We start from the raw sequence: 91142 nt of genomic DNA, 5'->3' as shown, positions 1-91142 counted from the left end.
GAAACGCCCGGCTTGTCCAGCCGCTTTTCGCCTGAGAAGACGAGACCGGCCATGATCGCGGCCTGCGCCTTGGCCCGGCTTTCGGCCAGGCCGCGCTCCACCAGAATCTGATCCAGGCGCTGCTTCGGGGCTTTCATCGGGCCGGCACTCTGTCTAGCCGCTGCAGCCTATGGGTCATGGCGTGAAAACGCCAGAGCAGCAACGCCGCCACCACCGCCAGCCCGACGACCAGGCCAGCCCAGACGCCGATGCCGCGCAGTGGCGTATAGAAGCCGAACCAGATCGCCACCGGAAACCCGATCAGCCAGTAGCCGACGAGCGTGATGACCATGGGAACAGCCGTATCCTTCAGGCCGCGCAGCGCGCCATTGGCCACACCCTGGGCGCCATCGACCAGCTGGAACAATGCGGCGATGCCGAGATAGGTGACGGCCAGGGTGAACACGGTGGACGCGGCATCGGAGACAAACACCCGCACCAGCAGCCCGCCGGCAAAATGGAAAATCAGCGCCGTGCACAGCATGAAGGACATACCCATGGCGATGGCGATCCAGCCGGCACGCGCCGCGCCGGCATAGTCGCGTGCGCCGGCCGCCAGACCGACGCGCACGGTGGCAGCCTGACTGAGCCCCATTGGCACCATGAAGGCAAGCGCCGCCCATTGCAGCGCCACCTGATGGCCCGCCACCTCGGCCGCGCCGAGCCGCCCCATCAACAGGGCCGCTGCGGAAAAGAGTCCGATTTCAGCCCCCAGTGCCAGCGCGATCGGTGCGCCGACGCGCAGGAAGGCACTCATGCGATCCGGCGTCGTGCACCACCAGCCGCGCGACAGGTGATAACGGGCGAACTGCGGATCGCGTGCGATATACCAGCCGAACACCAGCAGGATCAGCAGATTGACTAGGCTGGAACCGATGCCGGCGCCGACCACGCCGAGCGATGGCACGATCCAGAAGCCGAAGATCAGCACCGTATTCACGGCGGCATTGAGCAGCACCGCCAACAGAGTCAGCACCAGGGCGGCGCGCGGACGCTCCAGGGTGGCGAGAAAGCCGCGCAGCACCATGAACCACAGCGCGGTGATGAACATGCCGCTGACCGCCTGCATGAAAGGCACGGCCAGCGCGATCAATTCCGGCGGCTGGCCGATCAGCACCAGGAAGGGTTCGCTGAAAATGAGCAGCAGCGTGCAGACCAGGCCATAGATGCCGGTGGAGATCAGGCCGTCATGCACGGCCTGGCGCACGCCCTCGATATCGTCGGGATCGCGGCCCCGCGCCTGTGCCGCCAGCGCCGGCGTCGCAGTGGCCAGGCCAAGACCCGCCATCCACAGGAAGCTGAAGATCGCCACGCCAAGCGCCGCCGCACCCAGCGCTTCGGCGCTGTAATGCGACAGGAGCCAGACATCGGTGGTGTGGATCGCCATCTGCGCCAACTGCGTGCCGACAATGGGCAGCGACAGCGTGAGCGTGGCCCGCGCTTCCTGGAGGATCATATTGTGCTGTCCTGCTAGGCGCGCGCGGTGGCGTCGGCGGCGCGACCCAGCGCCAAGAGAGCTGTGGCGACGATCTGCGGTGCATTCAGCCCCGCCTCGTCATACTGCTTCATCGGATTGTCGTGATCGATGAAGCGGTCGGGCAGCACCAGCGGGCGGATCTTCAGGCCCTGATCGAGCAACCCGTCATGGCTGAGGAAATGCAGCACATGGCTGCCGAAACCGCCGACCGAACCCTCTTCCAGGGTGATCAGCACTTCGTGATTGCGCGCCAGCTGCCGCACCAGATCGGTATCCAGCGGCTTGCAGAAACGCGCATCGGCCACGGTGGTCGACAGCCCGCGGGCGGCAAGGTCGTCAGCGGCTTTCAGCGCCTCGGCCAGGCGGGCACCGAAGGAGAGAATGGCAATCTTGCTGCCTTCGCGGATCACACGCCCCTTGCCCAGCGGCAGCACCAGGCCGCGCTCGGGCATGACCAGGCCGGTGCCCTCGCCACGCGGATAGCGGAAAGCCGACGGCCGGTCGTCGATGGCCGCCGAGGTCGCCACCATATGCATCAGCTCGGCTTCATCCGCCGCCGCCATCAGCACCATGTCGGGCAGGCAGCCCAGATAGGCGATGTCGAAACTGCCGGCATGGGTCGCGCCATCGGCGCCGACCAGCCCGGCGCGGTCAATGGCAAAGCGCACCGGCAGCCGCTGGATCGCCACGTCATGCACCACCTGGTCATAGGCGCGCTGCAGGAAGGTGGAATAGATCGCGGCAAACGGCTTGAAGCCTTCGGTGGCGAGGCCGGCAGCAAAGGTCACGGCATGCTGCTCGGCGATGCCGACATCGAAGCAGCGGTCGGGGAAGCGCTTGGCAAACAGGTCGAGGCCGGTGCCTGACGGCATCGCCGCCGTCACCGCCACGATCTTGTCATCGCGTGCGGCTTCGGCGATCAGGCTTTCGGCGAACACCTTGGTATAACTCGGCGGGCCGGCTTTGGGCTTGGCCTGGGTGCCGGTGACGACATCGAATTTCGACACGCCGTGATACTTGTCGTCGGCAGCCTCGGCCGGGCCATAGCCCTTGCCCTTCTGGGTCACGACATGGATCAGCACCGGGCCGGTCTTGTTGGTGTCGCGGATATTCTTCAGCACCGGCACCAGATGGTCGAGATTGTGCCCATCGACCGGGCCGACATAATAGAAGCCCAGCTCCTCGAACATGGTGCCGCCGGCAACCATGCCGCGCGCATATTCCTCGGCCTTCTCGGCCATCGAGGCGAGGCTCTTGGGCAGGATCTTCTCGCCGATCTGCTTGGCCAGCTGGCGCAGGCCGAGATAGGAGCGCGAAGACAGCAGCCGCGACAGATAGGCGCTCATGGCGCCGACCGGCGGCGCGATCGACATGTCGTTATCGTTGAGGATGACGATCAGCCGGGTATCCATCGAGCCGGCGTTGTTCATCGCCTCATAGGCCATGCCGGCCGACATGGCGCCATCACCGATCACGGCGATGACGTTGTTGCTCTCGCCCTTGAAGTCACGCGCCACCGCCATGCCAAGGCCGGCGGAAATCGAGGTGGAGGAATGCGCGGCGCCGAAGGGATCGTATTCGCTCTCGCTGCGGCGGGTGAAACCCGACAGACCGCCGGGCTGGCGCAAGGTGCGGATGCGATCGCGCCGGCCGGTGAGGATCTTGTGCGGATAGGCCTGGTGGCCGACATCCCAGATCAGCTTGTCGACCGGCGTGGCAAACACATGATGCAGCGCCACCGTCAGCTCGACCACGCCGAGGCCGGCGCCGAGATGGCCACCGGTGACCGAGACAGCATCGATCATCTCGCGACGCACTTCGTCGGCGAGTTGCTTGAGCTGGTCCTGGTCGAACTCCCGGATATCGGCCGGGGTCCGCACCATATCCAGCAGGGGCGTGCGATTGCTGATCATTCTGGAGCCAATGGTGTCACGAGCGGCGGGTTATAACAAACTCCGCCAGCTCCTGTAAAACCATGGAACCGGGGCCAAAATGGGTCGAAACCCGACTTTTGGCAGAATTCGTTAACGCCCGTGCCTTGGCCCGGGCCTCATCCAGGCCCAGCAGGCCCACGAAAGTCGCCTTGCCGGCCGCGGCATCCTTGCCCACCGCCTTGCCCACTTCCTCTGCCGAGCCCTCATGATCCAGCAGATCATCGGCGATCTGGAAGGCCAGACCCAGCTCTGCGGCATAGTCACGCAGGACCGCACGATCCTCCGGTTTCGCCTCGCCCAGGATGGCGCCGGCCTCGGCGGAAAAGCCGATCAGGGCGCCGGTCTTCAACGCCTGCAGCCGGGCGATCTCATCGTAGGTCAGCGGCCGACCGGCCGCAGTGCGGATTTCGGCATCCAGGTCGATGGCCTGGCCGCCGACCATGCCGCGCGGCCCTGCCGCCTGGGCCAGCCCGGCCACCAGGGCAGCCTGCACACTGGCTGCGGGATGGGTGGCCGGATCGGCCAGCACCAGGAAAGCCTGGGTTTGCAGTCCATCGCCTGCCAGCACGGCGGTGGCCTCATCGAAGGCCCTGTGCACGGTGGGCTTGCCGCGCCGCAGGTCGTCGTCGTCCATGCAGGGCAGATCATCGTGAATCAGCGAATAGGCATGCAGCATCTCGATGGCCGCCGCCACGCGCAACGCGCGCTCACGCGGCACACCGAACAGATCGCCCGACGCGACCGCCAGCAGAGCACGCATGCGCTTGCCGCCACCCAGGCTGGCATAGCGCATCGCGTCATCAAGCTTGGCTGTGGCACCGGCAGGGACCGGCAGCAGGTGGTCCAGCGCAACCTCCACGGCGGCGGTGACCTCCTGCATGGCCGCCGCAAGTGCGGGCGACGGCAGCATCGTCATCTCAGTCGGCCTTGAAGGGCTGGGTGCTGGCCTGGCCGTCGCCGCCGACCACGATCTTTTCGATCTTTTCTTCGGCGGCCTTCAGCTTGGCCTCGCAATGGCGCTTGAGCAGGGCGCCACGGCCGTAAAGCGCAATCGAATCTTCCAGGTCGACGCGGCCGCTTTCCAGCTTGGCGACGATCTCGTCCAGCGCCTTTAGCGCAGCCTCGAAGCTCATCGCCGCGATATCCGGCGGGATGATCTCCTGATGGGCGTCTTTATCAGCCTTGGACATGCCGCCTCCGTTCCACAAAGCCGCCACAGTTTACGGTCTAGCTGTGGCCTCAACAACCGGCGCCGCCGGCCGATTCGCGGCCGAGCCGACGTGGCCGAAGCAATATAACGCGCTGTATAATTTGCCAACCCGCCAAGGGAGACAATGCCATGCCCAGCCTCACCACAAATCGCCGTACCCTGCTCGCCTCCGCCCTCGCTGGCGCCGGTATCCTGGCCTTGGGCCCGCTACCCGCCCTGGCCGCCTCCGACGACCAGAGCCTGATCGATTCCGCTCGCATCACCGTCGACCATTTCATCAATGACACCCAGATGGGCGACCTGCGCCGCAAGCTGGCCCGCGCCAAGGGTGTCTTCGTGGTGCCGCAGTTGCTGAAGGCCAGCTTCATCATCGGCGGCGAAGGCGGCAGCGGCGTACTGCTGGCCAAGACCGCCAACGGCTGGAGCGAACCGGCGATCTACACCATGGGATCAGGCTCGATCGGCCTGCAGATCGGCGCTGAGGCATCCGAGGTCATACTGGTGCTGATGAACGAGAACGCGGTGAACGCCATCCTGCGCAACGAGTTCAAGCTCGGCGCCGACGCCACCGTGGCGGCCGGTCCTGTCGGCATGGGCGTGGAAGCCGCCACCACCACCAATTTCGGCGCCGATATCTATTCCTTTGCCAAGACCAAGGGTCTGGCCGCCGGCATATCGGTGGAAGGCGCGGTAATCACCGCGCGCCATGGCCGCAACGCCGCCTATTACGGCAAGGAAGCGCATCCGCGAAATATCCTCTACGATAATGTGGTCAGCAATCCCGGCACAGATGCCCTGCGTCAGGCGCTTGCTACAGCGGAGATGCCGTGATCACACCTGCTACCCTGAAGGGTTACCGCGCCACCACCTATGCCGTAACCCTGCCGGACGGCAGATTGATCGGCCTGCGGCTGAATGAACCCAGCCCGCAGGCCGATGCATTCCTGCGCCGATGCAAGGCGCAATCGCTGACCTGCCTGAATGCCTGGAATCCCCGCAGCAAACGCTGGCCGGTCAGCCGCAACATGGCGGCGCATCAGGGCCTGCGGCGCGACCTGAGCGCGCGCGGCTATGTCGCATTGCCGCAGCTTGGCGTGCCCGACCGCCGCAACTGGCGGCCCGAACCCGGTTTCGCCGTGCTGGACCTTGAAACGCAAAAGGCCATGACGCTCGCGGAACGCCATGGCCAATTCGCTATCGTGCATTATCCACGCGGCGGAGTTGCGGAACTGATCCTCACCCGCCTCGCACTGAGATAATCAGGCAACCTCGAACAAGCCGGCGCCACCCTGGCCGCCGCCGATGCACATGGTCACCACCACATACTTGGCGCCGCGCCGCTTGCCCTCGATCAGGGCATGGCCGGTCATGCGCGCGCCCGACATGCCATACGGATGGCCGATGGAAATGGCGCCGCCATTCACATTCAGCAACTCATTCGGGATGCCAAGCTTATCGCGGCAATACAGCACCTGCACGGCAAAGGCCTCGTTCAGTTCCCACAGGCCGATATCATCCATCTTGAGGCCGAAGCGCTGCAGCAGTTTCGGCACGGCATAGACCGGGCCAATGCCCATTTCGTCGGGCTCGCAACCCGCCACCGCCATGCCGCGATAGATGCCGAGCGGCTGCAGCCCCTTCTTCTCGGCCAGCTTGGCATCCATCACCACGCAAGCCGAAGCGCCATCCGACAGCTGGCTGGCATTGCCCGCCGTAATGACCTTGCCCGGACCGCGCACCGGCTGCAGCCCGGCCAGGCCTTCCAGCTTGGTGTCGGCGCGGTTGCCCTCGTCCTTGGTCAGCGTAACATCCTTGTAGGAGACTTCCTTGGTCTCCTTGTCCACCACCGCCATCTTGCTCGGCATGGCAACGATCTCGGCATCGAACTTGCCGGCCGCCTGGCCCGCGGCGGTACGCTTCTGGCTTTCAAGTGCGTATTCATCCTGCGCCTCGCGGCTGATGCCATAGCGCTTGGCCACCGTCTCGGCAGTGTCGATCATCGCCATATAGATGTCGGGCTTGTTCTTCATCAGCCACTCATCGCGGGCGCGGAAGGTGTTCATATGCTCGTTCTGCACTAGCGAAATCGATTCCAGGCCACCGCCGACCGCGACCGGCACATTGTCATGGATCACCTGCTTGGCTGCCGTGGCAATCGCCATCAGGCCCGAACCGCACTGACGGTCGACGCTCATGCCGGCCACCGAAACCGGCAGGCCGGCGGCAATGGCGGCGTGGCGCGCAATATTGCCGCCGGTCGAGCCCTGCTGCAGGGCCGCGCCCATGATCACATCGTCCACCTCGCCCGGCTCGATGCCGGCGCGCTTGACCGCTTCACGGATCGCATGGGCGCCGAGCGTCGCTGCATCGGTGTTGTTGAAGGCGCCGCGATAGGCCTTGCCGATCGGCGTGCGGGCAGTGGAAACGATGACGGCTTCGCGCATTTTATCCTCCCAGGACTTGGTCTGAGCCGAACGCTAGCGCCAATCTTTTCGCGGCGCAAACCTTACGCTACGGCAGCTTTACGTGCGCGTTAGCTGGCTGGCCAGCGTTTGGCGATTTCTTCCAGCATCACCTCGGTGGCGCCGCCACCAATCGGATGGATGCGGGCATCGCGCGCCATGCGCTCGATCTCGGTGTCACGCAGGTAACCGGCGCCGCCATGGAACTGCAGGCAGTCGTAGGTGACCGCATTGACCAGCTCGCCACACAGTGCCTTGACCATCGAGACCTCGCGCACGGCATCGCGACCCTCGCCCACCAACCAGGCAGCGTGATAGACCAGCTGGCGCGCAGCTTCCACCCGTGCTTCCAGCATGGCGAGCCGCTGGCGGATCACCTGCTTGTCGGCCAGCACGCCGCCGAAGGCCTTGCGGGTTGTCACATACTGCCGGGTGATCTCTAGGGCGCGACGGCATTCGCCCACCGCCATGGCGCCCAGCACCAGGCGTTCATTCTGGAAATTCTTCATGATGGCGTAGAAGCCACGGTTTTCCTCGCCGAGCCGGTTTTCCACCGGCACGCGGCAATTGTCGAACACCAGCTCGGCTGTATCGGAACAGAGCCAGCCATGCTTGCGCAAACTGCGCCCGACGCTGAAGCCCGGTGTGCCTTTCTCGACGGCGAAGATCGAGATGGCACGCGAGCCCTTAGCCTCCGGATCGGTCTTGGCGGCAACGAAATACAGATCCGCATGCACGCCATTGGTGATGAACATCTTGGCGCCGTTCAGCACGTAATGATCGCCATCGCGTTTCGCCCGGGTGCGGATCGCCGCCACATCCGAGCCCGCATCGGGCTCGGTGACGGCTACTGCGGTAATCAGCTCGCCGGCAATGACTTTCGCGAACCAGCGATCCAGCTGGGCCTGGTTGCCGGCATGGGCCAGATGCGGCGAGGCCATGTCGGTATGCACCAGCACGGTGGCGGAAAAGCCGCCGAAGCCCGAGAGGCCACATTCCTCGGCCAGGATGGCGGCGGCGACCGGCGCCTGCGCGCTGCCGCCATAAGCTTCGGGGTAACGGATGCCAAAGAAACCGAGCGCGCCCATCCTGCGTAAGGTCTCGCGCGGCACCATGCCCTGCTCTTCCCAGGCAGCGCCATGCGGACGCACCTCGTTGTCGACGAAGCGGGCGATCTGTTCACGCAGGGCTGCGTGTTCGTCGCTTTCGTAGATGCTGCGCAAGGGTTTCCTCCATGGCGTTTTTTATTTTAATTGCGGCACCAGGCGTTCGAGCGCCTGCGACAGCTTGGGCAGTGACGCGGCATAGCAGAGCCGGATGCGGCCCTCGCCAGCGGGGCCAAAGGCGATGCCGGGCGCCAGGCCGACCTGGGCGTTGCGCGCCAGATCGATGCAGGTGTTCAGGCTGTCGGTCATGCCATCCAGCGCGAAGAAGGCATAGAAGGCGCCTTCCGGTTTGGCCAGCCGCACGCGCGGCAATGGCGCCAGCGCCTGATACACCATGTCGGCGGCGCGGCTGTATCGTTCAACAAGGCCCTCTATGTACGTATCGCCCTCGTTCAGCGCCGAAACACCGCCCCACTGCACGAAGGTGGTGGGATGCGAAATATTAAACTCGGTCATCTTTTCAACGGCCGTGCACAGGCGTGGCGGCGCCACGATCCAGCCCAGCCGCCAGCCGGTCATCGACCAGCTCTTGGAAAACGAATTGACGATCACCACCGGATCTTCCGGCTGCGCCAGCGTGTAGTAGCTCGGCGCGTGCTTGGCGCCGCCATAGATGATGCGGCCATAGACCTCGTCCGACAGGATCCAGATGCCGCGCTTGCGGGCAAATTCCAGGATCGCCATCAGTTCGGCTTCGCTGGCCACCCAGCCGGTCGGATTGCCCGGGCTGTTGATCATGATCAGCTTGGTGGTCTCGTCGCAGGCATCGAACAGCTCGTCGAGGTCGAGCTTCCAGCGGCCATCCTCCTGCGCCTTCAGGAAGACATCGCGCGGCTCGCCGCCCATCGCCTTGATCGCCGAACGGCCGTTGGGCCAGATCGGGCCGAGCACCACGGCGCTGTCGCCGGGTTCGATCAGACACTGGATGGTGATCATGATGGCGTTCATGCCAGATGCCGTCACCACCATGCGGTCGGCGCCGATCTCGGCGCCGTAGCCGCGCTTCAGGTAATCGCTGATCGCCTGCAGCAGCGGCGCGATGCCGCGATTGGGCGCATAGAAAGTCTCGCCCTTTTCCAGCGCGGCAGCGGCGCCCTTGCGCACGAATTCCGGCGTCGGCTCGTCGCCTTCGCCGAACCACAGCTTGATGATGTCGGGGATATCGGCCGAGGCGCGGGTGACAACACGAATGCGGGAACCGGGCAGATCGAGAATGGACTGGCAGATACGGGCGTCGAGCATGGTCATAGAAATCGAATCACTTCTCTTTGGGCAGGTTGGAAACCAGCAGGTCGATGATCTGGAAGGAGGCGGCTTCGATATCGAGCCGGCCGGACAGCACGCCGTCGGCCAGCACATCAAGCTGGTCGGAGGGCAGATCGCTCAGGCCCCGGCGCAGGCGGTCGAGCACAAGATTCTGCAGCAGGCGCCGGGTGCGGGCACGCGGATCGGGCCGCTTGCGCCGGCCGATGGCGAGAATGGCATCGGCCAGTTCCGGCACACCCTGTCCGGCCATGGCACTGGTCTGCAGTACCGGTACCGGTCCGCCGCCGCGCTGCGATGACATGGCCGCGAGCTGGCGGGCGGAGCGTTCGGCATAGGGCAGGTCGGATTTGTTCACCACCAGCACATCGGCGATTTCGAGGATGCCGGCCTTGATCGCCTGAATGTCGTCGCCAAGCCCGGGCGCATTCACCACCACGCGCACATCGGCGATCTCGGCGATCTCGACCTCCGACTGGCCGGTGCCGACGGTTTCCACCACCACGACATCGCGGCCCGAGGCATCGAAGACATCGATCACGCGCGCGGTGGTGCGCGACAGGCCGCCGAGATGGCCACGGCTGGCCAGCGAGCGGATGAACACGCCGGCATCGGTGGCATGCTGGCTCATGCGGATGCGGTCGCCGAGGATGGCGCCGCCGGTGAGCGGGCTGGAGGGGTCGACAGCGACGACGCCGACGCTCTGGGCCCGCTTGCGCAGTTCGGCGACATAGGCCGAGACCAGGGTGGACTTGCCCGCGCCCGGCGCGCCGGTGAAGCCGACCACCAGGGCGCGGCCAAGCCGGCCGCGGATCGCCTGCAGCACCAGCCGGGCCTCGTCGGTCTCGTTTTCCACCGCGGTGATGGCACGGGCCAGCGCCGCCCGGTCACCGGCCAGCAGGGCCGGCAGCCAGTCCGGCATGGCCTCTGATATCGCGGATTCGGCATGCTTTTGCATCGCCGCACCATACGCGCTATGAAGGCGCCCGAACAAGCTGCCAGAGGCGCGAACACCCATGCCGGCCCCCATCCTTGCTCCCCGTGAATACGGCCTGGTCAACTGGCTCGGCCTATGGACGCTGTATGTCAAGGAAGTGCAACGCTTCCTCAAGGTGATCACGCAGACGGTGCTGGCTCCGATGGTGACCACCCTGCTGTTCTTCGCCGTTTTCGCGCTGGCGCTGGGCGGCGCCGTGCGCCATATCGCCGGCCTGCCATTTGTTGATTTCCTGGCGCCCGGCCTGATCATGATGGCGACCACGCAGAATGCCTTCGCCAACACCTCCTCCTCGATCATGATTTCGAAGGTGCAGGGCAATATCGTCGACGTGCTGATGCCGCCGATCAGCCCCGGCGAACTGCTGGTCGCCTATGCCCTGGCCGGCGTCACCCGCGGCCTGATGGTGGCGCTGGCGGTGGCACTGGCGATCTGGCCGTTTGCCGCCATCCACCTGTATGACGCGGCGGCGGCGCTGTATTTCGTGCTGGCCGGTTCGCTGATCCTCAGCCTGATCGGCATCATCGCCGGCCTGTGGAGCCAGAAATTCGACCATATGGCAGCGGTGACCAACTTCATCGTCACGCCGCTCGCGTTTCTGTCCGGCACGTTTTATTCGGTACAGGCCTTGCCGCCCTTCTGGTATGCCGCCGCCCATGCCAACCCGTTCTTCTTCATGATCGACGGCTTCCGCTACGGCCTGACCGGCCATACCGATGGCGATGTGGTGCTGGGCGCCAGCGTGCTGGGCCTGGTGGCCGCGGGCCTGTGGGGCCTGTGCTACCTGCTGCTGCGCCGGGGCTACCGCTTACGGCCGTAAGCGCTTCGCCAGCCTTCGCGGCGCTTCCCCAGCGTTCGCAGCGCTTCGCCGGGGTTCGCTAGCCTTCGCCCAGGTTCGCCAGAATTAGCCCGGGTTCGCCAGAATTCGCCAGCGTTCATGGGCAGTCCCGCCTTGGCAGACACATTACCGGCTGCTGCCATTTCATGACAGCTAACATGAACATAAAGAATACATTAAATAGGAATAAATGTCAAACCGGGCCGATGCGGAGCGGCTGCGGCAGGCTGTCTGGCAGCGCGTCGAGCATCCGCGCCACGCATTGCAGGGACACGACATAGCCATAGGCGCCGAGGCCGCAGATCACCGCGCGCACGGCGGACGACATCTTGGAATGCTGGTAGGTGGCTTCGCGCGCATGGATGTTGGAAATATGCAGCTCGATGATCGGACCCTCGAACATCTTCAGCGCATCGAGGATGGCGATGGAATAGAAGCTGAAGCCGGCCGGATTGATGATGATGGCATCGGCCTCCTGGCGGGCGGCATGAATCCAGTCGACCATCTGGCCTTCCCAGTTGGTCTGGTGGAAGGCCAGCGTCGCGCCGATGGAGTCAGTGAATTCGCGGCAGCTTTTCTCAATGGCAGCGAGTGTCACCGAGCCATAGATCTTCGGCTCGCGCACGCCCAGCAGGTTGAGATTGGGGCCGTTCAGGATCATCACGCGCATCGGCATCGCATTCCTCGACTCTTATTTAAGATCAGCCCTTGTAGCCCATCACCCGCGGCAGCCAGAGCACGGTCTCGGGCACATAGGTGATGAACAGCAGCGCCGCGATCATCACCGCGATAAAGGGCGTGATGTCGCGCACCACTGCGCCCAGCTTGGCCTGCGACACCTTGGAGACGATGAACAGCAGGATGCCATAGGGCGGCGTGATCAGGCCGATCATGGTGTTGAACACGACCACGACGCCGAAATGCACCAGGTCGATGCCGAGCGCGACAGCCGTGGGAATGAAGATCGGCACCACCACCAGCAGGATGGTGCTGCCTTCGAGTAGGCAGCCCAGCACCAGCAGCACCACATTCACCGCCAGCAGGAACTGGTTGGCGCTGAGATCGTAGGCGGCCAGCATGGTGCGCACGGTCTGCGGGATATTCTCGATGGTGACGACATAATTGAACACCAGCGCGCCGGCGATCAGCATGCCGATCGAGGCGGTGGAGCGTGCGCTGGACAGCACCGCCACATAGGTCTGCTTCGCCGTCACGCTGCGATACAGGATCAGCGAGATCAGGAAGGCATAGGCGGCGGCCACGGCAGCAGCCTCGGTGGGCGTCATCACGCCGCCGCGGATACCGCCAAGCAGGATCACCGGCATCAGCAGCACCGGCAGGGCACGCAAGGTGATGAGCGGCAGGTCGCGGACCGGCACGGCCGCTTCAACCGGGAAATTGCGGCGATGGGCCACCCAGGTGTTGATCGCCATCTGGCCCAGGCCCATCAGCAGGCCGGGAATGATGCCGCCCCAGAACAGGTAGCCGATCGAGGCATCGGAGACGAGCGCGTAGAGCACCAGCGGAATGGACGGTGGAATGATCGGTGCGATCACCGCCGTGGCCGCGGTGATCGCGGCCGCATAACTGGCGGTATAGCGGTTATCGCGCTTCATCATGTCGATGACGATGCGGCCGGTGCCGGCAACATCGGCGATGGCCGAACCGGAAATGCCGGCAAAGATCACGCTCTGCACAACGTTGACATGGCCGAGGCCACCGCGGAAGCGCCCGACGAAGGCATTGCAGAAATGCAGCAGGCGATCCGACATGCTGCCGACATTCATCAGCTCGGCGGCGAACAGGAACAGCGGCACGGCCAGCAGCACGTAGCTGTTATAGAGGCCGTTGAGCAGCTGTTCGGCGGCAATGCCCATATCCTGCCCGACGATGAGCAGATACAGGATCGAGCCGGCAATCATGGCATGGCCGATCGGCAGGCCGAGGATCGCCAGGATGGTGATGGCCCACAGCGTGAGCGAAAACGGACTGGCGAAGTTCATGAGACGTGACTCTTGTCGGAAAGATCGGCATCCGGGGCATCCGCGCGGATGGCGCGCCAGGTGAGCCAGATATACCGGACCAGCATGGCAACGGCGAAAATCACATAGATCGAATACAGCCAGTCGAAGCGGATCTTGAGATAGGCGGAACGTTCGACCCGCATGAAGGCGACATAGTCGGCGACCGCCGGCAGCGACACGCCATAGAGCGCGATCAGGGCCAGGCCGGTGATCAGGGTGAAAACGCGCCGGGTTTTCGGGCTGACCGCCGAATAGATGATGTCGAAGCGGATTTCTTCTTCTTCACGGATCACGAAGGCCGCACCCCAGAGCACGCCCCAGAGCCAGGCCAGCACGCAGACCTCGGTGGTCCAGCCGACCGGCCAGTTGAAGACATAGCGGGCAATGATCTGGAACATGAAGGCAAGGAACATCGCCGTCAGCAGCGCGGCGGCTACATTCTCGGCCCGCCGGTGCAACCAGCCTGCCGTCTGCGCTGACAACAGCTTCATTCTATCCCCCACTCATGCAGCGGCCGGCTGCTTGCGCAGCCGGCCGATACCATACTGTATCGCGTGCGACTTACTTCACCGCGTTGATGCGCTCGAGCATGCCCTTCGGCCAATCCTTGGCAAAGGCCGATTCCTGATACTTCTTCTGCGCATTGGCGCGGAAGGCGGCAACATCAGGCGCGTAGACCTGCAGGCCCTGCGACTTGAAGTACGCCACCAGTTCCTTTTCCTGGTCGACATGCTTGGCGGTGCTCCAGTCGATCGCCTTGTCGGCGGCGGCCTGGAAGGCGGCCTGCTTGGCGGCCGGCATGGCATCCCAGATCTTGGCCGAGACCGACAGCAGGTCGTAACCGACCAGATGGTCGGTCAGCACGAACTGCGTGGTCACTTCATGGAACTTCATCACGCGGCTGTTGGGCAGCGGATTGTCCTGGCCGTCGATGGCACCGGACTGCAGCGAGGTATAGACCTCGGCGAAGGCCACCGGCGTCGGGTTGGCGCCCATCGCCTCACCCAGCAGCTGCCAGACTTCGCCCGGCGGCATGCGCAGCTTGATACCGGCCATATCGGCTGGCGTGGTGATCTTCTTGTTCGGCTTCAGATTGACCTGACGGGTGCCGAAATAGACCGGCCCGAGGATCTGCACGCCGAGCTGGTCGCGCGCCAGCTTGTTCATCTCCTTGCCGACATCGCCCTTGAAGGTCTTGCGCAGATGATCGGCGTCGCGGAACAGATAGGCCGCAGTCATGATCGACCAGGCGGGGATCTGCTTGGAGATGTCCTGCGGCGGCAGGATCGCCATTTCCAGGTTGTTGCGCTGCATGGCCACCAGCTCGGTGCCCTGCTTGAACAGCGTGCCGTTGAAGAACGGCTCGAAATCGAAGTCGTTCTTGATATCGGCGGCGAACATCTTGATCGCCTCGGCCCGGATATCCTGTTCGGAGATCACGGCGGAGAAACGCAGCTTCGGCTTGCTCTGCGCCATCGCGGCATGGCCGGCGCCAAGCGCCAGGGCCGCGCCGGCAACCACGGCGGTGAGACTACGGATAACGGAAATATGCATGGTGCTGTCCTCCCAGGACGTTTCTGCCCGTGACCTTTATTTGGTCCGGTGTCGCAGACAGTTATCCGTCCCGATCAACCGGAATCAATAGGTAAATTGCTTTTCGTATGATATTTCTATATTTGTATGATAGATGAACAAGTCATTCAAATCCTTGTAAATGAATGGCTTTCCACCGATTGCGTTGAATATTCCCTGGTTTTCCGCCAGCCTAACCCCACGCTTCCGGCTTCCCAGCACGAGTCCAGCCATGCTCCACCAGCCCCTTCTGCCCGAGACCGCGGGCGAAAAAGCCTACCGGCAGATCCGCAGCGACATCCTGTTCGGCCGCCTCGCCCCGGCGCAGAAGCTGAAGCTGGAAAAGCTGAAGGACGACTACGGCGCCAGCGTCAGCACCCTGCGCGAATTGCTGAACCGCCTGTCATCGGAGGGCCTGGTGGTGGCCGAGGGCCAGCGCGGCTTCGAGGTTGCGCCGGTCTCGGCCGCCAACATGCAGGAGGTGGCGGCGCTGCGGCTGCTGCTGGAAGGCCATGCGATGCGGCAGTCCTTTGCCGCCGGCGACATGGAATGGGAAGGCCGCGTGGTCTCGGCCCATCACAAGCTGACCCTGATGGAAAAGCGCATGCTGGCGGGCGACCGCGGCGATCCGGAAACCTGGAAACGCTATGACTGGGAATTCCACCATGCGCTGATCTCGGCCTGCGGCTCGCAGACGCTGCTGGAGACCCATGCCGCGATCTATGACAAATACCTGCGCTACCAGATGATCGCCGTGGTGTTCCGCGGCCAGCTGGCCGCCGACGAGCATGAACGGCTGCTGGACTGCGCACTGAAGCGCGATGCCGAACGCGCCGAACAGATCCTGCGCATCCATATCGACAGCTGCGTGGAGCACACGCTCAAGGGCGGCCTGATCCGCTAGGCGACCAGCAGCTTTTCCAGCGCGGCGCGGATCTTTGCCGGGATCGGTACCGGCTTCTGCACGCCGCGCTCGACAAACACATGCACGAAATGCCCGGTGGCGGCGGGATGTGAATCATTCTGGCGGAACAGCGCGATCTCGTGCCGGGCCGAGGAATTGCCCAGCTTCACCGTACGCAGCCAGCCTTCCACCGTTTCAGGGTAGTTCAGCGACTTGTGGAAACGGCAGCCGCTTTCCACCAGCAGGCCGATGATCTTGTCGTTGACCATGTCGAGCCCGCCGAAGCGGATCATGTAGTCGTTCACCAGCGTGTCGAAATAGGCGTAATACTGCACGTTGTTGACATGCTGGTAGACGTCGATATCCGACAGCCGGGTGGGGATCAGCAGGCTGTGGCGGTAGTTGTCGCGCGTTTCATTGCGCGGGTCTGTCACATCACTCATAGGGCCTGCTCGTAGATTTTCAGGGCGTCGTCATAAGCCACGTCGCGCGGATTGTTGACCAGCAGGCGCTGCTGGTTCATCGCGTCTTTCGCCAGCATCGGCAGATGATTGTGGCTGATGCCGACCTGGCGCAGCTGCTTTTCCAGCTTCACATCGTCGATGATCGCTTCCAGCTCGGCCAGCAATGCGCCGGCGCCTGCAGATGCAGTTGAGAAACTTTTACCAGGAAGAAGGATCGGCGCCAGTTCGGCATACTGGCTGGCGGCGAGCGGCACTTCCAGGTTGAAGCGCAGCACATGCGGCAGCATCAGCGCATTGGAAAGCCCATGTGGCACATGGAAATGCCCGCCCACGGGATAGGCCAGCGCATGCACCGCCGCCACCGGCGCATTGGCAAAGGCCATGCCGGCCAGCATGGCGCCGAGCAGCATCTCGGAGCGCGCGGCGCGATCCTTCATGCCATCGGGCGAACAGACCGTGCGGATGTTTTTCGACAGCAGTCGCAAAGCCTCGCGGCCCAGCGCATCGGACATCGCATTTTTCTTGTGCTTGCTGGTATAGGCCTCGATGGCATGCACCATGGCATCGACACCGGTGGCCGCCGTGACATGGCGCGGCAGCCCGAGCGTGAGGTCGGCATCCAGCAGCGCGATATCAGGCAGCAGCAGCGGCGAGACCACGCCCTTCTTCTCAGATTCGCCCGTGGTGATGATGGCAATGCCGGTGACTTCCGAGCCGGTGCCCGCCGTGGTGGGCACCTGGATCAGTGGCAGGCGTTTGCCCTTCGCATTGCCGACGCCGTAGATCTCGGACAGCGGCTGGGTGGCGACGGGCAGGAAGGCGACCAGCTTGGCGATATCCATCGACGAGCCGCCGCCGAAACCGACGACGCCATCGGCCCGGAAGTCCTTCGCCACCTGCACGGCCTCATGCACCAGCTTTTCCGGCGGGTCCGCCTCGGTGCGGTCGTAGATGGTCACCGCGATGCCGGCGGCCTTCAGGCTGTCCAGCCCGGCCTGCGGCAGGCCCAGTTTCATCACGCCGGGATCGGTGACCAGCACCACCCGGCTGGCGCCCAGGTCGGCCATCAGGGTGCCGAGTTTTGCCGAGGCGCCCGGTTCGCAATAGACCCGCCGCGTGGTCTCGAAACTGAGTGTGGTCATGGCGGGCCCTCCGGTAATAGTTGAGCGTTTTCCTGACACTAGCCCGAGCCCCGGGCCCCGGCCAGCCCCGGGCGCCGCTGTCCCTACGGCAGTCTGGGGCCGGCCGGAATCGCCCGGCCGGCAACCCTCTGGCAACCAATGTCCCCCTACATTCGCTGAATTGACACAAGGCCTTATCGGCCCTTAGAGTCCGGTCTTACCGCCAGCCCGGCCGCGTAAAACCCGGGGCTGGCTTCATTATTTTTTGGCCCTGATCAAAGGAGAGGTGTCGTGAGCGAAGCATTGATGTCGACCTACGCAAGGCAGGACCTTGCGTTCGAGCGGGGCGAGGGTTCCTACCTCTACACCGCTGACGGTCGACGTTATCTGGACTTCGGCTCCGGCATCGCCGTCACCGCGCTGGGTCACAGCCATCCCCATCTGGTGCAGGCGATCCAGGAGCAGGCGGCCAAGCTGTGGCACACCTCCAACCTGTTCCGCATCCCGGAGCAGGAGAAGCTGGCGCAGCGGCTGGTCGACAACTCCTTTGCCGACAAGGCCTTCTTCTGCAACTCGGGCGCCGAGGCGAACGAGGGTGCGGTGAAGGTGGCGCGCAAGTATTTCGCCTCGAAGGGCAAGCCGGAGAAATTCCGCATCATCACGTTTGAGGGCGCCTTCCATGGCCGCACGCTGGCCATGCTGGCGGCGACCAACAACGCCAAGTATCTCGACGGCTTCGGCCCCAAGGTGGAAGGCTTCGACCAGGTCGCCTTCGATCTCAAGGCCGCCAAGGCCGCGATCACGCCGGAAACCGCCGCCTTCATGATCGAGCCGATCCAGGGCGAGAGCGGCATCCGCAGCGTGCCGACGGAGATGCTGCGCGGCCTGCGCCAGCTCTGCGACGAGCATGACATGCTGCTGATCCTCGACGAGGTGCAGACCGGCATGGGCCGCACCGGCAAGCTGTTCGCCTATGAATGGTCGGGCATCACGCCGGATATCATGTCGCTGGCCAAGGGCCTGGGCGGCGGCTTCCCGGTCGGTGCCGTGCTGGCCACCAACGAGGCCTGCTCCGGCATCGTGCCGGGCACCCATGGCACCACCTTTGGCGGCAACATCCTGGCGATGACGGCGGGCAATGCCGTGCTCGACGTGATGCTGGAAGACGGCTTCTTCGACGGTGTGCAGAAGCGCAGCTCGTATTTCAAGCAGCAGCTGGTGATGCTGAAGGACCGCTATCCCGATGTGATCGAGGATGTGCGCGGCCAGGGCTTCCTGCTGGCGGTGAAATCCAAGCCGCTCAACACCGAGCTGCAGGCCGCCATGCGCGACGAGCATATTCTCGGCGTCACCGCCGGCGACAACACCGTGCGCCTGATTCCGCCGCTGACCACGCCGGAAAAGGATCTAGTGGAAGGCATCCGCCGGCTGGAGGCCGCCTGCCAGAAGCTGCAGGACAAGGCGAAAGTCGCTGCATGATGGGCACACCGCATAGCAACGGCGGCATCCGCCATTTCCTCGATCTCGACCAGTTCGCGCCGGATACGCTGCGCGGCATCCTCAGCCATGCCATGCGCATGAAGGCCGGCCGCAAGGGCATGCCCAAGGGCATGGTGGAAAAGGACCGGCCGGGCCGCGACCGTATCCTGGCGATGATCTTCGAGAAGCCCTCGACCCGCACGCGGCTGTCGTTTGACAGCGCCATGCGCCAGCTCGGCGGCGAGACCATCGTGGTGCGCGCCGACGAGCTGCAGATCGGCCGCGGCGAGAGCATCGCCGATACCGCCAAGATCCTGTCGGGCAATGTCGATGCCATCATGATGCGCACCAGCAAGGCGCAGAATCTGCGCGAGCTGGCGGCCAACGCCTCCGTGCCGGTGATCAACGGCCTGACCGACGACAGCCATCCCTGCCAGGTGATGGCCGATGTGATGACATTCGAGGAAAAGCTCGGCCCGATCAAAGGCCAGAAGCTGGCCTGGGTCGGCGACGGCAACAACATGGCCACCTCGCTGATCCATGCCGCCGTGCAGTTCGGCTTCCGCCTCGACCTCGCCTGCCCGCCGGAACTGCAGCCCGATCCCAAGGTGCTGAAATGGGCGGCCGAACGGCAGGGCCAGATCCGCGTCACCGCCGATCCGGTCGAAGCGGTGAAGGATGCCGCCTGCGTCATCACCGACACCTGGGTGTCGATGGGCATGAAGGATGCCGAGCGGCGCCACAAGATCCTGGCGCCGTTCCAGGTCAATGCCGCGCTGATGCGCCAGGCGGCGCCGAATGCCATCTTCATGCACTGCCTGCCCGCCCATCGCGGCGAGGAGGTGACCGCCGAGGTGATCGACGGCCCGCAGTCGGTGGTGTTCGACGAGGCGGAAAACCGCCTGCATGCCCAGAAGGCGATCCTGGCCTGGTGCTTCGGCTCCTGAGCGGCAGTATATTGTTCCCGTGAGTAGCGCCGCCCTTCACGACGACCTGTCGCTGCCATTCCAGATCGAGCAGTGCGATACGCGCGGCCGCCTGGTGCGGCTGGGCCCCGCGCTCGACCGCATGCTGGCGCGCCACGACTATCCCGAGCCGGTGTCGCATCTGCTGGCCGAAGCCACCGCGCTGGTCGCCACCATGGCGGCGGCGCTGAAATTCGACGGCATCTTCTCCATGCAGGCCAAGGGCGACGGCCCGGTCTCGACCCTGGTGGCGGATTACCGCACGCCCGGCCATCTGCGCGCCTATGCCAGCTACAATGCCGAACAGCTGGATGCGCTGGCGCTCGGCCCCGGCGCCACCGCCACGCTGGTGCCGCTGCTGCTCGGCGGCGGCTATCTCGCCTTCACCATCGACCCGCAGGGGCCGGACATGGAGCGTTACCAGGGCATCGTCGACCTGTCGGGTGCCACCCTGGCCGATGCCGCCCATGCCTATTTCGCCCAGTCCGAACAGCTGAATGCCCGCGTCGTGCTGGGCGCCTCGCACCGCAAGGGCGCCGACGGCCGCAAGCACTGGCGCGCCGGCGGCATCCTGCTGCAGCAGCTGCCGCTGCAGCCCGGCGGCCTGTCGAGCGAGGACAGAACCTTCGCCTGGGAAAAAGTGACCGCGCTGCTCGGCACCGCCAAGGCCGACGAACTGACCGATCCGGCACTGGGCCATAACGAGCTGCTGTTCCGCCTGTTCCACGAAGACGGCGTGCGGGTGTACGAGACCAGCCCCCTGGCCGATCACTGCACCTGTTCCAAGGACAAGGTGCGCGGCATCCTCTCGACCTTCAGTCCCGAGGAAATCACCGAGATGACGACCCCGGACGGGCTGATCAGCGTGACCTGCCAGTTCTGCAGCGACACCTACAGTTTCCCCGCCGCCAGCGTGAAGGGCTGACGAAAGCCGAGCTGGAGCGTTTCTCTCCCAGGCCGACCTTCATCCGTGCCCCACCGATTTTGCCATGTCCTGGCCCGATCGGTCCCGCGGATGCCATCGCCGGGCCTTGAATTTGCCCCATTTCGCCGCCTATTAGGGGGCGGAAAACAAGGAGAAACGACCCATGCGCACCCGCCTTGCCTCCCTGCTCGCCGTCCTCGGCCTCTCGCTCGCCGTGGCCGCCTGCTCGACCCCGCTGGAAAAATCGATCCTGCCCGAGATCACCTTCGAGGGGCAGCCGAAGCTGACCTTCGCCGCCAGCTCGGTGGAAACCATCCTGGAATACCAGCCGACCGCGCAGCCGCCGCATATCGAGCTGGCGATCCCGCAGCCGCCGGCCAGTGTGGCCACCCGCTGGACCCGCGACCGCATCGCGCTGGACAACAGCCAGCAGAACCGCGTCACCGTCGTGGTCAAGAAGGCCAGCGTCACCGAGGTTGATCTGAAAAAGACCCCGGGCCTGCGCGGCAGCTTCACCGAGGACCAGGTCGCCCGCTTCGATACCGAGGTGGAAATGGCCGTCGAAGTGCGCGATGCCCGCGGCTTCCGCGTCGGCGAGGCGCAGGCCTCGGCGCGCCGGTCCAACTCGATCAGCGAAAAGGCCACGCTGAACGACCGCGACCGCCTGATCCACGCCCTGGTGCGTGAGACCATGATGGACGTGAACCGCGAGCTGGAGCGCAATATCCGCCAGTATATGCCGCTTTACGTCCGGTAAGCCGCCCGGGCCCTGATGCGGCAGCCGTTCGCATACGAACGGTGCGCCGCCCGGGGCCAGGCCCAGCCTGCCGCTAGGTCATTCTTTAGGCAGTTGTTTTCGACCCGGTCGAGGTTTGTCTCGGCCGGGTCGATCTGCTAGAGAGGGCCGAGAAATCTCCTGCCGGGAAGCGGAAACGTCTGCCATGCCAACGCCGAAAAAGCGCCCTCTGGTGATCGTGACCCGGAAGCTGCCGGATCCGATCGAAACCCGGATGATGGAGCTGTTCGATACCAGGCTGAATATCGCCGACAAGCCGCTGAGCCATGCCGAGCTGATCGACGCGGCGAAGACGGCCGATGTGCTGGTGCCCACCATCACCGACAAGATCGACGGCGCCGTGCTGGCCCATGCCAGCCCGAACTTCCGCCTGATCGCCAATTTCGGCACCGGTGTCGACCATATCGATCTCGCCGCCGCCCGCCAGCGCGGCATCACCGTGACCAACACGCCGGGCGTGCTGACCGAAGACACCGCCGACATGACCATGGCGCTGATCCTGGCCGTGCCGCGCCGCCTGGTGCAGGGCGCGCAGGCGCTGCGCGAGGGCAAGTTCGAGGGCTGGTCGCCGACCTGGATGCTGGGCCAGCGCATCTGGGGCAAGCGGCTGGGCATCATCGGCATGGGCCGCATCGGCCAGGCCGTCGCCCGCCGTGCCAAGGCTTTTGGCCTGTCGATCCACTATCACAACCGCAAGCGGGTGCATGAAAGCATCGAGCAGGAACTGGAGGCGACCTACTGGGAGAGCCTCGACCAGATGCTGGCCCGCATGGACATCATCTCGGTGAACTGCCCGCATACGCCCGCCACTTTCCACCTGCTATCGGCGCGCCGGCTCGACCTGCTGCCGCCGCATGCCTATGTGGTGAATACCGCGCGCGGCGAGATCATCGACGAAAACGCCCTGGTGCGGAAACTGCGCAAGGGCGAGATCGCCGGCGCCGGCCTGGACGTGTTCGAGCATGAACCGGCGGTCAACCCCAAGCTGCTGGAACTCAACAACGTGATCCTGCTGCCGCATATGGGCTCGGCCACCCTGGAAGGCCGCATCGACATGGGCGAGAAGGTTCTGATCAACATCAAGACCTTCGCCGATGGCCATGCCCCGCCGGACCGGGTGATCGCCGGGCTGCTGTAGCCGAATCACGCCGGACGGGTCTTTTTCCGGCCGGTCTGCTCTACCGGAGCGGGCCGGCGAGCGGATATCTGGAAATTTCCATTCCCAGTTGCCGGGCGCCTGCGCCATACTCCGGGCCAACAGACAGCCGCCCCGGATGACCGCCATTAGCCTTTACGCGCCCTGCCCGCCCCGCTTCAGCGAGTTGCTGGAATCGCACAGCCGTTTTGTGTCCTCGCTCGGCAGCCAGGTGCCGATGGGCCGGCGGCTGCAATGCGAGCGCATCGATTTCGGCGCCATCAAGCTGATGAAGCAGAACCTGCATCGCGCCTCGCTGCCGATGTGCAAGCTGAGCTGCGCCGACCTGCGCGAGAGCAACTTCGTCGAGGCCGAGATGATGGCCTGCGACATGAGCGCCGCCGACCTCACCTCGGCGAATTTCGCCAAGGCCGATCTGCGCGGCGCCGACCTGAGCCGCGCGGTGCTCACCAACACCCGGTTCAACGATGCCCAGCTCGGGCCGTATCAGTCATCGCAGGATATCGCCAGCCAGGCGACCCGCCTGCATTCCGCCAAGATCAAGGGCGCCAGCTTCTCGGGCGCCATGCTGAATGAAGCCGCCTTCGACAAGGCCAACCTGCAGGACACCAGTTTCGCCTATGCGCGGCTTGAGAATGTGAGCTTCCGCGGCGCCGACCTGCGCGGTGCCAGTTTCGCCAAGGCCGATCTGGGCCATGGCATGGCCGAGATGATCGAATCCGCCGGCGGCAAGGTGGACCGGCCGATGAGCATCGAGAATCTGGCCGAAGCCATCGCCCAGCATCTGGAATGGATACACAGCGACGGCCGCCGCGGCAGCCGCGCCGTGCTGCGCGGCCTCAACATGGCCGGCGGCCGCTTCATCGGCGCCGACCTGAGCGGCGCGGATCTGAGTGAGACCAACCTGGCTGGCGCGGATCTGAGCGGCGCCAAGCTGATCTGCACCGACCTGCGCGGCGCCAATCTGAGCCGCACCGTGCTGGAGAAAACCGATTTCCGCGGCGCCATGCTGGATGGCGCCTTCGGCTTCATGCCGAGCGGCAGTTTGTAAGCAGGCGAAATTATTACGATCTTTTTGGGTTTAACAGGTCAGGCCCATTCAGATTGATCGTCTGAGGTCAAAAGCGACCGGCTTTCTGCAGCCACTTGCGTATATGAAAACTCCTTGAACGAGATTCGAACCTCGTCTGCTTCGGTCAACATATTGAAGGCAGGCTTGAGGAGAAAGCCATGCGACATCCGCCCTGCTTCCCCCGAGAATTCATCATACAAAATTTCTGCGGGCCGTCTGCTCAGACTGTCGCGTAATAATGTCATGCCACAATCGATTGTCGCGCCGGCATAAACGAGCCGTGTGTGCCAATAGCCAACCTGGAGATCGCCAGTGAGCAGTAAAAGCTGGAGGTTTCCCTTACGGCTATCGAAGATAAGCCGGTCGAGATAGGCGTCGTTCAGGCTGACTGAAGTTGCAAACCGCCAAACTGCCGAGGAGCGATCCAAGGTGCTCAGATAGCGGTTATATCGTGCAACCACCGCCTCTGACTCGGCATCGGTAAGAATTCCCCGAACCCATTCAGATGTGAAGTACTGCACTCACGCCTCACCAAATCCGACAGGCGTGCGGGCTCTGCATAAAGCCCTTAAGCGATCGCCTTCAGCTCGTTGACGCCGCCGAGATCGACGCTGACCAGCGTGGAGACGCCGCGCTCGGCCATGGTGACGCCGAACAGGCGGTCCATGCGCGCCATGGTGATCGGATGGTGAGTCACCACCACGAAGCGCGTGCCCTCGCCAATCGTCGAGGTCTGGCGCGCCATCGCTTCCATCAGATTGCACAGCCGCTCGACATTGGCGTCGTCCAGCGGCGCGTCCACTTCGTCCAGCACGCAGATCGGTGCGGGATTGGTGAGGAACACGGCAAACAGCAGGGAGAGCGCGGTGAGCGCCTGCTCGCCGCCCGAGAGCAGCGACATCACCTGCAGCCGCTTGCCCGGCGGCGAGGCATAGATTTCCAGGCCAGCCTGCAGCGGGTCGTCGCTTTCCACCAGCTGCAGATGCGCCTTGCCGCCGCCGAAGACCTCGACGAACAGCTTCTGGAAATGGCTGTCGACCTTCTGGAAGGCATCGAGCAGGCGCTCGCGCCCTTCCTTGTTCAGGCTGGTGATGCCCTGGCGCAGCTTTTCGATGGCCGAGACCAGGTCGGTCTGTTCGGTGCTGAGCGCCGTGAGCTTTTCTTCCACCTCGTTGGCTTCCAGCTCGGCACGCAGGTTCACCGGGCCCATATTGTCGCGCTCCTTGCGCAGACGCTCGAGCCGGTTTTCCACCACATGGAGTTCGGGGAATTCCTCGCCGTCTTCCACTTCGCCGGCCTTGAGCACGGCATCCAGCGTGCAGTCGAGCACCTCGCGCACGCGGATCGCCAGTTCATCCAGGCTGACGCGCTGATGCTCCAGGTCGCTCTCCGCCTTGACGCGGGCCTCGCGGCCATGGCCGAGCAGCTGTTCGATCTCGCGCGCGGTCTTGGCCGCCAGCTGCTGGGCCGCCTCGGCATTGGCGAGATGGTCGGCGGCTTCCTGGCGTGCGGTCTCGGCAACGGAAATCTGTTCCAGCAGGCCGCTGCGGCGGCTTTCGATCTCGAGTGGAATCTGTTCCAGCTTCTGCAGTTCGGCCGCGGCCTCGGCCTGGCGGGCGCCGAGCTGGGCCAGCTGCTGGCTGGCGCTTTCGTTGCGCGCATTGGCGGCGCGGCGCTCGATGACGATGGCTTCCAGCCGGCGGGCACGAGCCTGTGCATCCAGGCGCAGCTGTTCCAGCGCGGCGCGGCGTTCGACGAGCGCCTGGCGCAGGCCATTCAGCTCGTCGCGCAGCATGGCAATCAGCTGGCGCACCTCATCTTCCGCCGGCATGGCGGCCAGGGCGGCTTCTTCGGCGGCGCGGACCTGTTCGGTCTCGGCGATCTCGGCGGCAGTCTGCTGCTTCTGCTCGGCCAATGCCGCAAGGCGTGACTGGCGCTCGGCCTCCTTGCGCACCATCTCGGCCTGGCGGTCGCGCGCCTGGCCCAGTTCGCGGTCGGCGCGGGCGATATCCTGGTTGGCGCGTTCACGCGCGGCATTGCGCTCGCGCTCGGCGGCGGCAATCGCGCCGGTGGCATGTTCGCGCGCGGTGTTGCGGTCGCGCTCGGCACTGGCCACGCCATGATTGGCGCGGTCGCGCGCACTCTGGCGCTCGCGTTCGGCCACGGCCACGGCCTGCGCAGCTTGGTCGCGGGCTTCGGCAGCGGCGCGTTCGGCCGCCTGAACAATGGCGCTGGCGGTGGTGCGTGCCTCGTTGCGATTCTGCTCGGCGGTCTGCACCACGCCTGCGGCCTGCTGGCGCGCGCTGTTGCGTTCGGCTTCGGCGGCGCCGACGGCCTGGCGCGCGGCGCGTTCAGCAGCCGCAGCCTCTTCGGTCGCCATGCGGGCGGCTTCATAGGCCTGTTGCGCATCGCGCAGGCGGCCTTCCAGCTCGCGCAGTTCCTCGCGCAGGTCGGCCAGGCGGTTGCGCTGTTCCAGCTTGATCGAGGCCGAGGTGGGCGCGCCGGCCTTGACGGTGAAACCATCCCAGCGCCACAGCGCGCCGGATTTGGTGACCAGCCGCTGGCCGAGTTTCAGATCGGCGCGCAGGCGGGCGCCATCGGCATCATCCGACACCAGGCCGATCTGGCTGAGGCGGCGCTGCAGGGCTGCCGCACCGGTGACGAATTTCGACAGCGGCTCGGCGCCGAAGGGCAGTGCCGGCGCATCGGTCAGCGGCGGCAGCGCATCCCAGTGCATCGGCGCATTCGGATCGGTGGCGGCATTCAGCTCGTCCGCCAGCGCCGCACCCAGCGCCTTTTCAAAGCCCGGCTCCACCGTGACCTGGTCGATCAGCGGCGGGAACAGGTTGCTTTCATCCAGCTTGAGCAGCTTGGTGAGGCCGGCCTCTTCCGCCTTCAGGCGGGTGAGTTCGCCCTGCGCGGCCTGCCAGGCATCGCGGCTGGCCTGTTCGGCCTGCTGCTTGGCGGCGCGGGCGGCCTCGGCCGCCTCCACGCCACCGCGCACGGCGGCAATCTTCTCGGCATGCTCGGCTTCGACGGCGTTCAGCCCGGCGCGGGCGGCCTCGATCTTCTGGGCGTGTTCGGCTTCGACGGCATTGAGGCCGAGGCGGGCGGCCTCGATCTTCTGCTCATGCTCGCTGCCGGCCTGCGCCAGCGTGGCGCGGGCGGCGTCGATCTTCTGCGCATGCTCGGCCTCGACGGCCTCCAGCGCCGCACGCGCCGCCTCGATCAGGCGGGCCTGTTCGGCCTCGACGGCCTCATAGGCCTGGCGCGCGGCGTCGATCTTCTGGGCATGCTCGGCCTCGATGCCATCCAGCGCATTGCGCGCGGTTTCGACCGCCAGCTGCTTGGCCTCGACCTCGGCATTGGCAGTCTCGGCTTCGGCCAGCGCCTCGGTCTGCTCCTGCAGGCGCAGCTCTTCGGCGCTCAGTTCGGCGATACGCGCGCTCAGGCGCTCGAGCCGGCGGCCGGCATCTTCGATGGCCTGGCGCAGGCGGGCACGCTGGGCCTGTTCCTCGGCCGCGCGGTTGGTCAGCGTATCGAGTTCGGCCTGGCTGGCATCGACCTTGCCCTGCGCTTCGGCAACGCCGCTTTCGGCCGCAGTCTGCGCCTCGGCCTCGCCGGCGCGCTGGACTTCCAGCTCTTCGGTTTCGGTGGCGAGGCGGGCCACGGTCTCCTCGGCATCCTGCGACAGCGCGCTTTCGCGCTCGGCGTCGGAGGCGATCTGGGCGAGACGGGCGCGCACCTGTTCGGCGGCTTCCTGGGCGCGGGCGGATTCCGCATCCAGGCCTTCGCGGGCGACTGTCAGGCGATGCAGGCGGGCGCCGGCCTCGGCCTCATGCTGGCGCAGCGGCGGCAGCGCCTCGGCGGCGATGCGCTCGGCCTCATGGGCTTCCGACACCTGCAGGGTGCGGTCGGCCACTTCGCGCTCGGCGGCCTGCAGCGCCTGCTCGGCCTCGGCCAGCGCGTGTTTCAGCGCATCATGCTTGAGGTGGAACAGGATCGCTTCGGTCTTGCGGATCTGGCCGGCGATGTTGCGGTAGCGGCTGGCCTGGCGGGCTTGTCTTTTCAAAGACTGCAGCTGGTTGTCGAGCTGGCCGATCACATCGACCACGCGCTCCAGATTCTGCTCGGCCGCCTTCAGCCGCAACTCGGCCTCATGGCGGCGCGAATGCAGGCCGGAAATGCCGGCGGCCTCTTCCAGCAGCATGCGGCGATCGGTCGGCTTGGCATTGATGATGGCGCCGACACGGCCCTGGCTGACCATGGCCGGCGAATTGGCGCCCGAGGCCAGGTCGGCAAACAGCAGCTGCACGTCGCGCATGCGCACGTCGTTGCCGTTGATCGAATAGTCGGAGCCCTTCTCGCGCTCGATCTTGCGCGTGATCTCGACCATTTCCTGCTCGTTGAAGGCCGCCGGCGCGGTGCGCGTGCTGTTGTCCAGCGTCAGCGTGACTTCAGCGATGTTGCGGGCCGGCCGCGTGGCCGTGCCCGCAAAGATCATGTCGTCCATACCCGTGCCGCGCATGCGCTTGGCCGAGTTTTCGCCCATCACCCAGCGCAGGGCTTCCACCAGGTTGGACTTGCCGCAGCCATTCGGGCCGACAATCCCGGTCAGGCCGGGATGGATCACGAAATCCGTCGGCTCGACGAAGGACTTGAAACCGGACAAGCGCAACTTGGTAAACTGCACGGGAACTCCCTTTCAATAACGCAGACGCCGGCCGTCTTACGACTTGGCCAGCGCGTCGAGTTTCTTGCGCAACTCGTCCAGCGACGGCACACCGGTCTCGGTCTTGCCGTTGATGATCAGAGTGGGCGTCGAACTCACATTGTGTTTCTGGGTGCCTTCGAGGCGCGAATTCAGGATGTAATCGCCAAGCGGCTTGTCAGCCAGGCACTTGTCGAACTGCTCGGCCGAGACACCGCCCAGCCGGCCGATCTGTACCAGCGCCGCCTTCGGGTCGGCCGCAGTCGACCACTGGCGCTGCTGCGCGAACAGTACGTTGAGATAGGTGAAATACTTGTCCGGCCCGCCGCAGCGCGCCAGCACGGCGCCGGCGAAGGCGAGCTGGTCGAGCGGGAAGTCGCGGTAGATCAGCTTGACCTTGCCGGTGTCGATATACTCGGTCTTGATCGCCGGCAGCACATTGGCATGCAGCGACGCGCAATGCGGGCAGGTCAGCGAGGCATATTCGATGATGGTGATCGGCGCATCGGCCTTGCCGAGCACCATGTCCTGCAGGCGCGGATCGGCACCGGCGGATCCAGACTGCGCCTGGGCACCGACCGCGAGGAAACCACCGAAGACCAAAACCAGGGTCAGGACGAAACGCTGTATATATTTCATAGAGATGCTCCGACCCCCTACATCTTGGGGGCATTGTATGGTTGCACGTCCGGCTGGCAACCGGACTCTGCCGTTATCCACAAGAATCTGGCGCACTCAAGGCGCGTCAGCGACTCGCACTGAAAAGTGATTGCCCAAGGTTCTCAAGGGCTTGTCGCAGCTCGCGGTCATCGACTCCGGCGAGCAAATCTTCCAGTTTGGCGCGCTCCTCCGCGCTGAGCGGCCGGCGGCTGCGCTCCGCTGGCTTCGCCGACTCGGGACGGCGGATCGGAGTCTGTTTCAGGCGCAGCTTCTCGACCGCGCGGAATCCGAAATAGCCGTTGATCTTGTCGATGATCAACGGCGAGAGATGCTGCAGCTCGAGCGCAAAGGCCGGGCTGACGCCGATCTCCAGCGTGGCGGCATGGCCCGCACCCGAGGCATAGACCATTTTCTCCGGCTGGGTTTCCTGCGTCAGCAATGGCCCGGCGATCTCGGCCCAGTGGTTGATGATCTCGGCCAGTGCCACGCCGCGCTGTTTCATGATCGGGCGCGTCAGCCGCCCGAGTGCGAGGCCGAGAGCCTTTGGCGCATTCGTCCGCTGCGCCGGGTCGCGCGGCGGTTTTTTCTCGCTCACGGCGCCACGACCGCGCGGATCACCGCCAGGCCGGCAAACAGCCCGGCCACCGCCAGCACGGCAGACCCCAGCATGTAGAGCCCGGCGGCGAGAAACTCGCCGCGTTCATAGAGCAGCGCGGTTTCCAGCGAAAAGGCGGAAAAGGTGGTGAAGCCGCCAAGCACGCCGGTGGTGAGGAACAGCCGCCAGTGCTGCGGCAGGCCGCTTTTCAGGGCGAAATATTCGGCCACCAGCCCCATGGCGAAGGAGCCGACAATATTGATCGCCAGCGTGCCCCAGGGAAACCCGGCGCCGACCAGGCGCAGGGCTGCGACATTGACGCCATAGCGCAACGCCCCGCCGATGCCGGCGCCGATGAAAACGATCAGGATGTTCATGCCGCCAGTCTAGCGCAGGCGCGGCTCATAGCCCACCGCCTCGCTCAGGCGCTCATAGCCCGGTCCGCGCAGCTGGTAGACATAGGCCTGGTAGGTGCCCTGGCGATGGCCGCCGGCAAAGGTCTGCAGGGTGCCGCCGAACAGGTCGCGCCAGCCGCGGATGCTGGCCACCGCCTGGGTCAGCCGGGGCAGCGCGGTGTCGCCCTCGGCACGGTCGAGCGCCAGCACGGCCAGGTCGGCGATGGTGGCGCCATAGATCGCGCCGGCATTGGGCTCGGCACCGAAGCGGGTCTTGTAGGCCTCCATCCAGGCCACCACCGCGGGCGGCGCGGTGTCGCGATCGGGCAGCGCGATCGACGATACGCTGTACAGGCCCTGGGTGGCGCCACCCGGCGCCTGCGCCAGCAGATAGTCATGGGTGGTCGACGGCCCGAGGAAATCAACATCGGTCCAGCCCGCCGTGCGCGCCGCCGCCATCGGCAGGATGGTGTCGCGCAGCAGCGTGGCCAGCACGATCAGGTCGCAGCCGGCACCGCGCAGGCGTGCGATCGGCGCGCTGAAATCGGTATCGATCGGACGATGGGTGGCCACCGCCTTCACCGTCTGGCCGTGTTGCGCCAGCTGGTCGCGGATCGCCTGCTGCACCTCCTCGCCATACTCGGTGCTCTGCGCCAGGGCGCAGACCGCCTGCTTGCCCTTTGTCTCGACCATCCATTTCACGCCGGCGCGGATCTGGTCGTAATACAGCGAGCCGGAGATCCAGCTGACGGAATCGGCGGCCTGCACCAGTTCGCGGTTGGCCGCCATCGGAAACAGGTTGGCGCGGCCGGCGGCGCGCAGCTGCGGCAGCACCGCCTGCACCTGCGCGGTACCGAGCGAGCCGACGAAGACCTGCACGCGGTCATACTTGATCAGCTTGGCCGCCGCCTGCACGGCGCGTGGCACCTGGAACTGGTGATCCTCGACCACCATCCGCAGCTTGCGGCCGCGGATGCCGCCGGCGGCATTCACCGCGTCAAAGCGCAGCCGCATGGCGTTGACCACGGCATTGCCATAGACCGCGGCCGGACCCGACAGGTCGGTGAGGGTGCCGATAATAATCTCTGTCCGAGTTGGTTCAGTTGCCTGAGCAGACGGCGCCATCGCCGTTCTGGCGAGGGCAGCGAAAACCGCCGCATAAAAATATTGCCGCATGAGATTCTCCCAAAAATGGCGGCTCTAAATGGCGCAGAGACGGGGTCGGATGCAAGCCCGGATATGCGCTGCGCGGTGACAGTTGGCGAATCCCGATGTTAAGATATCGCACATGCCCAAACCCCGCACCAAGACACCGGATATCGCCTCATTGGTGCTGGATTGGTATGACCGGCACTATCGTAAATTGCCCTGGCGCAGCCCACCCGGTACTCCGCCCCCGGAGCCTTATGGCGTCTGGCTCAGCGAGATCATGCTGCAACAGACCACGGTGCCCGCCGTGATGCCGTACTTCGCCAAATTCCTGACGCTGTGGCCCAGCGTGCATGACCTTGCCGCTGCGCCGGTGGAAGATGTGATGGAAGCCTGGGCGGGGCTGGGCTATTACGCCCGCGCGCGCAACCTGCACAAATGCGCGCAGGTGGTGAGCCGCACGCTGGACGGCCGTTTTCCCGACAGCGAAGAGGGCCTGCTGAAACTGCCCGGCATCGGCGCCTATACCGCCGCCGCCGTTGCGGCGATTGCCTTCGATCGCCCGGCCGCCGTGCTGGATGGCAATATCGAACGCGTGCTGTCGCGCGTCTTTGCCGTCGAAACGCCACTGCCGCAATCAAAGCCGGCGTTGCGCGGGCTGGCCGCAACGGTGACGCCACAGCAGCGCCCCGGCGATTTTGCGCAGGCCATGATGGATCTCGGCGCCACGGTGTGTACGCCGAAATCGCCTGACTGCCTGCTCTGCCCGCTGCAGGCGCAATGTGCCGCCTTCAGTCGCGGCATCGCCGCCGAATTACCGCGCAAGGCGGCGAAGACGGCCCGGCCGGTGCGCCATGCCATCGCCTTCCTCCTGCAGCGCGCGGAGGATGGCGCCGTGCTGCTGCGCCGACGCCCGCCCAAGGGGCTGCTGGGCGGCATGCTGGAAGTGCCGAGCACGCCGTGGCGCGACACGCCATGGCTGCCGGGCGAAGCCCTGCCGCATGCGCCACTCGCGCTGGACTGGCTGCCGCTGAACGGCGATGCCGCCCATGTCTTCACGCATTTTGAGCTGAAGATCGCCGCCCTGCTAGGCCGTGTCGATGCCCGCATGGCCGCCGGACTTGATGGCCTGTGGCAGCAACCCCAGGCGGCGGCGCTGCCCACGGTGATGAAAAAGATGCTGGGCCTGCTGCCGGCGGCCGAGGCCGACGAGATCAGATCGACGAAAAGTCGCCGTGCCGGCCGAGCCCGCTCTTGAAGCGGGCGGCACCGGCAATGGCTTCCTGCTCGATGATCGGCAGGCCGCTTTCCGCCTCGTTATGCAGGGCGGCATCGAGCGACATTTCCCACTGGCGGTAGCTGGAGCTGCGATCTGCCAGCATGCAGGCCTGCGGGAAGCGGCTGATTTCCTCGGCCAGCGCCTCCGCAGCACTGCGCGACTCGCCCCTGGGCACCACGCGATTGGCGAGACCGATCTGCAGGGCTTCCTGGGCATCGACGGCCCGACCGGTGAGGATCATGTCGAGCGCGCGGCTATGGCCGATCAGGCGCGGCAGACGCACCGTGCCGCCATCAATCAGCGGCACGCCCCAGCGCCGGCAGAACACGCCGAAGGTGGCATCGGCCTCGGCCACGCGCAGGTCGCACCACAGCGCGAGTTCCAGACCACCGGCGACGGCATAACCCGACACAGCGGCAATCACCGGCTTGGACATCATCAGGCGCGTCGGCCCCATCGGGCCTTCGCTTTCGGGAGAGACATCGTTGCGCTGGTCGCCGCCGGCCACCGCCTTGAGATCGGCACCGGCACAGAAATGCCCGCCGGCGCCCCACAGCACGGCAACACGCGCGCTGTCATCAGCATCGAAATCCTTGAAGGCCTGGCGCAGGGCATCGGCGGTGGGACGATCGACCGCATTGCGTGCCGCGGGCCGATCCAGAATCACGGTGGTGACCGCGCCACGCTTTTCCACATGCACCGCCATGGCGCTACCCTCCCGGTTGGCTGTTCTATCTGTATCGATACAGGCTGACAGCGGCGGCGGCGCGCTGCAAGTGCTTGCGCGACTCTTCCCCTGGGGTTCCCGTTACGGCAATCTGCGGCGGCAATGAACAGGCAGACAGAGTCCACGCCTTTCGACGGGCGACGCTTGATCTGGCGCGGCATCGGGCATCTGCTCGGCCCGCTGGTACGGCTGTGGCTGCGCCGTCGCACCGCCCGGGGCAAGGAAAACGCCGCGCGCCTGGGCGAACGCTTTGGCCATGCCACGCGACCGCGACCGCGCGGCCGGCTGATCTGGAGTCATGGCGCCAGCGTCGGCGAGGCGCAGGCCCTGCTGCCGCTGCTGCAGCATCTGCGCCAGGTGCGGCCCGATGCCACCGTGCTGCTGACCACCGGCACTGTCACCTCGGCGGCGCTGGTGGAGCAGCGCATCGGGGACGACAGCGGCATCATCCACCAGTTCGTACCGGTCGACCTGCCCGGTGCGGTGGATCGCTTTCTCGATCACTGGCAGCCCGATCTGGTGCTGTGGAGCGAGTCGGATTTCTGGCCGGGTCTGCTGAGTGCGTTGCGGGCAAGAGGCGTTCCCGCTCTGCTGATCAATGCCCGGCTGTCTGAACGTTCGTGCACCCGTTGGCTGCAGGCGCCGGGCACGGCGCGCTGGCTGATCGACTGCTTCGCCGCGATCTATGCCCAGACCGCCGGCGATGCCGAGCGCCTGCGCCGCATTGGCGCGCAGACCGTGATCGAGGCCGGCAATCTGAAACAGGCGGCACCGCCGCTGCCGGTCAATGCCGTGCTGCTCGAAACCTGGCGCCAGCGCCTGGGCCACCGGCCGCTGTGGCTCGCCGCCAGCACCCATGACGGCGAGGAAACGCAGATCGCCGCTGTGCACCGGGCGCTGAAAGCCCGCTTCCCCGGCCTGCTCACCCTGATCGCCCCACGCCATCCTGAGCGCGGCGCCGGCCTGAGCCAGTCGCTGGCAGCACCCGATCTGCGCGTGGCATTGCGCTCCACCGGTGCAGAGCCGGCCGGCGACACCGATATCTATATCGTCGATACGCTGGGCGAACTCGGCCTATGGTATCGCCTCAGTCCGATTGTGCTGATGGGCGGCTCGCTGATTGCCCATGGCGGCCATAACCCGCTGGAGCCGGCGCGGCTGGGCTGCGCCGTGCTGTTCGGCCCGCATATGTTCAATTTCAGCGAAGCCGCCGCCGGCCTGCTGCTGCAGGGCGGCGCGCTGCAGGTGGCCAATGACGGCGAACTGATTGCCGCGCTGGGCCTGCTGCTCGCCGAGCCGGCGCGCAGCGCAGCCCTGAGCCATGCGGCGCAAAGCTATGCCGGCCAGCAGAGCCGCATCATCGAAACCCTGACCGAAGCCGCCCTCGCCCGCCTGCCGGCCTAGAGCAGACCCTAGCCCACGAAAGGCTTGGCGATATGCATGACCTCTTCCATTGAGGAGCCGAAACCACGCGGCTTTGCCATATCGGTGATCTTGGCATAGTTAGCGGCGATGTCGTCGATACTGACCTTGGCATCGATCCCGAAGAACAGGCCTTCGGATTCCATGATCTGGATTTTTGCATAAAAGCCTGCGCCAGCCGAAATGATGTCACCGGTGGCAGAACAAGCTTCCGAGCAGAGATAGGCCACGGCCTGGGAAACGTATTCCGGCTTGAGATGCGGCAACAGCTTGGGTGGCAGCAATGCTTCGGTCATGCGCGTAGCGGCTACCGGCGCAATCGTATTGACGAGGATGCCATATTTACCGCCTTCCTGCTTCAGCGCATTCATCAGGCCAACCACCGCCGTCTTGGCGCCGGCATAATTCGACTGGCCGAAATTGCCATACAGGCCGGAATTCGACGAAGTCATGACGATGCGGCCATATTGCTGCTGCTGCATGACCGGCCAGGCCGCTTTGGTGACATAGGCGGAGCCGAGGAAATGCACATCGACCACCGTGTCGAAATCGGCGATCTCCATCTTGGCAAAGCTCTTGTCGCGCAGGATCCCCGCATTGTTGATCAGGATGTCGACGCGGCCGAAAGCCTCCATCGCGGTCCTGACGATATTGGCGGCCGAGGCCGGATCGGAGACGCTGTCGTAATTGGCAACGGCTGTCCCACCCTTTGCCTTGATCTCGGCAACCACCGTATCGGCCGCCTTGGCCGAGCCACCGGTGCCATCCACCGCGCCGCCCAGATCGTTGACCACCACTTTCGCGCCGCGCTCGGCCAGCAGCAGCGCATGGCTGCGGCCAAGACCCGCACCGGCCCCGGTGACAATGGCGACACGGCCCTGGAAATCGATGGCCATCTGGAATTCTCCCTGTTTGTGCGGTCAGATTTTATGTTCGAGCAGAAGGTCGCAGACCTCACGCACGGCGCCCGCGCCGCCGGCGGCCTCGGTGATATAGGCGGCAGCATTTTTCACACTGGGCCGCGCATTCGACACGGCAACCGGCAGGCCGACGGCCCCCATCACATCGAGATCGTTGACGTCGTCGGCGACATGGCAGACTTCATGCAACCCAATGCCGAGTTCGGCACAGATGGCCTTCAGGCGCGGCAGCTTTTCCATCACGCCCATCAGGCCGAAGCGGATTTTCAGGCGGTCGATGCGCTTCTGGATCGCCGGGGTGTCGCTGCGGGTGATCAGCGCCACTTCAATGCCGGCATCCTTAACAAGCAGAATCCCGAAACCATCCTGCACATGGTATTTGCGCAGTTCGCTGCCGTCCTCGGCATAATACAGACCGCCATCGGTGAGCGTGCCGTCGAGATCAAGTGACAACAGCTTCACGGCCCGGAAACGGGCCGCGAGATCGGCATCGATGGCCGGCAAACCGAACATTGGAAAAATCCCCCGCCCCGTCGGGCAACCTGTCACGCTGCACACAGATTAGCGGGGAAGCCGGGGCGAGCACCAGCATCGGCACCGCGTCTGCCGCTACGGCATGGCCCGCCTCTGCGGCCAGTCTGTTGGGCGGCCGGCCTACTGGGGCTTGCGCTGCTGGATCAACGGGGTGGGCGGGGCGGAGGATGGCGTGCGCTCCAGCCGGGTGCGCTCCTGCTGGCGCAGTTCCTGCTGCCGGCGCTGGTCCTGCCGCTCGGCTTCCTGGGTGCGGTCGCGCAGTTGCTCCTGCGCGCGCTGCTCGCGCTCCTGCTCGATGCGGCGCACTTCAGCCTGAATCCGCTCGGCGTCGGTCTGGGGCAGGATCTGCGCCGAAACCGCGGCCGGCAGGAGCAGCAGCGCAAAAAGAAAAGGCAGGCGGAGAGACATGGGGAAACCCTGACAGACGGACTGCCGAAGAAACTACTGTCGAAGAAACGCTGCACCGGCGCCGGCGTTCCGACCGGCCCGCGCTTTTCGCGGCTATCACTTTTTGGCCCTATCGCTTTTTGGGCCCTATCGCTTTTTGGGTTTGGGCGGGCCCTTGTCGTCGAGCCAGTAGACCACATGGTCTTCCAGCTCGCCGGCCTCCTTTTCGGAGATGCAGCGGCCCGCCACCGAGATGCCGGCCTGGTGCACGGTCTCGCGGTTGCCACTTTTCAGCGGATGCCACCAGTAGAGATCCTTGCCCTGCGCCACCAGGCGATAGCCGCAGGTGGCCGGCAGCCAGTTCATCTTCGCCACCTTGCCCGGTGTCAGCTGGATGCAGTCGGGCACCAGCTTCTTGCGCTTGGGGTAGTTGCTGCACTGGCCGGTGGCACAGTTCAGCAGCTTGCAGGCCACATTGGTCTGTTCCAGCGCGCCGGTATCCTGGTCTTCCAGCCGGTAGAGGCAGCATTTGCCGCAGCCGTCGCAGAGCGACTCCCATTCGGACGGCGTCATCTGGTCAAGGCGCTTGCGGCGCCAGAAGGGCAGGCTGCGGGGCATGGCAGCAGATTACGCCGGATGGGCGTTCGTATAAAGAGACGGCCGGCGCGACTTAGCGGCGTTTCAGCGGATTGCCGTCATGCTGGCGGATAAAGGCGGTCACCTTCGGTGCGATCTCCTCGCGCCAGCGGCGACCATTGAACACGCCGTAATGGCCGACGCCGGCCTGCAGGTGGTGGCCGCGCTTCGCCGCCGGGATATTGGGGCACAGATCATGCGCCGCCATGGTCTGGCCGACGCCGGAGATATCGTCCTTCTCGCCTTCCACGGTGAGCAGCGCGGTTTTGCGGATGGCGGTGCAATCCACCGTCTCGCCGCGCACCGTCATGATGCCGCGCGGCAATGCGTGATCCTGGAACACGGTTTTCACGGTCTGCAGATAATACTCGGCCGGCAGGTCCATCACGGCGAGGTATTCGTCATAGAAATCGGTATGCGCCTTGGCACTGTCGCCATCGCCCTTGATCAGGTGATGGAACAGGCGGACATGGGCGCCGACATGGCGATCCAGATTCATGGTCATGAAGCCGGTGAGCTGGATGAAGCCGGGGTAGACCTGGCGCATGAAACCGGCATGCGGCAGCGGCACGTGGTTGATCACGCTGTGCTCGAACCATTCGATGGAATGTTCCTGCGCCAGGTTGTTGGGCACGGTGGGGCTGATACGGGTATCGATCGGGCCGCCCATCAGGGTCATCGAGCGCGGCACATGCGCGTCATTGTCGGCCGACATCAGCGCCACGGCAGCCAGCACCGGCACCGAGGGCTGGCACACGCCGATGACATGGGCGCCGGGGCCAAGGGTGACAAAGAATTCGCGGATGTAGTCGACGTAATCGTCGAGGCTGAACGCGCCTTCGCGCAGCGGCACGTCGCGGGCATCGATCCAGTCGGTGATATAGACCTCGTGATGCGGCAGCATCGCTTCCACGGTGCCGCGCAGCAGCGTGGCATAGTGACCAGACAGCGGCGCCACGATCAGCAGTTTGGGGTCGTTGCGGCCTTCGCAGCCCTCGCGCTCGAAATGCTTGAGATGACAGAAGGGCAGGCTCAGCACATTGCGCTCGGTCACCTGGCGCGGCGTGCCGTCGACCATGGTGGTGGCGAGGCCGAAGGCGGGCTTCGGGTAACGGCGCGTGATGTTGCTGAACACTTCCAGGCCGGCGGCGAGCGTGCGGGCGGCAGCCGTATAGTTCATCGGCAGGTAGGGCAGCTTCAGCGCCTGGGTCTGTGCCTCAACCATGGCACGCACCGGCCGCAGCGCGGCGTGGTGAAGTTCATAAAGCGAATAGAGCATCCGGTCCCACCCTTCTGCTGGACAGCGGCACGCCGGGAAACCAGCCCGGGCGGCACCGCCTGACAAGCCTTGGACAACGCCATGGGGAATCGTGGCCGGTCCTGGCAGCGAGGCGCTAGTCTACGCCTCTTCCTCAGTAGCCGCACGATTTATTTTGCACTGCAACATAAACGTGCAATGCCGGAAATAGTTCAATATTTCAGAAATTTAAAGCCTGGCGCGAATGCGCTGCGCCATCTGATCCGGCGTCGCATCATGGCGGAAATGGCTGAGATACTGGCCTTTGCCGTCCATCAGATAGATGAAGCCGGAATGGTCGACCGAATAGCCGAGGCTGGAATCCTTCAGCACCACCTTCTGGTAATAGACCCGGTAGGCCTTGGCCACCGCGGCGATCTGCTCCGGCGTGCCGGTCAGGCCGACCAGCCGCTCATGGAAGGCCTGCACATATTCCTTCATCACCGGCGGGGTGTCGCGCTCGGGGTCCACCGTGATCAGGATCGGCTGCACTTTTGCGGCTTCAGCGCCCAGTTCGTCCATCGCCAGCGCAATGGTCTGCAGGCCGGTCGGACAGATATCGGGGCAGTTGGTGAAGCCGAAATAGACCAGCATCAGCTTGCCGGCGAAATCCTTGTCGCTGACGGTGCGGCCATTCTGGTCGGTCAGACTGAACGGGCCGCCTATGGAGACCACGCCACTGCCGGCGGTCTCGCCGTCGCCGCGCTGCGGCAGCAGCTGCGGCACCGCGAGATAGCCGATCACGCCGAACAGCGCGATGATGGCAGCGAGGATCAGGCCGCGTTTGAGACCGCGTGTGGCTGCACTCATTTTACTTACCCTTCCCGCCCATCGCGGCGGCGGCGGCTTCGATAAACGTCGCCAACTTCACATCGCGGTCGCTCAGGCCATTCACATCATGGGTGGCCAGCGTGATCTCGACGCGGTTGTAGACATTGAACCATTCGGGGTGATGGTCGGCCTTCTCGGCCTCCAGCGCCACGCGGGTCATGAAACCGAAAGCGGTGTTGAAATCGGCGAAGAGAAAGGTCTTCACGATGGCATCGCGGCCGGCCACATCCTGCCAGCCCGGCAGGGCCTGCAGCGCGGCAGCGCGGGCAGCACCTTCCAGTTTCGCGATGGCCATGGCATCCTCCTCGCGGTGCCATGATCGGCACCTTGATGCCGCGCAAGCTAGCGCGCAGGCCTGCCCGCTTCAACCAGTCGACCCCGCTTTGAGACGATACGCCGCATGACCGATCCCGCCACGCGCACCGCCCCCAGCCTGGACGACCTCGCCGCCATCGGCGAAGCCGAGCTGCAACGCCTGCGCCCGGCGCTGGGCCCCTATATCGACGGCGTGCCGATCCAGGTGGCCGACTTCGCCGATGACGAGATCCTGCAGGAGATGGGCTGCGAGACGCCGTTCGACCTGCTCGGCCTGTATCAGGGCGGCAGCTTCCTGGCCGAGCAGCGCGGCGAGACCGGCACGCTGCCGGCGATGGTGTTTCTATACCGCCGGCCGCTGCTGGATTACTGGTGCGAGAGCGGCGAATCCTTACGCCACGTGGTGCGGCATGTACTGATCCATGAGATCGGCCATCATATCGGCCTGTCGGATGACGACATGGAGCGCATCGAGGCCAGCGTACCGGATTAGCCGCCCGCCAACACCCGCGTAACGAAGGCCGGCACCACTTCCGTGGCCGGGCCGTAGATTTTTTCGGCAAACAGCGAAAAGCCGTCAGACGGATCGAGATTGAGTTCGACCGTATGCGCCAGGCCGCCGCGACGCACCTCGGCGACGAAGCCGGCGGCGGGATAGACCTGGCCCGAGGTGCCGATCGACACGAACAGATCGCAGGTGTCCAGCGCGGCGGCGATGTCGTCCATATACAGCGGCATCTCGCCGAACCACACCACATGCGGCCGCAGGCCGCCAGACGTGCCGCAATCCGGACAGGCGGTGGCGAGATCGAGATCGCCGCGCCAGACACGCACGCTATCGCAGCTTTCACAGCGGATCTTCAGCAGCTCGCCATGCATGTGCAGCAGTCGGGTCGAGCCGGCGCGTTCATGCAGGTCATCGACATTCTGCGTCACCAGCAGGAACTGGCCGTCGAAGCGGCGTTCCAGCTCCGCCAGCGCGTAATGCGCCGCATTGGGCGTGGCCTCGACCAGGTTCTTGCGCCGTGCATTGTAGAAGTCGTGCACCAGCACCGGATTGCGGGCGAAGCCTTCCGGCGTCGCCACCTCCTGCAGATCGTATTTGGTCCACAGGCCATCCTTGTCGCGGAAGGTGCCCAGCCCGGACTCGGCCGAGATGCCGGCGCCGGTGAGCACGACGATGGAGCGAAACCGTTTCTGCACGTCAGCCGTCAGCCGTCAGCCGTGGCCGTAGGCCGCCGCTTCCGCCTTGTCCCAGTCGCCGTGATCCTCGGCCCAGGCATCGGCCTCGTCCGCCATCCAGTCATGCTCGACATCCTCAGCCATGCCGCCGTCCAGGCGATAGACCTGTTCGGGCGTATAGATGGCGCCCGACGATGACAGGAAGCTGGAATACAGCACGAAGCGGTCGCAGCGATAGGCCGGTCCGGCATAGAGCGCGTGATGACTGAGGAAGGCGCCGATGCGATCGAATGGCGCATAGTTCAGCCGTGCCAGGGTCACATGGGGGCTGAATTTGCGCCGGTCGGGCGGCAGGCCGACGCGCAGCATGGCGTTGTCGACCTTTTCCTGCAGGCGGTTGAGCGCCGGGTTGGGCCGCACCCCGGCCCAGAGCGCATTGGCCTTGCGCTTGTCGCCAAAGGTTCCGACGCCGAACAGTTCGACATCGAAGGACGGCATGATGACGCTGGAGAGTTCTTCGGAGATGGCGCGGGCCGTGCGGCCATTCACCTCGCCGATGAAACGCAGCGTGAGATGGAACTGGTCAGGGTTGACCCAGCGCGCACCAGGCACACCGGCACAGAGGGCAGCAAGCGACCGACGAATCTCGTCGGGGAATCTCAGGGCAACGAACAAGCGGATCATGGCATGGCCCTCCGCTGGAAAGGACCTTACGGTCCGGAACGAACGCTAATCAGGCGCTCGGGTTCGGATGCTCGCGATGGATGGCTTCAATGCCGTCAATGACCTCCTGAGACAGTTTCACGCTGATGCTGTCGATATCGGCCTTGAGTTGCGCCAGGCTGGTGGCGCCGATGATATTGGATGTGACGAACGGCCGGCTGTTCACATAGGCCAGCGCCATCTGCGACGGATCGAGGCCGTGCTGCTGGGCCAGCGCCACATAACGCTCGGTGGCGCGCTCGGCCTGCGGATTGCTGTAGCGGGTGAAGCGGGTGAACAGCGTCATGCGCGCGCCGGCCGGCTTGGCGCCGCCGAGATACTTGCCGCTGAGCACGCCCATGGCGAGCGGCGAATAGGCGAGCAGGCCGACGGCTTCCTGCTTGGTCACTTCCGACAGCGAGGCTTCGTACCAGCGATTGAGCAGGCTGTAGGGATTCTGGATCGAGACGATGCGCGGCAGGGCGGCATTGGTTTCTGCCGCGGTGATGTGCCGCGTCGCGCCCCAGGCGGTTTCGTTGGAGACGCCGACGGTGCGGATCTTGCCGGCCTTGACCAGTTCGGCCATGGCTTCCAGCGTTTCCGCAATCGGAATCGCGACCTCGTCATTCCAGGGATATTCGGCACGGCCGAAATTCACCGTCAGGCGGTCCGGCCAATGGGTCTGGTAGAGATCGATATAATCGGTCTGCAGGCGCTTCAGGCTTTTGTCGACCGCCTCGAAGATCTGCTTGCGGCTCAGATTCGGCGGCTGGCCGTCATTGCGCAACCAGGCAAAATCGCCGCGCGGCCCGCCGCCACGGCCGGCCACCTTGGTGGCCAGGATGATCTTGTCGCGATCCTTGCGGTTTTTCAGCCAGGTGCCGATGTAGGTTTCGGTGCGGCCCTGGGTCTCGGCCCGCGGCGGCACCGGATACATTTCGGCGGCATCGATGAAGTTGATGCCATGATCCAGTGCGTAATCGAGCTGGGCATGGGCTTCGGCTTCGGTGTTCTGTTCGCCCCAGGTCATGGTTCCGAGGCAGATAAGGCTGACCTTGATATCGGTGCGGCCTAAATGACGGAACTCCATGACAAAACTCCCAACGCAGGCCAGGCGAAAACAGCCCCCGACTGTTTCGGCGGCATGCTTATATTGTCGGCACGACTCGGCTTTTACAACAACGAATTGAGGTCTATTGCCCCAGGAACCGCAAAATCTGGGGTAGCGTGCGCTCCACCATCACGGTGACGCCTTCGCGGCTCGGATGCATGCCGTCGCTCAGATTGAGTTTCGCCTCGCCGGCCACGCCGTCGAGGAAAAACGGGTAGAGCGGGATGCCGTATTTGGCGGCCAGATCGGGATAGATCGCGTTGAACCGCCGGCCGTAATCGGCCCCCAGATTGGGTGCCGCCAACATGCCGACCAGCATGGTGGGCAATCCCGCCTGCTTCAGCTTGGCCAGGATGGCATCCAGGTTGGTCCTGGCCTGCTCCGGCGCCAGACCGCGCAGCATGTCGTTGGCGCCCAGTTCGACCAGCACATGGGTCGGCCGGTCAGCCAGCGACCAGTCGAGCCGGGCGAGCGCGGCGGCCGTGGTATCGCCGGAAACGCCGGCATTGAGCACGGCAACATCAAGGCCTTTCGCCTTCAGCGCCTTTTCCAGCTGCGCCGGATAGGAAGCATCAGGCGGCAGGCTGTAGCCGGCCACCAGGCTGTCGCCAAACACCAGCAGGCGGGCCTTGGCGCCAGATTGGGCATTGGCCGCACCGCACATCAGCGTGACCAGGATCACGGCCAGCAGCCCTGCGACATTGCAGCATTGCCGGAAAACCCCATATCTTCCGTATAACTTCACGAGCTGCCTTCCTGACAAGGACTGAACCATTGATAGCGTCATCTAGCGCAAATCCGTCTGCTGTCGAGCAGAGCCCCATCGTTCAGTCGACCCCGATCGTTCAACTGACCGATGTGCATCTCACTCTCGCCAGCACGGCCGGCCCGGTCAACATCCTGCGCGGCATCGATCTCAGCGTACAGCCCGGTGAACGCATCGGCATCGTCGGGCCGTCCGGTTCGGGCAAATCCACCCTGCTGGCGGTGCTGGCCGGGCTGGAACGCGTCAGCAAGGGACAGGTGGTTGTCGCCGGCGGCGATCTCAATGCCCTGAACGAGGATCGCCTGGCGCTGTGGCGCCGCAGCCGGGTGGGCATCGTGTTCCAGAGTTTCCATCTGATCCCGACCATGACCGCGCTGGAGAATGTCGCCGTGCCGCTGGAACTGGCAGGCGCGAGTGATGCCATCGTGCGGGCACGTGCGGCGCTGGCGCAGGTGGGCCTGGCCAAGCGCGAGACGCATTATCCGGCACAGCTGTCAGGCGGCGAGCAGCAGCGCGTGGCGCTGGCGCGCGCCGTGGCGCCCCGCCCCGCCCTGCTGCTGGCCGACGAGCCGACCGGCAATCTGGATGGCAGCACCGGCCATGCCATCATCGACCTGATGTTTGGCGAGGCGGCGAAGCTGAACTCCACGCTGATCCTGATCACCCATGACGAAAACCTGGCGGCCCTGTGCGACCGCGTGGTGCGCATCGAAGACGGCAAGATCAAATCCATCGAACAGCGGCCGGCGCGCCCGCAGGCGGCAGACTGATGCTGTCGCTGCGGTTTTCACTGCGTGAATTGCGCGGCGGCCTGCGCGGCTTCCGCCTGTTTGTCGCCTGCCTGGGTCTGGGTGTTGCCGTTATCGCCGGCATCGGCACGCTCTCTGCCGCGATCATCACCGGCATGGAGCGTGATGGCCGCAGCCTGCTGGGCGGCGACCTGGAATTCCGCCTCACCCATCGCGGCACCACGCCGGAAGAACAGAGCTTCCTCGCCCGCCAGGGCAGCGTTTCCTACAGCGTGCAGATGCGCGCCATGGCCCATGCCCTGCGCAGCGACGAACGCACGCTGGTGGAACTGAAGGCGGTCGATGGCGGCTATCCGCTGTATGGCGCCGTCGAGCTGGAACAGCCCGGCACGCTGGCTGCGCTGCTGGAAACCCGCAACGGCCTGCCGGGTGCCGCCGTCGATCCGCAGAGCCTGATCCGCCTCGATGCCGCCGTGGGCGACCGCATCGGCATCGGCGAGGCGCAGTTCGAGATCCGCGGCGTGATCGCGCGCGAACCCGACCGCGCCACCGAAGGCCTGACGCTGGGTCCCCGCGTGATGATCGCCGCCGAAGCGCTGGAGGCCACCAAACTGGTGCAGCCCGGCACGCTGGCCTACTGGCATTACCGGGTGAAGCTGCGTCCGGAGCTGACCGCGGCCCAGGTGCAGGATACCGCGCAGAAGGAACTCCCCACCGCCGGCTGGCGCATCCGCGACTGGAAGGAAGGCAGCCCCGGCGTGCGGCGCTTCCTCGATCGCGCCGCGCTGTTCCTGGTGCTGGTCGGCCTTACCGCGCTGCTGATCGGCGGCGTGGGCGTGGCCAATGCCGTGCATGCGCATCTGGATGGCAAGACGCCGACGATTGCGACCCTGAAATCGCTCGGCGCCACCACCGGGCTGATCTTTCGCGTCTATCTGTGGCAGACCCTGCTGCTGGCCGCCTTCGGCATCCTGATCGGCCTGGTGGTCGGCACTGCGATTCCCAATCTCGCCGCCGGCGCACTGGCCGATATCCTGCCGCTGCCGCTGGTCGCCGGCATCTACTGGCAGCCGCTGGCACTCGCCGCCGCCTATGGCCTGCTGGTGGCGCTGGCCTTCACCATCTGGCCGCTGGCGCGCGCCGCCGATATCCGCCCGGCCGCACTGTTCCGTGACCTGGTGGCCCCGGGCCGCAGCCTGCCGCGACCGGTATATGTGATCGCCACGCTGCTGCTGTTTGCCGCGCTGGCCGCGCTGGCCATCTTCGGCGCCGATGAGCGCCGCTTTGCCACCGCCTTTGTTGGTTCGGCTATCATCGCCTTCGTGCTGTTCCGCCTGATCGCCGGCGTGGTGGCGCGCGTGGCGCGTCATATCCGGCCACGCAATGTCCGCCTGAAGCTGGCCTTTGCCAGCCTGCACCGACCGGGGGCTGCCACCGCAGCGCTGCTGTTGTCGCTCGGCGTGTCGCTGACGCTGCTGGTCGCCATCGCGCTGGTCGAAAGCAACCTGCATGCCCAGGTCGAGGACCGCCTGCCTGATGAGGCGCCGGCCTTCTTCTTCGTCGACATCCAGCCCGCGCAGATGGAGGATTTCCGCGCCACCGTGCTGGCTTCGCCCGGCGCGCGCGATCTTGAGACCGTGCCCAACATGCGCGGCCGCATCGCCAAGGTGAAAGGCGTGCCATCGGAACAGGTGGAAGTGACACCGGAGCAGCGCTGGGTACTGCAGGGCGACCGCGGCCTGACCTACGCCCGCGACCTGCCGGCGGGCTCGAGCCTGCTGGCCGGCAGCTGGTGGCCGCGCGACTACAACGGTCCGCCGCTGGTCTCGATCGAGGAAAAGGCAGCCCAGGGCCTTGGCGTCGGCATCGGCGACAGGCTGACCGTGAATGTGCTGGGCCGCGATATCGACGCCGAGATCGCCAGCATCCGCCGCCTCGACTGGAGTTCGTTCGGCATCAATTTCGTGCTGGTCTTCTCGCCCGGCCTGCTGGAACGCGCGCCACATACCTTCCTCGCGACCGTCAAAGCCGGGCCGGCGGCCGAACTAGCGCTGTTCCGCAGCGTGACGCAGCGCTTCCCCGGCATCTCGGTGGTGCGCATGAAGGATGTGCTGAGCGAGCTGAACGCCATCGTGCTGAAGCTGGGGGCCGCCGTGCGCGGCGCCGCCGGCATCACGCTGATTGCCGGCCTGATCGTGCTGGCCGGCGCACTGGCGGCGGAACATCGCCGCCGCCTCAAGGAAGGCGCGATCCTGAAGGCGCTGGGCGCCACACGGCGCGACATCATCGCCGCCCATGTGATCGAATACGGCACCGTCGGCCTGGTGGGGGCAACGCTGGCTTTCGGGCTCGGCTGGCTCGCCGCATGGGCGATGGTGACGCTGATGATGGGCGCGACCTTCTATTTCGCCCCCGGCATCGCCGCCGCCACCGCGTTGGGCGGCGTGGCCGCCACGCTGCTGCTGGGGCTTGCCGGTGCCTGGCAGGCGCTGGCCGCCAAGCCGGCACCGCTGCTGCGCGCGCAGTAATCTGATCCAGTGATGAATGGGCGGCCAGAACAAATTATAGGCATCTACGAGCGCAAGGCGCGTGAGTTCGATGCGGTGCGCAGCCGCAGTCTGTTCGAGCAAGCATGGCTGGAGCGCTTTGCCGCACTCCTGCCCAAGGGCGCATCCGTACTGGACCTCGGCTGCGGTCATGCCGAACCGATCGCGGCGTGGCTGATCGCGCGCGGCTGTCGCCTCACCGGCATCGACACCGCCCCCAGCCTGCTGGCGCTCTGCCGCCAGCGGTTTCCGGCGCATGACTGGATCGAGGCCGACATGCGCAGCCTCGCACTCGGTCGTCAGTTCCACGGAGTGGTTGCCTGGGACAGCTTCTTCCATCTGCCGCATGACGACCAGCGCGCAATGTTCGCCAGCTTCAGAGCGCATGCGGCGCCCGGCGCAGCGCTGATGTTCACCAGTGGGCCTGCCCATGGCGAAGCCACCGGCAGTCATGCGGGCGAAGCCCTGTATCACGCCAGCCTGGCGCCGGAGGAATACCGCACATTGCTGGCGAAGGCCGGCTTCGCGGTGATGGCCCACAAGGCAGAAGATCCGGATTGCGCCGGCCATACCGTGTGGCTGGCGCAGCGGCAGCCCTGAGGCCGGTTCACCGCACCAGCACCAACCGCGCCGAGAGACCGCCGAGGCCGCAGAGGGCAACGATCACCGCCATGGCGAGCGCCGGGTCGCCGGACAGCAGGCTGACGATGCCGCTGGTCATCGCGCCCAGCGTGAACTGCAGCGTGCCCATCAGCGCCGCTGCCGAGCCGGCGCGTTCGGCTTCGGCCGCCATCGCGCTGGCAGCCGCATTGGGCAGGACGCCACCGAGGCTGGCGATATAGAAGAACAGCGGCACCCACAGGCCGATCATCCCGCCAATCGAAAACAGCGCGGCAATCAGCAGCGCAATGCCAGCCGCCGCCATGGTGGAGATCGAAACGATCAGCACCTCATCCAGCGTGAAGTGGCGCAGCAGGGCGCGGTTGACCTGCGAAAAGCCGATGATACCGACCGCGTTGATCCCAAAGACCCAGCCATAGGCCTGCGGCGACAGGCCATAGAGATCGATGAAGACAAAGGGCGAGGCGGCGATGTAGCAGAACAGCCCGCCCATGCCGAGACTGGAGGCCAGCGTATAGCCCATGTAGCGCCGGGTGCCGAGCAGCCGGCCATAAACCTGCAGCACGGAACCGAGCGTCAGCCGCATATCGGGCCGCGCGCCGCGCGTCTCGGGCAGCCACCGCCAGGCGGCCAGCATCGCCAGCAGGGCGAAGCTGGCGAGGAACCAGAAGATCGCATGCCAGTCGAACCAGGCCACCACATAGCCGCCCAGCAGCGGCGCCAGGATCGGCGCCACGCCCATCACCAGCATCAGCAGCGACATGACGCGGGCACCTTCGCGCGGCTCGAACAGGTCGCGCACCATGGCGCGCGAGATCACCAGACCAGCGCAGGAGCCGAAGGCCTGCACAAAGCGCGCGCCGATCAGCGTGTCGATGCCCGGCGCCAGCGCGCAGGCGATCGAGGCGCCGATGAACAGCAGGTTGCCGACCAGCAGTGGGCTGCGGCGGCCGAAGCGGTCGCTGATCGGGCCGTAGAACAGCTGGCCGATAGCCAGGCCGAGGAAAAAGACCGACAGCGTCTGCTGCACCTTGCCCGAATCGGTGGCCAGCGTGCGCTCCAGCGCCGGCAGGGCGGGCAGATACATGTCCACCGCCAGCGGCGTGAAGGCGCTGAGCGCGCCCAGCACCAGGGTCAGGCGCCAGAGGCCCCCGGAGGGCGGCGGGGATGCGCGCAGGGAATCGGTCATCGGGGTCTCGATTAAATCGGCGGTTTTCCGCCTTTGCGGGAGGGACTTATGCTTACGGCATCCATCGTGTACTGACGAGTACCGGGGTCACAAAACCGGCGTTTAGGGCCAAACCGCCCGCCACCGGGCATTGTATGAAGAAACTGCGTCAGCAGAATGACTTATACAGAAAGTTTATGTCGGGTTTATTCTTGAAATTCACCCCGACACTGACAATATGCTCACCACAACCATTGTCTGAGGAGGCAATACCATGTCGACCCCGTTTAACCAGCCGCGCTATGGCTACGGCACCACCACGATTGACCGTGCGGTGGTGGATGAGGCCCTGCGCAGCTACATGCTGCGGGTCTACAACTATATGGGCTCGGGCCTGGCGCTCAGCGCCATCGTCGCGCTGCTGGTGTCGCAGTCCCCCGCCCTGATGAGCACGCTGTTCACCGGCGGCCTGTCCTTTGTGGTGATGCTGGCTCCGATCGGCCTGCTGCTGGTCATGAGCTTCGGCGCCAACAAGATGTCGGCTGGCGCCGTGCAGGCGCTGTACTGGGCCTTCACCGCCACGATGGGCCTGTCGCTGTCGACCATCTTCATGGTCTACACCGGCACCTCGATCCTGCGCATCTTCTTCATCACCGCCGCGATGTTCGGCGCGATGAGCCTGTGGGGTTACACGACCAAGCGCGACCTGACCGGCATGGGCAGCTTCCTGTTCATGGGCGTGATCGGTCTGTTCATCGCCAGCATTGTGAACATCTTCCTGGGCTCCAGCGTGCTGCAGTTCGCCATCTCGGCGATCACGGTTCTGGTCTTCACCGGCCTGACCGCATTTGATACGCAGCGCATCAAGTCGGAGTTCTACGAGGGCGATGCGTCTGACATTCAGACCAAGCAGGCGATCTTCGGTGCCACCTCGCTGTATGTGAACTTCCTCAACATCTTCATGGCCCTGCTGCAGCTGTTCGGCCAGAAGAACGAGTAATTCCGGCTTAACCACCGAAACGACCCAGGCCCCGGCAGGCAACTGCCGGGGCCTTTTTCTTTGGCTTGCCCCTGCATGACCCGTGACAAAGCCGGTGGCGCGGTTTTAAGCTTTCATTCGTCTGCCTACGAATTACTCAGCCAGCAAGGAAGTCCCGCCCCATGAAGCTTGTCCTCGCGATGGTGAAGCACGAGACCAACACCTTCTCGCCGATTGTCACCGACTTCGCCCGCTTCGAATCCTGGGGCCTCTATACCGGCCAGGCGGCCATCGACGCCTATGCCAAGACCAACATGCCGCTCGGCGTCTATCTGACACTCGCTAAGGAATACGGCGCCGAGGTGGTGCTGCCGATGGCTGCCGAGGCCATGCCGGGCGGGCTGGTGACGAAAGACGCCTGGAAGCGCCTGACCGATCCGATCCTGGAGGCGGTGAAAGCCGGCTGCGACGGCTGCCTGCTCGATCTGCATGGCGCCATGGTGGTGGAAGGCCTGGAGGACGGCGAAGGCACCCTGCTGGAGCAGATCCGCCAGATCGCGCCGGACCTGCCGATCGCCGTGACGCTGGACCTGCATTGCAACCTGACGCCCAAGATGGTGGCCAACTGCACGGCGCTGATCGGCTACAAGACCTATCCGCATGTCGACATGGACGTGGTGGCGGGCCAGGTCGGCCGCGTGGTGATGCCCTTCATTGCCGGCAAGGCACCGAAGCCGGCGATGGCGCTGCGCCAACTGCCGCTGCTGTCGCAGACGCTGTGCCAGGGCACCGATGACGAGCCGATGAAATCGGCGATCCAGGCCTGCAAGGATGAGGAAGCAAAGGGCCTGCCCTGCGCCAGCGTGTTTGGCGGCTTTGCCATGGCCGATATCCGGGATGCCGGCACCACCGTCATCACCGTGGGCCTCGACCAGGCGCAGGCCGATGCGGCGGCCGACCGCATCGCAGCCCAGGTCTGGGACAAGCGCGATATCCATATCTACCAGCATCGCGATCTGGCCGAGACGGTGGCCAAGGCCAAGAAGCTGAAGGATGGCCCGGTGATCCTGCTGGACCATGCCGACAATTGCGGCTCGGGCGGTACCCAGGATGTGATGATGGTGATCGCCGAAGTGTTGCGCCAGGGCCTGGAAGACGTGGCCGTGGGCGCGGTGTGGGATCCGGAGGCCGTGCAGATCATGCAAAAGGCCGGCGTCGGCGCCACGGTGACGCTGGCCCTGGGCGGCAAGAGCGACATGCCGTCGCTGAAGCTGAAGGGCAAGCCACTGACGCTGACCGGCAAGGTGCGCACCATCACCGACGGCGAATGGATCGTGCGCGGCCCGATGTATCATGGCTACAAGGTGATGATGGGGCCGACTGCGGTGCTGGAGGTCGAGGGGCGGATGCAGATTGTTGTCGTCTCGCGGCACCACGAACCCTGGGATACCGGCGTGTTCCGTTCGGTGGGCATCGAGCCCGAGCACAAGCGCTACCTGCTGCTGAAGTCGCGCATCCATTACCGCGCCGGCTTCGCCCCGCTGGCCAAGGCGACGTTCACGCTGGATGGCGAGGGCGTCACCACATCGGACAACAGCATCATCGACTACAAGAATGTCCGCCGGCCGATCTATCCGCTCGACAAGATCAACGACTGGCAGGACGCCGCCAAATAAGCGAAGGCAAAGCATGCTGCAGGACCGCTGGGGCCTCGACGTCGCCACCGACCATCCAGCCGTCATCGAGGGCCTGAATACCTTCGATACCAGCTTCATCACCTATGGCACCACGGCGGCGGCAATCTGGGAGGCGGCCAAGACCGACCCGGCCTGCGTGATCGCCCAGGCCAAGGCTGCGGCGCTGGAGCTGTTTCTGCAGACCGGACAATCGGTGGCCAAGGCACGGCCCTGGCTGGCCACCGCCGAACCGCATCTGGCCAAGGCGACCGAGCGCGAACGCCTGTGGCATGCGCAGGTCAGCGCCTGGGCTGCTGGCGATGCGGAAACCGCAATTGCGCTGACCTGCGACCTCGCCGCGCGCTGGCCACAGGATCTGGCGGCGGTGAAGATGGCGCAGTTTCACCTGTTCCATGTCGGCGACCTGGCCGGAATGCTGCGCGTGGCCGAAGCCGCCCTGCCCCAACACCGCGCTATGGCCGAGATGCATGGCATGCTGGCCTTCGGCCTTGAGGAGATGAACCGGCTGGACGAGGCCGAGGCGGCGGCGCGGCAGGCGATTGCGCTCAAGCGCGCCGAACCCTGGGCGCATCATGCGCTGGCCCATGTGCTGGAAACGCAAGGGCGCTGCGCCGAAGGCCTCGAGACCATGCTGGGCTTCTCCGATACCTGGAGCGACCGGAATTCCTTCATGCGCAGCCACAACTGGTGGCATGCCGCGCTGTTTGCCATCGACAGCGACCAGCCCGATGCCGCGCTCCGCCTCTATGACGAACAGGTCTGGGGCGTGTGGAAAGAGTACAGCCAGGATCAGGTCAACGCCGTCGCCCTGCTGGCGCGACTGGAATTCGCCGGACTGGATGTTGGCGAGCGCTGGCAGGATGTTGCCGACTATATCGAACGGCGTGGGCCCGAGCATGTCGAGCCGTTCCTGGATGCGCATTACCTGCTGGGCCTGAGCCGCGCCGGCCGGGATGCAGCGGTGCAGACTCTGCTGACCAGTCTGCGCGATCACGTCGCCAGCCAGGCTGAGCAGCAGCTGATGGGGCGTATCTGGCGTCAGGTCGGAGTCGATCTGGCAGAAGGCGTTGCCGCCTATGGGCGCGGCGAGTGGCGGCAGGTGTTCGAAAAATTACCCCCAGCATTGCAAGGCCTGCAGCAGATCGGCGGCAGTCATGCACAGCGCGATCTGTTCTGGCAACTGTGGCTGCAGGCGGGGGCCAGAGCAGGCGCGCGGGATGCCATAAAGCCGCATCTGGAGCGGAGAATCCGTGATCGGCCCAGTGTGGAAAAGCATCGCCGCGAATTCGCTGCACTCCTGAAAATATAAATTTCCCGTAAACCGACAGAGTGTCGCAGTGAAAATATCTGCCATTGCCGATTGCGTGCGACGCGCGCAAGACTGATGGTGATGCAGCCACCGATTCGATGGGGGGTTTGCAGCACTGTACAAGGGATGGATTCCAATGATGACCCGCTTCAAGACGATTGCCGCTGCTTTCGTGATGGCCGGCTTCCTGGCCGGCGCCGTGGCGCCTGCCTTTGCCCCGGCCGCCGAGGCTCAGACCACGCAGCCTGCCAAGAAGAAGACTGAGAAGAAGGCCGAGAAAAAGAAGACTGGCGAGAAGAAGGCAGCCAAGCCGGCTGCGAAGAAAGCCAAGAAGGCCTGAGCGTCACACGCCACAGAATCCTGGAACGGGCTCCCATCGGCTGATGGGGGCCCTTTTCTTTTCCAGACTATTGTTGTCGCGCTAGAGCGTTGCTTCCCGCTTGGGTTCAAAAAAACGCAGCATCACGGCCAGATCCTTGCCGCGGCGCACGATGCGGCCACCCTGGGCGATGATGGCGAAGGCGCCCTGCTTGCGCGCCAGTTTCGGCGTTTTGACAATGCGATACAGCGCGCCATCGGCGCTGCGGCGGAAAACAGCAAAGCTGCAACTCTCGCGGTCATGGCCGATGGCATAGTCGCGCCATTCGCCCATCCCGACCATGCGGGCATAAAGATTGAGAATCAGGTTGAATTCGCGCCGGTCGAAAAAAACGGCGGTTTCGACCGCCGGACGAGGATCTGTGCTCCTGGCAACGATCAGCTTTACATCCGGACCTGAAGTCACACCCGCAGTCACACCGTCCAGGACGGTTTCCTCGGACGAACGGCGGAACTGGTGCAAAGCAACAACTTCGCTCATGCCGGAACGGCTGACCTCCCAACTGCTTCAGTTGCTTGAATCTTGGTCCCGCGCCGGCAGAACGTCAACCGGAATGTAATGATCAGAGCTCGTTGAGCAGGTTCGCGACGGCGGATTCATCCATCTGCTGGTCGCCCTTTTCCAGCATATCCTTGCGCCGCTCTTCGCCGGTGTAGTTCGACACCTTGTGGCGGCGGCGGTCGGGGCCAAAGAATTCGTCGGTGCGCACGAACTGGCGCGGATATTCGACCACCATGCTGATGCGGCGCGCCATGGTCTTGGCCGAAAATGGCTTGACCAGGAATTCAGTGACGCCAGCATCGCGCGCCTTATGCACTTTCCATTCTTCAGACTGCGCCGTCACCATCACAATCGGCACGAACACATTCTTCGATGCCGGGTTCTTGCGGATCCATTCGACCAGGCCAAGGCCATCCACATCACCGTCCATGTGCCACTCGGTGAAGATGATGTCGACGACATTGTTTTCGAGATAGGTGAGCGCGTCTTTGGCATTCAGGCACTCGGCGATGCGATTGACACCAAGCGGTCGCAAAACCTCTTTAATAAGCTGCATGTGGTTGTGATTGCTGTCGACCACAAGCACTGCGACGTTGTTGAGTTTGTATGCCATGGCGACGAAAGCTCTGCGCGGATCTCAGTCGAACAGCTCGATGCTGCCGGCCGTGGTTTGCACAGCTGTGATCTTCTTCGTGCTCTCGCGCTGGAACACGGCCTTCGCACTGGCATCTTCAATCTGCTTCATGCGCACTACCCCGGTGGTCGGGAAATACTGCACCTTGCGTGGCAACGTGCCGCGCAGATCGGCGCCCATGATCTTGAAGCCTTCGGCTTTGAGATAGCGTTCGACGAATTCAGCATTCTGGTGGCCAATGCCGCGCAGGCCAGCCAGCACGTTGGCGCCGCCGAAGATTTTCACCTCCAGCCGCTCGCGACGCCCACCAGCCCCCAGGATTCCGTTGATCAACTGCTCCATCGAATAACTACCGTAGCGCAGCGATGCGGAAAACGGCAAATCCGGATTGTTGTCGCCGCCTTTATCGGGCAGCAGGAAGTGATTCATTCCGCCGACCGCCGCGACCGGGTCGCGGATGCAGGCGGCCACGCAGGAGCCCAGGACGGTGGCCAGCATCTCGCCCTCGCGGGTCGAAACATAGAAGTCGCCCTGAAAGACCTGGACCACGTTAACTTTTAGAATCGGGTCGTAATACCGGCGGCGCTCCGCATTGGGACCTGCAGCGCTGCCCTCGGTGGCGGCTGGACGCCGCAGGATACTGCCCGGTGTGGTATTCATTTTGCCATCATGACTTTCGGCCGGTCACGGTTCAAGGCCGCTGACGTCGTGGAGGATCGCATCCCCCCAGTCGACGCCATCGCAGACCGCCCCGGCAAGGCGGGCATTGGACAGATCCGTGTAGATCCGGCGGCCGGTGCGCTCGCCACTCGAGCTGAGAATCTCGGCGCTGGCAAAGCGGCTGCCACTAAGGCGGCCATTGCGCAGATCGGCTCCCGTCAGGTTGCACCCGGCGAAGGTTGCATCCAGGGCGTGGCAGCCGCGCATGTCAACGCCGGACAGATCGGCGAATTTAAAGGTTGTCTTGTCCACCTTGGCATCGCGCAGGGCAGCACCGCGCAGCTTGATGCCGGACAGGTCGAGGTTGCTGAGATCGAAGCCGCTGAGGTCCTGGCCGCGCAGATTGGCCGGCTTGCCGTCGCCGCCGCTGACCCAGCTCTTATGCTCGGCCAAGGCAGCCTGAATCTCCGCTTCGCTCATCGGGGTGGGCGCTGCCGAACTGGGTTCGGCTGCCATATTGGCCATCACCACATTGGCGCCGAAGGTATCGACCGTGCTGAGATCCACGCCATGCAGATGCGCATCGGTCAGGTTGGCGCCCTGCAGTGTGGCCCCCGCCAGGTTGGCGCCGCTGAGTTCGGCCCCCACCAGATTGGCGCCCGCCAGCGTGGCGCCGCCAAGATCAGCACCCGACAGATCGACACTGACCAACTGGCAGTCGGTGAGCGCGGCATCCTGCAGGTTGGCGCCAGCCAGGTTGCTGCCGCTGAAATCGGCGCCCAGCGCATCGACCCCGATCAGCGTCGCACCGGCAAAATTGCTGCCGGTGACGTTCTGGCGCAGCAGTTCAACGGCCTCGGCAGGATTCTGTCCCAGTTCGAGACCACGGCGGAAATTCGCGCCGGTCAGATTGGCGCCGGCCATGTTGACATTTTCCAAGGTCGCGCCGCGCAGATCGGCGCGGCTGAGATCGGCCTCCGACAGATCGGCGCCACTCAAATCCGCCTTGAAGAGATCGCATTGCACCAACTGAGACTTGGCCAGCCTGGCATCGCGCATCGTCGCCATACGAAAGGACGCACGGCGCAAATCTGCGCCGCTCAGGTCTGCGCCGGTGAGGTCGCGGCCGGAAAAATCCGCCGGACGACCACTCGGCATCCCCTTGAGCCAGAGATGATGGTGATGCAGCATCTCCTTGATATCGATCGGATCCATACCCGCCCGGTGCCCCCTTAATTAATCCGGTAGTTACCATGTTTCGGAGCAGCGGCATACGCATGCTGTGCAGTGTTACCGCCTTTTAATTTCCACCCCTTAGCGAATTTGTCCACAGTGCCAGACAATCATTGGGCGTGCGACCGCAATGACAACCAGCGGTCGTAATCCGGAAGGGTGCCGAAGCATAAAAGATACCAGAAGCGCTTGCCGGGCGACGGGTGCAAACCGCCGGGAAGTATGGAAGAGTTAACCCATGGGGAAGGCTGGGGCATTGCCTAACAACACTCGGAGTACGCCATCGGGCAGCGCGGAAATCGGCATCGGGCCGGCCGCGTCGCGCGAACTGCTGGATTTCATCGCGCTTGTCCTGCTCGCCCTCAAGGAAGAGGTCGAGGACCTGCAGAAAGTCCAGAACAGCAACGGCCAGGCCTTTGCGGCCAAGCTGGTGGAACTGGGCAAGCAGCTGCCGGACTCCCCCTTGATGGGTGAAGCCATCAGCCTGATGCAGGGGGATGACCTGCGCAGCCAGCGCCAGCAGCATGTGATCAATGCGCTGCGCTATGTCGAAGACATTATCCGCGATCAATCAGGACGCGACTGGGCGCCGCGCCTGACCGAACGCGCCGCTGGCTGGGGCGAAGGCCTGATTGCCAGCCAGACCCTAGAACAGGTGCGCGCACATTTTCAGCATTATCTGCTGGGATCGCCATCTGAAGATGCAGAGCGTGGCCAATCTGCAATCGCCGAAAAAAGCGATGTGGAACTGTTCTAGTCTTTATGCAGATCAGCTCTATTCGGTTGCGGTGATGAAACAGGACGTTTACTTTGCCCGTGTTATTGCAGTGGCTGATACGTCACCGCACCAGGAGCGTCATGAGCATGGCTGACAACGATCGCGCCAAGACGGACGGCGCCTCCAAACCCTCGAAGGGCGCGGAGTTCGTTACGCCACCCAATTATCTGAAGATGAAGGTTGGTGCCGGCGGTATCGACAAGGAAGCGATCAAGGAAGCCGAGATCGCGATCCAAGTGCTGGGCCATAAAATGTATTCGAAATGGGCCGATGACGATCTCGGTCGCATGCGCGCCTCGTTCGAAGAACTCAAGCAGACCAGTCTGGACGATGCCGACAGCGTTAAAAAGATGCTGCGCATCTGCTGGGACATGAAGGGCCTCGGCGGTACTTTCGGTTACCCGCTGGTCACCACGATTACCCATTATCTCAGCAATTACCTTGAATATTGCCTCAGCACCGAGGCTGCACATGTCAGCGCCGCGGTTGTATCGCCGCATATCGACGCCCTGTATGTGGTGCTGAGCCAGAAGATCAGCGGCGATGGTGGTGCCATCGGCCGCGAGCTGGTCTCCGGTCTGGAAAAAGTCGTGCTCAAGACCGGCGCGCGCATTGGCGGATAACCGCCACCATTCTGCCGAGAACCCAATAGCTAGTAGCTTTACGATCGGCCGACCCGCGATCTAGCGGTTCGACCTTGACCCCCCGAATCGGCGCAGGTAAGGTCAAACCGAATCGGACAGACGTCCCGATTCGAGACTTCTGTATCTGCTTTTTCAGGGATTGGAACACCCGTGGATCTCGATCAAGGGTTGTTCGCTGAGCGCGATTCGGATTCTTCGGGCCACGATGACGCCCCGTTCAGCCATGACCCGTTCAGCCAGAGTTCTTTCAGCCACGGGCTGGCCGACGATCCCATCATCGATGTGGAAGCAGAAGACATCGAGCCAGAGGATGCCGGGCCGCGCGCGCAGCCGCTGAGCCGCCTGCCCCGCATCGGCGACCGCTTCAACACCGAAACCCGCTTCCACGGCCAGTCGCTTTCACAACTTGCAGTTCATTCCCTGTGGATCGCGGATTATCTGCGCCAGCTCGGCGAGACCGAAATGGCCGATGGCGACCTGGACAGCATCGGCCGCTGCGCCGATGATCTGGAAAGCGCCATCATGCTGATGTTCCAGCTGGCCGGCGGCACCCGCCAGGAGCTGCGGCAGCGCTATCACGAAATCAAGCGCGCCATGCGGGCGCAAAGCCACGCCACCATCGATCTGGGCCGCGCCCAATAAGAACCGGCGCACCCAAGGGTTCGCCGAAGTCTCGGATGAAATGTGGTTTTTTGATAACCCCCCGACTCATCCCCCTTCCGTCCCGGCAGGCCGTCGGCTAGGCTTGTCCTCATAAGGGTGTGCGGTCGTTCCGGCGGCCGCGGCCGGTGCCCGCTCTGCGGGTACTCAGGGGGCGAGTGGATGGAACCGTTCACGATCACGAAGGCTGACGACGCGACCCAGCTCGGCTTGGTAGCCAGCATGGATTTGCGGGCTGCCGAACCGCTGTTGCACAGTTTCCACGAGATTATGAGCCAGGGTGGCAAGGTGGTAATCGACGCCGCCGCGGTCGAACGCCTGTCCACCCCCTGTGTCCAGATTCTGCTGTCTGCCGCCCAGCATATGGAGCAGAACGGCATCGCCTTTGTCGTGAAATCGCCCAGTGATGCCTTCGTCAGCGCCTTTGACGACCTGGGCCTGTTTTCGTTTCTCATGAAATGGCCGGTACAGACATGACCAAGCGGGTTCTCACTGTCGACGATTCGAAGACGATGCTGCAGATGCTGCAGTTCGCGCTCAAGCAGGGCGGCTTCGAGGTCATCCAGGGCGAGAATGGCCAGGAAGGCCTCGACCTTCTGGACGCCAATACTGTTGATGTCATCATCACCGACATCAACATGCCGGTGATGGATGGCATCACCTTCATCAAGGAACTGCGCAAGAAGCCGAAGAACAAGGCGACGCCGGTTCTGATTCTCACCACCGAAAGCAGTCAGTCCAAGAAGGAGGAGGGCCGCAGTGCCGGCGCCACCGGATGGATCGTCAAGCCGTTCGATCCCGGCAAGCTGCTTGAGGTAATCCGTAAGGTCAGCCCGTAACGGGCGATGGCGGAACGGCGACGCGGAGCAGAAGCGGGACGCGGCCTATGGATGACTTAGCCCAATTCAAACAAACCTTCTTCGCGGAATGCGAGGAGCTGCTGGGCGACCTTGAAGGTCACCTGATGGCGCTGCAGTCCGGCGAAGGCGACAACAACACGCTGAATGCCGTGTTCCGCGCCATCCATTCGATCAAGGGCGGCGCCGGTGCATTCGGCTTCGACCGCCTGGTCGCTTTTGCGCATATTTTCGAGACTGTGCTCGACCTCATGCGCGACGGACGGCTGGAGCCGACGCCGGATTCCGTGCTGCTGGTGCTGCATTGCGCCGATATCCTGTCTGATCTGGTGAAGGCCGCGCAGAACGGTACCGAGCTGCCCGCCGATCACGAAAATGAAGGCCGCAAGTCGCTGATCGACCTGGCGGCCACCATCGGCGTCGACGCCGACCCGAATGCGGCCGATGCGGCCCTGGCCGCGCTGGATGCCCAGCTGGCAGGTGGCGGCGGCCTGGATGCAGAACCCGAGCCCGCCCCGGCCGCCGCGCCTGAGCCGGAGCCCGAACCGGAAGCGCCTGCCGCCGCGCCAGCAGCGCCGGCCAAGGCGCCCCTGCTGAAATACCTGGTGAAATTCACCCCGCGCGATGCGCTATACCAGCGCGCCAACGAGCCGCTGATCCTGATCCGCGAATTGCGCGAACTGGGCGGCTTCCTGGCCAAGGCCGATGCCGAAGCCGTGCCGGCCCTGGATCAGATCCAGCCCGAAGGCGCCTATATCAAGTGGGAATTCGAGGTCGAGACCGATCGCGGTGAACAGGCGATCAAGGATGTGTTCGAATTCGTGCTCGATGACTGCGAGCTTTCGATCACCTGCCTGAACCCGCCGGCCGCAGCAGCAAAACCTGCAGCAGAAGCCAAGCCCGCCCCCGAGGCGGCCCCCAAGGCCGAAGCCCCGGCCGCAGCGGCCCCCGTTGCCCAGCCCAAGCCCGAAGCGCCGAAACCGGCCGCTGCCGCCGCGCCCAAGCCTGAGGCTGGTGCTGGCGGCCCCGGTGCTGGTGCTGCTGGCGGTGGTGGCGCACCCGGCGGCGAGACCAAGGCCGCCCGCTCGATCCGCGTCGATCTCGACCGCGTCGACAAGCTGGTCAACATGGTTGGCGAGCTGGTGATTACGCATGCCATGATCGCGCAGCAGACCGAGCATCTGCATGCCGACCAGCATCCTGAACTCGCCAACGGCCTGGCCGAACTCTCGCATCACATCCGCGATCTGCAGGAAAGCGTGATGGCGATGCGCGCCCAGCCGGTGAAGAGCGTGTTTGCCCGCCTGCCGCGCCTGGTGCGCGAACTGGCGATGATGACCAACAAGAAAATCCGTCTCGACATGAGCGGCGAGAACACCGAAATCGACAAGACGGTGATCGAGCAGCTGGGTGATCCGCTGACCCACATGATCCGCAATTCCTGCGATCATGGCATCGAAAGCCCGGAAGACCGCGCCGCCGCCGGCAAGCCTGCGGAAGGCGTGATCCATGTCTCCGCCGACCAGCGCGGTGGCCGCATCGTGATCGAAATCACCGACGACGGCCGCGGCATCAACCGCGAAAAGGTGATGAAAAAGGCGATCGAGAAAAAACTGGTCGCCCCCGATGCCGTGCTGAGCAATGAAGAAATCGACAACCTGATCTTCCTGCCCGGCTTCTCCACTGCCGACACGGTGTCCAATATTTCCGGCCGCGGCGTCGGCATGGACGTGGTGCGCCAGAATATCCAGTCACTCGGCGGTCGCGTGCATATCCAGTCACGTCCGGGCCAGGGCTCGAGCTTCATCCTGACCCTGCCGCTGACGCTGGCGGTGCTGGATGGCATGGTGCTCAAGGTCGGCGTGCAGTCCTACATCCTGCCGCTCGCCAATATCGTGGAAAGCCTGCGGCCCGAGCCGGACCAGATCAACATCGTCGCCAACCAGAGCCAGCTGCTGCGCATCCGCGGTGAGTATGTACCGCTGGTCTACCTGCATCGCATCTTCAAGGTGCCGAATGGCATCGATGACACGACCAAGGCGCTCATCATCATTGTCGAACTGGAAGACGGCTCGAAGATGGGCCTGGTGGTGGACGAGATCATCGGCCAGCAGCAGGTGGTTATCAAAAGCCTGGAAGAGAATTTCGATCCGATCCGCGGCGTCGGCGCCGCCACCATCCTGGGCAATGGCCGCGTGTCGCTGATTCTGGACGTCGCCGGCATCAAGCATATTGCCGAGCATGAGGGCCAACAGCGCGGCTCGGTTCCGCGTCTGGCCGCGCCGGCCGCGTAAATCAGGAGAGTTCAGTCATGGCATCCGCAGAACAGACCGCCCGCTCCAGCCGCACCGTCCAACTGGTTTCGTTCACGGTTGGCAACGAGGAATACGGCGTCGACATCATGGCGGTGCGCGAAATCCGCGCCTGGTCGGAAACCACACCGCTGCCGAACACGCCGGAAGTGGTGCGCGGTGTCATCAACATGCGCGGCGCCATCGTGCCGATCTTCGACCTGCGCGCCCGCTTTGGCATGCCGCGCACCGAGCCGACCAAATACAACGTCGTGATCATCGTTTCGGTGTCGTCACGTATCGTTGGCATCCTGGTCGACGCGGTGTCAGACATCATCACCATCAACGAAGATGAAATCCGCCCGATGCCCGATATGGAGCAGGTCAGCGGCCTGGGCTTCATGGAGGGCCTGATCACCGTTGGCGAGCGCATGGTCGGCCTGATCGGCCTGGAGCGCATGTTCGCCGGCCGCATGCTCGAAGCAGCAGACAATACCGGCAAGCCGATGCTGGCCGGTCCCGCCGAATCCGCGGCCTGATAGCGCAATCACATGTCCGCCGACAGCAGAACAGCAGAGACCCCCGGCACCGAAGATCGCGAATTCGCCTTCTCCACGGGCGATTACGATTACCTGCGTTCCATGCTGAAGGAGAAAACCGGCATCGAGCTGGGGCCGACCAAGCACAATATGGTCTATGCCCGCCTGGCCAAGCGGCTGCGCAAGCTCGGCATGAGCGGCTTCCGCCAGTATATTGAATTCATCGGCTCGCCCGCCGGCGTCGATGAACTGGGCACCACGCTGAATGCGCTGACCACCAACCTGACCAAATTCTTCCGCGAGAACCATCATTTCGAGCATCTCGCCACCAACGCCCTGCAGGAAATCCGCGCCCGCGCGGTGAGCCAGGGCCGGCGCCTGCGCATCTGGTCGGCCGGCTGTTCGTCTGGTGAAGAGCCCTACTCGACGGCCATTACCCTGTTGCGCGCGATGCCGGACATCAAGCAATGGGATGCCAAAATCCTGGCCACCGATATCGATACCGAGATGGTGCGCCGCGGCACGGAAGGCATCTATCCCGCCGCGTCGCTGGAAGGCATGCCGGCCGATATCGCCAAGAAATATTTCGAACCCTATGGCGACGACAAGGTGCGCGTCGTCGCCGAAGCCCGAGCCCTGATCAGCTTCAAGCACCTCAATCTGGTCAGCCACTGGCCGATGAAGGGCCCGTTCGACGTTATCTTCTGCCGCAATGTCGTGATCTACTTCGACAAGGACACCCAGCGCGTGCTGTTCGACCGCTACGCCAATCTGCTGGCGCCTGGCGGCTTCCTCTATATCGGCCATTCAGAGAACCTGTTTGGCATCACCGAGCGGTTCAAACTCTTGGGCCGCAATATCCATCGCAAGATTGCATAATCATTCTGGGACGTGCGGAGCAGCGCAGTGGCCGGCAAACGTATCAAGGTTCTCATTGTTGATGACAGCGCGCTGATCCGTCAGCTGCTGACGGCCGCCCTGTCGAGCGACCCGGAGCTGGATGTGGTGGGCGCGGCCCCCGATCCGCTGGTGGCCCGCACCATGATCAAGGAACTCAACCCCGATGTCCTGACCCTGGATATCGAGATGCCGAACATGGACGGCATCTCCTTCCTGGAAAAGATCATGCGGCTGCGGCCAATGCCGGTGGTGATGGTGTCCACCCTGACGCAGAAGGGCGCCAATATCACGATGCAGGCGCTGGAAATGGGCGCCGTCGACTTCGTGCCCAAGCCGACGCTGGACATCAAGCATGCCCTGGAAGAGATCAAGCTGGATCTGATCGCCAAGGTTAAGACCGCCGCTACCGCCCGGGTGGTGGCGCGCAACCGGCCGGTCGAGGGCCAGTCGCCCAAGCGCCTGACGCCGGGCCCGGGGTTCAACTCGACCGACATTATCGTGGCGATCGGATCCTCAACCGGCGGTGTCGAGGCGCTGAAGGAAGTGATCACCATCCTGCCGCCGGACAGTCCGCCGGTACTGATCACCCAGCATATGCCGCCCCGCTTCACCGGCAGCTTTGCCGCCCGGCTCGATTCGCTGTCCGCCGTCACGGTGACCGAGGCGAAAGACAATGTCCGGGTCTTCCCCGGCCACGTCTATATCGCCCCGGGCGACTTTCACCTGACCCTGCACCGCTCAGGCGGCCACTACTATACCAAGCTGAACCACGACGCCCCGGTGTCCGGGCACCGGCCCTCGGTCGATGTGCTGTTCAACTCGGTGGCCGAACATGCCGGGCACAATGCCATCGGCGTGATCCTGACCGGCATGGGCAAGGATGGCGCCACCGGACTTAAGAAAATGCTGGAAGCGGGTGCCCAGACGATCGGCCAGGACGAGTCGACCAGCCTGGTTTACGGCATGCCCAAGGCCGCGAAACTCATGGGTGCAGTGCAAGCGGAAATCGGTATCAGCCAGATCGCCTCCGAGATTTTGAACCGTTGCAAACAGCGTTGAGAAACCTTGTTTTTTGGGATAAAAACCATGATGTTAGGCATTGATTTGGACACCACCGGCCAGAAGGGCCGGCGTTGGTTGAGTTGAGGGAAGAGCGAGCGATATGCCTTCGGCCAGCACTCTGCGAGTTTTGATTGTCGATGACCAGATGAGCATGCGCGGCATTGCGCGTTATTGCTTGCAGGAAATCGGCATCAAGAATGTTGTCGAGGCGAAGAGCGGGGCTGAGGCCCTGGTCGCCATCGGCTCCAACAAATTCGACCTGATCATCTCCGACTGGAACATGGACGGGATGGATGGCCTGACTCTGCTCAAGACCATCCGCAGCAATCCGCTGACCAAGCGCATGCCATTCATCATGGCAACGGGCCAGCGTGACACCGAAATGGTGAAGACTGCAATCCAGGCCGGCGTGAACAACTATATGGTGAAGCCGTTCAACGCGGCGACCATGCGACAGAAGATCGAGGCAGTGCTGGGCAAGCTCGGCTCCTGACGCCGCAGCTCCCCAGCGCAGCATCATGGCCGCGCCACAGTCGACAGCCCCACAGTCCACAGCGTCGCAGCCTGCCCCATCACAGCCCGATCCCGTGTTGCCGCCGCCAGCGCCGCTGAAGCTGGATCTGTATCTGCCCTACCTGATCAATCGCGCCGGCGTTTCCCTCGCCGCACGTTTTGGCCCTGCGCTACGCCAGGCCGGCGTCACGCTGCAGGACTGGCGCGTGCTGGCGGCACTGCGCGAACATGACAGTCAGCGCCTGACCGAACTGGCCGTGCGCACCAGCATCGAGGTCTCGACGCTGTCGCGCCTGGTCAGCGGGCTGGAAACCAATGGCCTGGTCAGCCGCAGCCGCGACAGTGACGATGCCCGCGCAATTGCCATCCGGCTGACTGCTGTCGGCGCCGCCGCCACCGCCACCCTGATCCCGGCGGCGCAGATCCTGGAGCGCGAGGCGCTGGCGGGCCTGAACGAAGCGGAAATCGCGACGCTGAAGACTCTGTTGAACCGGATTTACGACAATCTGGTCACGCAACCGCCGACGGGCGGCGACACGCCCGCGCGCTAGGCGCAACGAACCCGGCTACAGGCAGCGCCGGAAGAAGGCGATGATATCCGCCGTTACGGCGTCGCGGTTGGTTTCATTCAGCAGTTCGTGGCGCGCTGCGTCGTAGAAACGACTTTCCACCCGCGTCAGGCCGGCCGCGGCATAGGCATCCAGCAGCTGTTGCAAGCCGCGGCCGCCGCCGGAAACCGGATCATGCCGGCCGGCTATGACAAAGACCGGCAGGGTCTTGGGGATGCGGGCCTGGTGCTCGGGCCGCGCGATGGCGGCCAGCCCATCCAGAAAATCGACCCAGGACTGCACCGTGATCGGAAAGCCGCAGAAGGGATCGGCAATGTATTTGTCCACCTCGGCCGGGTCGCGCGACAGCCAGTCGAAATCGGTGCGCTGCGGCTGGAACCGTTTGTTGAAGGCATCGAAGGACAGGGCCTGCACCAGCGGGCTGATGCCACGCCGGCCGCGCCGCAGGCGCTCCAGCCGGGTCACCAGCCGGCCAAGCCCTGCGATCGCCGGCGGCTTGCCGTTCGAGCCGCAGAGCACGCAGCCGGCCAGCAGATCGCCATGCTCGTAGAGCAGCTGCTGGGCCATGAACGACCCCATCGAATGGGCAAACAGCAGCACAGGCTTGCCGGGATGGCGCTGCTGCGCCAGCCGGCAAGCGGCCGCCAGATCGCCGACCGCGCGATTCCAGGTATCGGTATCGCCCATATGACCGAGCAGTTCCGGGCCGGGCACGGAATGGCCATGGCCGCGATGATCGAAGCCATAGGCGGCAAAGCCGGCGCCGTTCAGGGCAGCGGCGAAGCGGGCATAGCGCCCGGCATGTTCGGCCATGCCATGGGCGATCACCACCACCGCCTGAATCGAGTCTGCCGGCGGCAGCCAGGCATAGCCCGACAGCGTGAGGCCATCGGCCGGTGAAACCAGCGTGATGTTCGGGGCGATACCAGGGGAAGACATGGCCCCAGTGTAACCAGCGATTTGCGTCATCGGTAGAGTCGAAGTTTTGACAGATCGCCGATTTCGCCGTCTACTGAGTACCTCTCCCGGACCCCACAGACAGGTTGATCCAATGCCGACTCCCCAGTTGCCCAACTCGATGGCCGCCCGCGACATCGCCCATGTGCTGCATCCCTATACCAATCTGGTGAAGCACGAGACCGTCGGACCGCTGGTGATCGAACGCGGCAAGGGCATTTATGTCTATGACGACCAGGACAAGGAATATATCGAGGGCATGGCCGGCCTGTGGTGCGCCGGCCTGGGCTTCAGCGAAGCATCGCTGGTCGATGCCGCCATCGAGCAGATGCGCAAGCTGCCCTACTATCACGGTTTCGGCCACAAGACGACCGGACCCGTGGTGGAACTGGCAGAGAAGCTGAAGGAACTGAGCCCGATCAAGCTGGCGAAGGTGTTCTTCGCCGAGGGTGGCTCGGGTGCCAATGACACGCTGATCAAGCTGATCTGGTATTACAACAACGCGCGCGGCAAACCCGAGAAGAAAACCATCCTGTCGCGCATCAAGGGCTATCACGGCGTCACCGTCGCCAGCGCCAGCCTGACCGGTCTGCCGGCGAATCATAAGGATTTCGACCTGCCGATCGCACGCATCAAGCATGTCGATTGCCCGCATTATTACCGCTTTGCACAGGACGGCGAGAGCGAGGCCGAGTTCGTCACCCGCCTGGCCAAGAATCTGGAGGACTTCATTCTCCAGGAGGGGCCCGACAATGTCGCGGCCTTCTTCGCCGAGCCGATCATGGGCGCCGGCGGCGTGATCCTGCCGCCCAAGGGCTATTTCCCCGCCATGCAGGCCGTGCTGAAGAAATACGACATCCTCAGCGTCTCAGACGAAGTGATCTGCGGTTTCGGCCGCACCGGCAACTGGTGGGGCGCGCAGACGTTTGACTACAAACCCGACTTCATCTCCTGCGCCAAGCAGCTCTCCAGCGCCTATCTGCCGATCTCGGCCGTGCTGGTGCCCGAGCATGTCTATGAGGTGATCCGCGACAATTCGGGCAAGATCGGCACCTTCGGCCATGGCTTCACCTATGGCGGCCATCCGGTAGCAGCCGCCGTGGCGCTGCGCACGCTGCAGATCTACGAAGAACGCAACATCGTCGGCCATGTGAATGCCGTGGCACCGCGCTTCCAGGCCCGCCTGAAAAAGCTGGCCGACCATCCGCTGGTTGGCGAAGCGCGCGGCACCGGCCTGATCGGCGCCACCGAACTGGTCGCCAACAAGAAGACACGCGCCAACTTCGCCCCCACCGCCGGCGTCGGCGCCGCCTGCATGGGCTTTGCCCAGGAGGAAGGCCTGATCATCCGCGCGATGGCCGGCGACGTGATCGGCTTCTGCCCGCCGATGATCATCACCGAAAGCGAAATCGACGAGCTGTTCGACCGGTTCGAGCGCGCCTTGGCCAAGACGCTTGCCTGGGTGTCTCAGCAGGGCCTGACCGCAGCGGCCTGATGCGCGGCATGCGCCGGCCGGTCATGGCAACCGCTAACCGGCCGGCGCACCGCATTGCATCCTATCCTTTTGAGGGGGTAACCGGCTGGTTCCTCTGCAACTGGAATGTGTTAAGGTTAATGTAACATACACCAGCCAGTATCCCGCGGATGATCGCCGATAACCAAGCGCATAGCCAGGAAGCCAACGAACTGGTTTCGCGTATCGAACAGCGCGCCATGTACATCTTCAAATTCACTGAAGATGTGAACGAGAAGCGCAACACCGTCACTGGCTTCCGCAAATTCTCCACCCTGGTCGACGACTTCCACCAGGCCGCCGAGATCGCCGAAGGGCGGCTCTCGGTGCTGAAGACCGGCCGCCGCGATGAACTGCGCCGCTTCGTGTCGCAGTTGCGCGCGAAAATCCTCAAAGTCGAGATCGACGTCAAACAGAGCTATCTCGAGAACCTGATCGAGGCACGCTCGGCCCTGCCCTATGGCGCGCGTGAATTCTTTGCCTCGCGGCTGAAGCGGCTGGAAGAACTGAGCAGCCTGCTGGTCGACGGCCCCGAAGCCGGCGGCACCGCCGACCAGCTGCTGATCCATATGCGCCAGATGCTCAGCCATCTGATGGAGCAGGCGCCCCAGCTCGAGGTCTTCGAACGCGACCCGGACTGGCGACCGACCCAGCGCAGCGTGCCCACCGGCCGGCCGGCCGCGGCGCCGGCGCCGCGCGCCGCCAAGACTGCCACGCTGGAGATCAAGCCGATCCGGCTGACCGGCCGCGACGAATGGGGCCGCGTCTTTCTCGACAAGGGTTCGTTTGACCAGATCACCGTGGCCTGTCGGGCGCGCGGAATTAACCTGGACCAGGTTGCCTCGAAATTGGGCATTACCCGGGTGGCCCTCACCCTGATTCTCAACGGCCAGGACCCGATTGCCCGCAACCAGCTGGATGTGCTGCACCGGATCATTAACAATTATAACACCAATACCGGCGAAATGGGCTGAACCGGGGGGATATCCCTTGCCGGCGGACGGTCCTAAACCCCTAAAATTTATGAAATTTTTCGTGCCCTGACCGGGGCATGTCGATTATAAATGGCCCCGGTCGCCGGCCGGGGCTTTATCGAGCGATCCGCATAGAATAAATACGCCCCGCAACAGGGAACGCCGGTTCCGGATCCGCCTGCAGGCAAGATCCGGCGCCACATCAACCATTCGGGTCACGACGGCCATTCATCATCGGCCTGCTGTGAAGGGGGATTTATTGCATGCGTCTGCTCTTGGCTTTCAGTTCAGCCGTTGACCGTTTCAACGACTGGGTCGGCCGCATGGTCTATTGGGCCATCCTCGTCGCCGTGGTGATCAGCGCCGGCAATGCCTCGGTGCGCTACATCTTCCACAACAGCTCGAATGCCTGGCTGGAAGTGCAGTGGTATCTGTTCTCTGCCGTCTTCCTGCTCTGCGCCGGCTATACGCTGCTGCGCAACGAGCATATCCGCATCGACGTGATCGTCAGCCGCTTTTCCGAGCGCACGCTCACCTGGATCGACATCATCGGCACCGTGCTGTTCCTGCTGCCGATGGCCATCGGCATCATGTATCTGTCCCTGCCCGCGGTGGTCGACTCTTTCGTACGCAACGAAATGTCGAGCGATGCGGGCGGCCTGATCCGCTGGCCGGTGAAGGTGCTGATCCCGATCGGCTTCCTGTTCCTGATCCTTCAGGGCCTGTCGGAGCTGATCAAGCGCATCGCGTTCCTGCAGGGCCTGATCCCGAACCCGGCACCGAAAAAACAGGATGCCCATAGCCCCGTCGAAGGCGCCGCGGAGTAAGAAAAATGACACAGTTCCTGATCGACAACATGGCGCCACTGATGTTTGTGGCGCTGGTCTTCTTCCTGCTGTTCGGTTATCCGGTCGCCTTCGCGCTGGCCGCCAACGGCCTGATCTTCGCCTTCATCGGCATCGAGCTGGGCCTGCTGACGCCGGCCCTGCTGCAGGCGCTGCCCGAACGCGTGTTCGGCATCATGCGCAACGACACGCTGCTGGCGATTCCCTTCTTCACCTTCATGGGCCTGATCCTCGAACGATCCGGCATGGCGGAAGACCTGCTCGACACCATCGGCCAGCTGTTCGGCCCGCTGCGTGGCGGCCTCGCCTATGCGGTGATCTTCGTCGGCGCATTGCTGGCGGCAACCACCGGCGTGGTGGCGGCCTCGGTGATTTCGATGGGCCTGATCTCGCTGCCGATCATGCTGCGCTATGGCTACGACCGTAAGCTGGCCAGCGGTGTCATTGCCGCCTCGGGCACGCTGGCCCAGATCATCCCGCCCAGCCTGGTGCTGATCGTGATGGCCGACCAGCTCGGCCGTTCGGTCGGCGACATGTATGCCGGCGCGCTGATCCCGGGCCTGATCCTGTCGGCACTCTATGCCGGCTATGTCTTCATGGTCACCATCATCTTCCCCAAGGCGGCGCCGGCGCTGCCGATGGAAGCCCGCTCGCTGCGCGGCATGCAACTGCTCATCCGCGTGCTGGTGTCGCTGGTGCCGCCGCTGGTGCTGATCTTCCTGGTGCTCGGCACCATCTTCATCGGCGTTGCCACGCCGACCGAAGGCGGCGCCATGGGCGCGGCCGGCGCCATGATCCTGGCGCTGATGAAGCGCAAGCTGGACTGGTCGCTGATGCGTCAGGCGATGGACTCAACCGCCAAGCTGTCGGCCTTCGTGATCTTCATCCTGATCGGTTCGACCGTGTTCGGCCTGACCTTCCGCGCGGTGAACGGCGACCTCTGGGTCGAGCATCTGCTGACCAGCCTGCCTGGCGGCCAGCTCGGCTTCCTGATCGTCGTCAACATCATGGTCTTCCTGCTGGCCTTCTTCCTCGATTTCTTCGAGCTGGCCTTCATCGTCGTGCCGCTGCTGGGGCCGGCGGCCGAAAAGCTGGGCATCGACCTGATCTGGTTCGGCGTACTGCTGGGTGTGAACATGCAGACCTCGTTCATGCACCCGCCGTTCGGCTTCGCGCTGTTCTACCTGCGCAGCGTGGCGCCAGTGGCCGATTATATCGACAAGATCACCGGCAAGCTGACGCCCCGGGTGACCACCGGCCAGATCTACTGGGGCGCGGTGCCCTTCGTCTGCATCCAGATCATCATGGTCGGCCTGGTGATCGCCTTCCCGGAAATGGTGACCGGCATGCTGGATCGCGGCACCGGTGTCGATCCCAACACGATCCAGATCGAACTGCAAAGCGATCCGACGATCGAGGAAAAAGCCGACGACGCCGAGGACACCCCGCCATCCTTTGGCGAGCCCGATGCCGATCCGGATACCGAAGAGGAAGAAGAAACCAAGGCCGACTGATGCGGCCCTGACGAAAAGCCCGGCATCGCCAAGATGCCGGGCTTTTTGTTGCCTAAGGGGCGGGTTCCAGCCGCAGGATGCGACCGCGCGGACTGTCGGTGGCGAGATAGAGGAAACCATCGGGCCCGTCGCGCACGTCGCGGATATTGTCGCCGATCTCCTTCAGCATCTGCTCCTGCCGCACCACGCGCGTGCCATCCAGCACCACGCGATGCAGGGTGCCGAATTTCAGCGAACCGACAAACAGGTTGCCGGTCCAGCCCGGCATCTTGCTGCCGCTATAGAAGGCCATGCCCGAGGGCGCGATTGACGGCGTCCAGTGCAGCAGCGGCTGCTCCATGCCCGGTGCCGCCGTACCGACGCCGATCTTCGCACCTGAATAATCGATGCCGTGGGTGATCACTGGCCAGCCATAGTTCTTCGCCCGCTCGGGGATGTTGATTTCGTCACCACCCTGGGCGCCATGTTCGTGCAGCCAGACGATGCCGGTCTGCGGGTGCCGCGCCATGCCCTGGATATTGCGATGCCCGTAAGACCAGATTTCCGGGCGCGCATCGCTGCGACCGACAAAAGGATTGTCCGCCGGCACGCTGCCATCCTTGTTCAGCCGCAGCAGCTTGCCCAGATGCACGTTCAGATTCTGCGCTTCATCGCGCCGGTAGCGCTCACCGACACCAAGCCACAGCTTGCCATCACTGCCCACCACGACACGGCTGCCGAAATGCAGACCGCCGGAGACCTTCGGCTGCTGGCGGAACAGCACCTTCACATCGGTCAGAGTGGTCTCGTTGAAGACGGCGGTGGCCAGCGCCGTACCGGCGCCGCCGTCGCCGGGTTCGGCGTAGGTGAAATACAGCAGGCGGCTGCGCGCGAAATCCGGATCGAGCGTGACATCCAGCAGGCCGCCCTGACCGCTGTCATACACCTTCGGCACATTGCCCAACGGTGGCGACAGCGCACCATCCTTGGCTACCACCCGCATGCGCCCCGGCCGCTCGGTCACCAGGATGCGGCCATCGGGCAGGAAGGCCATGCCCCAGGGATTTTCCAGGCCGCTGGCCACCGTCACCACCCGCAGGCTGGCAGCCTCGGTGCGGATGACCGGAACCGGCTGGGCCACGGCCACGGGCGCCGCCAGCATGGCCAGCAGCAGGGGAGCAGTCAGGAATCGGCGCATGCATCTCTCCACGGTCTTTACATGCTCTGACATAGGAGCAGGCGTTAGCAAACCCAGCTTGACCGATATTGTCTTATATAATAGACGATTGTCTTATGAATGAGACACCCGCCGCTTCAGACGATATCGAGGCCCGCATCGCCGGCCGGCTGAAAAGCCGCCGCGAGGAACTGGGCCTGTCGCTGGCCGATCTGGCCACCCGCAGCGGGGTCAGCAAGCCGATGATCTCCCGGATCGAGCGCCGTGAAGCCAGCCCGACCGCCGCCCTGCTGGGCCGGCTCTGTGCCGGCCTCGACATCACCCTGTCCGGTCTGATGGCAGCGGTGGAGGATAAAAGCCTGGTGCTGCTGACCGCCGCCGCCCAGCCGGTCTGGCGCGACCCGGAAACCGGCTTTGAGCGCCGCGCCGTGACACCGGCCGGCACCGGCTCGTCGGTGGAAATCGTGCAGGCCACCCTGCCGCCGGGCGCACGCATCGCCTATCCCGCGCTGCCGCTCGGCGCCTATGACCAGCACATCCTCGGCATCAGTGGCCAGCTGCGTTTTGAAAGCGGCGCCGAGCATTTCCTGATCGGCCCCGGCGATTGCCTGCATTGCGCGCTGGACCAGCCGCATGCCTTCGCCAACGAAACCGGCGAGCCCTGCCGCTACCTTGTGACGATTGCCAGACGGAAGACACGATGATCGAGATTCGGGACGCCACACTTGAGGATTCAGAAGCGATCCGCGCCATCTACAACGATGCCGTGCTGAATACCACGGCCGTGTTTGACTATGTCGCGCGCGAGCCGCAGGCCCAGCGCGACTGGATGACGATGAAAGCCGACCAGAAGCTGCCGGTGCTGGTTGCCACCGATGGCGCGGCTGTCGTGGGCTACAGCAGCTTCGGCCAGTTCCGCCCGTGGCCGGCCTTCCTCTATTGCGTGGAGAATGCGATCTACATCGCACCCGACCGGCGCGGCCAGGGCATCGGACAAAAGCTGCTCGCAGCCCTGGTCACCGTGGCGACCCAGCGCGGCCTGCGCAGCATGGTGGCGGCGATTACGGCGGAAAATGCCGCCAGCCTGCGCCTGCATGAAAAGCTGGGTTTCACGCGCACCGGGCTGATCCGCGATTCAGGCTGGAAATTCGACCGCTGGCTCGACCTGGTTTTCCTGCAGCGGATGTTGCAGTCATGACCATCGCCATCCTGGATGCCGCCGGCGCCGAAGCCGCACTGGATGATCTTGCCACGGTGCTGCACGACAGCGTGCTGCATGGCGCCAGCGTCAATTTCGTGCAGCCGTTTCCGTTGGCCGATGCGCGCGCCTACTGGCAGCGCCAGCTGCCGGACTTGCGCACCGGCAAGGCGGTCCTGCTTGTGGCCAGACAGGACGGCGATATCGCCGGCACCGTCATGCTGGGCCTCGATACGCCGCCCAACCAGCCGCATCGCGCCGATGTGAAGAAACTGCTGGTGCACAGCCGGGCACGGCGGCGGGGTCTGGCGCGCGCGCTGATGCAGGCCATCGAGTCCGAAGCACGCCGCCATGGTCGCAGCCTACTGACACTGGATACCGAGCATGGCAGTGCTGCCGAGCCGCTTTATCACAGCCTCGGCTATATCCTGCTCGGCATCATGCCAGGCTATGCTCTGTCGGCGGATGGAACGGCCGCACAGCCCTGCGCGTTTTTCTACAAGACACTGACCTAACACCGGCCTCGCGATGCCACGCGGCCTGCGCTAGACTCAGGCTCAGCATCATGCCGAACCCGTTCAACCTTTCGATCTTCGCCCTGCCGGCGCAACAACTACTCAGCGGCGCCACGGCTGCTGCGGGTGTCGCCATCGTCGCGCTGGCGACCGGCCTATGGCTCGGCTCTGCCGCCGCGGCCGTGGTGGCAGTGGGCGCAACCTGCGCCAGCATTGTCGACACCCCGGCGCCGCCCGGTCATAAACGCATCGCCTTCCTGATCGTCATCCTGTTCGACAGCCTGGTGACGCTTGGCATCGGCCTGAGCGAGCAGAACCTTGTCGCCCAGGCCGGCATTGTCGCCATCACCAGCTTTGTCGCCGCCATGCTGACGATCTATGGCAAGACCATGCTGGCGCTGTGCATGTCGATGATCCTCTCCATGGTCTTTGCCTTCGGCGTCGAGATCGGTGGCGGCGCAGCCGCCGTGCATCATGCCCTGCTGTTCTTTGCCGGGGCCGTCGCCTATGCCGCCTTCGGCATGGGGATGAGCCATGCCCTGGAGGCCCGCCACAAGCAGATCGCCCTGACCGGCACACTGGATGCCTTTGCCGCCTATGTGCGGGCCAAGGCGGCGCTGTATGATTCCCGCATCAGCGTGGAGGCGAGCCATGCCACCCTGATCGAGCGCCAAGTGACGCTGATGGAGCAGGTGGAAGCGGCACGCAACCTGCTGTTCCGCCACATGCAGGCGCCGCGCGAACGACAGATGGCCGCCGCACTGATCGCCACGCTCGATACCTTTGAGATCATCCTCTCCAGCCAGACCGATTACTGGCTGCTGCGCCGCCAGTTCGCCGGCCAGCGTGACAGCGGTGCGCTGCTGGAGCGCATCCGCATCGGCGTGCAGCATACCGCCCTGCTGATCGAGGATATCGCTAATGAAATTCGCGATGGCAGGCCGAGCCCATCATTGCATACGCTGCGCAACGAATTCGCCGCCATCGCTGAAAAGCTGCAGCAGGTGGCGCCCCTGGAGAGCAGTGATGGTGATACCGAGCATGGGGCCGCCCTGCTGGAACTGCGCGCCACGCTGGAGCGGATCGGCCATGCCATCGAAGCGGTGGAGCGCCTGCAGCAGGTGATCCGCCAGTCCGACACCGCAGAGATGGTGCTGGCCACCATCAGGATCGAGGAATTCCTGCCCCCGCGCCCCTACCGGTTGCAGCTGTTGCGCCGCCATCTGCGCCTGACCTCGCCGATTTTTCGCTATGCCCTGCGCCTGACGGCGGCAATGCTCTGCGCCTTTGTCATCGCAGCAGCGCTGACGCATTACTTCAGCCACGGCAGCTGGATCCTGCTCACCGTGGCCGTCATCATGCGCGCCAGCTACAGCGCCACCCGACAACGCCAGAAGGATCGCCTGGTCGGCAACCTGATCGGCTGCGTGCTGGCCGCCGTGGCCCTGCATCTGCTGTCCGATCCGGTGCTGCTGGGGCTGTATTTCGCCAGCATTGCGCTGGCCCATGCCTATGCCCCCGTGCGCTACCTGATCACTTCGACCGCCGCCTGCGTGATGGCACTGCTGATGATGCATTTCCTCAGCCCGGCCAGCGGCTCCCTGCTGGCCGAGCGTCTGCTGGATACCGCCATCGGCGCCGGCATTGCAGCATTGTTCAGTTTCGTGCTGCCTTACTGGGAACGACAGAGCCTGCCACAACTGACGGCCGCATTGCTGCGCGCCAACCGCAAATACGCCCGCCAGGCGCTGAAGCGCAATCCGCCCGAACAGAGCTACCGTTTGGCCCGCAAGGATCTGTTCGATGCTGGCGCCGATTTCGCCGGCGCGCTGCGCCGCCTGGCCGCAGAACCCGGTGCCGGCACGGCCGACATGACACGGCTGCAGGCTTTCCTCTCGGCCAATTACCGCATGATGGCACAGCTGGCGGCGCTGCATGTGCTGCTGCGGATGCGCGGACGCGATCTCGACCCGGCGGTGGCCGAGGCTGTTCTGACGCGGCATCGCCCGACCCTGCTGAGGCTGCTGGGTGCCGAGACGGATACCGAATTGTCAGTTGATGACGCGGACGACCGCCCAGCTGCCGCCGATCAATGGCAGATGGCGGCAGCTTTGATGCAGCGGCTGCAACAGGCCGAATCGGTAGCGCGGCAGATCAGCGACCTGGCCGCCGGCCTGCAGATCGCGCCACTCAGGCGCGGAACATGAAATACCAGGCCAATGCAAAGGCGATGATCACGCCGGCAAGGCCGAAGCCCAGCACATAGCGCATGCGATGCAGTTCGATGCCACCCCGTGCATTCTGTGTTGATATGACGCGCCCGCCGGTTTCAGTGTCGACTTTCTCCCTGGGCCCGTATCGCGTTTCTATAGCCATGAGATGCCTCCGGTGTTTGATCCCGTAGACATAAGCCCTGCCGGCTGACATAGGTTCCCGCCAGCCAGGCTTAGCCGCCGCACAAACAGTTCGGGCGCCTGGATCACTCCAGACGCCCGGCGTCGCGCCTCCCGGTTTTTTTATGCTGCGACGGTTCGTTCGCTCAGCCGCGATTCATGCGGTTATTGACCAGATCATCCACCACACTGGGATCGGCCAGCGTGCTGGTATCGCCCAGTGCCGAATGTTCGTTCTCGGCGATCTTGCGCAGGATGCGGCGCATGATCTTGCCAGAGCGCGTCTTTGGCAGGCCTGGCGCCCACTGGATCAGATCGGGCGATGCGATCGGCCCGATCAGCGTGCGCACATGCTGCACCAGTTCCTTGCGCAGCTCTTCGGTCGCCTGGATGCCGGTCTTCAGGGTGACATAGGCATAGATGCCCTGGCCCTTGATGTTATGCGGATAACCCACCACGGCGGCCTCGGCCACCTTGGGATGGGCGACCAGCGCGCTTTCCACTTCGGCCGTGCCCATGCGATGGCCCGACACGTTGATCACGTCGTCGACGCGGCCGGTGATCCAGTAGTAACCATCGGCATCGCGGCGGCAGCCGTCGCCGGTGAAATACTTGCCGGGGAAGGTGCTGAAATAGGTGTCGATGAAACGCTGGTGATCGCCATAGACCGTGCGCATCTGGCCCGGCCAGCTGTCGCTGATGCACAGGTTGCCCTCGGTGGCGCCCTCCAGCACCTTGCCTTCGCCATCCACCAGCTCCGGCTTGACGCCGAAGAACGGCAGTGTCGCCGAACCCGGCTTCTGGCCGATGGCGCCCGGCAGCGGCGTGATGAGGATGCCGCCAGTCTCGGTTTGCCACCAGGTATCGACGATCGGGCAGCGGCCGTCGCCGACCACGCGGTGATACCACAGCCAGGCTTCCGGGTTGATCGGTTCGCCCACCGAGCCGAGCAGGCGCAGGCTGGCACGGCTGGTCTTCTTCACCGGTGCCTCGCCTTCGCGCATCAGGGCGCGGATCGCGGTGGGCGCGGTGTAGAAGATGTTGACCTTGTGCTTGTCGATCACCTGCCAGAAGCGCGAGGCATCGGGATAATTCGGCACGCCCTCGAACATCAGCGAGGTGGCGCCATTGGCCAGCGGCCCGTAGAGGATATAGCTGTGACCGGTGACCCAGCCCACATCGGCGGTGCACCAGTAGATGTCGCCATCGTGATAGTCGAAGACATACTGATGTGTCATCGAGGCAAATACGAGATAGCCGCCCGAAGTGTGCAGCACGCCCTTCGGCTTGCCGGTCGAGCCCGAGGTGTAGAGGATGAACAGCGGATCTTCCGCGCCCATCGGCTCCGGCGCGCAGGTTGCCGGCACCTTGGCGGCTTCGTCATGCAGCCAGACATCGCGGCCGGCCTGCATATCGATCTTGCCGCCGGTATGTTTCACCACCAGCACCGTCTTCACATTCGGGCAGGTTTTGAGCGCCGCATCGGCATTGGCCTTCAGCGGCACGCCGCGGCCGCCGCGCAGGCCCTCGTCGGCAGTGATCAGGAACTGGCTGTCGCAATCCTGGATGCGGTTGGCCAGACTGTCAGGCGAGAAGCCGCCGAACACTACCGAATGCACCGCGCCGATGCGCGCGCAAGCCAGCATCGCATAAGCGGCCGCCGGGATCATCGGCAGGTAGATGGTGACACGATCGCCCTTCTTGACGCCCTTGGCCTTCATGATGTTGGCCATGCGGCAGACTTCATCGTGAAGCTGCTGGTAGGTGATATTTTCGGATTTGTTCGGGTCGTCGCCTTCCCAGATGATCGCGGTCTGGCTGGCGCGTTTGGCCAGATGGCGGTCGATGCAGTTGGCCGAGACGTTCAGCACGCCATCGCCGAACCAGCGGATATGCAAATCCTTCTTGTCGAAGGAGACATCCTTCACCTGGCTGAAGGGCTTGATCCAGTCGACGCGCTTGCCTTGCTCGCCCCAGAAGCCTACCGGGTCTTTCACCGACTGCTCGTACATGGCCTTGTATTTGCCGGCATCGGCCCAGGCGCGCTTGGCCCAGTCGGCGGCCACGGGGAACAGTTCGTTATCGGCCATGGTGCGGCTCCCTTCATGCTCTTCCGGCCGGTCGAGGTGTTTCAACCTGCTGGCCGGCGGCGTTTCCTCAGTCGGGCCGGATGATGCCCGCTGCGGCGCAACCGGACAAGGCGGGCTGCCCCGGCTTTCGACCAAAGCATAGCCCGATCAAGGCCTAAGTCTAAGGATCAGAGGTCGTTGGCGACGCTGCTGCCGGCCGCTGCAGGCAAACCTGCAATGGTGGCTTCCAGACCCTGCATCAGGCCCCGGAACTGCGGGCCCAATGCGGCCTGCGCTTCATCCTGCGCGGCACGCCACAGCGCCACGCCGGCGCGATAGGCGGCCCGGCCCTCGCGGGTGGCCCGCACCAGCTTGGCCCGGCCCTCGCCGGCCGGCGCCACCTCGACCAGGCCGGCGGCGATCATCGGCCTCAGGTTGCGGCTCAGGGTGCTGCGATCCAGATCCAGCGCTGCGGCCAGTTCAGTGATGCTGGGCGGGCGGCCATTCTGCTTCTCACAGGCCGCCGCCATGCCAACCAGGCTGTATTGCGGCAGGCCCAGACCGATCGGGGCCAGGCGGCTGGTATAGAGCGCACTGGCCCGGCGGGCGGCGGCGCGCAGCTGGAAGCACAGGCACAGATCGCGGCCGTCGGGCATCGGCGGCGGCAGGGTGAAGACCTCCCCGGCTGCTGCCGGGGCAGACAACGGGCCGGAAGACGGGGCTTGCGGTGGGCGGTTCATAACGTGTATATACACGATGCACGGCAGCCCGACAAGCCATCCTCCCGGTTTCACCGGACCACCGGCGCTGCCGCGAACTTCCGGCCTCCCCATTTTTGCCCGCCGGACCAGAAACGACCCGAGACAGGACCCCGCCATGTCTGCCGCCCCGCTTCCGCCCGCCCGCTCCGCCGATCTGCACCCGCCCAAGGGCGGGCGCTATGCGCCGATCCCGCTGGAGACGTTGCGCGAGATGGCGGGCATCGAGCTGTTTCGCAAGCTCATGAGCGGTGAGCTGCCTGGCGCGCCGATCGCCGAACTGATGAATATGTGGATTCATGAAGCCGAACCTGGCCGCATCGTGTTTGCCGGACGGCCGGATCTGCAGCACTACAATCCGATCGGCAGCGTGCATGGCGGCTATGCCGGCACCATGCTGGACAGCTGCATGTCCTGCGCCGTGCAGTCGATGCTGCCCAAGGGCATGGGCTACACCACGCTGGAATACAAGGTCAGCCTGGTGCGCGCGATCTCGCACAAGACCGGCACGGTCTATGCCGAAGGCACCGTCATCCAGGTGGGCAGCCGCGTCGGCACGGCAGAGGGCCGCATCGTCGATGCCACCGGCAAGGTTCTGGCCACCGGCACCACCACCTGCCTGATCTTTCCGATCTGATTCACACTCAGCGCGACCAGCCCGGTTTGCGCAGCTCGGCCCAGACATCGGCCTGCGTCAGGCCGAGATCCTTCAGCGCCGCATCACTCAGCTCGGCCAGCTGCTCACGCTCACGCATCCGTCGCTGCGCGGCAACAACCTGAAGCAAGATGGTCGTCAGCAGACCTTGCGGCTTTTGCCGCTGGTCTGCCGACAGGTCGTGGTCGCGCGCTATGACGATCATGGTCTGGGGCATGGCGAGGCTCCTTTTTTATGATTCGGTTCCGCAGTCCTATCCGACGGCGATGACGCTGTGGTGACGATAGACCGGCGCACTGACACCTGCTGTCACCAGCATGCGCGGCCAGGCTTCGCACCGCCACCTGCAACGCTACGGCCGCGGCCGAACTGTTGCAGATGGACGACAGCAGATGGCCGGCCTAGAGTCGCACCATGAGCAGCAACGACCCCCATGTGGCCAAGATAGCCGCCCTGATCGGCGATCCGGCACGTGCCAATATCCTGAAGGCGCTGATGGATGGCCGCGCCCGCACTGCCAAGGAACTGGCGCAGATCGCCGGCGTGTCGCCACAGACCACCAGCGGCCACCTGGCCAAGCTGTCCGATGGCGGCCTGCTTGGCCTGGCCAAGCAGGGGCGGCATCGCTACTACCACCTGGCCAATGCGCAGGTGGCCACGGCAATCGAAAGCCTGATGGCCCTGGCCGGAGAGCGGCCGCTGCCAAAGCACCACCACCACACCCGCGTGGCCGGGGCACTGCGCGCCGCACGCACCTGCTACGACCATATTGCCGGCAAGCTCGGCGTCTGCCTCTTTGACCAGCTCATCGCGCGCGGCTGCCTGCTCCCCAGCGGTGAGGATGAGTTTGTTGTGACGGCGGCGGGTAAACAGCTGTTCGCAGGCCTGCAGATCGATGTGGACTCGATTGCACAGGGAAAACGCCGTTTCGCCCGTGCCTGCCTGGATTGGAGCGAGCGCAGCCCGCATCTGGCCGGCAGCCTGGGGGCGGCGCTGGCCGACCGCTGCTTCAAACTGGGCTGGCTGGAGCGGCGCCGGGACAGCCGGGCGGTGACCCTGACCCGTGCCGGCGCGGCCGGTCTGGGCAAGCTGTTCGACCTCACCCCGGACCAGATCGCCGCCACCATGGCAGATACACATTGAGCGCCGCGCCACCCAAGCTTGGGATAACGTTTCACTCAGGCCGAAGCGGACAAGACGGCATCCCGCTGCGCAACACCAGCGCGCCAGGTTGACTGATAGTCCGCAAGTCCATTCAGTGCCCAGGGAGACACGACTTGCAAGGCAGGGAGAGTCGCGTGCAGCGACGGCTGCCCCAGCAACCAGGCGCCTAGCGTTGTACCCTGGATATCATCCGAGATAAAAACCCTCCGCGGCGCCAGCAAGGCCGCGAGAATGCCTGTATAGGCGGCGTTGGCGGCGAAAGGTCCATCGATATAAACATCCCCGTGAGTCTCGAATCGCCGGACCACATCCTCGGTCAATAATGCCAAATATAGGCATGCGAGCGGCACGGCTGCAGCATCGCCTTGGATGGAACCAGTGTGCTGGCGGTACGGCCCGCCCTGTGGTGCAAAAGACGGCCAGCACCACGCCTTGCTGTCTATGATACTTTGAATCTCCGCAAAACCCGCCTGCCGCGAGACCGACGAGGAACCGGCGATCGCCTCATACTCGCGCCCCCCCATGAAGCGGGCGCAGGGAACCGGTTTGCCGAAACTGTCGATATTCGCCAGCATGTCTCTGGCCGGATCAAGGCGGCGCGGATCTGCCCCACCGGCGAACACCACCACCCATGTGCCGGTGGAGATCGCCGTGGCGTTGGCAGCCGCACCGGCCGCCAGATACCGCAGATACGTCGCGTTACTGTCATGAATGCCGTTGACCACCATGCACTCCGGCGGCAAGCCCGTGCGCGCCGCCACCGCCGGCAGAATCGGTCCGAGCCTGTCCCAGGCGGGCCGCAGAGCAGGAAACAGCCGGGCGATATCCAGCCGTTCCAGCCAACTGGACATGCGGTTCTCCGCGATGTTCCACAGATCGGTATGACAACCCAGCGAGGTGATCTCGCTGGCCATGACACCGGATAACCGCCATGCCCAGTATTGGGGATACAACAGGATGGCCGTGACATTCCGGAAATCCCGCGCCTGCCGCAACCAGTATAGTTGCCGCCCCAGATTCAGGCCGGCCGGCAATGCTGGAGATCCAGTCAATGAATAATCCCGTGCGAGCGCCTCATAGTCGCTGTCGGCAGACTCTGGCAGGATCCACTCATAGTCCATGACCGGGAAGGCTAGTCGATCACCGGCCAACACCGCTGCCGTGGCACCATGCGTAACTGGAATGATGCAGCGGATATCCGCTTCAAGCCTGGCGAAATCAGTCAATACATTCAACAGCCACTGCCATACGTCATCGACGCGGAGATGCGGATAGGGGGGCAGGTCCGCCATCATGCTGTCGGTCTGCTGCTGAGCGAGAATGCGCCCCTGCGCGTCGATTAACGACGCCTTGAGTCGCGTCTTGCCGCAGTCGAAGACAATTGAACAGGCAGGCATCCTCAAACCCCTTAATCCAGCCGGAAGACCTCTCGCAGGGGTATCGCGACCGGCGATCCATCCGGGTTCGTCTCCATGATATCCTTCATGTAATCCCACCAGCGTCGCATGATCGGATGATCCGGCAGGGCATCCACCGTGTTGCTCTCGGCAACCTCCAGGACAGCAAACAGCTTCCCGCTGTCCGCTTCCAGGAAGATCGAATAGTTCGATATTCCCGATTGGCGCAAAAGCCCAGTCAACTCAGGCCATATTTCATCATGCCGCCGACGATACTCATGCTCGTTCCCAGGGTTCAACCGCATCACGAAAGCCCGCCGCATTCCACGCTCCCAAGGTTCATTCTCCGCTGGCCGGCCTCGAAGACAGGGCCGTCAGCAGTGCACAAAGCAGATCATTTTTGATATACACGATCAAACACGTTGTTAATAATCACGGACCCTCATGTTCATAGAATATATTGTCTTCACCGGCATGCTGCTTGTGTATGCAGGTACTGGCTATATGCTGGGGGCGCGATCTCTACTCACGGCCATTCTGCTAGGATTGGGCAGCGCCGGCATCGCCGCCAATATCCTGGCAGTTTCCGGGCCCGCGCTGATCAAGCCGGCACTGTTCGGGCTTGCCGCTCTGGGCGGCCTGGGTCTTTACCTGACTCGACATATCAACATCCTGTCTGTCGATAAAAGCCGGCTTCTAAAAACTGGCATCCTGACCGACGCTCTACTGCTGTTACTCGTCGCCTGGATATTCCGCTTCCTCGAAGCGCACCTTTATATTTTCGAACCGCATGATGTCCTGTATTTCAGCCCCGCCCTGGAGATGCTGAAGGCCGACTATTTCGATTCCCTGCGGCTCTTCACCTATTATCCGGAGAAGATGGCGAGCTTCCATCATTTCTCCAGTGGCATCCTGGCCGCATTGCTGGCACCCGTGAAGACCCCCACCATGATCGACGCCGTTAATGCACGATACGTCATCATCGTCGTCTGCATGTTTCTATTCCTGCGTCCGCTGCTGCGGCGCCACGCTATTCTGAGCCTGCTGATCTTCTTAGCCCTTCTGACCATCTACGGCGAGGAAATCAACTACAGCCTGACAATATCCTCCTACTTCTACGTGCTGCTGCTGTTCGGCATCAGCGCGATTCTAATCCGAAGGAAGGAACCGCCGCAGGTTTTCGTGCTCCTGTTGTTTGTGCTGACTTGCGCCAAGGGACCAATCTTCTATTCCGCCTTCCTCGCCGCGCTGTTTGCCGGCGCCGTATTCTGGCGCCAGATCAACAAGCCGATCTTCGGACTGTACCTGATCCTCGTGCTGACAGCTGTGGCGTGCTGGATCGTCCCGCCGCCGCCATATGACGGACAGGAACTCGGCCTGACGATCTATCGTGGCATACCCGCTGCCGCCGCGCAGGAAGCCATGAGCGCTGTAACAGGCTGGACCCTGCGTGACCCGGTGGTGCGCCAGATCACGGCATGGTTCGGAGCAGACTCGCTTTTAACTGCTTTGTCGCTGCTACTCATCAACACGGTCAAATACTACCTTGCCGGCTTCATGGCCGTTTATGCACTGGGGCGGAGATTTTCCGGGCCCCACGATGCCAGGCCGGTACTTGATCAACACAAGATGGGGATGGTACTCGCGGCCTATATCGTGCTGTCGCTCGCCGGATTTCTGTGGATCCGCAACGGACTGACCGCCGCGCATCAGGCACACGGCCCGTTGCTGGCTGCCGCGCTGTCAGCGGCGGTACTATCTGTCTGGGCCTCGGAACGCCAATCTATCGTCCGACCGTTGTTGATATGCGCTGGACTTCTGGTTTTGTATGCGCCCCACCCCAATGAATTCTCGCTGCCGAATTATCATGTTCGACAGGGCCGCCTTACAGAATCCGATACCGGGAAATCCACTTGGAAATTTGGAGAACCGTTGCCCGCGCCTTCTAAGGATGGCTGGTACAAAGCGGCGCAGGGAGAGACCATGATCATGAGTGAAATACTGGCGGGCCTGACTGGCCAACGCCTCAGAATTACCGACGCACCTTCCGCTCCGGAAGGGGTTATTCGATATTGGCGGACTGGGAAATAGCATCATGAACAGCAATCATACTCTGACCGGCATTCGCGATCTTTTCAGCGGCAAGGCGCCAGCATCGGCCACGATGCGCGTCAGCGTCGATACGGATGGCAAGGTCTTTCTCTGTCGTATTCCGGAGCTGTCCCTATCGGCGCACGGCAAGACGGCGGAGGAAGCGCATGCACAGCTCGCGAAGCAGATCGCCGAGATCGACAGCATGCTTGGAGAAGGCGACAGCCCGATTGCAAAGGTTGCCCGCATACAACGAGTCGAGGGACTGAACCGGCGCCTGCGGAAGACCTCGTTCGTTCTGTTGGGACTGTCGCTTCTGTTCTTCGCCGTCACTATCACCGTAGTTCCATTGCTTGACGTCAAATCCGCACTGTTCTCAACCGCATCCAACACACTGCACAACGGCATAGGCAAGCTGGCTGATGTCCTCACGCGCATGGACCCTGAGCGGAAGAAAAAACTGGCCGAAGATATCGGCACAATCCGCCAGTTCATCGATGAGATGCTGGCTGACCGGAAGCCCCAGTAACGGCGGAACCGGCTAGGCCCACAGGCCGGGCATTTTCGTGCAGACCGCATCTGGCACGACGCCGGATGCCTTGAGCATCGCGCGCATGGCGGGAATTTCCACCAGCCCGTCCCGACCATGCAGTTCGGGCGAGACGATGCATGTCTTGATCCGGGCCGCGCGGAACTTCGCCGCGGCAACTGCATCCAGCGGCAGATGAGTGAAACAATCTACCCAGACCCAGTCTATTTTGCCCGCCAGGCTCATGGCAGTTTCAATCGATTCGAATTCGGAATAGCGGATCGCCACGCGACTTTCGCCAGAACGCACCGTGCGGATCAGAAAGGGAAAAGATTGATCGAGAAAAAAGAAATCCTCGATACCGCAGCGCTTCATGCAATCCAGCAGTGCCTGCTCCAGCCCCTCTTCCTTGACATTCAGGATGACAAAGCGATGGCGATAATGTTCAAGCCAGTCATTGAACCGCAGTCCCGGGGTAAAGGGGTCGTGATGGATGATCAGGTCGGCGCCATGGCTACGAATATCAACCTCGACTCCGAATTCGATTGGCGTCTCGCGCAGTTGATCGATGGTATTGCGGCGGTGCGAAATCACAAGCATGACCTTACCTTTCGCTTCTGAACAGGCGCCAGCTGTATGCCACAATCCGGCGCGTAAGACGCATCTTCGAGCGCCAATCGACATTCCAACTCGACATACCGGCCAACCGCTGGCGGAAATCGACAGGAATCCGGATCACCGACAGATGATCGCGCCGGGCGGCGTAATAGGCAAATAGGTCGAACGAGAAATCGAACGGCGGCGTGCCCCAACTTTCCATGAACCGGCGCGGCATCAAGGTTGGCTGTGCATTGATATCCCACAGCGGCACCCGCAGCAGACAGGTCTCGAAAACCGCCATACCCCAAGTAAAGATACTGTCACCCAGCGCGCGATGCCGGCGGGTACCCTTGACAAAGACAGTCGCCGGTCTGTCAGTATTGCCAAATAGCGCCAATGCAGTGACCGCATCCATCGGATCGGTCTGCATGTCGGCATGGGTCCAGCCGACAATCTCACCATCCGCCGCCTGAAGTCCGCTCCATATACCGAAGCCATATCCCAGGTTGCGCTCGACCGTCACCATCTTCAGCCCGGGCTGCTGCTGTACAAGTGCTGGCAGGATCGTCGCCGTATTATCGCCCGAGCCATTATCAACCAGCAGAATTTCCATCACAGACGGTCCGCCCGCAGCGGCGATCGCCTGCTGGCAGCGCGCAACCAGTGCCGGCAGGTTGCCGGCCTCATTGAAACAGGGAATGACCAGAGAGAGTTTCATGACCGCATGATCGATCGGTCGGATGCCGCCAGAGCCCAGTAGCGCAAGCCGATGAAATTCAGCGCCGCCGATACGCCAGTCGCCATCACAAAGGCAGCCACGATGGCAATCGGATCACGGCCGATCAGCAGCAGAACTCCGTAATTGATGACCGAGTTCACACAAAGCGTGACCGTGAAAACCGCGTAGGATTTCAATAACTGGTGCCGGCCATGGCTGACACGGAAGGTGAACCATCGGTTGGCGCTATAGCTGAACAGACCGCCGAGTAGGAAGCTGGCTATCTTAGCCGGCACCACCGGGACCGAAGCAGCCATCAACAGAAGATAACAGGCGAAGTCCAGCCCGACGGTCAACAGGCCGACAATAATGAAACGCCCAACCTCTCCATACAGCTTCGCCAAGCGTTAGCCTCTGCCCTGTCCGCCAAGCGCACCCGCGATGACCGCGTCGCGCTGTCCGGCGGGTATCATGGGGTCACGCATCATATCATAAGGATGCCCAGACCAGCGATGGAACCCGGCCTGCCAGTACAGGAAGGTGTCGAGATCTTCCGGCGTTCCCCAGTTCAGAAATGCGTCCACTTCAATGATACGCGCCTTCAGCCCCATCTCGATGGCCGCATTGACGCAGGCATCAACATAGAATTCACCGCCGACACGCCGTTCCTGGCTGAAAATCCGTTCCGCCGAAGCCACAAAATCAGCAGCGCGCTTAAAGGTGAACCCGCCAAGCACCACCGGATCGTGGAACGGATCGTTCAAGGGATGCTTAACCGACACGCTCCGGCAGACATCACCTTCGGCCTCCACCCAGCTATAGGCGCCGGGCGTGAGGTCGACGCAGGGCAGGCCGCGCGCCGTCCATACCACAAGATCGACATCCGCATCTGCCATAAGGGCATGAAACCGCGCGGCGGAGTAGGTCACGGCGGAATCGCAGGCCATGATGGTCAACGGCGCGTTGCCGTCTACATCCGCCAGGGCATGCACGCAGGTGCGCGCCTGACCATCCGTCGGGGCGGCAAGCAGATGGAACTCAGCCTGCGGGAAAGCTTCGCGCAGGCTTGCCTGCAGGGTTCCCAGCCCAGCCGTATCGGCGCGCAGGACGAAAATCGTCCGCTCGGCCCGCGGCATCGCCAGGGCGGCCTGCACCGCCATCGGACGACCGGATACAGGGATCAGCGGTTTGATCGTGGTGATGCCGCGCTGGGCAAACCGCTGCCCCAGACCGGCCATCGGCATCAGCAGCGTGCCTGCCTGCGCGGCGGCGGGCCGCGGCGCGACAATGCTGGCAAAGGCCCGATGCCAGGAGCGATAGTCCGACACATCCTCTGGCGTTCCCCAGTTCAGGAAATGGGGAATCTCGAAGATGCGGATATCACGCCCCTGTTCCAGCAGCGGCTTGTAGGCCAAGCTGATGAAATACTCGCCAACCGCAGAGATGTTTTGGTCGACCACCGCCTGACAGGCGCGCTTGAGCAGCGCGCCGGAGGCAAAGTAATAAATGCCGCTGGACGCGTATTCGTTGATCGGATCCACAGTGAAGGGCTGCTTTTCCTGAATATCGATGACGTGCCCGGCGGATTCACGGATATAGGCGTGAAACATTGAGCGGCGAAGATGTGGATGGAAACCACGATAGGCCGGAATGACGCCGTCGTAATCACCTTGTGCAATAAAGTCGACTAGTTGCGCCCAATCGAAAACCGAAACGCAATCGCAATAGGTGACCACAACCGGTCGATCATCGTCGATCCGGTCGGCAGCCGCCAGGGTGGAATGTACCGGCCCCAGTTTGTGAGACGGAATGCCGACGATCCTAGCCTGTGGTGAAACCTGCGCCAATTGAGCCGCCATGGCATAAGCCGGATCGGCAAGATGCTCGGCATTGCAGATGAGCAGCGGGTCGGCGATGCTGCCAAACTGACCGAGGATATGGGCAATCATCGGCTGCCCATCGATATCGATCAGTGGCTTGGGCGTTTTGTAGCCGGCCTGGCGAAACCGCTCTCCGAACCCGGCCATCGGCACAACAAGCTGCATCTGGCTCATCACCGTCACCCCGTCCCCTAGCTGATCGAATGCGGATAACCGCAGTCAATCCTGCTGCACGCCTTAAGCACCAATCAGACCGGACAGGTACTCCTGTTGGGGTTTGGAGCGAAACAGGTTGAAACCATTCCGGGCAACGGTTTTCAGCTTGTCCAGATTATCCAGGTAATGCTCACAAGTCTCGACCACAGACTCATACGGCGCGAATACGATGCCTTCTCGATAGGGATCTTCCAACTGATGGTCAGCGCCCGGCTCAGAAATAACAAATTTCTCATTTGAGAGCAGGTAGGACACCCGCACGATCTCGAAAATGCGTGCTGCATAATAATGAATATTCAGCACGATCTTGGAACGCGCGATATAACCATCCCGATCGGCACCGTATACGCCGTTTAGGAAAACCACCTTACGCCCGACGCCTTCGAGTGCATCCATGATGGCGACGCGGCGCTCGCTGCGCAGGCCATACATCAGAACGTCTATATCCTGCTCTTGCTTGGGGATACGGCTCAATTGCGGCACATAGCCGATCCCGCAAAACCGCACGTTTTGCACGCCCATCCGATGCAGGCGTTCAATATTCAGCCGGCTGTAATCCCAGACTTCGTGATTGCGCAGCTGCTGCAGGTACAACTCCGTCAGCCAGGGGCTTTCGTCATAAATCTGTTCAAAATTGAATAAGATCGCATCGGCAGGGATCTGCGATGAGGACTGCTCGTTCAGCAGATTACATCCCAGGACGATCGGCCGGCCGACAACATCGTTGCGGCGGCGCACGATCGGCAGGGTATGTCCGAGCGCCTGGAAGCCGTAAGAAAGCGATTCGGCAACCTCATCAAGGCCATGTGCGCGAGAATCTCCGTCCGGCGTAACGATCCAAATTGAATGAGTGGACATAATATATTCTAAGCCGTCGCTTTCTCGTCTTCATGCCGACTTACCGGGGCTAACCCAGCCATCAAGACATGCTTCAACCTGCCCGCCTCGAGGCGGCGCTAATGTAGAGCGTGTAACATCACGCCCCCCCCTGTACAAGATGGCAAAAAGCAAATCTAATGCCGGATTATTGACTAATTATGCAGAGTTATCCGTCCTATGGATCATCTTGCCCGTCTCGAAGCGCAGGTCGCTGACCATAATCGGACCTTGTTGCCAGATTTACAGTCGGCCTATCAGGCGCTGGGCGCCAATCTGGCCCGTGCCGACATCGACATCGATCGAATAACCCTTCTGGTTCAATCCTTTAAAATGGCCATCCCATCATGGGGCGTGGGCGTGGGCGGTACCCGCTTTGCCCGCTTCCCGATTGCCGGCGAACCCCGTAACGTGGATGAGAAACTACAGGATTGCGCCGTTATTCAGCGGCTCGTCCGTTGCACACCCTTGGTTTCTCTTCATTTCCCCTGGGACAAGGCCGCCGATTTCCGCACGCTCAAGCAGTTGGGCGATTCTCTCGGCTTGGGCTTCGATGCTGTCAATTCTAACACCTTCCAGGACCCTCCCGGCCAGACTCTGTCGTACAAGTTCGGCAGCCTGAGCCACAGCGATGCTGCGGTTCGCGATCTGGCGATCGCACATAACATTGAATGCATTCACCATGGCGAGCAATTGGGCTCTAAGGCCCTGACGGTCTGGATTGCCGATGGCGCGAACTTCCCAGGCCAGCAGCATATGCGAAAGGCACTTGACCGCTATCTCGACAGTATGGCGAAAATCTACGCAGCCCTGCCGGCCGACTGGACGCTGCTGCTGGAGCACAAGCTATACGAGCCCGCCTTCTACGCTACCGTGATTGCCGACTGGGGCACCAGCTTTGCCTGCGCCCAAATGCTGGGGGAAAAGGCCCGCTGCTTGGTGGATCTCGGCCATCACGCGCCGACCACCAACATCGAAATGATCGTCGCACGCCTGATCCAGTTCTCGAAGCTGGGGGGCTTCCATTTCAATGATAGCAAGTATGGCGACGATGATCTCGACAGCGGCTCGATCGATCCTTTCCGGCTGTTCCTGGTCTTCAATGAACTGGTTGATGCGGACAGCGCCGGGATATTGGCACCGCCAGCCTACATGATGGACCAGTCGCACAACATCACCGATCCAATCGAAAGCCTGATGATGAGCAGCCGCGAAATCTTGCGCGCCTATGCGCAGGCGCTGCTGGTCGATCGCCCCGCATTGCATGCCCATCAGGACAGCAATGATGTGGTCATGGCGGTTGAAACCCTGCGCAAGGGCTTCCAGACGGATGTCGGGCCTATCCTTGCTATGGCACGCTATCGGTTGGGCGGTGCCATCGATCCCGTTGGCGCATACCGGCACAGCGGCTATCGCGCGAAAATGACTGAGCTGCGCCCCAAGGCAATGATAGCCGGCGCTGGCATCGTCTAGCCGGTAGCGTGCAGCTCCTAGGCGATCATAAGGACCGGTTGCATGGTCGAAACCTGTTGGTTATGGTTCTGACAAGGTTACCCACACACGGGCGGGTGTAGCTCAATGGTAGAGCAGAAGCTTCCCAAGCTTACGACGGGGGTTCGATTCCCCTCACCCGCTCCAGAACTTAGCGATTGATAAGCCCGTAGAGCTTACGACGCCGCGTTCCTATCCCTTAAAATCAAACGCTAAACAAGCCAAGCCCAGCCGTTTGGGACAATTTGGGACACTGTAAGCAAAAAGCCGCAGTTGAAATCTTCTGTACCAATCATCGAAAAACGTAGAAATGGCGAGTACCGCGCCAAGGTGCGACGGAACGGCGTCAGTCAGAGCAAAAACCCTCGAAACGCGCCGCAGCGCTGAGGATTGGGCCACACAAGTTGAAGACTGGATTTAAACGGGCAGGCACCGCCGTACAGGCCCACCATGATCACGCTGGAAGTCGCGATCGAGTGGTTTCTGGATCGCGGCGCATCTCGGCACGCTAGCAATCACTTGTCCATGGCAACTGCTGGCTTGGTATGATCTTCACCGACTGGCCATTGCAGGCGATCTCAAAGGCTGACCTGGAAGGATGCCGACGGGCCACACTGCCGAAAGCAGCCGCAAGCCGGTAGGCCACCTGCAGACCTCGCGGAGCTGACCGGCTGGCGGTAAGGGATATGCCGGCTTCGCACTAGCCGTGGACGAAGATCGGACTGACAAGATATGCTCCACCAAGCATGGCACAGGAACTCGCTGATATCGAACTGGCCCAGCTCCGGCTGTTCGCCGAGGTGGCCGATCTTGGCAGCCTCACCAAAGCGGCGGTTATGCTGGATACGGCACAGCCTGCCA

General features: G+C 63.7%; 95 protein-coding genes, 1 tRNA gene and 1 pseudogene. 46 read left to right on the top strand and 51 right to left on the bottom strand.

Annotation, left to right across the window (positions count from 1 at the left end; translation table 11 throughout):
• From AAG821_RS12975 to AAG821_RS12955, 5 genes are all read right to left on the bottom strand, one after another.
• A partial coding sequence (locus AAG821_RS12975) for a S4 domain-containing protein (RefSeq protein WP_341916300.1) occupies nucleotides 1-137 on the bottom strand: 137 nt, incomplete at its 3' end.
• The gene (locus AAG821_RS12970; RefSeq protein WP_341911892.1) at nucleotides 134-1495 is read right to left on the bottom strand and encodes an MATE family efflux transporter; all 1362 of its coding nucleotides are present in this window, start codon (nucleotides 1493-1495) and stop codon (nucleotides 134-136) included. The genes AAG821_RS12970 and AAG821_RS12975, both read right to left, overlap by 4 nt.
• Nucleotides 1496-1509: 14 nt before the next feature.
• Entirely contained in the window at nucleotides 1510-3429 is a 1920-nt protein-coding gene (gene dxs, locus AAG821_RS12965) for a 1-deoxy-D-xylulose-5-phosphate synthase (RefSeq protein ID WP_341911894.1), read from the bottom strand.
• A gap of 16 nt (nucleotides 3430-3445) precedes the next feature.
• A complete protein-coding gene (locus AAG821_RS12960; protein ID WP_341911896.1) occupies nucleotides 3446-4366 on the bottom strand; it encodes a polyprenyl synthetase family protein in 921 nt (306 codons plus the stop codon).
• A gap of 1 nt (nucleotide 4367) precedes the next feature.
• Nucleotides 4368-4640, bottom strand: coding sequence for an exodeoxyribonuclease VII small subunit (locus AAG821_RS12955; RefSeq protein ID WP_341911898.1), 273 nt, complete (start codon nucleotides 4638-4640; stop codon nucleotides 4368-4370).
• Between the two features lie 149 nt (nucleotides 4641-4789).
• On the opposite strand from AAG821_RS12955, the gene AAG821_RS12950 reads away from it, so the two are divergent.
• Both AAG821_RS12950 and AAG821_RS12945 read left to right on the top strand, forming a co-directional pair.
• Nucleotides 4790-5491 carry a lipid-binding SYLF domain-containing protein gene (locus tag AAG821_RS12950; protein WP_341911900.1) on the top strand — a complete coding sequence of 234 codons (702 nt, stop codon included), beginning with the start codon at nucleotides 4790-4792 and terminating at the stop codon, nucleotides 5489-5491.
• Nucleotides 5488-5919, top strand: coding sequence for a DUF3293 domain-containing protein (locus tag AAG821_RS12945; RefSeq protein WP_341911902.1), 432 nt, complete (start codon nucleotides 5488-5490; stop codon nucleotides 5917-5919). Before AAG821_RS12950 ends, AAG821_RS12945 begins: the two co-directional genes overlap by 4 nt.
• On the opposite strand, the gene AAG821_RS12940 is transcribed toward AAG821_RS12945, so the two are convergent.
• From AAG821_RS12940 to meaB, 4 genes are all read right to left on the bottom strand, one after another.
• Nucleotides 5920-7104 carry an acetyl-CoA C-acyltransferase gene (locus AAG821_RS12940; RefSeq protein ID WP_341911904.1) on the bottom strand — a complete coding sequence of 395 codons (1185 nt, stop codon included), beginning with the start codon at nucleotides 7102-7104 and terminating at the stop codon, nucleotides 5920-5922.
• 89 nt (nucleotides 7105-7193) lie between these two features.
• The gene (locus AAG821_RS12935) at nucleotides 7194-8345 is read right to left on the bottom strand and encodes an acyl-CoA dehydrogenase family protein (RefSeq protein WP_341911906.1); all 1152 of its coding nucleotides are present in this window, start codon (nucleotides 8343-8345) and stop codon (nucleotides 7194-7196) included.
• A gap of 21 nt (nucleotides 8346-8366) precedes the next feature.
• Nucleotides 8367-9536, bottom strand: coding sequence for a pyridoxal phosphate-dependent aminotransferase (locus tag AAG821_RS12930; protein WP_341911908.1), 1170 nt, complete (start codon nucleotides 9534-9536; stop codon nucleotides 8367-8369).
• Between the two features lie 10 nt (nucleotides 9537-9546).
• Nucleotides 9547-10509, bottom strand: coding sequence for a methylmalonyl Co-A mutase-associated GTPase MeaB (gene meaB / locus AAG821_RS12925; protein WP_341911910.1), 963 nt, complete (start codon nucleotides 10507-10509; stop codon nucleotides 9547-9549).
• A 58-nt stretch (nucleotides 10510-10567) separates the two neighbouring features.
• Here meaB and AAG821_RS12920 point away from each other — a divergent pair, with 58 nt between their 5' ends.
• Nucleotides 10568-11368 carry an ABC transporter permease gene (locus AAG821_RS12920; protein WP_341911912.1) on the top strand — a complete coding sequence of 267 codons (801 nt, stop codon included), beginning with the start codon at nucleotides 10568-10570 and terminating at the stop codon, nucleotides 11366-11368.
• A gap of 211 nt (nucleotides 11369-11579) precedes the next feature.
• On the opposite strand, the gene AAG821_RS12915 is transcribed toward AAG821_RS12920, so the two are convergent.
• The 4 genes from AAG821_RS12915 to dctP all read right to left on the bottom strand — a co-directional run bounded on the left by AAG821_RS12915 (nucleotide 11580) and on the right by dctP (nucleotide 14964).
• Entirely contained in the window at nucleotides 11580-12062 is a 483-nt protein-coding gene (locus AAG821_RS12915; protein WP_341911915.1) for a type II 3-dehydroquinate dehydratase, read from the bottom strand.
• 25 nt (nucleotides 12063-12087) lie between these two features.
• A complete protein-coding gene (locus tag AAG821_RS12910; protein WP_341911917.1) occupies nucleotides 12088-13389 on the bottom strand; it encodes a TRAP transporter large permease in 1302 nt (433 codons plus the stop codon).
• Nucleotides 13386-13901, bottom strand: coding sequence for a TRAP transporter small permease subunit (locus AAG821_RS12905; protein WP_341911919.1), 516 nt, complete (start codon nucleotides 13899-13901; stop codon nucleotides 13386-13388). Before AAG821_RS12905 ends, AAG821_RS12910 begins: the two co-directional genes overlap by 4 nt.
• A 70-nt stretch (nucleotides 13902-13971) precedes the next feature.
• The gene (gene dctP, locus AAG821_RS12900; RefSeq protein WP_341911921.1) at nucleotides 13972-14964 is read right to left on the bottom strand and encodes a TRAP transporter substrate-binding protein DctP; all 993 of its coding nucleotides are present in this window, start codon (nucleotides 14962-14964) and stop codon (nucleotides 13972-13974) included.
• Between the two features lie 250 nt (nucleotides 14965-15214).
• Here dctP and AAG821_RS12895 point away from each other — a divergent pair, with 250 nt between their 5' ends.
• On the top strand, nucleotides 15215-15886 hold the full coding sequence (locus AAG821_RS12895) for a GntR family transcriptional regulator (protein ID WP_341911923.1): 672 nt from the start codon (nucleotides 15215-15217) through the stop codon (nucleotides 15884-15886).
• Here the strand turns inward: AAG821_RS12895 and AAG821_RS12890 are convergent.
• Entirely contained in the window at nucleotides 15883-16329 is a 447-nt protein-coding gene (locus AAG821_RS12890) for a thioesterase family protein (RefSeq protein WP_341911925.1), read from the bottom strand. The genes AAG821_RS12895 and AAG821_RS12890 overlap by 4 nt on opposite strands.
• A complete protein-coding gene (locus AAG821_RS12885) occupies nucleotides 16326-17492 on the bottom strand; it encodes an iron-containing alcohol dehydrogenase (RefSeq protein WP_341911927.1) in 1167 nt (388 codons plus the stop codon). The genes AAG821_RS12890 and AAG821_RS12885 overlap by 4 nt, the downstream gene beginning before the upstream one ends.
• 270 nt (nucleotides 17493-17762) lie before the next feature.
• Here AAG821_RS12885 and AAG821_RS12880 point away from each other — a divergent pair, with 270 nt between their 5' ends.
• From AAG821_RS12880 to AAG821_RS12855, 6 genes are all read left to right on the top strand, one after another.
• Nucleotides 17763-18950: an aspartate aminotransferase family protein gene (locus tag AAG821_RS12880; protein WP_341911929.1), complete on the top strand. Its 1188-nt coding sequence runs from the start codon at nucleotides 17763-17765 to the stop codon at nucleotides 18948-18950.
• On the top strand, nucleotides 18950-19897 hold the full coding sequence (gene argF, locus AAG821_RS12875) for an ornithine carbamoyltransferase (RefSeq protein WP_341912136.1): 948 nt from the start codon (nucleotides 18950-18952) through the stop codon (nucleotides 19895-19897). Before AAG821_RS12880 ends, argF begins: the two co-directional genes overlap by 1 nt.
• 19 nt (nucleotides 19898-19916) lie before the next feature.
• On the top strand, nucleotides 19917-20840 hold the full coding sequence (locus tag AAG821_RS12870) for an Hsp33 family molecular chaperone (protein ID WP_341911932.1): 924 nt from the start codon (nucleotides 19917-19919) through the stop codon (nucleotides 20838-20840).
• Nucleotides 20841-21003: 163 nt separating this feature from the next.
• Nucleotides 21004-21597, top strand: a complete 594-nt coding sequence (locus AAG821_RS12865) for a hypothetical protein (RefSeq protein WP_341911933.1) — start codon at nucleotides 21004-21006, stop codon at nucleotides 21595-21597.
• Between the two features lie 184 nt (nucleotides 21598-21781).
• Nucleotides 21782-22774 carry a D-glycerate dehydrogenase gene (locus tag AAG821_RS12860; protein ID WP_341895584.1) on the top strand — a complete coding sequence of 331 codons (993 nt, stop codon included), beginning with the start codon at nucleotides 21782-21784 and terminating at the stop codon, nucleotides 22772-22774.
• Between the two features lie 136 nt (nucleotides 22775-22910).
• Entirely contained in the window at nucleotides 22911-23843 is a 933-nt protein-coding gene (locus tag AAG821_RS12855) for a pentapeptide repeat-containing protein (protein ID WP_341911935.1), read from the top strand.
• Between the two features lie 38 nt (nucleotides 23844-23881).
• Here the strand turns inward: AAG821_RS12855 and AAG821_RS12850 are convergent, their stop codons facing one another.
• The 6 genes from AAG821_RS12850 to AAG821_RS12825 form a co-directional block, all read right to left on the bottom strand.
• Nucleotides 23882-24385: a hypothetical protein gene (locus AAG821_RS12850; RefSeq protein ID WP_341911937.1), complete on the bottom strand. Its 504-nt coding sequence runs from the start codon at nucleotides 24383-24385 to the stop codon at nucleotides 23882-23884.
• A 47-nt stretch (nucleotides 24386-24432) separates the two neighbouring features.
• A complete protein-coding gene (locus AAG821_RS12845) occupies nucleotides 24433-28557 on the bottom strand; it encodes an AAA family ATPase (protein ID WP_341911939.1) in 4125 nt (1374 codons plus the stop codon).
• A gap of 36 nt (nucleotides 28558-28593) precedes the next feature.
• Nucleotides 28594-29214 (bottom strand): DsbA family protein, encoded by a 621-nt coding sequence (locus AAG821_RS12840; RefSeq protein ID WP_341911941.1) that lies wholly within the window; start codon nucleotides 29212-29214, stop codon nucleotides 28594-28596.
• Nucleotides 29215-29320: 106 nt separating this feature from the next.
• Nucleotides 29321-29830, bottom strand: a complete 510-nt coding sequence (locus AAG821_RS12835; RefSeq protein WP_341911943.1) for a DciA family protein — start codon at nucleotides 29828-29830, stop codon at nucleotides 29321-29323.
• Complete coding sequence (gene crcB / locus AAG821_RS12830; RefSeq protein ID WP_341911945.1) at nucleotides 29827-30207, bottom strand: fluoride efflux transporter CrcB; 381 nt, start codon at nucleotides 30205-30207, stop codon at nucleotides 29827-29829. Before crcB ends, AAG821_RS12835 begins: the two co-directional genes overlap by 4 nt.
• A gap of 9 nt (nucleotides 30208-30216) precedes the next feature.
• Nucleotides 30217-31401, bottom strand: a complete 1185-nt coding sequence (locus AAG821_RS12825) for an ABC transporter substrate-binding protein (protein WP_341911946.1) — start codon at nucleotides 31399-31401, stop codon at nucleotides 30217-30219.
• Between the two features lie 112 nt (nucleotides 31402-31513).
• Between AAG821_RS12825 and mutY the strand changes: the two genes are divergently transcribed.
• Nucleotides 31514-32632, top strand: a complete 1119-nt coding sequence (gene mutY / locus AAG821_RS12820) for an A/G-specific adenine glycosylase (protein ID WP_341911948.1) — start codon at nucleotides 31514-31516, stop codon at nucleotides 32630-32632.
• On the opposite strand, the gene AAG821_RS12815 is transcribed toward mutY, so the two are convergent.
• A complete protein-coding gene (locus AAG821_RS12815) occupies nucleotides 32589-33359 on the bottom strand; it encodes a crotonase/enoyl-CoA hydratase family protein (RefSeq protein WP_341911950.1) in 771 nt (256 codons plus the stop codon). The two genes, mutY and AAG821_RS12815, sit on opposite strands and share 44 nt — an antisense overlap.
• Nucleotides 33360-33482: 123 nt before the next feature.
• Between AAG821_RS12815 and AAG821_RS12810 the strand changes: the two genes are divergently transcribed.
• Complete coding sequence (locus AAG821_RS12810; RefSeq protein WP_341911952.1) at nucleotides 33483-34784, top strand: 3-deoxy-D-manno-octulosonic acid transferase; 1302 nt, start codon at nucleotides 33483-33485, stop codon at nucleotides 34782-34784.
• An 8-nt stretch (nucleotides 34785-34792) separates the two neighbouring features.
• On the opposite strand, the gene AAG821_RS12805 is transcribed toward AAG821_RS12810, so the two are convergent.
• From AAG821_RS12805 to AAG821_RS12775, 7 genes and pseudogenes are all read right to left on the bottom strand, one after another.
• On the bottom strand, nucleotides 34793-35698 hold the full coding sequence (locus AAG821_RS12805; RefSeq protein ID WP_341911954.1) for an SDR family NAD(P)-dependent oxidoreductase: 906 nt from the start codon (nucleotides 35696-35698) through the stop codon (nucleotides 34793-34795).
• Between the two features lie 24 nt (nucleotides 35699-35722).
• Nucleotides 35723-36235 carry an HAD hydrolase family protein gene (locus tag AAG821_RS12800; RefSeq protein WP_341911956.1) on the bottom strand — a complete coding sequence of 171 codons (513 nt, stop codon included), beginning with the start codon at nucleotides 36233-36235 and terminating at the stop codon, nucleotides 35723-35725.
• Nucleotides 36236-36376: 141 nt separating this feature from the next.
• Complete coding sequence (locus tag AAG821_RS12795) at nucleotides 36377-36664, bottom strand: hypothetical protein (protein WP_341911957.1); 288 nt, start codon at nucleotides 36662-36664, stop codon at nucleotides 36377-36379.
• A gap of 126 nt (nucleotides 36665-36790) precedes the next feature.
• Nucleotides 36791-37261 (bottom strand): YcgN family cysteine cluster protein, encoded by a 471-nt coding sequence (locus AAG821_RS12790; RefSeq protein WP_341911958.1) that lies wholly within the window; start codon nucleotides 37259-37261, stop codon nucleotides 36791-36793.
• Between the two features lie 52 nt (nucleotides 37262-37313).
• Nucleotides 37314-38558, bottom strand: coding sequence for a polyhydroxyalkanoate depolymerase (gene phaZ, locus AAG821_RS12785; protein WP_341911959.1), 1245 nt, complete (start codon nucleotides 38556-38558; stop codon nucleotides 37314-37316).
• A 207-nt stretch (nucleotides 38559-38765) separates the two neighbouring features.
• The gene (locus tag AAG821_RS12780) at nucleotides 38766-39386 is read right to left on the bottom strand and encodes an SCO family protein (RefSeq protein WP_341911961.1); all 621 of its coding nucleotides are present in this window, start codon (nucleotides 39384-39386) and stop codon (nucleotides 38766-38768) included.
• Between the two features lies 1 nt (nucleotide 39387).
• Nucleotides 39388-39705 (bottom strand): annotated as a pseudogene (locus tag AAG821_RS12775) (4a-hydroxytetrahydrobiopterin dehydratase); the annotation flags it as partial.
• 102 nt (nucleotides 39706-39807) lie between these two features.
• On the opposite strand from AAG821_RS12775, the gene AAG821_RS12770 reads away from it, so the two are divergent.
• Complete coding sequence (locus AAG821_RS12770; protein ID WP_341911963.1) at nucleotides 39808-40215, top strand: metallopeptidase family protein; 408 nt, start codon at nucleotides 39808-39810, stop codon at nucleotides 40213-40215.
• Here the strand turns inward: AAG821_RS12770 and cobB are convergent.
• From cobB to AAG821_RS12750, 4 genes are all read right to left on the bottom strand, one after another.
• Nucleotides 40212-40925 (bottom strand): Sir2 family NAD+-dependent deacetylase, encoded by a 714-nt coding sequence (gene cobB, locus AAG821_RS12765; protein WP_341911965.1) that lies wholly within the window; start codon nucleotides 40923-40925, stop codon nucleotides 40212-40214. The two genes, AAG821_RS12770 and cobB, sit on opposite strands and share 4 nt — an antisense overlap.
• Before the next feature lie 15 nt (nucleotides 40926-40940).
• Nucleotides 40941-41588, bottom strand: a complete 648-nt coding sequence (thpR, locus tag AAG821_RS12760; RefSeq protein WP_341911967.1) for an RNA 2',3'-cyclic phosphodiesterase — start codon at nucleotides 41586-41588, stop codon at nucleotides 40941-40943.
• Between the two features lie 49 nt (nucleotides 41589-41637).
• Complete coding sequence (locus AAG821_RS12755; protein WP_341911970.1) at nucleotides 41638-42696, bottom strand: NADP(H)-dependent aldo-keto reductase; 1059 nt, start codon at nucleotides 42694-42696, stop codon at nucleotides 41638-41640.
• 103 nt (nucleotides 42697-42799) lie between these two features.
• Nucleotides 42800-43399 (bottom strand): arylesterase, encoded by a 600-nt coding sequence (locus tag AAG821_RS12750; RefSeq protein WP_341911972.1) that lies wholly within the window; start codon nucleotides 43397-43399, stop codon nucleotides 42800-42802.
• Between the two features lie 95 nt (nucleotides 43400-43494).
• Here AAG821_RS12750 and AAG821_RS12745 point away from each other — a divergent pair, with 95 nt between their 5' ends.
• Genes AAG821_RS12745 through AAG821_RS12735 form a run of 3 tightly spaced genes read left to right on the top strand, consistent with a single transcriptional unit; the run spans nucleotide 43495 to nucleotide 47378 of the window.
• Nucleotides 43495-44253, top strand: a complete 759-nt coding sequence (locus AAG821_RS12745; RefSeq protein WP_341912137.1) for an ABC transporter ATP-binding protein — start codon at nucleotides 43495-43497, stop codon at nucleotides 44251-44253.
• On the top strand, nucleotides 44253-46760 hold the full coding sequence (locus AAG821_RS12740) for an FtsX-like permease family protein (protein WP_341911974.1): 2508 nt from the start codon (nucleotides 44253-44255) through the stop codon (nucleotides 46758-46760). The genes AAG821_RS12745 and AAG821_RS12740 overlap by 1 nt, the downstream gene beginning before the upstream one ends.
• A 12-nt stretch (nucleotides 46761-46772) precedes the next feature.
• Nucleotides 46773-47378 (top strand): class I SAM-dependent methyltransferase, encoded by a 606-nt coding sequence (locus AAG821_RS12735; RefSeq protein WP_341911976.1) that lies wholly within the window; start codon nucleotides 46773-46775, stop codon nucleotides 47376-47378.
• Between the two features lie 7 nt (nucleotides 47379-47385).
• On the opposite strand, the gene AAG821_RS12730 is transcribed toward AAG821_RS12735, so the two are convergent.
• The gene (locus AAG821_RS12730; protein WP_341911977.1) at nucleotides 47386-48588 is read right to left on the bottom strand and encodes a Bcr/CflA family multidrug efflux MFS transporter; all 1203 of its coding nucleotides are present in this window, start codon (nucleotides 48586-48588) and stop codon (nucleotides 47386-47388) included.
• A gap of 253 nt (nucleotides 48589-48841) precedes the next feature.
• On the opposite strand from AAG821_RS12730, the gene AAG821_RS12725 reads away from it, so the two are divergent.
• The 4 genes from AAG821_RS12725 (at nucleotide 48842) to AAG821_RS12710 (ending at nucleotide 52892) form a co-directional block, all read left to right on the top strand.
• The gene (locus tag AAG821_RS12725; RefSeq protein ID WP_341911980.1) at nucleotides 48842-49567 is read left to right on the top strand and encodes a Bax inhibitor-1/YccA family protein; all 726 of its coding nucleotides are present in this window, start codon (nucleotides 48842-48844) and stop codon (nucleotides 49565-49567) included.
• A 161-nt stretch (nucleotides 49568-49728) separates the two neighbouring features.
• Nucleotides 49729-51222: a M81 family metallopeptidase gene (locus AAG821_RS12720; RefSeq protein WP_341911982.1), complete on the top strand. Its 1494-nt coding sequence runs from the start codon at nucleotides 49729-49731 to the stop codon at nucleotides 51220-51222.
• 13 nt (nucleotides 51223-51235) lie between these two features.
• Nucleotides 51236-52552, top strand: coding sequence for a tetratricopeptide repeat protein (locus tag AAG821_RS12715; RefSeq protein WP_341911984.1), 1317 nt, complete (start codon nucleotides 51236-51238; stop codon nucleotides 52550-52552).
• A gap of 136 nt (nucleotides 52553-52688) precedes the next feature.
• A complete protein-coding gene (locus tag AAG821_RS12710; RefSeq protein WP_341911986.1) occupies nucleotides 52689-52892 on the top strand; it encodes a hypothetical protein in 204 nt (67 codons plus the stop codon).
• An 81-nt stretch (nucleotides 52893-52973) separates the two neighbouring features.
• On the opposite strand, the gene AAG821_RS12705 is transcribed toward AAG821_RS12710, so the two are convergent.
• The 4 genes from AAG821_RS12705 to AAG821_RS12690 all read right to left on the bottom strand — a co-directional run bounded on the left by AAG821_RS12705 (nucleotide 52974) and on the right by AAG821_RS12690 (nucleotide 55941).
• Nucleotides 52974-53411, bottom strand: a complete 438-nt coding sequence (locus AAG821_RS12705; RefSeq protein WP_341911988.1) for a DUF2794 domain-containing protein — start codon at nucleotides 53409-53411, stop codon at nucleotides 52974-52976.
• 82 nt (nucleotides 53412-53493) lie between these two features.
• Nucleotides 53494-54045 carry a response regulator gene (locus AAG821_RS12700; RefSeq protein WP_341911990.1) on the bottom strand — a complete coding sequence of 184 codons (552 nt, stop codon included), beginning with the start codon at nucleotides 54043-54045 and terminating at the stop codon, nucleotides 53494-53496.
• A 24-nt stretch (nucleotides 54046-54069) separates the two neighbouring features.
• Complete coding sequence (locus AAG821_RS12695) at nucleotides 54070-54726, bottom strand: chemoreceptor glutamine deamidase CheD (RefSeq protein ID WP_341911992.1); 657 nt, start codon at nucleotides 54724-54726, stop codon at nucleotides 54070-54072.
• 24 nt (nucleotides 54727-54750) lie between these two features.
• Nucleotides 54751-55941, bottom strand: coding sequence for a pentapeptide repeat-containing protein (locus AAG821_RS12690; RefSeq protein WP_341911994.1), 1191 nt, complete (start codon nucleotides 55939-55941; stop codon nucleotides 54751-54753).
• A 256-nt stretch (nucleotides 55942-56197) separates the two neighbouring features.
• Here AAG821_RS12690 and AAG821_RS12685 point away from each other — a divergent pair, with 256 nt between their 5' ends.
• The 11 genes from AAG821_RS12685 to AAG821_RS12635 all read left to right on the top strand — a co-directional run bounded on the left by AAG821_RS12685 (nucleotide 56198) and on the right by AAG821_RS12635 (nucleotide 64754).
• A complete protein-coding gene (locus tag AAG821_RS12685) occupies nucleotides 56198-56716 on the top strand; it encodes a hypothetical protein (RefSeq protein WP_341911997.1) in 519 nt (172 codons plus the stop codon).
• 107 nt (nucleotides 56717-56823) lie between these two features.
• Complete coding sequence (locus tag AAG821_RS12680) at nucleotides 56824-57360, top strand: hypothetical protein (RefSeq protein ID WP_341911999.1); 537 nt, start codon at nucleotides 56824-56826, stop codon at nucleotides 57358-57360.
• 171 nt (nucleotides 57361-57531) lie between these two features.
• Nucleotides 57532-58023: a hypothetical protein gene (locus AAG821_RS12675; protein WP_341912001.1), complete on the top strand. Its 492-nt coding sequence runs from the start codon at nucleotides 57532-57534 to the stop codon at nucleotides 58021-58023.
• Nucleotides 58024-58203: 180 nt separating this feature from the next.
• Nucleotides 58204-58518, top strand: a complete 315-nt coding sequence (locus AAG821_RS12670) for an STAS domain-containing protein (RefSeq protein WP_341912002.1) — start codon at nucleotides 58204-58206, stop codon at nucleotides 58516-58518.
• Nucleotides 58515-58880, top strand: coding sequence for a response regulator (locus tag AAG821_RS12665; protein WP_341894951.1), 366 nt, complete (start codon nucleotides 58515-58517; stop codon nucleotides 58878-58880). The genes AAG821_RS12670 and AAG821_RS12665 overlap by 4 nt, the downstream gene beginning before the upstream one ends.
• A 47-nt stretch (nucleotides 58881-58927) precedes the next feature.
• A complete protein-coding gene (locus tag AAG821_RS12660) occupies nucleotides 58928-61192 on the top strand; it encodes a chemotaxis protein CheA (RefSeq protein WP_341912004.1) in 2265 nt (754 codons plus the stop codon).
• A gap of 17 nt (nucleotides 61193-61209) precedes the next feature.
• Nucleotides 61210-61728 (top strand): chemotaxis protein CheW, encoded by a 519-nt coding sequence (locus tag AAG821_RS12655; RefSeq protein ID WP_341912005.1) that lies wholly within the window; start codon nucleotides 61210-61212, stop codon nucleotides 61726-61728.
• Between the two features lie 12 nt (nucleotides 61729-61740).
• Nucleotides 61741-62607 (top strand): protein-glutamate O-methyltransferase, encoded by an 867-nt coding sequence (locus AAG821_RS12650; RefSeq protein WP_341912007.1) that lies wholly within the window; start codon nucleotides 61741-61743, stop codon nucleotides 62605-62607.
• A gap of 27 nt (nucleotides 62608-62634) precedes the next feature.
• A complete protein-coding gene (locus AAG821_RS12645) occupies nucleotides 62635-63687 on the top strand; it encodes a chemotaxis response regulator protein-glutamate methylesterase (protein ID WP_341912009.1) in 1053 nt (350 codons plus the stop codon).
• Nucleotides 63688-63790: 103 nt separating this feature from the next.
• Nucleotides 63791-64183 carry a response regulator gene (locus tag AAG821_RS12640; RefSeq protein WP_341912011.1) on the top strand — a complete coding sequence of 131 codons (393 nt, stop codon included), beginning with the start codon at nucleotides 63791-63793 and terminating at the stop codon, nucleotides 64181-64183.
• Nucleotides 64184-64277: 94 nt separating this feature from the next.
• Nucleotides 64278-64754, top strand: coding sequence for a MarR family winged helix-turn-helix transcriptional regulator (locus AAG821_RS12635; protein WP_341912013.1), 477 nt, complete (start codon nucleotides 64278-64280; stop codon nucleotides 64752-64754).
• Between the two features lie 15 nt (nucleotides 64755-64769).
• On the opposite strand, the gene AAG821_RS12630 is transcribed toward AAG821_RS12635, so the two are convergent.
• A complete protein-coding gene (locus tag AAG821_RS12630; RefSeq protein ID WP_341912014.1) occupies nucleotides 64770-65711 on the bottom strand; it encodes a lysophospholipase in 942 nt (313 codons plus the stop codon).
• Between the two features lie 112 nt (nucleotides 65712-65823).
• Between AAG821_RS12630 and AAG821_RS12625 the strand changes: the two genes are divergently transcribed.
• From AAG821_RS12625 to AAG821_RS12610, 4 genes are all read left to right on the top strand, one after another.
• Nucleotides 65824-67224: an aspartate aminotransferase family protein gene (locus AAG821_RS12625; protein ID WP_341912016.1), complete on the top strand. Its 1401-nt coding sequence runs from the start codon at nucleotides 65824-65826 to the stop codon at nucleotides 67222-67224.
• Between the two features lie 149 nt (nucleotides 67225-67373).
• Entirely contained in the window at nucleotides 67374-68216 is an 843-nt protein-coding gene (locus tag AAG821_RS12620; RefSeq protein ID WP_341912018.1) for a hypothetical protein, read from the top strand.
• Between the two features lie 263 nt (nucleotides 68217-68479).
• Complete coding sequence (locus tag AAG821_RS12615; protein WP_341912021.1) at nucleotides 68480-69043, top strand: TRAP transporter small permease subunit; 564 nt, start codon at nucleotides 68480-68482, stop codon at nucleotides 69041-69043.
• A 5-nt stretch (nucleotides 69044-69048) separates the two neighbouring features.
• Nucleotides 69049-70575: a TRAP transporter large permease subunit gene (locus AAG821_RS12610; RefSeq protein ID WP_341912023.1), complete on the top strand. Its 1527-nt coding sequence runs from the start codon at nucleotides 69049-69051 to the stop codon at nucleotides 70573-70575.
• Nucleotides 70576-70627: 52 nt separating this feature from the next.
• Here AAG821_RS12610 and AAG821_RS12605 read toward each other — a convergent pair whose 3' ends face one another.
• Nucleotides 70628-71752: a PQQ-dependent sugar dehydrogenase gene (locus AAG821_RS12605; RefSeq protein ID WP_341912025.1), complete on the bottom strand. Its 1125-nt coding sequence runs from the start codon at nucleotides 71750-71752 to the stop codon at nucleotides 70628-70630.
• 95 nt (nucleotides 71753-71847) lie between these two features.
• Here AAG821_RS12605 and AAG821_RS12600 point away from each other — a divergent pair, with 95 nt between their 5' ends.
• The 4 genes from AAG821_RS12600 to AAG821_RS12585 are packed head-to-tail and all read left to right on the top strand — an operon-like array spanning nucleotide 71848 to nucleotide 75651.
• Nucleotides 71848-72435, top strand: coding sequence for an XRE family transcriptional regulator (locus AAG821_RS12600; RefSeq protein WP_341912027.1), 588 nt, complete (start codon nucleotides 71848-71850; stop codon nucleotides 72433-72435).
• The gene (locus AAG821_RS12595; protein ID WP_341912029.1) at nucleotides 72432-72929 is read left to right on the top strand and encodes an N-acetyltransferase family protein; all 498 of its coding nucleotides are present in this window, start codon (nucleotides 72432-72434) and stop codon (nucleotides 72927-72929) included. Before AAG821_RS12600 ends, AAG821_RS12595 begins: the two co-directional genes overlap by 4 nt.
• Nucleotides 72926-73444 (top strand): GNAT family N-acetyltransferase, encoded by a 519-nt coding sequence (locus AAG821_RS12590; protein ID WP_341912031.1) that lies wholly within the window; start codon nucleotides 72926-72928, stop codon nucleotides 73442-73444. The genes AAG821_RS12595 and AAG821_RS12590 overlap by 4 nt, the downstream gene beginning before the upstream one ends.
• Before the next feature lie 50 nt (nucleotides 73445-73494).
• Complete coding sequence (locus AAG821_RS12585; protein ID WP_341912033.1) at nucleotides 73495-75651, top strand: FUSC family membrane protein; 2157 nt, start codon at nucleotides 73495-73497, stop codon at nucleotides 75649-75651.
• Here AAG821_RS12585 and AAG821_RS12580 read toward each other — a convergent pair.
• From AAG821_RS12580 to AAG821_RS12570, 3 genes are all read right to left on the bottom strand, one after another.
• Nucleotides 75635-75820: a hypothetical protein gene (locus AAG821_RS12580; RefSeq protein WP_341912037.1), complete on the bottom strand. Its 186-nt coding sequence runs from the start codon at nucleotides 75818-75820 to the stop codon at nucleotides 75635-75637. The two genes, AAG821_RS12585 and AAG821_RS12580, sit on opposite strands and share 17 nt — an antisense overlap.
• Before the next feature lie 163 nt (nucleotides 75821-75983).
• Complete coding sequence (acs, locus tag AAG821_RS12575) at nucleotides 75984-77927, bottom strand: acetate--CoA ligase (protein ID WP_341912039.1); 1944 nt, start codon at nucleotides 77925-77927, stop codon at nucleotides 75984-75986.
• 167 nt (nucleotides 77928-78094) lie between these two features.
• Nucleotides 78095-78562 carry a MarR family winged helix-turn-helix transcriptional regulator gene (locus AAG821_RS12570; RefSeq protein WP_341912041.1) on the bottom strand — a complete coding sequence of 156 codons (468 nt, stop codon included), beginning with the start codon at nucleotides 78560-78562 and terminating at the stop codon, nucleotides 78095-78097.
• A gap of 220 nt (nucleotides 78563-78782) precedes the next feature.
• On the opposite strand from AAG821_RS12570, the gene AAG821_RS12565 reads away from it, so the two are divergent.
• Nucleotides 78783-79301 (top strand): PaaI family thioesterase, encoded by a 519-nt coding sequence (locus tag AAG821_RS12565; RefSeq protein WP_341912043.1) that lies wholly within the window; start codon nucleotides 78783-78785, stop codon nucleotides 79299-79301.
• 7 nt (nucleotides 79302-79308) lie between these two features.
• On the opposite strand, the gene AAG821_RS12560 is transcribed toward AAG821_RS12565, so the two are convergent.
• Entirely contained in the window at nucleotides 79309-79536 is a 228-nt protein-coding gene (locus tag AAG821_RS12560) for a DUF1127 domain-containing protein (protein ID WP_341912045.1), read from the bottom strand.
• Between the two features lie 197 nt (nucleotides 79537-79733).
• Between AAG821_RS12560 and AAG821_RS12555 the strand changes: the two genes are divergently transcribed.
• Nucleotides 79734-80462 carry a helix-turn-helix transcriptional regulator gene (locus AAG821_RS12555; RefSeq protein WP_341912047.1) on the top strand — a complete coding sequence of 243 codons (729 nt, stop codon included), beginning with the start codon at nucleotides 79734-79736 and terminating at the stop codon, nucleotides 80460-80462.
• Nucleotides 80463-80497: 35 nt separating this feature from the next.
• Here AAG821_RS12555 and AAG821_RS12550 read toward each other — a convergent pair whose 3' ends face one another.
• Nucleotides 80498-81880: an FGGY family carbohydrate kinase gene (locus AAG821_RS12550; RefSeq protein ID WP_341912049.1), complete on the bottom strand. Its 1383-nt coding sequence runs from the start codon at nucleotides 81878-81880 to the stop codon at nucleotides 80498-80500.
• An 11-nt stretch (nucleotides 81881-81891) separates the two neighbouring features.
• Nucleotides 81892-82203, bottom strand: coding sequence for an L-rhamnose mutarotase (gene rhaM / locus AAG821_RS12545; RefSeq protein WP_341912051.1), 312 nt, complete (start codon nucleotides 82201-82203; stop codon nucleotides 81892-81894).
• Nucleotides 82204-82324: 121 nt separating this feature from the next.
• On the opposite strand from rhaM, the gene AAG821_RS12540 reads away from it, so the two are divergent.
• Both AAG821_RS12540 and AAG821_RS12535 read left to right on the top strand, forming a co-directional pair.
• The gene (locus tag AAG821_RS12540) at nucleotides 82325-83971 is read left to right on the top strand and encodes a hypothetical protein (protein ID WP_341912053.1); all 1647 of its coding nucleotides are present in this window, start codon (nucleotides 82325-82327) and stop codon (nucleotides 83969-83971) included.
• A 4-nt stretch (nucleotides 83972-83975) separates the two neighbouring features.
• Complete coding sequence (locus AAG821_RS12535) at nucleotides 83976-84500, top strand: hypothetical protein (protein ID WP_341912055.1); 525 nt, start codon at nucleotides 83976-83978, stop codon at nucleotides 84498-84500.
• A gap of 12 nt (nucleotides 84501-84512) precedes the next feature.
• Here AAG821_RS12535 and AAG821_RS12530 read toward each other — a convergent pair whose 3' ends face one another.
• The 5 genes from AAG821_RS12530 to AAG821_RS12510 all read right to left on the bottom strand — a co-directional run bounded on the left by AAG821_RS12530 (nucleotide 84513) and on the right by AAG821_RS12510 (nucleotide 88772).
• Complete coding sequence (locus AAG821_RS12530; RefSeq protein WP_341912057.1) at nucleotides 84513-85100, bottom strand: hypothetical protein; 588 nt, start codon at nucleotides 85098-85100, stop codon at nucleotides 84513-84515.
• Nucleotides 85101-85104: 4 nt separating this feature from the next.
• On the bottom strand, nucleotides 85105-85818 hold the full coding sequence (locus AAG821_RS12525; protein WP_341912060.1) for a glycosyltransferase family 2 protein: 714 nt from the start codon (nucleotides 85816-85818) through the stop codon (nucleotides 85105-85107).
• Nucleotides 85815-86222, bottom strand: coding sequence for a GtrA family protein (locus tag AAG821_RS12520; RefSeq protein WP_341912061.1), 408 nt, complete (start codon nucleotides 86220-86222; stop codon nucleotides 85815-85817). Before AAG821_RS12520 ends, AAG821_RS12525 begins: the two co-directional genes overlap by 4 nt.
• 3 nt (nucleotides 86223-86225) lie before the next feature.
• The gene (locus tag AAG821_RS12515; RefSeq protein ID WP_341912063.1) at nucleotides 86226-87872 is read right to left on the bottom strand and encodes an NTP transferase domain-containing protein; all 1647 of its coding nucleotides are present in this window, start codon (nucleotides 87870-87872) and stop codon (nucleotides 86226-86228) included.
• A 63-nt stretch (nucleotides 87873-87935) separates the two neighbouring features.
• Nucleotides 87936-88772: a hypothetical protein gene (locus tag AAG821_RS12510; RefSeq protein WP_341912065.1), complete on the bottom strand. Its 837-nt coding sequence runs from the start codon at nucleotides 88770-88772 to the stop codon at nucleotides 87936-87938.
• Between the two features lie 198 nt (nucleotides 88773-88970).
• Between AAG821_RS12510 and rhaI the strand changes: the two genes are divergently transcribed.
• The 3 genes from rhaI to AAG821_RS12495 all read left to right on the top strand — a co-directional run.
• Entirely contained in the window at nucleotides 88971-90263 is a 1293-nt protein-coding gene (rhaI, locus tag AAG821_RS12505; RefSeq protein ID WP_341912067.1) for an L-rhamnose catabolism isomerase, read from the top strand.
• A 91-nt stretch (nucleotides 90264-90354) separates the two neighbouring features.
• Nucleotides 90355-90428: transfer RNA gene (locus AAG821_RS12500), tRNA-Gly, on the top strand.
• Nucleotides 90429-91027: 599 nt separating this feature from the next.
• A partial coding sequence (locus tag AAG821_RS12495) for a LysR family transcriptional regulator (RefSeq protein ID WP_341916298.1) occupies nucleotides 91028-91142 on the top strand: 115 nt, incomplete at its 3' end.

This window comes from Ferrovibrio terrae (assembly GCF_943372915.1).
Classification (GTDB): Bacteria; Pseudomonadota; Alphaproteobacteria; order Ferrovibrionales; family Ferrovibrionaceae; genus Ferrovibrio; species Ferrovibrio terrae_A.
This window is presented reverse-complemented; position numbering and strand designations above follow the sequence as displayed.

Coding starts and splice junctions, on each gene's coding strand:
- AAG821_RS12970 (WP_341911892.1), bottom strand. CDS start 1,495: ATGATCCTCCAGGAAGCGCGGGCCACGCTCACGCTGTCGCTGCCCATT.
- dxs (WP_341911894.1), bottom strand. CDS start 3,429: ATGATCAGCAATCGCACGCCCCTGCTGGATATGGTGCGGACCCCGGCC.
- AAG821_RS12960 (WP_341911896.1), bottom strand. CDS start 4,366: ATGACGATGCTGCCGTCGCCCGCACTTGCGGCGGCCATGCAGGAGGTC.
- AAG821_RS12955 (WP_341911898.1), bottom strand. CDS start 4,640: ATGTCCAAGGCTGATAAAGACGCCCATCAGGAGATCATCCCGCCGGAT.
- AAG821_RS12950 (WP_341911900.1), top strand. CDS start 4,790: ATGCCCAGCCTCACCACAAATCGCCGTACCCTGCTCGCCTCCGCCCTC.
- AAG821_RS12940 (WP_341911904.1), bottom strand. CDS start 7,104: ATGCGCGAAGCCGTCATCGTTTCCACTGCCCGCACGCCGATCGGCAAG.
- AAG821_RS12930 (WP_341911908.1), bottom strand. CDS start 9,536: ATGACCATGCTCGACGCCCGTATCTGCCAGTCCATTCTCGATCTGCCC.
- meaB (WP_341911910.1), bottom strand. CDS start 10,509: ATGCAAAAGCATGCCGAATCCGCGATATCAGAGGCCATGCCGGACTGG.
- AAG821_RS12920 (WP_341911912.1), top strand. CDS start 10,568: ATGCCGGCCCCCATCCTTGCTCCCCGTGAATACGGCCTGGTCAACTGG.
- AAG821_RS12915 (WP_341911915.1), bottom strand. CDS start 12,062: ATGCCGATGCGCGTGATGATCCTGAACGGCCCCAATCTCAACCTGCTG.
- AAG821_RS12910 (WP_341911917.1), bottom strand. CDS start 13,389: ATGAACTTCGCCAGTCCGTTTTCGCTCACGCTGTGGGCCATCACCATC.
- AAG821_RS12905 (WP_341911919.1), bottom strand. CDS start 13,901: ATGAAGCTGTTGTCAGCGCAGACGGCAGGCTGGTTGCACCGGCGGGCC.
- dctP (WP_341911921.1), bottom strand. CDS start 14,964: ATGCATATTTCCGTTATCCGTAGTCTCACCGCCGTGGTTGCCGGCGCG.
- AAG821_RS12895 (WP_341911923.1), top strand. CDS start 15,215: ATGCTCCACCAGCCCCTTCTGCCCGAGACCGCGGGCGAAAAAGCCTAC.
- AAG821_RS12890 (WP_341911925.1), bottom strand. CDS start 16,329: ATGAGTGATGTGACAGACCCGCGCAATGAAACGCGCGACAACTACCGC.
- AAG821_RS12885 (WP_341911927.1), bottom strand. CDS start 17,492: ATGACCACACTCAGTTTCGAGACCACGCGGCGGGTCTATTGCGAACCG.
- argF (WP_341912136.1), top strand. CDS start 18,950: ATGGGCACACCGCATAGCAACGGCGGCATCCGCCATTTCCTCGATCTC.
- AAG821_RS12865 (WP_341911933.1), top strand. CDS start 21,004: ATGCGCACCCGCCTTGCCTCCCTGCTCGCCGTCCTCGGCCTCTCGCTC.
- AAG821_RS12860 (WP_341895584.1), top strand. CDS start 21,782: ATGCCAACGCCGAAAAAGCGCCCTCTGGTGATCGTGACCCGGAAGCTG.
- AAG821_RS12855 (WP_341911935.1), top strand. CDS start 22,911: ATGACCGCCATTAGCCTTTACGCGCCCTGCCCGCCCCGCTTCAGCGAG.
- AAG821_RS12840 (WP_341911941.1), bottom strand. CDS start 29,214: ATGAAATATATACAGCGTTTCGTCCTGACCCTGGTTTTGGTCTTCGGT.
- crcB (WP_341911945.1), bottom strand. CDS start 30,207: ATGAACATCCTGATCGTTTTCATCGGCGCCGGCATCGGCGGGGCGTTG.
- AAG821_RS12825 (WP_341911946.1), bottom strand. CDS start 31,401: ATGCGGCAATATTTTTATGCGGCGGTTTTCGCTGCCCTCGCCAGAACG.
- mutY (WP_341911948.1), top strand. CDS start 31,514: ATGCCCAAACCCCGCACCAAGACACCGGATATCGCCTCATTGGTGCTG.
- AAG821_RS12815 (WP_341911950.1), bottom strand. CDS start 33,359: ATGGCGGTGCATGTGGAAAAGCGTGGCGCGGTCACCACCGTGATTCTG.
- AAG821_RS12810 (WP_341911952.1), top strand. CDS start 33,483: ATGAACAGGCAGACAGAGTCCACGCCTTTCGACGGGCGACGCTTGATC.
- AAG821_RS12805 (WP_341911954.1), bottom strand. CDS start 35,698: ATGGCCATCGATTTCCAGGGCCGTGTCGCCATTGTCACCGGGGCCGGT.
- AAG821_RS12800 (WP_341911956.1), bottom strand. CDS start 36,235: ATGTTCGGTTTGCCGGCCATCGATGCCGATCTCGCGGCCCGTTTCCGG.
- AAG821_RS12795 (WP_341911957.1), bottom strand. CDS start 36,664: ATGTCTCTCCGCCTGCCTTTTCTTTTTGCGCTGCTGCTCCTGCCGGCC.
- AAG821_RS12790 (WP_341911958.1), bottom strand. CDS start 37,261: ATGCCCCGCAGCCTGCCCTTCTGGCGCCGCAAGCGCCTTGACCAGATG.
- phaZ (WP_341911959.1), bottom strand. CDS start 38,558: ATGCTCTATTCGCTTTATGAACTTCACCACGCCGCGCTGCGGCCGGTG.
- AAG821_RS12780 (WP_341911961.1), bottom strand. CDS start 39,386: ATGAGTGCAGCCACACGCGGTCTCAAACGCGGCCTGATCCTCGCTGCC.
- AAG821_RS12770 (WP_341911963.1), top strand. CDS start 39,808: ATGACCGATCCCGCCACGCGCACCGCCCCCAGCCTGGACGACCTCGCC.
- thpR (WP_341911967.1), bottom strand. CDS start 41,588: ATGATCCGCTTGTTCGTTGCCCTGAGATTCCCCGACGAGATTCGTCGG.
- AAG821_RS12755 (WP_341911970.1), bottom strand. CDS start 42,696: ATGGAGTTCCGTCATTTAGGCCGCACCGATATCAAGGTCAGCCTTATC.
- AAG821_RS12740 (WP_341911974.1), top strand. CDS start 44,253: ATGCTGTCGCTGCGGTTTTCACTGCGTGAATTGCGCGGCGGCCTGCGC.
- AAG821_RS12735 (WP_341911976.1), top strand. CDS start 46,773: ATGAATGGGCGGCCAGAACAAATTATAGGCATCTACGAGCGCAAGGCG.
- AAG821_RS12730 (WP_341911977.1), bottom strand. CDS start 48,588: ATGACCGATTCCCTGCGCGCATCCCCGCCGCCCTCCGGGGGCCTCTGG.
- AAG821_RS12725 (WP_341911980.1), top strand. CDS start 48,842: ATGTCGACCCCGTTTAACCAGCCGCGCTATGGCTACGGCACCACCACG.
- AAG821_RS12720 (WP_341911982.1), top strand. CDS start 49,729: ATGAAGCTTGTCCTCGCGATGGTGAAGCACGAGACCAACACCTTCTCG.
- AAG821_RS12715 (WP_341911984.1), top strand. CDS start 51,236: ATGCTGCAGGACCGCTGGGGCCTCGACGTCGCCACCGACCATCCAGCC.
- AAG821_RS12710 (WP_341911986.1), top strand. CDS start 52,689: ATGATGACCCGCTTCAAGACGATTGCCGCTGCTTTCGTGATGGCCGGC.
- AAG821_RS12705 (WP_341911988.1), bottom strand. CDS start 53,411: ATGAGCGAAGTTGTTGCTTTGCACCAGTTCCGCCGTTCGTCCGAGGAA.
- AAG821_RS12700 (WP_341911990.1), bottom strand. CDS start 54,045: ATGGCATACAAACTCAACAACGTCGCAGTGCTTGTGGTCGACAGCAAT.
- AAG821_RS12695 (WP_341911992.1), bottom strand. CDS start 54,726: ATGAATACCACACCGGGCAGTATCCTGCGGCGTCCAGCCGCCACCGAG.
- AAG821_RS12690 (WP_341911994.1), bottom strand. CDS start 55,941: ATGGATCCGATCGATATCAAGGAGATGCTGCATCACCATCATCTCTGG.
- AAG821_RS12685 (WP_341911997.1), top strand. CDS start 56,198: ATGGGGAAGGCTGGGGCATTGCCTAACAACACTCGGAGTACGCCATCG.
- AAG821_RS12680 (WP_341911999.1), top strand. CDS start 56,824: ATGGCTGACAACGATCGCGCCAAGACGGACGGCGCCTCCAAACCCTCG.
- AAG821_RS12670 (WP_341912002.1), top strand. CDS start 58,204: ATGGAACCGTTCACGATCACGAAGGCTGACGACGCGACCCAGCTCGGC.
- AAG821_RS12665 (WP_341894951.1), top strand. CDS start 58,515: ATGACCAAGCGGGTTCTCACTGTCGACGATTCGAAGACGATGCTGCAG.
- AAG821_RS12660 (WP_341912004.1), top strand. CDS start 58,928: ATGGATGACTTAGCCCAATTCAAACAAACCTTCTTCGCGGAATGCGAG.
- AAG821_RS12655 (WP_341912005.1), top strand. CDS start 61,210: ATGGCATCCGCAGAACAGACCGCCCGCTCCAGCCGCACCGTCCAACTG.
- AAG821_RS12650 (WP_341912007.1), top strand. CDS start 61,741: ATGTCCGCCGACAGCAGAACAGCAGAGACCCCCGGCACCGAAGATCGC.
- AAG821_RS12640 (WP_341912011.1), top strand. CDS start 63,791: ATGCCTTCGGCCAGCACTCTGCGAGTTTTGATTGTCGATGACCAGATG.
- AAG821_RS12630 (WP_341912014.1), bottom strand. CDS start 65,711: ATGTCTTCCCCTGGTATCGCCCCGAACATCACGCTGGTTTCACCGGCC.
- AAG821_RS12625 (WP_341912016.1), top strand. CDS start 65,824: ATGCCGACTCCCCAGTTGCCCAACTCGATGGCCGCCCGCGACATCGCC.
- AAG821_RS12620 (WP_341912018.1), top strand. CDS start 67,374: ATGATCGCCGATAACCAAGCGCATAGCCAGGAAGCCAACGAACTGGTT.
- AAG821_RS12615 (WP_341912021.1), top strand. CDS start 68,480: ATGCGTCTGCTCTTGGCTTTCAGTTCAGCCGTTGACCGTTTCAACGAC.
- AAG821_RS12610 (WP_341912023.1), top strand. CDS start 69,049: ATGACACAGTTCCTGATCGACAACATGGCGCCACTGATGTTTGTGGCG.
- AAG821_RS12605 (WP_341912025.1), bottom strand. CDS start 71,752: ATGCGCCGATTCCTGACTGCTCCCCTGCTGCTGGCCATGCTGGCGGCG.
- AAG821_RS12600 (WP_341912027.1), top strand. CDS start 71,848: ATGAATGAGACACCCGCCGCTTCAGACGATATCGAGGCCCGCATCGCC.
- AAG821_RS12595 (WP_341912029.1), top strand. CDS start 72,432: ATGATCGAGATTCGGGACGCCACACTTGAGGATTCAGAAGCGATCCGC.
- AAG821_RS12590 (WP_341912031.1), top strand. CDS start 72,926: ATGACCATCGCCATCCTGGATGCCGCCGGCGCCGAAGCCGCACTGGAT.
- AAG821_RS12585 (WP_341912033.1), top strand. CDS start 73,495: ATGCCGAACCCGTTCAACCTTTCGATCTTCGCCCTGCCGGCGCAACAA.
- AAG821_RS12580 (WP_341912037.1), bottom strand. CDS start 75,820: ATGGCTATAGAAACGCGATACGGGCCCAGGGAGAAAGTCGACACTGAA.
- acs (WP_341912039.1), bottom strand. CDS start 77,927: ATGGCCGATAACGAACTGTTCCCCGTGGCCGCCGACTGGGCCAAGCGC.
- AAG821_RS12570 (WP_341912041.1), bottom strand. CDS start 78,562: ATGCCCGACGGCCGCGATCTGTGCCTGTGCTTCCAGCTGCGCGCCGCC.
- AAG821_RS12565 (WP_341912043.1), top strand. CDS start 78,783: ATGTCTGCCGCCCCGCTTCCGCCCGCCCGCTCCGCCGATCTGCACCCG.
- AAG821_RS12560 (WP_341912045.1), bottom strand. CDS start 79,536: ATGCCCCAGACCATGATCGTCATAGCGCGCGACCACGACCTGTCGGCA.
- AAG821_RS12555 (WP_341912047.1), top strand. CDS start 79,734: ATGAGCAGCAACGACCCCCATGTGGCCAAGATAGCCGCCCTGATCGGC.
- AAG821_RS12550 (WP_341912049.1), bottom strand. CDS start 81,880: ATGCCTGCCTGTTCAATTGTCTTCGACTGCGGCAAGACGCGACTCAAG.
- rhaM (WP_341912051.1), bottom strand. CDS start 82,203: ATGCGGCGGGCTTTCGTGATGCGGTTGAACCCTGGGAACGAGCATGAG.
- AAG821_RS12540 (WP_341912053.1), top strand. CDS start 82,325: ATGTTCATAGAATATATTGTCTTCACCGGCATGCTGCTTGTGTATGCA.
- AAG821_RS12535 (WP_341912055.1), top strand. CDS start 83,976: ATGAACAGCAATCATACTCTGACCGGCATTCGCGATCTTTTCAGCGGC.
- AAG821_RS12530 (WP_341912057.1), bottom strand. CDS start 85,100: ATGCTTGTGATTTCGCACCGCCGCAATACCATCGATCAACTGCGCGAG.
- AAG821_RS12525 (WP_341912060.1), bottom strand. CDS start 85,818: ATGAAACTCTCTCTGGTCATTCCCTGTTTCAATGAGGCCGGCAACCTG.
- AAG821_RS12515 (WP_341912063.1), bottom strand. CDS start 87,872: ATGAGCCAGATGCAGCTTGTTGTGCCGATGGCCGGGTTCGGAGAGCGG.
- AAG821_RS12510 (WP_341912065.1), bottom strand. CDS start 88,772: ATGTCCACTCATTCAATTTGGATCGTTACGCCGGACGGAGATTCTCGC.
- rhaI (WP_341912067.1), top strand. CDS start 88,971: ATGGATCATCTTGCCCGTCTCGAAGCGCAGGTCGCTGACCATAATCGG.